This window comes from Herpetosiphon sp. (assembly GCF_003512625.1).
Classification (GTDB): Bacteria; Chloroflexota; Chloroflexia; order Chloroflexales; family Herpetosiphonaceae; genus Herpetosiphon; species Herpetosiphon aurantiacus.
Genome location: NZ_DOPT01000046.1, coordinates 84,037 through 172,422 on the forward strand (window position 1 = coordinate 84,037; position 88,386 = coordinate 172,422).

The following is an 88,386-nucleotide window of genomic DNA, read 5'->3' on the forward strand; positions in this document are numbered from 1 at the left end:
CTCGATAAGGTGATTCTCAAAAATCATCAAGCAACCGATCAAGGCGGGGCGATCTATTGCTTTCAAGGCAGCGGCGGTAGTTTAACGATTCGCAATAGCAGTTTTCAGGGCAATCGCTCAGCTTCGGGCGGCGCGATTTATAACGATGGCTGCGATTTGGCTATTGACAATAGCGATTTTACTGCCAATATAGCTCCGACCAACACCGTTACTTCATTTGGGGGAGCGATTTATAGCGTTGGCCCAACCACGATCACCAACAGCCGTTTTTATCGCAATCAAGCCCGTGATGGCGGTGCGATCTTCATTCACACTCAAGCCTCAGCAACCATTCGTTATAGCAACTTTCTCGAAAATACTGGTGGTTATGGCGGTGCGCTCGAAAACACTGGCGGACTGACGATCACCGATAGTTTATTGCAAGCCAACACGGTTAGTGGCACTGGCGGCGCAATTTGGAATAGCGGTGGGCGCTTGTTGCTCAAACGCTCACGCCTGCTGGGCAATCAGGCCGATGAGGGTGGCGCAATTAGTAGCTATGGTACACACGCCGAACTCGTCGATCTATTGATCGAGGCGAATCAAGCAACTGGCACAAATGGCGGTGGAGCAATTTACCATTCTAGCGGCACACTGTTTATCAGCAATGCTAGCCTAATTCGTAACCAAGCAAGTGCTGGCCATGGTGGCGCAATCTACCAAAATTCCGACGACAACTTGACCCTGACCAACGTGACAGTCGCCGAAAATCAGGCCGATCAATTTGGTGGTGGCCTTTATCACAAAGCGCGTTATGCGGTGATTACCAACAGCACTTTTTACAACAACACCGCTTTGGCTGGCAACGAATGGTACGAGGATTCGCCGCTGACCAGTGAGCAACCAGGCATTATTCAAATTGGCAATAGTGTCGTGGCTGGCGCTAGCAATAATTGTGGCGGCAGCGCTGTCCAATCGTTGGGCTTCAATTTTAGCGATGGTACATGCGCTGGGCTCGATACGGCCAGCGATCAGCAAAATACCAATAATCTGCTGCTTTCGGCGCTCCAAGTGAATGGCGGGCGCGTGGCCATGCCAGTTTATACGCCGCTGACGGGCAGCCCATTAATTGATAGTGCCGATCCTAATCTTTGTCCAACGACTGATCAACGGGGCGCGACACGAGTGGCTGGCTGTGATGTTGGCGCGGTCGAAGCGGCGGTGCAATTACCCCAAGTTTATTTGCCATTAGCAATCCGTTAATTGATTGTGGAGGAACCTATGCGACGTATTTCAAGTTTGATCTTGCTGATGATTCTGGTCGGCTGTGGGGTGGCTGCTCCAGCGCCCACGAACCCTGCCGTAACCAGTGTGAGCGGCGAGGCCACCAATTTGCCGCCCGATTCAACCAAAACCAGTTTGCCAGTGATCATGACCGGTGATCCGAATGCTCACCCACGTTTATGGCTAACTCAAGCCGATTTGCCGCGATTGCGAGCGTGGGCCAGTGATTCCAACCCAATGTATCGTGATGGCTTGAAGTTGGTGGCTGAAGAGGCCAAAATTACCATGGATGCTGGCGATGTGCCAATCCGTGATTGTGGCAGCACCGAATACGAAGAGTTTCCAACCGAAATGTATGCTGAACTCTTCGCTTTTATGTCGTTGATTGATCCCAATGAGGCGGCTCGCGCCGATTATGCGCAACGAGCGCGAACCCTGTTGATGTACATCATTAATATTGCGGCGCAAGGCCCAGCTGAAAATGATGATTATCTGTGCCCTGAAACTCAATCGACAGGCTACCCGCCATTTCGTAGCCCACGCTTTTTTACCGAGGATTCAAACCGCGCCCGTTGGCATGGCGAGGCCTTTCCCTTGGTCGTCGATTGGATTTACCCAGTCTTGAGTGCTAGCGATAAAGCGGCGATTCGCGGGGTCTTTTTACGCTGGTCAGATGAAATTGTCCAACGTGCCTATCATCATCCCGAGCCAGTTGGCGTGATCAACGATCCAAGTTTGATTGCCGATACAGCTCAAGTACGTTGGTCTGGCAATAACTATTTTGTGGCCCATATGCGCAATTTGGGCATGATGGCACTAGCATTTGATGCCAATGACGACCCAAATAATCAACTGCGCGATTATTTGAACAACGCCACCGGTGCTTGGCTGTATATTTTTGATCATCTGACCCGTACCGATAGCAAGGGTGGCCTATTGCCGGAAGGCTTTGAGTATAGCCCACAAACCGCCAGCTATGCGATTCAATTTCTGTTGGCTTTGCAAACCGCAGGCAAAGATACCTGTGGCCCGCACTGCAAACTGACCGAAAATCCATTTTGGGATGATTTTGTTACCAGCTACTTACACTCGTTGAGTTCCAACCCAACCGAAGATCCTAATCATGGTTTGGTCTATCAGCCAGCCTGGTATGGCGATGCCCAGAGCTATCACTTGGTCGATTTTATCAATGCCTTTGGTTCATTGGGGATTTACGATCAACGGACTGGCAATGCTGCCCGTTTGGCCAAAGTGCGCTGGATCGAAACCGTCACCCCGCCAGGTGGAGCTGAGGGCTTGATCGAACGAGTTGGCAACCCCAATGATTTTCGCGATGCCATTATCTATTTCATGCTGTTTGATCCGACGGCTGCTGTGGCAAGCGACCCACGGCCAAGCCTACCGCTGGATTTCTACGCTGAAGGCATGCACAAAATTTTCTCGCGTACCAGTTGGGCCGATGATACAGGTTGGTTCAATTTCAGCCTAAGTTGGAATTTTATCGACCATCAACAGGCCGATGGCAATCATTTTGAGTGGTTTCGCAACGGCGAATGGCTAACCAAAGCTCGCACTGGCTACGCTGATATCGCCGAGGGCATCGCCAGCTCCGAGTTTCGCAACCTGATCGCACTCGAAAATGATCAGCCTGATCGTGATCCATCCGATTGGCGGATCGATCTATGGCAACGTGGCTCACAATGGAATTTAGTGCCAACTGGTGATCCAAACTTAGTTGCACATAGCCTTGATAGCCGTTTTACCTATGCTTTGGGCGATGCAACCAACCTCTACAATAGCGAAAACGAGGCAACGACCGATATTAGCCACGCTAGTCGTTCGATTGTCTGGCTCAAACCCGACACGATTGTGACCTATGATCGTGGCACATCGCAAACCGCCAACCGCTTCAAACGCTGGTGGCTACAATTGCCCACACCAGCAACCGTTAACGGCAACCGCGCTACGATGACAACTGCTGGTGGACAGACGTTGAATGTAACCAGTTTATTGCCAGCGGGTGCGACATTAAGCGCCGTCAACATTGCCGACCAACAATCGGAGAATACTGCGGCCAGCGACGACCCCATGAAAGTGCGATTGCGAATTGATGCTCCTGGCAACCCACAGGATGTACGCTTTTTGCAGGTATTGCAAGCTGCTAACAGTGGAGTCACGCCAGCCAACGTCAGCCTCATTCAGGCTAGTTCTGGCAATTATGCTGGGGCACAAATTGGCTCGCAGGTGGTGCTCTTCCCAATTAATCTTGATCAGGCTTTTGCCACAATCGAATATAGCACCGCGAACGCTGCCAACCTGCAATTAATCACAGGATTGCAACCAAACACGGGCTACACCGTCCAGCGCAATGGCAATAATGTCAGTATCAGCCAAGGTGGCTCGCAAATGAGCGATAGCGGTGGAGTTTTGGTAATAGAGTAAGCCCTGATCGAACTGCCTGCGGCGTTTGCTAATGCGTTAAGCTGGGCTGGACGGAGACGAAATCTACCTGCATCGTGTGCTATGAGTGTTGTCACGCGATGCAGGTAATTGCATTGTCGCTAAGTGACTGATAATTCATTACCATATCCACATCTCTACTATCTTCTTTTTTTGGGTTTGGGTTGTTGCAATGAAGCTGAGGCCGAGGGTAAGCATTTTCGTATATTACTGGTAACGGATACTGGTGTTTCAAATCTTGTTACTAGAGCTTGATTATTATTTGGATGTGAATCTATACCGCCTCGTGTGTGTTCTTGAACCCATGTATAACCCAACTCAAGGATAACCCCTGCTGCTTTGGCTTGTAGATATTTATCATGGGGTGCATCGTAACCATCCTCAATAAATCGTTTATGTGCGACAACTATATGCTGTGATTTTGATAGACTTTGATGCCAATTATGAATACTTACCCGATTGGATTCCCCTTTTGTTCTAGGCAATGATCTGCGCGAATCACTATAATAATTGTTGCTGCTCTGACCTCTGTAAGAATATCTTGATCCATGCGTCGGCTTACTAGTTTCAGGCACAACAAGAGCATGATATGTGGCAATAAGTAGATATCTGAGCATAGTTATATAGCCTTGATTGTTAATCTTGTCGATGAAACCTGTAATTGAACTATCTTTTTGAATAATAACATTCTCAACGGTATCATATTTTATTGTGGGTATATGAAAATATAATTCTATTTTAATACTAGGTGCATAAAAACCTTCTTGAATGAACCTTAAAGATTTAAGATACGTATACTCTGCTATATCATTTTCTGTTTCAATAACTAAAATCCCTTGAGATGGAATCGCATATTCTCGTTTATTTGAAGTAATGTCTTTCCATAACATACTTACTCTATCTAATAAAAAGTGATCATTTTTGACATAGAGCTTATTAAAGTAGCTTGCTAAAATCGAAGTAGTATTTTTGGTTTCAATGATTTCAAGGTTTTTATTTATGGGATTTGAATTATTTGATAATCTATTATTACTAGATTGATCTAGAGAAGCTTTGAAAGATTCAAATCTCTTTGGTATGCGTAATAAATATTTAGGGATATTTTTTACGTGATGTAAATTTTATAATATATAAATATATATATATAGCAATAATCAAGAAACTCGAAGGCTGTGTTGTAATTTTCTACTATACTTAATAGTTGTTGAATATTAATCTTTAATCCTGTTTTATAGAAAATGTTGTTTATTAATAGATCTGGATTCTTAAACGGGAAGTTTGGTTTTCGAAACTTTGCAACTAGCTGAATATACTCAAAAGTGTAGGTTTGGACTATATTCATTTTTGATAGATAAGTAATTGTATCTTTGAGGTGCAAGTCAGTAATATAACGATTTTTATTAAGGAATATATGTAGTTCAAAGATATCCTTGTTAGAATAATTTGTTATCTTATTATATAAAATAATTCTTGATTTAAATAAATTTATATTATCAAGTTTCTTGTTTTTGAATTCATTAATTAAGTGATTATTTTTATGTATATAGTTATTTATTAATTTTTGTTCTATATGCTGAGTAAGAGTAGCGAAACTGAAAATTTTCTTAAATGGTTCGATCAACCCTAACACCTCTTCTGCCGTGACTGATTGATCAAACCGAACACTTAACTCTTGAAGAAAATCCTCGATCTCTGTGTTCTCAACTGAGAGTTTGCTGGCTAATTGCTCAATTGCATCAGTCATAGTTGTACTCCAGCAAGCTAAAACCGCGCTTCGCACCAGTGCCTAACACATGTCTACTGTATATACTACATTCAAAATCCAGCGTCAAGCCTGATTTTGCTCTTTAATTACCTCAATCTAGGAACATAGCCCTAGTTTTTAAATTTATCCCGATCTCTCTCGCCTATTTTATCGTGCCTTCAATTTTGCCTTCTGATTTTTGCCTTCTGATTTTTGCCTTCTGATTTTTGCCTTCCATTAGTGTGATATTGACAAAAAGCAGAATCGCGCTATACTACTCTGCACTTGGTGTCATATTGACTATTAAAGAAGGAATGGCTATGCAACGGGTTGGGATTTTGGGCGGAACCTTCGACCCAATTCATTTTGCGCATTTGGCGATTGCCGAAGAGGCGCGGGTGGTCTTGGGTTTAAGTCAGGTGGTGTTTATTCCAACGGCTCAACAGCCCTTGAAGCAACAACACTTTAGCTCGGCCTACCAGCGCCTGGCCATGACTAAACTGGCGATTGCTGATAATCCAGCCTTTTCGGTTTCCACGATCGAAGTTGAGCGTAGTGGCGTTTCTTACACCATCGATACCATCCAAACGCTGCACCAGGATCAACCTCATATTGAGTGGTGGCTGATTGTTGGCTCGGATAGTTTGGCGACTCTGTCGCGTTGGCATGCTGCCCACGATTTAGTTCAATTGGCCCATTTTGCCATTTTAGAACGACCTGGCTTTGAGTTGGATTGGCCAGCCTTGCTTGATCAATTTCCAGAGCTAGCCAAGCGCAGCGTGCGGATTCAAGGCCCACGTATGGATCTTTCGGCGACTGAATTACGTAGTCGCTTGCAGGCTGGCTTGCCTGTGCGCTATCTCGTCCCTGATGCTGTTGCCAGCTATATTGCCCAGCAACAGCTCTATCTTGCTTAATGTAGCGCTTAACCTACGGTTTATATGTTCTTGCCTACAATCTTACCGAAGATAGATCTGAATTCGATCAGCTTCTGATGGTTGCCCTTTAGTGGGTGCAGGGGGATGAAGACCCCCTGCGTTTCCCGCCTTGAGGCGGGACGGAAGGGTGGAGAATCCTAATCTTTCAGCTATAGAATCAAGAACATATATCCTGGTGTTTCATCACGAAAGGATTTACCCGTTCTATGAACGATTATATTATTGTTGGCTCAGGCATCGCTGGTTTATACACTGCCCAACTTGCTGCTCAACATAATCTCAAAATTGTGTTGGTGACCAAAGAGGCAGTTGAGGAATGTAACACGCGCTATGCCCAAGGTGGAATTGCCGCCGCGATTGGTGAGCACGATTCGCCCGAATTGCACATTGAAGATACTTTGGTCGCTGGCGCTGGCATCAGCGATCCAGCAGCCGTGCGCGTTTTGTGCGAAGAAGGCCCAGCGCGGGTGCACGAGTTGATCAATTTGGGTGTGCCGTTTGATACCCACGATGGTGCAATCGCTCTGACTCGTGAAGCCGCCCACTCCGAACGCCGCATTTTGCACGCTGGTGGTGATGCAACAGGCGCAGCGATCGAAACAACCTTGGCAGGCGTGGTTGCGAATACCAATGTTGATGTGCGGGCTTGGACTTTAGCCACCGAAATTATGCTAGAAAACGGCCAAGCGGTTGGTGTGCGAACGCTTGATGCGCGGACTGGCGAGCGCGGCGAGGTTCGCGCCAAGCGGATTGTGCTAGCAACTGGTGGGGCTGGCCAATTATTCCAAGCTACAACCAACCCAACTGTCGCCACTGGCGATGGCGTAGCCTTGGCCTATCGCGCTGGTGCGGGTGTCTCAAATATGGAGTTCTTCCAATTTCACCCAACGGCTTTGCGGTTGGCTGGCGCACCTGGCTTTTTGATTTCCGAGGCAGTGCGCGGCGAAGGCGGCTTTTTGCGCAATGTGGCAGGCGAACGCTTTATGCTCAAATTGCACCCCGATGCTGAATTAGCGCCACGTGATGTGGTTGCACGGGGGATTGCCGCCGAAATGGTTTCAACCGATGCTGATCATGTCTATCTTGATGTGACGCACTTGCCAGCCGATTTGGTGCTGTTGCGCTTCCCTACGATTGCCAAAGTCTGTCGCAGCCATGGCTTGGATATTACCAAAGAACCAATTCCGGTTGCGCCTGCTGCTCACTACATGACTGGCGGCGTGGTCACCGATTTGCATGGCCGCACCAGCGTGCCCAATTTATTTGCGGTTGGCGAAGTTTCGATGACAGGCGTGCATGGAGCCAACCGTTTGGCCTCGAACTCCTTGCTCGAGGTGTTGGTTTGGGCCAAACGGGTGATTGAAGCTCCTGATGGCCCAATCGAAGCACCAACCTTTCCCCAAACGACCCAAGCGATCACCATGGCCGCCGAAGCCGATGATACGCCATTTAGTCGGGCTGCTTTGCAACGCCTGATGTGGCGCAATGTGGGCATTGTGCGCGAAGCCGATGGTTTGGGTTCGGCCTTGCGGCAGTTGGTTGCTTGGCGTGATGCCCAAGCCGAGCCAGCCACTGTTCGCGAGTATGAAGATGCTAATTTGTTGGTAACCGCAACCCTGTTGACCTATGCCGCCTTATTGCGCGAGGAAAGCCGTGGAGCGCATGCCCGCCGCGATTTCACTGAAACCCGCGAGGTTTGGCAACGCTACTTGGTCTTGAAGCAAGGCTAATTATTTATTTACAGCGAGAATGGTGGATCAAACTTGATCCACCATTTTGTATTTAATTATTGCCATACATGTTCATTATTTGCTAGCACTTTAGCACTTGGTTTGGGTAGGTAAAACAGGCATGATCAATGTTTTATTGCTTGTAATTGCTAAAGGATAGGATGGGACTGTATGCGGCGTTGGTGGCTGTGGCTTGAAATGCTGGTTTTGTTTGGCCTCGTGCCGTTGGTGCTGCGCTTTGTTGTGCCAGCCCGTTGGTGGTTTGGGGTACTGGGTTTGGCGGCGCTTGGGGCGTGGTTTTGGTTGCGGCGGCGAGCAGTGCCAATTGGGCTTTGGCAAGGGTGGTTTAATCCGCTCGAACAAGCTCAGTTTTGGCGTTTGCTGCAACGTTTTGGCTTGGCCAGTCTGTTGGCGGTGCTGTTAGTGTGGTTTTGGCAACCAGCCAATTTATTCAATTTGCCGCGCCAACAGCCTTGGCTTTGGCTCACGATTCTGTTAGTCTACCCGATCTTTTCGGTCTACATTCAAGAATTGGTCTTTCGTGGTTTGTTTTTCGAGCGCTACCGCGATTTGTTGAATGAGCGTTGGCTGCTGCTGCTCAGTGCTATGCTGTTTGGCTGGGCGCATATTATTTTTCGTAATCCCTACGCTGTGCTGTTGACCCTGATTGGCGGTTGGCTATTTGCTGATACCTATCGCCAAACCCGCTCGTTGCGTTTGGTGTGTTTGGAGCATGCGTTGTATGGCAATTTGATGTTTACGGTTGGCTTGGGCCACTATTTTTTCAGTCGAGGCTTGGGTTAATTGGTAACGATATTTGGAAATTGCTGCCTTGACCAAGTGTGCTGCTCACCTCAATTGTGCCGCCATGAGCCTCGATAATTTGCTTGACAATCGCTAAACCCAAGCCCCGCCCGCCTGTATCGCGGTTGCGCGAGGCATCGGCCCGATAGAAACGCTCAAAAATATGCGGCAAATCATGAGCCGCAATTCCCTCGCCAGTATCGTGGATGCTTAGGTTGATCGATGACTGATCGCTACTACAACTGATGCTGATCGTGCCATTGGCTGGCGTGTGGCGAATCGCATTTTTCAGCAAATTACCCAAGGCCTGCACAATCCGCGTGCGATCAACAGCGATCTTGGGGAGTGGTTGCTCGATGCTAAGTTTCAATTGGATGCCTGCATTGAGCGCTGGTTGTTGCCAACGTTGATGGGTTTCGTGGAGCAATTGCTCAACATCTAATGCTTCTTGGTTAAATTCTAGGCTGTGTGATTCGGTTTTGAGCAGCAAGGTCAAATCATCGAGCAAGCTAACAATCAATTTAATTTCATGCTCAACATGGCGAGCAGCTTCATCGGCACTTTGTAATTGATCGGCCAAGCCTTCCATTTCAAGCTGAATTACGCTGAGTGGAGTGTGCAATTCATGGGTCAAATCGTGAATTAGGCGGGTTTGTAACATGCGCTGTTGGGCCAGTGAATTGGCCATATGATTGAAGGCCTTGCTCATTTGGCCTAGCTCATCGTGCGACCGGATTGGCACTTGCGTTTGCCAATTGCCGGCGATAATTTGCTTAGTGGCTTGGATTAATGCCAAAACTGGCGCGGTAATGGTGCGAACCAAGACAAACCCTAAGGCCAAAACGATCATTCCGACGATACCACCGCTCATCACCAAGGCCTGTCCAGTGCTACGCAAAAATGCCCCTTGATGCTCGGTGTACGCGTGCGTGCCAGTCACAATCAGGGCTGAGCCAATTGGTTGGTTGCTGATTAAATCATAAAGTGGCACGGCATGCTGGCGCAAATCGTTGTCTAGTTGCTGATCGTTATTGAGTTGCTGAGCGCTGTCATAACTCACATTGCCCATTGGATCGAGAATAATCAGCCGTTCATCGCCATGCAGGAGCGCTTGTAATTCCCATTGCAGCAACATGCTGTCATGATGCAGCAGCCCCATTCGGCTATTATTTGGCTGCGCTAGGCCTTGAGGATCGATAAAACTCCAGGCTGATTGGGCGATCAGCGGGAGTTCATTCAAAATGCTGCTGATTGGAATGCTCGACATGGATTTTAGGCGTGCCAGTTCGGCCTCAACAATGGCCTGAACGAGCAGCCGTGGCTCGCTTTGATAGCGCTGAGCTAGTGCCACGAAGCCTTGGGGGTGTTGCAAGCTTTGTTGAATTTCAGCGGGGCTAGCATTCAGTTGTTTTTGAATTAGGCTGAGCCAATCGGGGCTGGTTTGATATTCAACAAAATAGCGAATTTGCGATTGTAAGTCGATGCCAGCGCCAGTTGGCGTGGCTCCGACCACGGCCATGGTCGTCGGGATGGTGGTCATTGGCAGTTGGGCTTGCTCAAGGCTCACGATCAACGCCTCAGGATCGACATTATGCGCTAATGCGACGCTCTCGATGCTGCCGCCGCTACCAACCTCGCCTTGCAAATGCTCAGGACTAATGCCAATGACCTCGGCGCTATCCTGCCAGAGTTGTCCGCTGTCAATACTGAAAATGGCTGGGGCTAGGCTCAGGGTGTGGGTTTGGCTCAAATTTTCGCTTTGCCGCAATAAGGTTGATATTGCCGACCAATCAGCGTTATAGGCATGACTGGCTTCGAGCCATGGCGCAAGCTGTTCGGTGCGCAATTGGCTTTGGTCGCCCACAAAAATATCAAAGCGTTGAGTCGTGAGCAAATATGCGCTTAGCCCGCTCAACAAGAGGGTTGCGCTAATCACCAAGCCAAATGCTGCCCCTAATTTCCAGCGTAACGATTTGCCCATAACACCCTACCTAATCAACAAATTTATAGCCAAGTCCATACACCGTCACAATATACTGTGGATTGGTGCGATCATGTTCGATCCGTTGGCGCAAACGCGCGATATGCGCATCAAGCGAACGATCAAAGCCAGCATAATCGCCAGCAAATACGGCTTCAAGCAACTGTTCGCGGCTGAGAATTTGGTTGGGATGGCGCATAAATGTCGCCAGCAAGGCCAATTGAATTTTGCTCAATTCGACAGGTTGCTGATTGACGGTGCATGAATGTTGCTCCAAATCCAATTCGATCGGGCCGCGTTTCAACATTTGGCTAGCTTGAATTGGCTGGCTGCGCCGCAAAACCGCCCGCACTCGCGCCACCAATTCGCGAGCATTGAAGGGCTTGCCAACATAATCATCAGCGCCAAGCTCCAAGCCATGGATTCGTTCTTCATCACTGCTACGCGCAGTTACCATAATAATTGGCGTATTGCTAGTTTGGCGAATCGTCTTGAAGACCGCTAAGCCATCCAATTTGGGCAACATCAGATCTAAAACGACTAAACTTGGCTGGTGTTGCTGCACCAAAGCCAAGCCTGCTAGGCCGTCGCTGGCCAAATAGGTTGTAAAGCCCGCTTGCTCAAGATACAACTGCATCCAATGGGCAATCCGTTCTTCATCTTCAATAATGATGATTGTCGCGGCCATGCTGCTTCCTTGGTGTGGATTAAGGCTGGTTGCAGGCGTGGTGAATGTTGCAACCAGCCATGCGATCTAACGACTTGAATCGGTGGTTGGTGCGACTGGTAGCGCGGGCACAGCTTCGATTGCTTCGCAGTCAACTGCTTCTTCAGTTGTGCTGGTGCCCGATTCATCAAGTTCAACCATGACGCATGCAACGCCTTCGCTTGGAATGAAATGCGACGCAGTACTGACGAAATGCTCGATCATTTCGGGCAGATCGGCGGTAAATAATGCCGCATCTTCGGCACTAAGTTGACCATCGATTACCAGTTGATTGATGTTGGCAGTTTCGGCAGCCACGATTGCATCGATCACGGTTTGTTTGCTCACACCCTTGGCGGCGGCTTGATCGGCGATGCTAACTTCATTCTCAATCCCAGCCAGCAGTTCATCGCTGCTAACGCCAATCGTTTCAGCAGCCAATTCAAACCAATCGATCCCAACTGGTACTGCGATACCACAATCGCTTGATTCAGCATCAGCATTACCTAGCATGGCAAATGGCTTGGTCACGTGTGTGCTGCTGATTTGGCTGGTTATTGCAAGCGGATCGGCTGATGCGCCAGCGGCGCTACGATGATGTAATGTGCCACTAACCAGCGGTTTATGCACTGCCATGGCGGGCATGTGGCTTGCGTGGGTGCTCGCTGCGATTTCGCCGTGCATTGTAGGCATGAACATTCCTTCACCGCCAGCCATATTGCATTCAATTGTAACTTCTTCAGGATTTGAGCTGATCGTGATGGTTTCGGCTGGCTGATCGTTTTTATTGGCAGCAAAGGCCGCAGTGTTGTTCGTCCAGAGATAGCCACCACAGGCCAACGATACTACCCCAACAGCCACCGCTAAATGTTTACGCATGTCCGAACTCCTTGTCAACCGCTAATTGGTTTCAATGGCAGTACTATAAAAAACGATTGTGATACAAATTCGACAATCATCACTGCTAAGTTAATAATTTGATGAGTGACCATTGGTTTGTGCTAAGCTTTTGAAGGGCAACAATTAATTGAGGAATTAACCAATGACGATAGATTTACTGCATCGCGGCTTGACTGAACGTCAGCGCGGCTTTGTGCAACTTGGGCAGGATTTGGCGGCGTTGATTAAACCAAGTGCTGGCTTGCATGATCAAGCTGCGAGCTTTCCCTTTGAGCATTTATCAGCCTTTTTTGCTGCTCGGTATCAGGCCTTGAGCGTTCCAGCGGAATTCGGCGGCCATGGTGCAAGCTTGTTTGAGGCAATTTTGGCTCAAGAGCAATTGGCCTATGGCGATGGCTCGCTAGCCTTGGTGATGGCCATGCCGATTCATGTGCTTGGGGGAATTATCGAAGGTGGCGCGTGGCAGCCAAGCCAAATCGAACGGATTAGCCGTTTGGTGGTCGATCAGTCGATAGTGCTCAATTCGGCGGCCAGCGAACGCGAAATGGGCAGCCCTGCCCGTGGTGGTTTGTTTGCGACGGTTGCGCGGCAGGTCGAGGGTGGTTGGTTGTTGCATGGCCGCAAAATCTATACAACTGGTGCGCCAGCCCTGACCCACGCCCTAATTAGCGCGACGATTGCTGATACCAGCGATACGGCGATTTTTTTGGTCGATCTTAAACAAGTAGGGATTACGATTGAGCCAACTTGGAATGGCACGGCGATGCGGGCGGCTCGCAATGACGATATTGTGCTTGATGCTGTGTTTGTGGCTGAGGCGAATCTTGTGCAGCGTCGCCAGCCTGGGCTGGTTGATCCAAGCCGCAACAATGCTGGGGCATGGTTTCAACTGAATATGGCGGCGGTCTATTTGGGAATTGCCCAAGCAGCGCGTGATGCCGCCCGCGATTATGCCCGTGAACGTCGCCCAACCGCCTTGGCTGGCAAAGCGATTAGCGAACTGGAATCGATTCAACGCCAGCTTGGTAAGGTCGAGCAATTATTGTTGAGTGCGCGAAGTTTGCTCTACCAAACCGCTCAATTGTGGGAACAAGCGCCTTCCGAACGTAATAATTTGCGGCCACTAATTGCCACAACCAAAGCCACAGCGATTGAGCATGCGATCGCCGCAGTTGAGCAAGCCATGATTGTGGTTGGTGGCGCTTCGCTCTCGCCGGATTTGGCCTTAGAGCGCTATGCCCGTGATGTGCGAGCTGGTTTGTTTCATCCGCCGACGATGGATGCAGCCTTGGTTGGCTTGGGTGCGTGGTTGGTTGAATAACTATTTTTGATGGCGACTGGCCCAGCCTTCGATCGCATCGGCGACTAAGGGCCAAGCTGGGTCAAACATCAAATCGTGGGCGGCCTGTGGCACGACGATCAATGGTGCTTGATAGGCATTGGCTAATGAACGCTGTTCCGCCAGAGTAAATGCGCGATCACGTTCAGCCGCAATTACCATAATGGGGGTTTTAATCTTGCTTGGCTCAGGTTTATGCATGAGTGCATCGAGCAAAACCTTGATCGATTCGCTGTTTAGTTGGCTGTGCAGTGCCTGAGCTTGGCTGGCGGAAGCGTTATCACGGAGAAAGAGGGCTTTGGCTAAGGCTGGCGTGCGCACAAAACTAAACCCGTCGGCGGTCAACAACGTGCGTAAAGCCACGTTTGGTTGATTGCTGATAGTGCGCAAGGTGAAACCCAATGCCCCAGTTTGGGGCATGCTAGCCAGTAATACCGCTGCTGGCAATTGGCGCTGGAGCAAGGCATGCTGTAACACATAGCCGCCAAGGCTGTGAGCAACCACAATTGGCGCTGGCTGAAGAGTATCAACCAGCGCTAGTAAATCGTCGATGTAATGTTGTAGCCCAACCAAGTTAAACAATCGAGGCATACTGCTGCCACCGTGGCCGCGCAAACTGAGTGTATGCACCTCAAACCCACGTTCAGCGAAGTCGTGGGCGGCGTTTTGCCAGCACCAAGCGCCATGCCAAGCGCCGTGGAGCAGCACTAAAGGTCGTTGATAGAGCGGCTTTTTCGGCAAGTATTGCCAATATTCAAGCCTGTTGTTGCTCATGGGCTTCCTCTTGGGCCGCAGCCCGATCCCGTTCCTCGCGAATTAGTTGCAAGGTTGTTGCTTGATCATCCAGCGCATGGAAAATTGCCTGCATGATAACGGTATCAGTTGTGTCAAGATCTGCCAAGAGCCGTTGGCGGTTGGTATCACCTGCTACGAGCAATCGTAGTCGTTGAGCGAGAGTTTGCCATTGAGCCTGAGCTTCAAGCTGGGGCAAAAATCCATCGAGATCAGTATAGGCATGCTGAACCCCAAAATGAGCAGCAGCGACGGTCAAAATAATTGGTCGCCATTCGCCGATCAGCTTGGACAAACGCGCTTCCTCTGGATCAGGCGTTTGGCTAACGGCGACCAAAATTGCTTGCACAATCGCCGCGCTATTGGTGTCGAGGCCAGCGCTGAGTTGGCTAAAATTGCGTTCGCCAGCCCAAATAGCTTCAACTGCTGCCTGAATTTGCCAGCCATTATTATCAATTTGTGGCAACAAAAATTCGACCTCAGCGCGGCGGGTGGCATCGCCATGGGCAATCGCGGCGATCACCTCGATCAAAGGGGTGAAATGGGCCACAGCATCGGTGGTAGCACGTTCAAAGCTTGGGTGGAGATCGAGCATGGCAATCTATCCTTTTTAACTAGCAAGCAAAACAACAGGCTTGATTAAGCTTGATACGCAAAATCAAACCTGTTGCTATCATATGCGATTGAGTGACTTTGTGTCAATATAACACCTATTGAGAACAATAAAACAACGAGCCATCCTCATTGATGCCTCGTCGTTCGTGGCTGGTTTAAGTGTAAACCACCGAATTCGCACCGCCAAACTCGTTTGGCTCGTAACGATCAGCGCTCCAATCGTTCAGCCAGCGTCCATCGGCAAGATAGCGATACTGGTAACTGTGATTGGGTGGCAGATCCATGGTGGTACTCCAGCCTTCCCCAGAGCGCAACAGCGGGGTCGCGGTTTCGCTCCAATTATTGAACTCGCCAACAAGTGTGATCGTCTGGGCGGTGAGTGGGGCTGGGATGTTGAAGGTTACCCGCACGACCGTACCCTCGAGGCGTTTCTTCAGCATTATGGCACTCCTTTGTGCATTCCAAAATACAACGGCTCCGTTGCATTTCCTCTGCGTCCGAATCCTTGTAACTCTATCCTACATGGCTTTAGAAGCAAGATCAATACCCAAAGTATTGGCGTTTCCTAAGAAATCTAGGCCATAACGCTAGCTGCAAAACAGGACTAAAGAGCTAACCATGATCCTTGCTAGCCAGGTGAAGGCGATCACCTCTGCGAGGAATTGAGTTGGTGTAATTTGGCCTGCTTTGATGTGTGCAAATTCAGCATGCTCTATACGCTTGACAAGCTTTACATTTAATGATACTTTGTATCAATATAAATCCTGATTCGTCATATGGCTATGGCGAGCACCAATACAACATGGAGACATGGGTCATGAATGAGCGTAGTACTGGCACGGTGGCGTGGTTTGATCCGGAAAAATCGTATGGCTTTATCACAACCCATGCAGGCGCATCGCTGTTTGTCCATCGACGGGCCTTGGGCGATGGACGACGCTGGTTAGTTGAGGGGGAAGAAGTTAGTTTTGTGGTGGTTCGCGGCATGAAGGGTGATGAAGCTAACGATGTTTTGGTGACAAGCGCCTTGCCGCCAACACCACGCATTCGTGCTTATGAACAGCGCGAGGCTGGTGGCTATAGCAGCGAACGCTCATTTGAACGTCGTGATCGCTTTGGTTCAGCTCGCCCAAGCCAACCTGGCCAGCGGCGCGAGTGGAGCAATGGCCCCCGTGAGCGCAATCGCACCTTTACCGGCAATGCGCCAACCGGCGTGCTTAATGCGCGGGTTGATTATATCGACCCTCAAGGGCGGTTTATGTTTGTGGCGCTGAGCGATAACCACGGCGATGCCTATGTTCATTCGACCCTATTCAACCATGTCAGCAATCGGGTGCAAGTCGGTGATACCGTGCGGGTCAGTGTTTCGGCAAGTGATCGTGGCTTACGTGCCAACTCACTTGAGTTCTAAATTGGGTTTTGCATATCCACTCAAACAGCAAGGCCGACTCAAACGAGTCGGCCTTGCTGTTATTATCATTGAAGAAATAGCTCGAAGTTGGGTTTCCGGTCGCGGCCTGTGAGGCGGCGGAAGCCTCGCCCGATTGCTCGAACCGTATCCTCGCCTAACGAATAAGCTAAGACCGAACCGAGAATCAAGCCTAGGGCACTTCCGGCTGCTGCTCCAAGCGCAAAGACGACATAGCGTTCGCGTTGTGTAGATTTGTTCATGGTGTACCTCGCACGTGATCGTCCTTGACCCGCCGATTACTGAAGAACGACAACTGGCGTAGCTTTTTGCCACAATTTATCGAGCTTGTAAAAATCGCGTTGTTCAGGGCTAAATATGTGCACAACCACATCGCCAAAATCGAGCAAAACCCAGCCAGTTTCGGGTGAACCTTCGATTTTGGGGGTGGCTGCGCCTTCTTGGACTAATTGATCATCAATTTCTTTTACGACTGCCCGCACCATCCGCTCATTGCCAGCCGTACAAATCACCAGAAAATCGGCGAAGGTGGCTAATGGGCGAACGTCGAGCATTATAATATCATTTGCCTGCTTCGAGTCTGCTAAATCAACAGCACGGCGGGCAAGAACTTGCGCTTCGATAGGTGGACCTCCACATTTCTAGAACTGTATTTTCTGCTTCCAGTGTACCATGAAACCTTAAATTAGCTGCATGCTCCGTCCAACATGTTCGAAGATGTTGAGGGCTTCAGCTAGATCGGCGTTGCTATGGCTGGCAGTGACGATTGTGCGCACCCGCCCTTTGTCTCGCGCCACGGTTGGGAAGGCGATGCCTTGGGCAAATACGCCTGCTTGGAACAACGCATTGGAGAATTGCATCGACTTGGCTCCATCGCCCACAATTACGGGGGTAATCGGGGTTTCAGAGATGCCAGTGTTGAAACCAAGCTTGTTCAACCCAGCCTTGAAAAATTTGGTATTTTCCCAAAGTTGTTGGTGCAATTGCTCGCCCTCGGCACTTTGCAGCAGTTTGATGGCCGCCAAACAGCTGGCAACAACCGCTGGTGGGTGCGAGGTGCTGAATAAAAATGGTCGGGCGCGATGCTCCATCAATTGGCGTAATTTGCTCGATGTGGCAACGTAGCCGCCAACCGCGCCAATTGCCTTGGAAAGCGTACCAACCTGAATATCCCAATGGTTGATGCCATAATGGCTGACTGTGCCGCTGCCATTTTTGCCCAACACGCCCGAAGCGTGGGCATCATCGACCATGGTGATTGCACCGTAATGCTCGGCTAGCTCGGCGATGCGTGGCAAGGGCGCAATATCACCATCCATGCTAAATACGCCGTCGGTCACAATTACCGTGTTGCGATATTTGCCTTGGTTGGCCTGCAAAACCCGTTCCAAATCGTCCATATCATTGTGTTGATAGACCGCCCGCGCCGCTTTGGTGAGGCGAATTCCATCGATGATCGAGGCATGATTTAGTGCATCACTGATCACCAAATCGCCATCGTTGAGCACAACGCCCAACACAGCAGCATTGGCAGTAAATCCCGATTGCAGCACCAACACCGCTTCGGTATGCTTGAATTCAGTTAAGCGTTGTTCAAGCTCCTCGTGGATGCTCATGGTGCCAATAATTGTGCGAACTGCGCCTGAACCAACGCCCCATTCCTCGATTGCTTTGATTGCGGCGGCTTTCAAGGCGGGATGATTAGCCAAGCCCAAATAATTATTTGATGAGAGATTGATCACCGATTTGCCATCGATGGTTGAGCGTGGGCCAGTTGGGCTTTGCAATTCGCGCAATGTGCGAAAAACCCCCTGCTCACGCAAACTATTCAGTTGCTCATCAAGATATGCTTCAAATGAATGCGGCATCATCGCCCCCAATAACACGCTAGTTGCACCGATGACCAAACGCCATCTGGTTCAGATGCATTATAGTGCATAAGCGGCATTTGTTGCTGCGGCTTATGGAATATCTGCCTCGTCATATAATTAAGATAGGCCACTCAGGAAATTTTAATAGTATTGGGATGCTGTTGCGCTAGAATAGCGATGGCTGATGGATAAACCTCTTGGTCAACCTCAAAATTAATGAGTGAATGGAGACTGGATTTATGAAAAAGAGCCTTACGCTGGTGTTGCCCTGGATTTATCGGCTTGCCATCCGCTTGAAAAATCGGCTTAAGCAGCCATTGAACTCGATTGATGCGATTGCACTTGTGGTTATTTTCCTGATGCCTGTGGTTTGGATCATTTTGGGGGTTGAAGTTGATTATGCTTGGAACCGACCTCAGTTGTATAGTTTGACTGAAGCTAGCCGGATAGTGGTTATGGAGTGGAAATTCCAACAAGGAGTGTTGCTTCAGGCTTTTGCGTTGATGTGAATAGTTTTGCTGTTCAGTGTGATTTTACGGGTTAATCCACGCTATTTGGCAGGCTTTGTGGTGCTATTGGTTGGATTGTTTGCGATCTATAGCTGGTGGATGTTTACTGATGGCTGGCGTAGCATTCCACTTGTTGCTGAACGTCAATTTGGTAAAGCCTGGTTGAATTGAGCGTGCAATGATTGTGCTGTTTTTTATGTTGCCCCTTCCTGCCAACGATTCTGTACTTCATCAATCGATGCTTGCTCCACGCTAATTGTCCTTGAGGGGGTGCCGGGGGATTAAAGCCCCTGGCGTTTCCCGCCTTGAGGCGGGACGGAAGGGTGGTGATCGTAAGACCTTTGTAAATATGATGGGCAGGAACTTAATAACTAATTTTGCTGGTGGCGTAACCCAGCCCACTTTGCACATCGCGGAAGGTGCGAATATGGCTGATATCAATGCCGGTATCGAGCAAGGCTTGGACGGTTTCGCTGCGTAAACCAACCACAATTGGCTCGGTGCCAAGCAAGCGCACCGCACTCAAGGTTTGTACCAACGATTCAGCCACCACCTGATCAATCGTCGTTAATCCCGTTAAGTCGATCAAAATTGTATGTGGGCGGCGTTGATAGATTGTATTCAGCAGTTCATCGCTGAGCAAGGCCGCCCGTGAGAGGTCAATGCTGCCAACCAGCGGCAACACCAAAACCCGTTCGGCGATTGGCAGCACTGGTACACTCATTTGGCGAATCGTCTCGCTGGAGCGTTGTAATTCATCGAGCGCTTTTTCAAGATACAGCGTGCGTTTTTGTACTCGTTCCTCAAGCACCGCCTGATTGCGCTCAAGCTCCTTGCTATGTTCAATGCTAGTTTTGAGCAATTGGCGTAAGCGGCGGGCAGTAAACGAAGTGGTAGCGGCGGCGGTGCCAAAACATCCGCCTGCGAACAATGTATTCAGAATAGTTGTATTTAATGAAAATGGCTGAGGGCTTAACATATCGGTGCTGACGAAAACTACCACTGCCAGCGCTGCATAAATTAGACTCCAACGGGCTGGCAAGAGCAGTGCCGCCGCTACAATTGGAATAAATAACCCATACATGCCACGGCTCGTTACCCCGACCGGAGTTGCCACCACCAAAATAATCAGCATGTAGGGAATAAACATCGCGTGGGTGGCCCATTCTGGCTGATCGATGCTGACCAGCCAGCCCGAAATCGCGGCGGCAACCAGCACTCCAATCAAACAGCCGAGCGCTAGCTGATTGCGGCCAACACTGAGATCAACCCCGAACACATAATATAAAATCAGTAGGAAAATAAAACTACTGCCAGTAATCAAAATACGTTGCAAGGCTCGCTTGCGCTGTTCACGTTCTTCATTCCAGAGGGCAATTTGACGATCGGCCATGCGCGGTATACCTATTGAGTAAATTGGGCATGGCGCATTATAACAGGCTTTTTTGCTGATGATTCAAGCCTGCCTGCATGCGACCGTCTGTGCTATAATCGCTGTAGGAGGATGCCATGTCGGATGCGTTTGATCAAGCTCAACGAATGATTTCACCCAAGCCTCGCGAAGAGGATCAAGTGGTGGAGAAAAGTTTGCGGCCAAAAAAGTTGGCCGAATATATTGGTCAAGAAAAAGTGTTGGCCAACCTCAAAATTGCGATTGCTGCGGCCAAACAACGCAAAGAGCCGCTTGATCATACCCTGTTTTATGGCCCGCCTGGCTTGGGTAAAACCACGCTCTCAACCATTTTGGCCAACGAAATGGGCGTGAATATCAAAATTACCTCTGGCCCTGCGATCGAACGCGCTGGCGATTTGGCGGCAATTTTAACCAACCTCAAAAAAGATGATCTGCTCTTTATTGATGAAGTTCATCGCCTGAATCGCGCCGTCGAGGAAGTGATGTATCCAGCGATGGAAGATTTTGCGCTGGATATTATTGTGGGCAAAGGCCCAAGTGCTCGCAATTTGCGCCTGAAGTTACCGCGTTTTACCGTGGTTGGGGCGACAACCCGTCTCGCTTTGCTCACCTCGCCCTTGCGCGATCGCTTTGGCTCGGTGCATCGGCTGGAATTCTACTCGCTCGAAGCCATGACTGATATTGTGCGACGTTCGGCAGCCTTGCTCAAATCGCCAATGGATGATGCTGGGGCGTTGGAGATTGCGCGGCGGGCGCGTGGCACACCACGGGTCGTCAATCGTCTGTTGCGGCGGGTGCGTGATTTTGCCTTGGTCATGGCCGATAATCACATTACACTCGAAGTTGCTCAAGCAGCGCTGGCTAGCCTTGAAATCGATGATCTAGGGCTTGATGAGAACGATCGGCGGGTGTTGCGCACCTTGATCGAAACGTTTAATGGTGGGCCAGTTGGCTTAACCACCCTCGCGGCGGCAACCGCTGAAGAAGTTGATGCGATTGAAGATGTGTACGAGCCATATCTCTTACAGCTTGGCTTTATTCAGCGCACTCCACGCGGACGGATTGCCACACGCCGCGCCTACGATCATCTGGGCTTGAGCTTTCCCGAAGCGTCGCGCCCAGCCGATACTCAACAAGCTAGCTTTAATTTAGAGCAGTAGATAGTTGACATAAAAACAGGCTGTTGATTGATACCAACAGCCTGTTTTGCTGGATTATTTAGCGATTGCCAGATCGTAGCGTCGCCCAACTTCGCCCCAATTGATCACATTCCACCAAGCGCTCAAAAATTCGGCGCGTTTTTGGCGGAACTTCAAGTAGTAGGCATGCTCCCACACATCAACCCCAAGCAACGGGGTTAAGCCTTCCATATACGGGCTATCTTGGTTGGGATAGCTGGCCAGATAGAGCGTGCCTTTGCTATCGGTTGAGAGCCAACCCCAGCCTGAACCAAACCGCCGTGCCGCAATATCATTAAACGTGGTTTTGAAACTATTGAATGAGCCATATTTGGCATTAATTGCAGCGGCCAATGCGCCACCAGCATTGCCGCCACCTTTTGGCGAGAGGGTTGCCCACCAAATTGCATGGTTGGCATGACCGCCAGCGTTGTTTCGCACAGCGGTTTGAATCGCGCTCGGCAAGCTGCTCAAGCCATGCAGTAGTTCGGCAACATTCATGCTTTGCAATTTAGGGTAATCGGCCAAGGCTGCATTTAAATTGGTAACAAGTGCTTGATGGTGTTTTTGATGATGAATGTACATCGTTTCAGCATCGAGGTGCGGCTCCAAATCGCCATAATCATAGGGCAACGCTGGAAGTGTAAATTTGCCATTGGTTGGAACGGTAGCTTGATCGAAGGTTTTGCCTACGCCACCATATTTTTTGGCACTGGCCCCTTTGCTGCCCCAAATCGCCGCCAAACTGCCCAAGCCTACTGCGCCCAAAAATCCTCGCCGCGATAGATTGAAACGTTCTGACATTATCAACAACCTCCAATAGACAGTTCCTGTTGCAACCATTCGTCTAAATTCACGCTTTGGTTTTAGCCAAAATAGCGGTAATTGTTGATATTTTATTGAAAATGAGCTAATTAATGACCATTTGTTGCTTGTTCAAGGTGCTAGGTTGTTGGGATTGCTGATGAATAGCATAGCCTAAACAGCCTAGACACAGTGGTAACACCAACCACGATTCCCATGCGAAGGTGTTGGTTTGTAGGGTGTTGAGTGGCATCCCCTGGGCTTGGGCCGTGAGCATGAGCGCGATCCAACGCGAGCCAATGAGGCCAAGCATGGCGCTACCAAGGCTAATTTTGCCCCACATTTTGAGCCAAGGCCACGCCAAACTCAGCACAATCAATTCGATAAATGAAAACGACCAACCCACAGGCCGCCCCCAATACAACAAGATAAAGCTCAGACCATAGAGCATGGTAAAGCCCAATTGTTTGCGCCAAACTAACCAACAACTTAGCCCCAACACCAATAGCCATAACCCAAATGCTAGGGTTTGGGCAACACTTGGCGCAATTCCAAGATTAATCAAGCCTTGCAAGGGTGTGCGATTCCACATGCTCATTGGGCTTTGCTCGGCAGCTGGAAAGTTGAACCATTGATATTCCAAGGTATGGGTTAAATAGTTAAACGTTTCCTGCCGCAGCGCACGATCCCAGCGCCAAATTTCGAGTCCAATGAGTCCCAAGGCGATTGCTGCGATGCTCGCAATCCGTTTAATCAAGGCATGGCGAGCAGCCTGATCGGCGAGATTACAATAGGCCAGCAGCGCCAAAGCCACAAAAAACAAGGCATAAAACGGCTTGATCAAGAGCATGAGCGCAATAATGAGGGCGGCAGCAAGACGTGAGTGATAGAGCGCCCAGTAACCGCCAACCAAACTGCCAAGCAGCAGTACAAACTCGATATTGCCCGCTACAATACCAATCAAACACTCCATGCTGAGTATAACCCAAATTGTCCAAGCACTACTTTGGTTGGTTAGGTAGAGCCAAAATCCCACAAATATAATCGTTGCAATACTCAAGATTGTAGCCATACCAAGGCCGCTAAGCTGCAAACCAGCCACAATTGAGGCTAAAGTGGGCGGGTACAAATATGGCCCAACGATCTGCCCAACTTGATCATACTGGGCTTTAACCGCCAGTTTGGCCGTAGGATCTGGCGCATTGAGCATGCGCTGCTCCCACAGATGCACGCTGCGCCACATCGCTTGCGCCTCAGAGATTTCAGGATAGGGATTTGCCTGTTGTTGCATGCGTTCGGCTGCCAAGGCATAGCTTTGGAAATCGACAGTTTGCACGCCCTGTTGCCCACTCTGCGCGACGATGTTATAGCCAAATCCTACCCATGCCCCAAATATCAGCCAACCAACGATCGTACCTAGCCGCCGCCAAGGAAATCGCATAATCAACCTTTCATCCTAAATACTGCGAGGCTTAGTATAGCCTACGAGGCAAAAAAAGAACGTAGAACAGAGGGGAATTGAACGCAATGGGCGTAGAGTAATGCGAGGGTTCAGGGGCTAGGCACAGTAGTTGGTGAAATTCGTGCAATCCGTTTCGTGTCCTTCGTGTCCTTCGTGGATCAAGATTCAACTTGGAACCAAAATGCTACCTACTTGGAACTACCCTTGGAACTGCAACTTGCTATATTAAGCCTACACACTCTCATTGCGGCGCTCCTGTGGTTTGGAAGCATCAGGGCAGTTGGCAGGTTGGTAAACGTGGGACTTTACCAACCTGTCAGCACCGCATTTAAAAAAGCCCATTAACGCCAAAACCCCGCAGTTGCGGGGCTCTAGCGAGAGAAGAGAGGAGAAGGAGATGCCAACGAGTATAGGCCATTACTCCTAGATTGACATTCCCTATCATGGGTGATTTCGTGGGTGACTTAAGTCATGCTAAAGCGGCGACAAAAGCATCCCACGCTTGGTGGGGCGTGATGGTTGATGAGTAAAAAGCCGAGCCTGCAATCAGGTTAGTCGCACCTGCCTGCACGACGCTGGCGATATTGCTAGGTTTAACCCCCCCATCAACCTGAATTACCGCTTCATGGTGACGCTGATCGAGTAAACTTCGCACGGCTGCAATTTTAGCCAAGCTGCGTTCGATAAAGCTCTGGCCACCAAAACCAGGATTGACCGACATAATTAATACCAAATCGAGGTCTTCAATAATATCGTCGAGGCTGCTGACCGGCGTTGCTGGATTGAGTGCTACGCCTGCGGTACAACCAAGCTCGTGGATGCGCTGAATGGTGCGATGGAGATGCACACTCGCCTCTTGATGCACTGTGATATGGTTAGCTCCGGCCTTGGCATATGCTTCAAGCAGTGCATCGGGGTTGCTGACCATCAAGTGGACATCCAACGTGCCTTTGAAAAAAGGCCGAATTGCCTGAATCACGGGTGGGCCAAAGGTTAGGTTGGGCACAAAATGTCCATCCATCACATCGACCTGAATCCAGCTACAGCCCACTTCGTCGGCAGCTTGAACATCGGCTCCAAGGTTGGCAAAATTGGCCGATAAAATTGATGGGGTTAGTTCGATAGCGCGTCCAGCATGGTATCCGATTGGCATAAAACTCCTCGTTGTGTTTAACTAGGCACTCCCTATTAAAGCATACATTTTCCAGTCGTTTGGCAGCAGCACGATCAGAATTCAACCTTCAATAAGCGGGTTGGGCTATCCATCCCTGCGCGTTCTAAGGTTTTTTGGAATTGTGGTTGTAGTACCAGCAACCAGCGCTTGACTGAATCTATTGGCTTTGACAATGGCGAATCAGAGCTTGAATGAGGCGCGTACCAAAACCTTGTTGTCGATAGGCTTGATTGATATGCATACCGATGATCGTTGGTTTGGAACAAATGCTGCTTGTTCCTTGGCTACTTTTTTGGCCTGCTCAAATGCTAGTTGACCATATTGTTGATAGCCTTTATGGAGCGAAAAATGCCCAATCGTGCGAGCGTCGTGTATGGCTGTTAATCCAATCACTGTTTGATCGAGCCAAAGCTGGAACCTCGGCATGCAGCAAACGATCCTCAAAAAATGAATCGACATGAGTGGGTAGTTGGTTGTAATAATTAACGATCAATGCTGTAATCGCACCACATTCAATTGGCTGAAAGCGAAACTTCATTGCCCGATCTCTTTCTGCTTGATTATTCTTCTGGCTTAGCCCATGTAAGCGGTGCATAAACTCGATATGATATTTCTGCTGGTGTAGGTGAAATAGTCGCTGTTGGTGTTGGCGTTGGCGTGCTGGTGGGCGTTGGCGTATTGGTCGGTGTTGGGGTTAATTCTGGCGTAGCAAAGCTGAATACGGCAACGCCTAATGAATCAACTTGGCCGACTTTGCTAAAGTCGCCAACTATATATAACTGGTTATAATCGACGGCAAGTTTACGCACTGTACCATTGGGATAGCTTGGCAAGCCACGAAAGGTTGTGCCATCAAAACGAGCGATTGGGCCAGTTGTTACGCCATCGACCTGCATAAAATCGCCACCGATATATAAACCACCACCTTCGAGGCTTTGCATGGTAGTAATCGGCCCGTCAAATTGGGCGATTTGAATTGGTTGCATCGCTTGATCAAAGCGATACAATTGACCATCGGTATTGGCCATATACAACTGATTGTTCCATGCAGCAAAATAATGATCAATTTTGGCTAAGCTTTGGGTTGGCAGCGATTGCCAATAAATTCCATCCCATTTGTAAATATGGAGAAAATCAACCCACTGCCATGGCGCAATAATCAGCAAGTAAAACTCATTGTGATGGACAAAAACTTGTTCCTCATAGGGCGAGAGCGAGTTAATAGCTAGTCGTTGGGTCAAGGTTTCTCCGTCAAACTCCACTACCCCAGTAATTGGGAGATTCGATTGGAGTGGAAGAAGAACGGTAAACAATTGTTGGCCCGATCGATGCCATTTAATAGAGCTAGTAGTGCTGAGCACACCACTTTGCCAGCTCTCATTCTCCCAATGCCAAATATTGCTGGCCGGAGCAGCACTATTCAATGCACGGGGAACGTTCAACAACACATACGCCCGTTGTCCCAACGTTTGCAGCTGGGCTTCACTGATAGTTGTATCGCCAAAGGCTAGTGTATTCCATTGGCTGCCATTCCAGCGTTGAATCGTGCCTGAATTGCTAACAGTTATCGGCTTGGTCGCGATCATGGGTTGCCCAAAATCCCCAGTTATGCTCTGTACATTCTGTTTACCAACAAAGCTCCCAAGTGATTGGGTGGTGGAGCCATCCCACGCAACCAATTGGCGCGATTGACCATCAACGGTTAAATCGCCAGCCAGGTACAGCGTTTCCCCATCCGATGCTAACGCAGTAAGTTTTGATATCTCGAAAGGCAATTGAGCTGGAACCCATTGATTTTGATTTAAGAACCAAAGTTTATTCCCGCTTTGCATATAAAACGTATCATCAAAGCCAACCAGCATATCAATTGCCCCAGGATGAGTTGGCCCAATTAGCTGTCTTTGACTATTCTGCCAACGATACAGTTGGCTTGGATAGGGTGCATACCGTGATCGTGTTACAAGATACGGCGTGTCATGAATGGTATAGGCTTGTAGTGTCATGCTGGGCCAGCCAAAATTGATCGGAGTCCAGCGATTGTATTCACGCCGAGCAAGCTGGGCAGGTTCAAAGTTAACAGTCCAGAATTCTCCAGCAGCAATTATTCCTTCTGGTGTGCTGATGAAGCTGCCAACAGTACTATTGAATTCAACAGATTGGGCAATCCCGGCTCCATTCCATTGGGCAATCCCATAGGACTCACCACCATTAAAAAAACTAAAGTTCCCTCCAATATACAATGTATCGCTATAAACGTGCAGGGCATAGGCGATTGGTTCGGCTGCGGCTTCTTCAAGCGTTCCGCTGAGGCCTGAACCTAAGGCTTGGAAGGTCGTGTCATTCCAAGCCGCAACCCCATTGAGGATCTGCTGTTGAAGGGTCTTAAATCGTCCAGCGATATAGAGCGTATCGCTATAGGTCGTAACTGCGCGAATTTTATTAATATCATCGGGTTCCAAGTTAAAGGTTTCCCACGTTGTCCCATCCCATTTGGTTAATCCATTAATTGCTTGACCATTAACATAGTGAAAATCCCCCAGCACATACAAATCTCCGTTTTGGTCGATCGTCAATGAGGAGATTGTTGCTGGTTGCTGCAAGTTTTGGGCAAATGTGGTGTCCCATGTTCCTGCAATTGGTAAGCCTCTAGCTGGTTGGTAGGCATTCACCCCCAAGCGTGAGCCGAGCAAGAGCACTCCCGCAATAGCTAGACCGATTAATAAGCGGATAGTAGAACGCATCGCTGCTGATATCCTCTCAATTAAGCAAGTAATTAAGTTCTACCATACTAAGCTATGCACAAAATGTGCGCACAGACTTATCACGCGACCTATTTAATCATGGGTGGTTATTGAGCCGTAGTCACTTAATAAATAGTCTGCGGGTGTCTATTTCTTGTAAAATGTTAATTCCTCAAAACCAGTTTGGCCTTCGATTGCGAGCCGCAGGGTTCCATCTGGCCTGAGGCTAAAAGTCCAAGTTTCATCAACCTGGCTCAGCCTAATTTCATTCTCGGCAGAAATGACTGCATCTTGCTCATCGGTAATTGCGCTATCGGCACAATTGGCCTTGAACCCAATTTTAATTCCGTCAGCACTTTCGCGAATATTGATATTTGTAATGTTACGCGGTTTGCTATCATTATTCCAACAGCCGATTAATAGTGGTGCTGTAGCGCCTCCTGCTGTTGGTATACCTGATCCTGTCTCTGGGGTTGCTGCTGCCGCTGCCTCGGTCGCGGTAGGTTGAGGGGTATTTGATTGATTTGGAGTAAGCTTGATTTGTTTTGGTAAGCGATCAGCTTGAATATCGACATTAAATATTACTGAATCGTAACCAGTTTTTTCAAGCCTCAAAATTCCTGCTTGATCATTATATTGATCACCAATGGATAGTCGGGCAAAACCGTTATTATCGCTAAAGGCCTCAAGCGGTGCTAGATTTGGCAAGGTTATCGTCACTTTAGCTAGGCCAATTGGCTTGTTGGTTGAAGTATCTAATACCTCAACTTGATAATTAAATGTATCGTTTGAACCTAACCCGAAAGGTTTAAGTATCACTAAAATGGTTGCCAAGGCGGTGATTATCGCACCTATGATAATAGCTCTTGGTTCGTTGAGTTTCAATTTAGGATTAGAGATTGAAGAATGGGTCGCTTGATTGGATGTATTTTTATTTGCTGATTGTTGCTGGATTGACGTATTTGATTGTTGTAATGTTTGATTGCCTGTTTTTCGATCAATTGTTGCCTGAATTAAGTTTAATTCATCTTTTGTAAGTTCCCGTTGATTCATAAGTAGCAGTGGAGCAGACATTAATCCTCCATATTGGGCAATTTGAATTTCAAGCTTATGGAGGTTACGCCGATTTTGGATTAGTAACTCTTCAAGTTGTTCAAGATTTAATTGGTCATATTTAACCAGTGTTGCTAGTTCAAAAACGTGTTTTGTCGCTTGTTCGTATCCATGGCCATGGATTCGCAAAAAACAAACTCGTCCTCTATGATGGGAGTGCTGAAATCACATCATCCGGAGAACGAGTATGCCCACAGACGACAGTATCATCCGCGTGTTTTGTATTGTCGATGATCGGCTCGCTGCTGTCAAAAAGCATCCACTGGCCAATCTTCATCCGAGTGAAGTTGTCACCATTGGGTTGTTGTTGGCCCTCAAAGGTCGCAGTTATCGCGCCTTTTATCGCTGGTTGTCGGCCAATTACCGCCATCTCTTCCCCGCATTGCCAGAACAATCGCGGCTGTATCGGGTGCTGGTCAAGGCGCATGGGTATACCGACCAGTTTTTGGCCGATCCCACGATCCTTGGCATTATTGACTCTATTGGGATTGCGGTGATCCATCCCCGGCGCGAAGGGCGGAGCAGCGCACCTCTAGGCAAGAAAGGCATCTCAAATCACCGCTGGATCGTGGGCATTAAGCTGGCATGGCTGATTAATCAGCGCGGCGAGGTCGTCGAATGGTCGTGGCTCCCCGCCAACGTCAGTGATCAGGAATTTCGCGATGTCGTTGCATGGCGGGCCGGGCAAACGATTGCGCTTGGTGATCGTGGGTTTCGCGTTCGCGCTGACGAGGATGATGGCGTGCCGATTAAAATCTGTGGTCAAGGTGACTGGAACTGCCGTTTTTGATTGAAACCACCTTTAGTTTGTTGGAACGGGTCTTTCAGATCAAGAAACTCACCCATCGAACGGCACGCGGCATGGATATGCGGTTGGGCTTTGTTGCCGCATGCTTTAATGCATTGTTGCAGCTCACAAATGGAAGATTGTCTTTCCTTGATTTTGTGATTTGAACTAGCAATAGTGGTTATTTAGACATACACCAATCCCTTAACTATAACCATTAGGTTACTTGACGTAAAGTGTACTTAACCTAATGGTTTCGCTGCTATGCTGTGCGATGAAATTACCCTATCATACACTATTAGGTAGCTTGGCGAAAGGGGAACTTTATTGTTAGGCAATAGGAGAGAGGATTGAGTAGGGCTAGCTTGATAAAATGTTGGGCTAGCCCGAGTTTTTAGATTATTTACAACGGTTGGATCAAGCTGGCTTTGCATACTTAAAAATAAACCATCCACAGGAGGATAGGTCTTCGTGGTTGGATTCAATTCTTACTTTTGCTGATTGTGTTGTTGCCACTCAGCATATGAAGTTGGGTTTTGGTTAGGTTTGCGATTGGCGATAGCCGCGAGTTGTTTAACCTGAGCGATTTCAGTTTCAATATCCCTAGAAATTGGCTGTTCATCACGCAATCGCTGGCGTTGTTCTGCTTCAAGCAGTTCAATATAACGCTTTCTATGTAAGCGGGCTGCATTTTCTAAACGTGGATCTTGAGGATTTTTACGTGCGTCGTGCAATGCTTGTTGATAGCGTTGTTTTGATCTCTGTTTCGCTTCTTCCTGCTTGGATAGATAGGCTAAGTGGCTTGCGACGATCAGACCAATAACTACCAGTATAATGCCAAAAAATAGTGTCTCCATCCATATTCTCCCTGCATGATTTGCATTTAGTACGATATTGTTTGCCCCACGTTACAAGCGATATCCAGGCAAATTGCATGCTGGCTTTAATCGGGCTAGGCTATTACGTGAAATAATTGTGCGCTAAATAGTAACTATGGACAGCCGTAATGATTCGCTGAGAGCAACCGCTTGGCGAATCCTTGCGCTTTAGCCCCACAACTCTCATCTAGCCCCAACATTGTGTTACCAGATTTCTAGTACAATAGTACCACCTGTGAAGGAGGTGGCTTATGCTTGAACGACCATGTTGGCAGTGCCAAACTGGCAATAGCCTCGACCAAACTCATTGTGCTGGGTGTGGGGCCGACCTTGCCCAATCGACCACGACGACTAGCCTCGCAACCAAGGCTTCAACCAGCTTGACCACGCGCCTGCGCCAATCGCCGATTTTGCGCAGCCCCGTGGCTAAATCGGTGGCACTTGGCTTGGCAGCTTTGGCCGTCGATCTTGGCTCGAATTTGTTGAGCAAGCGTCAAAAACCTGCCGCAGCCCCAACCACCAGCTTGGCAACCAAACCTGCTGCCGCGCAACGGGTCTTTTTGCGCCAACGTGAGTGGCAAGAGTTTGATGAACAGGGAACCTTGCGTCGCCATGTTGTGGAGCGTTTGATCATTCGCGATGAATAAGCCTATTTTTATCAAACTTGGCGGCTCGATGTTGACCGATAAAACCACCGCCGAACGTTTGGTCGATCAAACGCTCAAGCAGGTTGTGACCGATTTATCGGCTTGGCGACAAGCGCATCCTAACCAGCCGATCTTGCTGGGCCATGGCGGTGGCTCGTTTGGCCATTATTGGGCTGAACGCTATCAAACTGCTCAGGGCATTATCAACGAGCAAAGCTGGTGGGGCGTGGCACGGGTGGCCGATGCTATGGCGCGACTCAATCGCGCGGTGGTTGGAGCTTGTTTGGATGCCGATTTACCCGCGATTGGCATTCAACCGATGGCCTCAAGCCTCGCCAATGCTGGCGAGATTCAACAAATTGGCAGCCAACCACTCGCGACATTGTTGGCTGCTGGAACGATTCCAGTGATTTATGGCGATGTCTTGCTTGATGTCGCCCAAGGTTGTACGATCGCCTCGACCGAACGGATTTTTAGTGCCTTGGTTGGCCCACTCCAGCCAACCCAAATCATCCTACTTGGCGAACAGGCCGTCTATGATGCCGACCCCCGCCAACACGCCGATGCTCAACCAATTCCTTTGATCAATCGGACAAACTACGCTACCATTATTGCCCGTCTCGGTGGCTCGCATGGCGTTGATGTCACCGGAGGCATGCGCAATAAAGTTGAAGCAATGTGGCAATTAGTCCAACAAGCGCCGCAGCTTGAAATTTGGATTTGTGGTCCTCAACAGTTGCAATCTGCGTTATCAGGACAATTAAATGGCCCTGGCACGATCATCAAGCTTGATTAATGCCCTGTTTGCTGATCAGTTATGATCTGCCATGCCTTTGGAGGTTTTTATGCAACGGCTTAAATTATTCACGTGGTGTCTGTTTTTATTGGTTGGTTGTGGCCAAATTGCAGTTGAACCCAAGCCCGCCCCGCCAGAATCAGTCGCTAGTGATGATTATGATGTTGCGGTGGTCAGCGTCGATTTCGACCCAGCATTGCAAGGTTCGCGCTTGCCAATTAGCGATAAATATGCGGTTTTGGTGGCTTTGGAGAATCGCGGCCTGCTAACCGCCTACAATATTAAAGTTAATGCGCGTTTGCGCCGCAGTAGTGATGATATACTTATGCTCAGTGGTAGTAGAAGCGTTACCGAATTGGCTCCAGGCCAAATCTTGGTTGTACGGATCGAGCCTGAGGGAGCGATACCAGCCAACGCTGATGTTTATAGCCTGGTTGTGCGGGCTGAACCACTAAGCCAAGAAACTCTGACTAGCAATAATACGCGCGAATTTACCATCCGCGTCGAGCCATAGTCTGCGGGAGCACCTATGCGTCAACTATTACCTCAGCATCGTGCCATTTTGTCGCTGTTCGCTTTGCTCTTTGGCGGGTTGTTTGTCGGCATGCTCATGTCGGTACGACCCCAAGTGGCACTTTCGAGTAGTAGTAGTTCGCGCAATAGCTCAGCTAGTTTGAGCGTCGATCGCATCGGTACGCTGCGTGAGCATCAGCAAGAATTAAATGCTGAACTCAGCCGTTTACGCGATGAACAAGCTGAGTTGCAACAACAATCAACCTCCAGCCAAAGCAACTTTGAAGAAATTCGCACCCAAATCGATCAGCAGCAACAAATGGCAGCCTTGGTGGCGATGCGCGGGCCAGGCGTGGTTGTGACTCTCAACGATAGCAACGCCAATTCGTTACCCGATGAAGTTGCCGACGTGAATCGCTATATCATTCATCAGCAACAGCTGGTGACCTTGGTTGGCGTGCTGTGGAGCAACGGCGCTGAGGCAATTTCGATCAACGATCAGCGCATCACCGATCAAACCTCGATCTATTGTGTTGGCTCAACGATTTTGATCAACCAAGAGTTAATGGCCCCGCCGTTTACGATTCGCGCAATCGGCGACCCCAACACCCTAGCTAATGCCGCCAGTAATTCGCCCTTGCTCAGCGATTTATGGAATCGCCAGCGCGAATTTGGCATTGGTGTCGATGTTAAGCAAAAAGCCCAAGTGCAAGTGCCAGCCTACACTGGCCCCTTGGCCAATCGCCATCTGGAGGTTGCGCCATGAACCGCTTTCGCATTCGGCGCGGGATTTTGCGCCAAAGCTTGTTGACCTTGATGTGTATGTTGATTGGCTTTGCGGTAGTGACCCAACTGCGCACCTATGAAAATATTGCCAATGATGTGGTCAAGCTTTCGCCTGAGCAACGTGCCGAATTAATGATTAGCTTGATCGATCGTAACGCGGCGACTGAGCGCGAAATTATTGCCTTGCGCCAGCAAAATGAAGATTATCGCCGCACCCAATCGAATGGCACTAGCACGCTTGATCAATTGGCCAACGATTTGAATCGCTATAAATTGCATACTGGCGCGGTGCAAGTCCAAGGCGGCGGGGTCACAATTACCATTAATTATCCCCTGCGAGCTGCCGATGTGATTGCCCTGACCAATGAAGTGCGCAATGCCAGCGGCGAAGCGATTGCGATAAACGGGCGGCGGATCGTTGCGCGAACTCGCATCGAAGAAGATGACAATGCCGAGTTGTATCTTGACGGCCAAATTCAACACGCACCCTACACCATTCAGGCTATTGGCGATAAAGAAACCTTGATGGGCGCATTGAATCGGGTTGGCGGCCTGTTGCGGATTTGGAACGAAATTGATGGGGTTGATATTACGATTGAGCCAACCAACGTGATTACCATGCCGCGCGTTAGCAACCAACCTGAGTTTCGTTATGCCCAACCTGCGCCCAAAGAGGGCCAATAGTACAGCCATTTTGGGCTAAAATCAGCCGCCACGCCATAGCATCCTTTGGTACAATAGTGCAAACATCATTGCACATCAAAGGAGATCGTTCGGAATGGTTCACCAAGCACAGGTTGTCGTTATTGGGGCAGGCATCATTGGGGCTTCTGTTGCCTACCATCTTGCTGCGCGGGGCTGTACCGAGGTAGTGGTGTTAGAAAAAGAGGCGGTTGAGGTTACTGGCTCGACTGCTCGTTCTGCGGCTGGGGTTCGCCATCAGTTCTCATCACGCACCAATATCTTACTTTCCCAATATAGCATCGAACGCTACAAACATTTTACCGAAGAAATTGGCGGCCATGCCGAATTACATCAACATGGCTATCTCTTTTTGTTTAATGATTCCGCTACCTGGCAAGCCTACCAAGCGGTGCTCGAATTGCAACGTAGCTTAAATGTACCAGTGCAGGTGCTTACGCCAGAACAGGCCGCTGGCTATATTCCCGAATTAAATATTAGCGATATCGTTGGCGCAACCTATTGTGCCGAAGATGGCTTTGTTGACCCGCATGGCATTGCAATGGGCTATTTGAACAAAGCCCGAGAGTTGGGCGTGAAGGTTTTACGCGATGCTCCGGCGTTGGGCTTTGAATTTGCCGATGATCAGGTGGTTGGGGTGCAAACACCCCAAGGCACGATTCATTGCAAGTATGTGGTCAATGCTGCTGGCCCTTATGCTGGCGAGGTTGGCAAAACCGCTGGCTTCGAGATTCCGATCAAGCCGTATCGCCGCTGCATCTATGTTTCCGATCCATTTCCGGCCTTGCCCAAGGATATTCCGCTAACAATTGATGTTGGCACGGGAGCCTATATTCGCAAAGAGCAAGAGACGGTGCTGATGGGCTTGAGTAATCTCAACGAGCCATCATCACACGATACAACGGTCGATTGGGATTGGCTGGATACGGTCTTGGAAGCCATGCTCAATCGTTTTCCAATTTTGGAGCGGGCGGGGCTTTCCGAGCGCCAATCGTGGGCTGGCTCGTATGAAATTACGCCCGACCACCTACCTATTTTAGGCCGGATGCCCAATTGCCCTAATTGGCTGAATGCCGCCGGATTTAGCGGCCATGGCGTGATGCATGCGCCCGCGACTGGTTTGCTGATTGCCGAAGAAATTCTTGATGGCCGCGCTCACTCAATCGAGATTGACGAGCTGCGAATCGAACGCTTTGCTGCTGGCGAACTACACGCTGAGCGCAATGTAATCTAGGGGTGTTTCAAGCCTGCGTCGGTTGAGGCAGGCGCAGGCTTGAATGGAGTGTTGAGCAACGCCTATGCAGAGTATCGACAAACTATTTGTAAACCGCGAAAAACAAACTGCTGGCTTTGTGAAGATGGTGCAAGGCGAAACGCCCAAACGCATCATGATGATTGAGGCTGGCGGTGGGTTGGGTAAATCGTGGACTGTCGAATTTATGCGAGCTGAATGTCAGCGGCGGGGCATTCCGAATACTGAAATTGATTTTGCCGATAGTGTTGTTTATGATTATTTGGCGATGTTGCGCCGTGCCCGCGATGGTTTGGGGCCAGCGGCGTTTAATCAATTTACCCAAGCACTCAACGAAGTAACTCAGCCAACCGTGCGGATCGAAACGGGCACGGCCAACACCAATGCCATCAACAATCTCTTGGGCCAGGGCAATACGTTCTCAGGCTCGAATGTGAATGTTGGCGAGGTAGTTGCTGGCAATGTGATCAAAGATAATTCGTTTGTGATTAATGCTGATAATGCGGTTGTGCGCCAGGCCTTGCAAGATCGCTTGACCTTGGCGTTTTTTGAATGTTTAACCGCTTTGGCGGCCCAAGGCCCACTCTGTTTTTTCTTTGATACCTATGATAAAGTCACGGTCGAAGCTGAAGCTTGGCTCATGGGCCATCTTTTGCCGCGGGTGCGCGATGGCTTGATTCAAAATGTGGTAGTGGTGATTGCTGGGCGTTCGGTGCCCAAACTCGATAATCAGTGGGATCGGATGATTGCGCGAACTGGGCTGGATCTCTTTTCTGAACCGTATGTTAAGGAATATTTGGTTCAGCGGCGCGGCCTTATCGATGATCCAAATGTAATTAAAGCGCTCTTTCAAGGTAGCACCGGACAACCCCAACTGCTCGCGATGTTGGCTGATAATATCCTACGCTCACAAGATAGTGGAGGCGATGATGACTGGCTCTGAAACGCATCAATGTCCTACATGCGAAACTGTCTTGCGCCCTACTACCCTATTTTGTCCGCGCTGTGGCACGCCGATTATGCCAACCGTCAGCAATGCCTTGCAACTCTCGATCACCCAAATTCTTGAAAGCATGAAGCCTGGTCAGGCCGAGGTGATGCGCCGTTGTGCGATTCCGCGCTGGTTTGATGAAGAAATTTTGGCGGTGCTGCGCGAACGCGAGGATGGCAATAATGCCAAAATTCTCCAGCAAGTGATCGAATATAGTTTTGTGCGCCAAGTTGGCGATGGCCGTTATGCCTATATCGACGATGTGCGCCAATATTTGTTGGAAGATTGGCGGCTGCGCCCCGATGATTTGCACCCGATTCAGCAGCGTTTGTATCGCTATTTCGAGCGGCGCATGGGTTCGACCATGGCTGATAATCGTGCGACGTGGCTACGGGAAATTGTCACCTACGATTTGCTTCTCGCCTCGACAACCAGCGTTAAGCATCAAAAACAAGATGATAATAATCCTTGGCTCTTGACTCAGGCAGTCGTCGCGGCGCGGGTTGAACGAGCTTTGTTGCGCTTTCGCAATTTGTTCGAGGGCGCTTTTACTGCCCATCGCATGGCTGAGGCCGAGGCAATTTTGTTGGCCGCCGAAGAGCAAAGCAATATTCTTGCCCCGTTGGTGCGCGATTGGCTGCTGTATTATCGCGGCAAGATGAATTTTGCCATGGTGCGGCTTGACGAGGCGATTAGTTGCTTTGAAATTTTGCTCAAGCGCGATGATCTTGACTCTGAGTTGCAGGTTTTGGTAGCAATCAGCCTCGGCGATGTGCAAGTTGAGGCGGGCAAATGGTCGGCTTCGATCTTGTCGTATCAAAAAGCCTTGGCAACTCCCAAAATCGAGCCAGCTCAGCAGGCCGAAGCGCACCTTGGAATTGCCGATGCCTATAATGAAATTGCGATTAGCTCAGGTGGCTGGCATCAACCACAAATTCAGAAATATCCGATTGCGCGAGCCTTTGCCAAACTGTTCCAGTCAATTGCAATCATTCCGATGTTTATTTTGGTGAGCATTTTGCGGCGTTTAGGTGCGGCTGTGCCGAAGCCCGTGATTTTGCTGCGCTACCAAAATTGGCTACTAGCGCGAATTTTCCGTGCCTCGCGTGACCAAACCATGGCGGCGTATACGATCTTCCGCCAGCAGAACGATCAAGTCAATATGATTCGCTGCGAGATGCGTTTGATCGATATTGATGTGTTGTTTGGCAGTGTTGATGAAGCAATTGCTTTGGCGCAGCAAAGTTTGGCACGACCTGGCTGCGAGGAACCTTATCGTAAAGCTCGGGTTCAGGTAACCTTTGCCCGTGCATTAATCGCCAAACAAGATTATGCTCAAGCAATTGAAGTTGTGAATCAAGCCTTGACTGTATTTCGGGCGGTTGATGATGGGCGTTGGGAATCACGAGCTTTGACCACGCTAGGCCGTGCCTTACAAGAATCAGGTCAGGCTGAAGCAGCCTTAGCTGCCTACAAAGAAGGTTTGACCCGTGCGCGTGGTATTGGCTCGGTGCTTAGCCGCGAACGGATTTTATATGAATTACGCAGTTGGCGGCGCTCGGAATTAAGCTACCCCAGCGAAATTGGCGAAATTCTGCGTGATGAGCCAACCCAACGCTTTGTCGCACGCTTTCCGCGCTTCCTCTTGCCCTATTTGCAAGTTGGCCAAACTCTGTTGATTCCGTTGATTTTGGTGTTTGCTGCGATCGTTGCGCCAACGCTTCAGGCCCAAACGATCATTCAATCGAGCAGCAATTTGGTTTTGCCAGCGCCCGATGTCTATGTTTTTCCATGGTATCGGCTGATTATCGCGCCATTAACGATGTTGGTATTGACGGGGATTGGCTATAGTGTGCTGGGCTTGATTGTGCTGTGGCGCATGCCGATGAATCAGTTGCGTAATAATCAGCCAATTGTGCATATCATCACCCCCAATGAGCTGATTCATCAAGATCAATATGGCCAAGAATCGCATCGAATCAAATGGAAAGATGTGACCGAAATCATCACTGCTGATCGGCGGGTTTGGAAACGCCCATTGATGGTATTTTCGCGCAGTTTTGTGCGCTCGACGATGCAGCCGTTACTCCGAATTGATGGAATTACTGGTTGGTACAATACCTTGCTGTACCTGATTGATAAACGGGCGAGTGAAGCAGGCGCAACGATTCGCTATCTGAGCGCTGATATTAGCTTGCTGCGCAGTGTTTGGGGTTCGGTGATTGGGGTTGGCACGGTGTTGCTGATTCTGCTGATCACCAGCGTCAATGGCTGGATTCCCAATATTGCTGAGTTTTTGCCAGCGACGTTCTATTCAGTGCTCCAATTGTTGGCATTTAGCGGTATTTTGCTAATTGGCCCAACAATTTTCTGGACCGTGATTCGCCCATTACGGCTGGATAACGAATTTGCTTTAGATGAGCGTTTGCCAGCGTTGGCGGCGACAATTGGGTTGATTGTGATGGTGCTGTTTATCATCACCGATGGCTCAATTGTGCGCGTGCCGATTTTCAGTGTGTCGCTGTTTATTGCTGGGGTCTATGTTTTTAGCGAAGGTATTTATCAACTGGGCGTGCGACGTGGCCGAGATCGTCGTTGGCGAGCTGGGGTGACAATTGTTGGTTTTGGTTTGTTGCTGGCAGCAATGTTGATTGTTCGTGAAACGGTGTGGCGCGAGTTCTATCATGCTCGCTCCTATGCCTATACTGTGCAGGGCAACGAAGCGGCGGCAGCTGACGATCGTTTACGCGAGGCAGCTCAAACCACTGCGATGTTTGAACGACCCATGGTTTTAGAAGAAGCCGTCTTGGCGAGTCAAAACAGCGATTGGGAAGAAGCTAGTCAGCAATATACAGCGATTGTCAATAGCCGCCAATATGATGCACGCCTTCAGGCGCTGGCTTATCATAATTGGGCATTAACTGAGTTAGCCCGTTGTAAAGCCAATCCATGCAGCGAAGCCGAATGGGCACGAATTGCCCAATTTGAGAGCGAATCGATTACATTAATTGATATTGCGATTGAGCAACATCAAGCCAACCCTGAGGAGCGGACGGTATTGCTTGAAGCTCAAGGCTCGGCATATATCGAGGTTGGCCAAATTCCTGAAGCGATTCAAAAATTAACCCAAGCTTTGGCTAGCACTCGTGAGCCAAAGGTTCAACAACGGATTGAGGGTTTGCTTGATTCGCTGCAACGCTAAATCCATGCCCTCACCCCCTGACCCCCTCTCCCGCACGCGAGGCGAGGGGGAATCCCTCCATCATGACGGCTGAAGCTCCCCTCGCCCGCCGCAGTGGGCGAGGGGGTCAGGGCACAATTATTACCGTTAATCAAGCGATTTAATTTGATCGAGTGCGATATTTAATTGCAGCACATTTACTCGTGGCTCGCCTAAAACCCCTAAGGTGCGCTGGCTTGTATGCTGCTCAACCAACTGTTGGACTTGCTCGACCGCCAAGCCGCGGGCAGCGGCGACTCGTTGCACTTGGTAATTTGCCGCAGCTGGCGAAATTTCGGGATCAAGCCCGCTGGCCGAGGCGGTGACCAAATCAACAGGGATTGGCAACTGATTGCTGGGATCGGCGGCCTTGAGCGCATCAATTCGGGCTTGAACTGCTTCGGCTAAGGCTGGATTGAGTGGGCCATAATTTGAGCCGCTTGAGGCTGCTGCATTGTAGGGCACTGGGCCAGTTGCCGAAAGCCGACCCCAAAAATATTCCGGCTGATCAAATTGTTGACCAATTAAGCTAGAGCCACGTTGCTGGCCTGCTTGCTCAATCAGGCTACCATTAGCTTGGCCCGGAAAAGTTACTTGCGCAATCACGGTAACTAAAGCTGGGTAAATAACTCCAGTCAAAACACTGAATATGATGATCGCAGCCAAGGCTGGGCGAAAAAATGTACGCATTATTGATCTTCCTCGTCACTAATCCATCGATAGGTCGTTGCTTGTTGGTCGCGGCGAATGTATTGCAAATGGCCTTGGGTGGGATTAGTCGCAGTTTGATGCCAAACCCACATCCCAAGTGCAGCATAGCCGATAATTAATACGCCAATTGATAAAAATGTAGTTAAGGCATGGCTCAAATGGAGAATTTCAATTTCGCCAATTGTCAAAATCATGCCAGCGCAGATTGCATCGAGCCAAACCCAAGTAGTTGTGCGGCGTTTCATTATTTTCTCCTAGGCTAAACCCAAGGCTACCAACAATAAATCAATCAGTTTGATTCCGATGAAGGGCACAATCAAGCCGCCAAGCCCGTAAATCAGCAGATTGCTGCGCAAGGCCTGGGCAGCAGCGACAGCCCGATAGCGCACCCCGCGCAGAGCCAAGGGAATCAGAAAAACAATAATCAAGGCATTGAAAATCACCGCCGAGATAATCGCGCTTTCAGGTGAGGCCAAGCCCATGATGTTGAGTTGGTTCAGCACTGGGTAGGTGCTGGCAAAGGCCGCTGGAATAATTGCAAAATATTTAGCAATATCGTTGGCGATTGAAAATGTCGTCAGTGCACCACGGGTCATCAATAGTTGCTTGCCAATCTTGACCACTTCGATCAACTTAGTTGGGTTGGAGTCGAGATCGACCATATTGCCCGCTTCTTTGGCGGCGTTTGTGCCCGTATTCATCGCCACGGCGACATCGGCTTGCGCCAAGGCGGGTGCATCGTTGGTGCCGTCGCCAGTCATCGCTACCAAGCGCCCGCCAGCTTGATACTCGCGAATTAAGCTGAGTTTGGCTTCGGGCGTGGCCTCGGCTAAGAAATCGTCAACTCCAGCTTCGGCAGCAATCGCCGCAGCGGTCAAAGGATTATCACCAGTGATCATGACGGTTTTGATGCCCATGCGCCGTAGTTCGCCGAAGCGCTCTTTCATGCCACCTTTAACAATATCCTTGAGTTGAATCACGCCCAAAACTCGTTTGCCATCGGCAACCACCAAAGGCGTACCACCAGCGCGGGCAATTGTTTCAACATTGGCTCGCACATCGCTTGGTAAATTGCCTTGTTGGGTTTGCACATAACGTTCAATCGCATCAACTGCACCTTTGCGAATTTGGCGACCAGCGATATTGATGCCACTCATGCGGGTTTGGGCAGTGAAGGCCACAAATTCGGCCTCAAGCTGGTTGGCTTGGCGTTCGGCAATGTTGTAGCGTTGGTTAGCCAGCAACACAATCGAACGACCTTCAGGCGTTTCGTCGGCTAGCGAAGCCAATTGAGCGGCATCAGCAAATTCGTTGATATCCACGCCAGCAGCTGGCATAAAGTTGGTTGCTTGGCGATTGCCCAAGGTGATCGTGCCCGTTTTGTCCAACAACAGCACATCAACATCACCTGCAGCCTCGACCGCCCGCCCCGACATCGCGATCACATTGGCTTGAATCATGCGATCCATGCCTGCGATGCCGATTGCTGAGAGCAAACCGCCAATTGTGGTTGGAATCAAGCAGACCAGCAAGGCAACCAAAGCAGTGACCGTGATTGGCAAGGCTTGGCTGCTTGAGTCGAGCGCCTTGACGGCCTCAACGCTATAGATCGAAAATGGTAGCAGCGTCGCGGTTGCCATCAAAAAGATGATCGTCAAGGCCGTCAATAAAATGTTCAAGGCGATCTCGTTGGGTGTTTTTTGGCGTTTGGCTCCTTCGACCATAGCAATCATGCGGTCGAGAAAGGTTTCGCCTGGATTGGCAGTAATTTGCACAATTAGCCAATCGGAAAGCACCCGCGTGCCCCCAGTAACCGCCGAGCGATCACCGCCACTTTCGCGAATCACCGGAGCGCTTTCGCCAGTGATCGCGCTTTCATCGACTGCCGCCACGCCTTCAATCACATCGCCATCGCCTGCGATTGTTTCACCAGCGCTGACCAGAATGTAATCACCTTTGCGCAAGGCACTAGCAGCAACAATTGTTTGGCTGCTGCTGTATTGTGGGCCACTTAATTTAACTGCCTGCACATCGCGGCGTGATTGACGTAGCGTGTCGGCTTGAGCTTTGCCACGACCTTCGGCCATGGCTTCGGCAAAATTAGCAAATAATAGGGTGAGCCAGAGCCAACCAGCGATTGCCAAGCTAAAATTGGCTGACGTTTCGCCGCTGCCCAATAACGCCTGAATCCATAAGCCTGTGGTAAAAATCGCGCCAATAAAGACCACAAACATCACTGGATTGCGTACCTGCAAGCGTGGATTAAGTTTGAGCAAAGCCGCTTTGAGCGCTGGCACAACAATCGCTCGATCAAATAGTGAGCGGTTTTTTGGTAGTGAATGATTCATCGTTCTCGCCTTATAAACTCAGCAATAAATGTTCAACGATTGGGCCAAGCGCCAGCGCTGGAATAAATGTGAGTGCCCCGACAATTAACACCACGCCAATCAACAAGCTCACAAACAACGGCGTATGAGTTGGCAAGGTTCCGGCGCTTTGCGGAATCAGCTTTTTGCCAGCCAACGAGCCAGCAATCGCCAAGGTTGGTACAATCAGCCAAAAGCGCGAAACCAACATCGCAATCCCAAGCCATGTGTTATAAAACGGGGTGTTTGCGCCAAGCCCAGCGAAGGCGCTACCGTTGTTGTTGGCGGCTGAAGTGGCGGCATACAGCACCTCGCTGAAGCCATGTGCGCCGCTATTGAACACGGTAGCGCGGCCTGATTCGCTGCTCACTGCAATTGCTGTGATCAACAAGGTCATCACACAGGGAATCAAGATAATCAGCGCTGCCATTTTCATCTCAAAGGCTTCGATTTTCTTGCCCAAATATTCTGGCGTGCGGCCAACCATCAAGCCCGCCACAAACACCGCGATAATTGCAAAAATCAGCATGCCATACAGGCCTGAGCCAACGCCGCCAAAAACCACCTCGCCTAGTTGCATCAGCACCATCGGAGCCAAACCGCCAAGCGGTGTATACGAATCGTGCATCGAATTGACCGAGCCATTCGAGGCGGCAGTGGTTACGGTAGCCCACAAAGCCGAGTTGACGATGCCAAAGCGGGTTTCTTTGCCTTCCAGATTGCCGCCAGCCTGTAATGCCGAGGCTTGATCATCAACGCCCAGTTTTTGGTAGAGCGGATTGCCTGCTTGTTCTGCGCTCACCGCCAAGACCGTAAAGCCCAGCAAAATAATCGTCATCGTGGCCAGAATCGCCCAGCCTTGGCGTTTATCGCCGACCATCAGGCCAAAGGTGTAACACAATGCCGCTGGAATCAGCAGAATGCTGAGTAATTCTAAAAAGTTGCTCAACGGCGTTGGATTTTCCAAGGGATGCGCCGAATTGACGTTGAAAAATCCCCCGCCATTAGTGCCAAGCTGCTTGATTGCAATTTGCGAAGCGGCTGGACCTAGGGCAATCGTTTGTTGGCTGATCGTCGTGCCATCGGCATTGACGATTGGCTGGATTAACTCAACCGTTTGGGATGGACTAAATGTCTGGACAACCCCTTGCGAAACCAAGGTAACTGATAACACCAAGGCTAATGGCAACAAAATATAGATGGTCGAGCGCGTCAGATCGACCCAAAAATTGCCAATTGTGCTGGTGGATCGGCGAGCGATGCCACGAATCAAGCCAATAAGTACAGCCATACCCGTTGCAGCCGAGACGAAATTCTGCACCGTCAGGCCCAACATTTGAGTTAGATAGCTCATTGTGGTTTCGCCAGCGTAGCCCTGCCAATTGGTGTTGCTTACAAAGCTGGCTGCGGTATTAAAGGCAGAATCGGCGCTTACCGCTGGTAATTGTTGCGGATTGAGCGGGAGCCATGCCTGCATCCGTTGCAACCCATAGAGCAACAGCATGCCCATCGCATTGAATCCTAACAAGGCTAGGGCATAATGCTTCCAATGCATTTCGCTCTTTGCGTCGATGCCTAACAAGCGATAGATCAAACGCTCAATTGGGCCGAAAAAACCTTGAAGTGGTGGGTTTTCGCCATAAACTTTGGCCATATAGCGGCCTAGTGGCACAACACAGGCCATCAGCACCACCAAAAAGATCCCAATTTGGATCACACTATTGCTAATCATTTAAAACACCTCAGGCTGCATCAAGGCCCAGAACAGATAGATTACTAAGCCCAGCGTTACGATTGCTGCGATCAGATATAACGTACTCATCGATTGCCTCCCAACGCAGCACACATGCGTAGCAAGCCCCAAGTTAGGAGCGCCACAACCACAAACAGCCCAAGAAACCATAGATCCATGACAAACCTCAATCAAACTTGAACAGATCTATTCAACCAGAAAAGACCTCAAGCAGGCATCAAAATCGATCAAAAGGAGATCAAGAAAGTATCAAGATAAAGGCAAAAGGCAAAAGGCAAAAGGCAAAGGAGTGGCTAGGGGTCAGGGATCAGTATGGGCTGCGGAAATGGAGGGAGTCCTGTTGAGAATAGTAATATAATCCTGAACATCTGTGCGTATCTGTGGCTAAAATAATAACCATTCGTGTAATTCGTGCAATTCGTGGCTAGAATATCTTCGTGGATCGAAAATTATTCGATTGCCAAGCGATAGCCTACGCCTGGCTCGGTCAGTAAATAGCGTGGGCGGGCGGGATCAGCTTCAAGTTTATGGCGCAACTGGCCCATATACACCCGCAAATAGTGGTTTTCCTCGGTGTAGGCTGGCCCCCAAACTTCGCGTAAAAGCTGGCGATGGGTCATAACTTTGCCAGCATGTTGCACTAAAGTTGTCAGCAAATTGTATTCGTTGGGGGTGAGATGTACCTCTTGCTCGGCGACAAACACCTGCCGCCGTACCAAATCGACGCGTAATGCGCCAACTTGAAATACTGGCTCGCCTTTTTCTCCGCCATGCTGGTGTAAATGGCGCAAGGCTACCCGCAAACGCGCCAATAATTCGCCCATACCAAAGGGCTTGGTCAAATAATCATCGGCTCCCGCATCGAGGGCTGCAATTTTATCGTCCTCGCGGCCACGCGCCGAAAGCACAATAATCGGCGTATTCGTCCATTCGCGCAGCCGTTGCGTGACTTGCAAGCCATCAAGGTCGGGCAAACCCAAATCGAGAATAATGATTGCGGGCCGTTGCATGGCGGCTTGCAATAAGCCATCTTCGCCATTTTCAGCCTCAATCAAGTGATAGCCATGGCTTGGCAGCGAAGCTCGCAAAAAACGCCGAATGGGTGCTTCATCTTCAATCACCAAAACGTTAATTGTGTTTGACATAAGCGCTATTCTCCTCGAATTTGCGGTGGCTGGCCTTCGATTGGCAGGGTGAAGGCAAAGATTGCGCCGCCAGCTGGGCGATTTTCGGCCCAAATTGTACCACCATGGGCCTCGATAATTCCACGGCAAATCGTCAAGCCCAACCCAACCCCACTGCTGGCTGAACGTTTGGCCTGCACCCGAAAAAATTTCTCGAAGATTGTTTCAAGCGCACTTGGGGGAATCCCAGGCCCATGATCTGCAATCTGCACTTCGATCAAACCAATCCGTTCAACCGCCCGAATTTCAATCGGGCTGCTGCTGGGGCTATATTTGAGGCTATTTTCCAGCAAATTAACCAACACTTGCTCGATCAAAATGCTATCGAAAGGCACAAACGCTTGGTTTGGTAGCTCGATGCTGATTGAACGTTGATCGATTTGCGGGGCTAAACGTGCCAAGGCCGTGCCCAACACTTCTTCGAGCGCTTGCCATTCTTTATGCACTTGAACTGCGCCAGCCTCTAGTCGCGTCATATCCAACAAATTGCTTAGTAACCGATTGAGTCGCTGGCCTTCATCGGCGATGGTTTGAATTAATTCGTGTTGGATGTGTTGATCAAGCTGGTTGGTTTGATCAAGCAAGGTGCTGGCAGCGCCGCTAATGGCCGCCAAAGGTGTGCGTAAATCGTGGGAAACTGAGCTAAGCAGCGAGTTCCGCATACGTTCAGTTTCAATTTGCACGCTCGCAGCTTGCGCTTCTTCGGCCAAGTGAGCACGTTCGATCGCTACAGTGGTTTGGTTGGCAAAGGTTTCGAGCAAATGCACATGGCTGGGATCGAGCAAACGGCGTGGTTGTTCTGGCTGCAATGCCAAGACTCCCACAACTCCGCGCGTCGCAATCAGCGGCAGATACATAGCTTGGGCACTGGGCAAGGTGTCGCTGTGCATTCCAGCTTTTTGCTGATGATCATAGACCCATTGCGCAGTAATCAGTTCGCGTTGATCGCTGATGAATGGCCATTGTTGACCAACAATTGGCCGCAGTTGGCCCTTAGGGTTGGGCAATAAGATTGCGGTTTGGCCTTCAAACACGCTGCTAATATGTTGAGCCGCTGTTTGCAGCAAATTATCCAAGCCGCGAATGCTGGCAAATTCGCGGGTCATGGCATAGAGCGCGGCGGTGCGGCGTTCGCGTTGGCGGGCAGTTTCGGCCTGCGCTTGAATTTGCACGGTCAAGGTGCTGATCGTCAACGCCACAATCAACATCACCATGAAGGTCAAAATATATTGCACATCGGAGACAGCGAAGGTCAAATAGGGCTGGACGAAAAAGAAATCAAAGGCTGCTACGCTTAAAATTGAGGCGCTGATCGCAGGCCCGCGTCCGTAACGCGCCGCCACCCACGTTACCCCCAACAAATACAACATAATCAAATTCGATAATTCGAGATGCGGAAAGATGCCATAACAAACCATTGTGCAAGCTAACACCACGCCGCTCGATTTGACATAATTTATTTTTGGCGAATGGGGTTGTAGGCTTGGTTTGGCGTTGGGTTTATGGGTATCGTCATGCTCGCCGCTGATCACATACACATCAATTTCACCACTCTGGCGAATCAGTTGATCAACGATCGAGCCAAAAAGCAGCTCGCGCCAACGTGGCTGGGCTGGCTTGCCGACTACAATTTTCGACACATTGCGTTGGCGAGCATAGCGCAGCATCTCTTCACCTGGATTGATTCCGCCAAGCGTGACGATTTGTGCTCCCAAACTTTCGGCGAGACGCAAGGTTGCGGTCACCCGATCGCGATCGGCCTCGCTGAGCCGCAAATGCTTGGGTGTTTCAACATACACCACCAGCCATTCAGCCTTGAGATCGTTGGCCATGCGTCGGGTTGCGCGAACCAAGCGCTCGGAAAGTGGGCTTGGGCCAACCCCTACCAACAAGCGTTCGCGGGTTGGCCATGTTGTAGGAATCGCGTGATCATGGCGGTAGCGCTGCATTTGGGCATCGACCCGATCGGCAGTGCGGCGTAGCGCCAATTCGCGCAGGGCAATCAAATTGCCTTTACGAAAGAAATTGCGGGCCGCTTGCGCTGCTTGGCTGGCGATATAAATCTTGCCCTCATTCAAACGCCCAAGCAACTCATCGGGTGGCAAATCGATCAATTCCACTTCATCGGCGGATTCCAGCACCGCATCGGGCACCGTTTCGCGCACGATCACCCCCGTGACTTGGGCCACCAGATCATTCAGGCTTTCGAGATGTTGCACATTGACTGTGGTATAGACATCAATGCCAGCGTGCAGCAACTCGTTAATATCTTGCCAGCGTTTGGCATGGCGCAAATTGGGCGCGTTACTATGCGCCAATTCATCAACCAAAATCAGGCTCGGTTTACGTTCCAAGGCGGCATCAAGGTCAAATTCGCGTAAGCTTGTGCCACGATATTCAACCTGCAAGGCTGGCAGTTGAGGCAAGCCCACCAAAAGGGCATCAGTTTCGGCGCGGCCATGGGTTTCAATATAGCCAACTAGCACATCGATGCCTTCGGCACGGCGTTGTTGGGCGGCCTGCAACATGGCATAGGTTTTGCCAACACCTGCCGCCGCCCCAAAAAATACCTTCAAACGCCCGCGTTGGGCTTGTTGGTTGGCACTCTGAATCCGTTCGAGCAGTTGATCTGGATTTGGGCGTTGATGTTCCATCGGAAAAGCCTTCAATAGGTTGGTAGAAAATGTCAAGTTTTAAGCAATATATTGAGCTAAGCTAGCGCCATCGAATTAACCAACAGGAGTTGTGTGATGGATGGACTGAACAAACCTCATTCACGGCGAAAGTTTCTGACGACGAGCGGCTTGGCGGCAGTTGCAGCTGGTAGCGTGTTGGGCAAGCACGGGCAGGCCGCAGCGGCTCCAGCGAGTGCCCCCAATTCAGGCTTAACCGCAACCAATGCGATGGAATTGCCACCAAGTGCCAAAATCAGTATTCGCTGCTTGCGCTCACTGACCATGCTAACCATGAGTTCGCAGCTAACTGATCCCGCATTTAGTGCCGAAGTCTACGAAATTGGCCTCAAAGATCTCGAAAGTAACCTACAAGAGCTAATCGGACTGGGCACCAGCGATCTGGTGAGCTATCGGCCAAACCCCGAAGAGAGTTTGCCGACGCGGCCATGGTGGTGGCCCAAACGACGTGTTCGCCATTATCGCGGCCAACTCAGCCATGAATCGATCCCCGACGCTGGCCAACTTATCTTGGATATTATACGCAGCCTTGATGGCTATACGGTAGCATTTTATTCGCAACAGCTTGAATTTGCCGAATTGAGCCAACATTTGGCCTTGGTTGAAATGCAAACCCAGTTCCAACGCTTGATCAATGCGCCAAGTTTGGCGGGCTTATTCCCTGATGACGATGATATTTGCCCGTGGTGGTGGCCGTATCCCCAGCCGAATTGGCTGCATTTGCACGACCGTGATTGGCCTGTACCACCAATTCCGATTCCTCCCTGCGATTTACGCGAGTTGGCGGTGAATGTGCAGCGCGGTTTAATTCAACTGGCAGTTGCTGAGCGCTATAGCGATAGCGAACAAGCCAGCTATCGGCGTGACAGTATCCGCCCAACCATTCACGATCTGGCCAATCAGCTGTCGGCCTATGCTGGCACACTAACAGGTTGGCTTGAGCATGATATCGTCGATCGACCACCACCAGATCCTAACGATCCTTATCCATGGCCATTCCACGATGGTTTAATTGATGAATTGGTTGATTTTGCCGATCGTCCGCCACCACAACCCTATCGAATTAAACTTGGCGACCAAATTATGCGAGCGAGCCACTTGGTTGGCGTGGCCTGCCACATTCGGGAACGGCACTTGGCTGGGCGGTTGCAGGATGCCAGTCTGACCCAAATTAAGGATCTCGCCTACCAAATCTAAACTGGACGTGCTTAGATTTAGCCCTTTTTCCAGATTATGGAAGAAGGGCTTTTGGTTGTTACTCTCATACCATCGCCTATCGCAACACCATGATTTAGGCATGTTGTCCACTTGATCTTTATCAAAAACAGCTTAAGATAGAGCCATGGATTGATCATATGTAGAGGAGTATCGATGATCCATTCGACCTATGCTGAGCTATTCAATCAGCAGTTCGTCCAAGACCCCTTCCCCACCTATGCTGCTCTGCGTGCCGAAGCCCCGATTCACCGAATTAGCCTACCCGATGGTCGTGGTTTGTGGATGATTACTCGTTTTGAGGATGTTAAAGCCGCGCTGAAAGATCCACGATTTATCAAAAATTGGCGCAAAGTGCTCAATCCTGAAGAGCAAAAGCTCATGCCAGTGATGCCACCAGTCGTGCAATTGTTGTTTAAACATTTGCTAGCGCTCGATCCACCCGACCATACACGCATTCGTGGGATGGTGCATAAGGCCTTTACCCCGCAATTGGTTGAGCAACTCCGCCCACGCATTCAGCAAATTGCCGATGAGTTGCTCGATGCGATGCTGGCTGGCCCGCGCAGCACCGATTTGCTGACGGCCTATGCCTTCCCGTTGCCCTTGACCGTCATTGCCGAATTGCTGGGAATTCCACTGGATCATCGCGAAAAGTTTCGTTATTGGTCGGGCTTGGTGGTGACTGTTGATCCTTCGCCAGATCGCTTTACGCGCATGGCGGGTGAGATGGAGGAGTTTGGTAATTATCTGCGTGAATTATTCGCAGAAAAACGCGCCAACCCCGCCAACGATTTGACCAGTGCTTTGGTGCAGGTTGAAGAGGCTGGCGCTAAACTGACCGAGCAAGAATTATTTTCGCTGGTGTTTTTCTTGTTGGTTGCTGGCCACGAAACCACGGTTAATTTGATTGGCAATGGTATGCTGGCCTTATTACAACATCCTGAGCAATTGAATTTGCTGCGCGAAACCCCCGACCTGATTCGTAACGCCGTCGAAGAATTGCTGCGTTATGACAGCCCAGTCGAAACCTCAACAATTCGCTGGGCTTGTGAAGATCTGGAGTTTGCCGGGGTTAAGATTCCGCGTGGCGAGCAAATTCTAGCGGTGATCACCTCGGCCAATCGTGATCCTCAGCATTTTGCCGCGCCTGATCAGCTAGATATTACGCGGACTGAGCATAACCACATTGCTTTTGGTCATGGCATTCACTATTGTTTGGGAGCACCGTTGGCCCGCCTTGAAGGCGCAATTGCGATTAATTCGTTGGTGCAGCGCTTGCCCAATTTACGTTTAGCAGTGCCAGCTCATGAATTGATTTGGCGGCCTGGCATGCTGATTCGCGGCATGATCGAAATGCCAGTCGAATTTTAACCTAAAAACGCCGTCTAGCCCTAAACTAGACGGCGTTTTTGAATTTATTGCTTGGTAATTAGCGGTAAAAAGTTGATATTAGTTTCGGCGCTTGAATGCAGCAAGAGCACAGCGCTGCGTTCAGGGTCGGCGCTGGTTTGAGCTTTAACCCACACTTGATCAGCCGCTGGGCTTGGCCCCGCCGGCAGATCGACGCGCAGCGTGATCGTTTGGCTGGCATTTGGCCCAAGGTCGTTCGGCATGGCACTCGTTATGGTGGTTAGCCAAGTATTGCCGATGAGGTTGAGGCTAATTGGCACAGTTTGTTGGCTGAGGTTGCGCAATGTCAGGGTGTAGGTGATGCTCGTACCATGCAGATTGCTTTGCGCAAGTTTAGGCGTGGTCAAACTAAGAACGCTCGATTGCACTTCGACATCGCTCGCTTTAAGAAAGCCAAAACGATGGTTGAAATTAATTTGATAATACTTGGTTTGGCCGCTGACAACGATATGTGAGCTTGGATCAAGGGTTGGGGTATAGACTGGCGAATAGTAGTAGGTGCTGGTGTAAAGCTGCGTTGCCACCACCATATTATCGGCGGGTAAGCTGTAAATTGGGGTGATAGCCTGCGGTGAAATGCCTTGAGGATAGGCAGCTGCTTCAGGGTAAGCTCGCCCATAGACTGGAATAGTGGCTTGACCAACTTTTGGTCGCACTTTTAGCCCTTGTCCCGCCGTGGTATTTGAGCCATCGGGGTTGTGGAACCAAGCTTTCTGGCCACCAAAATAAATCGCCTGCCAATCGCCCTGTTGATCAGCGACAACATAGGTTTGGCCTGTAACAACTTTGTTGCTCCAGTTGTTGGCGTGAGTCGGAGTTGAGCCAATGTATTGATTGGTAATCAAGGGCGAGTTGGCGTTGGGTTGCGTGTGCAAATAGAGAAAATTAGCGCTTTGAGTTGGTACATCGCGGCAATCGTTGCTGCTATAACAATAGGTCAAAGCGGGCATATTGCTATCGAAATTGGGATTAATGGTAACCAACTGCGGATCGGGATTGCTGATGGGTGCGGGGCCACCACGCACCAAATCCATATAATGCGCCCAATCCCAAAACGGGCCTGGGTCCCAGTGCATGCCTGCTTGATGTTGCGGCAGCGGGCCAGGCAACTCGTCATGGCCAATAATATGGCTACGATCTAATGGAATCTGGTATTTATCGGCGAGATAGCGGGTGAGTTGCGCCGAGGCTTGATACATGGCCTCGCTATACCAGGTTGCGCCTTCAATCGCAATACCTTCGTGTTCGATGCCGATCGAGTGGCCGTTAACATCCCAATTGCCTGCATGCCAAGGCACGTTTTTATTCTCAACCATTTGGGCAATATGCCCATCGCTGGCCCGAATGACATAATGGGTTGATGCACCAGTGGCTGGATTTTGAAACACATTGACGGTTTGGGTGTAGGTGATTTCGGTGTCATGAATCAAAATATAGCGAAAATCTAAGCCATCGGCTGGGCGATTGGCTAAATCGTAGTTACCATAATCACTGCGATCATTGGGGTTATTCAAGGCATAGGCCGCTGGAATCACTTCACAATTGAGCGTCGTTGGGCAATCCAACGGAAAATCATCACCCAAATACAGCTGCAAGCTAGCGGCACTTTGGCGATTGATTGTGATGGTACTTGGAGCCAACGTTAGCGCTTCGCCGTTATCGAGGCTACGAGTTGCACCTTGCTGCAAGGTGGCGTAGACCCGATCGGCGAAGCCAAACGCGGTCGAACGCTCTTTGCCGCCGCTATACAACACCACCGCGCCATACCAATCGGCGAGATTGTTGGGCAATCGTGGGTTGATGCTGCGGCTATATTCGGCCAACAACGCCGCGCCACCGCGAATATTCTGCACTGGATCATTGATTAATGTGCTGGGTGGTTGGCCGATTAGCTTGGCAGCTTGAGTTAAGGTTTGCAATTCGTCAGGTTGTTTAAGTAGTGTGGCCCAATCAAGGCCTTTGCTGGCGTGCCAATGGCTCAAATCGATTTGAGTTAAATGCATGATTCCATAGCCGCCGCTGGTGCTGGGCTGGCCTGCGTGATGCTCCCAGCGTGAAAGATTGTAGCTCAGCGCTAGCAATACTTCGCTTGGTACATGGAATTCGGCGGCAGCTGCGGTGAAAGCCATATGCAAATTGCTGGCAGCTGGGTTTGGGCTGTTGGCAAAGCTTGGCAATGGCAAATAGCCAAGGCCCAGCCCTAAAATAACAAAAACGATCAGCAAACGTGATCGTAACCAACGATGGTTCATTATTGCTTCCTCAACAACTAAAAGACCTAACTCGTAGGTTTAGTATACCTGCTTAAAATTAATTAAGAACTGAGAATTGGCTGAGGAGTTTTGATCGACGCAGAACATGAAGCGCACGAAGTTTTGGAACCGCGCAGGACGCGAAGAGCGCTTGGGCGCTGTCTGATAATTCCATGGTAAACTCTTGGCCATGAGGTGATGTGATCAGAATTATCCATGGCCTCATGACCACATCAGATTCGACTAAGACGCACAAATTCGCAGTAGATGTTTGTACGCTACTACACGCAGGAGGGGCTATGACCATCGATGAGCTTGAATCATGTTTGGAGTCCTTTGTCTCGCGTGCGCAAATCGTGCGCGATACCCGCCACATCCTTGAGGAATGGGCAGTTAATGGCATCTTTCAGGCTGCAGTGGAAGACGACCACTTCATCCCCATCCCCCACGATGCACCGATCACCGTCATCCGCACCACCTTCGAATGCTCTGCGTTGGACTATACCTTTGGTCCAGTGAAGGCGATTGTTGGGTTGGGAGACATTACTATCCACGATGACACCATCCTGCCTCAGTATTGTTTTGTCAGGCTGTATTACAATGACGAAGGACAGGTCTTTACCACCGATTTTTACCTTGACTAGTGTACTGCTTAGGAGCAAGCCATGAGTCTTGCCACAATCGAACGGCTGTTGGATGCCGTGCTTCCCGATCAGCAAGTGTTGGCCGATACGACCGCCATCCTTGAAAGTCTCGTCCAAGATGGAAGCGTCGCGGTCCTGGTTACCTCTTACGGTGGACGGGTCTCGCCGCTGACCATCCCCTATCCCGTGCCCCTGACGGTCATCAGAAAAATCTTCCAGCGCCGCTTTGTCGGTGCTGCGACATGGACGATGAGTGCAATGGTCGCGCTTGGCACGGTTGAACTCGACCATGGAAGTATCAGGGCACAGTATCACTTTCTAGACCTTGACTATACGGCGGAACGGACGATTGTCAATGTTGAATGGTTTGATCCAGCGTATTAGAGGTAAACCCACGATTTGTACACCCGAACGCCCCACCTATCGCAGGGCATTTGTTCGCTGAATGGCCTTGCTGCTATGCCAATGCACCGATAAATTTATGTCCACACCACAATCAAATAAAGCTGCTAGCGTTGACTCCACGTGGGCATGGGATACAACAGTGGTTGTTCGGCCACGGCTTGGGGAAATACCGTATATTTTTGACCATCAGGATGCAACTGCTCAACTGCCATGGGCTTTTCGCTGTTTACGCCCTGCGCGTCAAATTGAATCGGCCCGAAAAAAGTATCAAGTTTTAAGCCTTTAATTGTATCGCGCACCGCTAAGCGATCGATCGTTCCTGCCCGCTCAAAGGCCCGTTGAAAGACGATCAATGATGCCGCCGACTCAGCAACTTGATAGGGCACCGATTTATATTGGGGGTATTGCTGACGAAAGGCTTGGGCAAAAGCCGCTGGGGTTTGCCAGCTATCATCGCCATGATAGTCGAGGGCAGGAGTCCATTGGGTTGGGCCAAGGATATAATCGGCATCATGTTGTAAATTAGCGCGAAATTGCGGCAATAATGGCCCCACACTTAATCCAATTGCTTTAGGGCTAAGATCGAGGCTTTTGGCTTGCTTGACAATTAACAAAGCCTCTTGCAGATGACCTGCACCGAGCAACATATCGGGCTGAAGTTGCTTAATGATATTTAAATGATGACTCACATCACGCGCATCGCTGGGATAATCGCCATGATAAACCACGTTTAAGCCGCGCTGTTGGGCGTAATCACGCACACCTTGGGCGACATCCTGCGAAAACGAATCGGTTTCGCTCAACAGGGCCAGCGTTTTGAGGCTTGGGTCAGCCGCCAATACTGCATCCATCACTCCGTTTAAGTAGTGGCGGGCGGGCGTTTGCACACTGAAAATATAGTGATAGTTATTGGCATAAATGCTGCTGGCCGAGCCATGGCCCGAAACCAATGGAATATGATATTTTTCGGCGATCGCTACCGCAACGCTGGTAGCATCCGAGCCATATGGCCCCAATAAAAAATCAACTTGATCGTGATTGATTAATTTTTCATACAGCTCAGCTGTGCGTTCGAGGTTCGATTCATCATCATAATAACGTAAACGCAACTGATAGCGTTGGCCGCCGACCAGAATCCCACCTTGGGCATTCAGGGTATCAACAAAAAATTGATACCCATCACGCACATATTCGCCTTCTTTGGCGGTTTTGCCAGTAATCGAGATCGATGCGCCAAAGGTGATCACCAGCGGTTGTTGGTTGGCACTGGTGCTGATACAACCGCCTAACAAACCGATGATCATCAAATAAGCTAAGCGTCGAAGCCAACAGCGTTGTTGCCACATAACCGACCTCGTATGCTTTAAGCCGCTTTCAAGACCATCAATGCTTCAGGCGGCAAATAAATTCGCACATTGCCACTGGTGTAATCCAAGGTCTCGACCATCAAGGCTCCAATTGTGGTTTCAACTTGATGATGCCATTTTGCGCCCAAATAATCCGAGCTGCGAATTGCCCCAGCAATCACGTTGGTCTGATGATCACTCGTCGCTACTTGCACCCGTTCGGAGCGAATGCCCAAATCAATTGTTTGGTGTTGTTGGAGCTTGAGCGCTGTGCGCACCTCAAGGCATGTGCCATCGCTCAGGCTGACTTGGCTCAGCGTTGGTGCATGCTGTACCACGGTTGCTGGTAAAAAGGTGGTTGCTCCAATGAATTCGGCTACAAAACGGGTTGCTGGTTGTTCATAAATTGCTTGCGGCGTATCAAATTGCTCAAGTTTACCTGCCGACATTACGGCAATTTTATCAGACATCGCTAACGCTTCAGCTTGATCATGGGTCACATAGACGGTGGTAATGCCCAGGCGTTTTTGAATATCACGCAGCCATGTGCGAGCTTGCTCCCGCACTTTGGCATCAAGGTTGGATAATGGCTCGTCGAGCAAGAGCAGGCGTGGCTCAGTTACCACCGCGCGGGCTAGCGCTACCCGTTGCTGCTGCCCGCCCGAAAGTTGGAAGGGATAGCGCTCGGCAACATGACCTAATCCAACCAACTCTAAAATTGTTGCTACCCGCTGTTTGATCTCGCTGCTGGCGATTTTAGCGACCCGTAAGCCAAACCCAACATTATCGGCAACCGTCATATGCGGCCAAAGTGCATACGATTGAAACACCATGCCAAGTTGGCGATCTTCAGGTTGCAAAAAGAGCTTTTTGGCGCTATCGGTCAGCACGAAATCGCCAACCCGAATCGTGCCAGTGTCGGGATGTTCTAGCCCAGCAATACAGTTGAGTGTGGTGGTTTTGCCACAGCCTGATGGCCCCAAAAAGCTGACCAATTCGCCAGCTTGAATCGACAAACTAAGATCATCAAGCGCTTTGGCACTGCGATTATACATTTTACTGAGATGTTCGATGGTTAATCCGGCTGAATCGTGATGAATGTTGCTCATCGGTTGCTCCTTACCAATTATTCGCGAACTTTGACCGTCGGAATAAAGCTACTTAGCCAGCGCACAACCCCAATAATTAATAATTGAATTACGGCCAAGGCGGCGGCTGGGCCAGGCCCACCTTGCGCCCAAACTTCGAGCATGGTTGTGCCAATCACTTGCGAGCCACGGGTGAACAAAAACAGCGCTACTGAGTATTCTTTTAAAAAGGTGATAAATAAGAGGGTAAAGGTTGTAAGCAACGCTGGCCGTAACAATGGCAGCATAATATGGCGCATCACTCCTAGCCACGTTGTGCCGCTCACTCGCGCCGCCCGATCAAGCTCATCGGAGATTTGCAAAATCGAGGGACTCATCGCACTAAATCCTAATGGTAAATAGCGCATGGTGTAGGCAATGATCAAAATCCAAATTGTATTGCGTAGACCGCCCAAGGCCGGAAACGAGAGCAACGCCCATAAAAACCCTAAGCCGATAATGGTGCCCGGAAAAGCCCGTGGATATTGGGCGATATATTTGACTGCGCCGCGCATCGGGAATTTCGAGCGATAGGTCAATAAGGCAACGGCTGCCATAAATAGGGTTGCGACGACTCCGCCAACGCCTGCAATCAACAAACTATTGATAATCGCAACCCGATAGGTTTCAAACTCAAAGGCTTGTTTGAAATTATCCATAGTCAAAATTGAAAATGGATTAATCAGGGCGCTGAGAAATGGCGTGAAGGCTTGCAGAATAATCCCGCCAAGCGGCACCAAAATCGTCAAGCCCGCAAACAGATAGACGACGAATCCCAAAGGCCAGCGCAACCAGCCTAAATGCAAAACCCGCGCTCGTGAGATTTTGCCGCTGACCGATACAAAGCGTCGTTCTTGCTTCATCAGGTGGTTTTGCAGCATAACCAAGACTGAAATAAACAGCACCACCATAATTGCCACAACTGCCAAGGTGCCATAATCGGTCGTCCCGCTCACCAGCGCTGTGCGATAGAGAAAGGTTGAAAGCACATCAATTTGGGCGCTTTCGCCGAGCACCAAGGGAATTGATAGTAATTCGATACTGGAAACCATGGTCAATACCAGCGCATATAGCATTGCAGGCCGAATCAGGGGGATGGTAATGCGCAGCAAAATGCGCAACGGTTTTGCGCCAGCAATCCGTGCGGCTGATTCCAGTTGCGGGTCGGCCATGCTCAGCGAGGAGCTACAATACATAAAAGTCAACGGCATAAAATAGAGCGCACTGACCATAATCAAGCCTGGCATCGTATAGAGATTCCAGGTTGGCAAGCCCCATTCGCGCACCATCACCGTCATAAAACCTTGGGGGCCATACATCACCGCCCAGCCAAAGGCCAAAATCAGTGCTGAAACATAGTAGGGAATCGTGATCAATTTTTGCAGCCATTGCGCCCCAGGCAGATCAGTGCGAATCAAGAGCACTGCAAAGCCAATTCCAATCAGGGTTCCCACAATCGTGCTGCCAAGCATAAAAACCGCTGTATTGCCGATCACCTGCCAAATTTTGGGATTACCCAAAACCCGTGGGAAATTTTGCAAACTCAGGGTATTGCTGGCTTCGTACAAGGGTTTTTCTAAGAGGCTTTGATAGAGAATTGGCCAAGTTGGAAATAAGACTAAACCAACGACTGCCAGTGCGATCAACCATTGAATAACCCGATCGAGCCGCCATTTGGGTGCTTTTGCAATCGCCTTAATTGGGCGAGTCTGGGCTGTTGCTGCCATCTGCAAACTCCTTGGATGGTGCTGGGTAGAGCGTTGTAAGCCGGCTCACTGGCCTACAGCGCTCTACCCAGCACCATTTAAGTTAAGTGGGGCTTATTGGTTGCGACCGAGGGCTTGTTTCCATTGGTTGAGGAACTGGCTGCGTTGTTGAGGGTCAGCCAGGGCTTTATCGGGCCGTGAGAAGATGATATTTTGCTCGCCCCCAACCGCTTGGCTTACTTGCGAAAGATGCAGTGGCGCAGAGGCGGCAATGTCGGGGCGATAGGCGGTTAAGCCACCTTGCGAGAAGGCCATTTGTCCTTCGGCTGAGAGAATATAATCGAGTAGCAATTTGGCTGAATTAGGGCTAGCAGCATGTTTGGTGACTGCCATGCCCCGCACCGCGACAACTTGAGCATCAGGCACAAAGCTATAGCCAAGCAATTGTTGAGCAGCTTCCAAGCGTGGCTGAACTGTGATATTCGAGACAAAGTAGCCGATGCTGGATTCGCCCGAAAGCACTGAATCGATCATCTTGCCGCCAGAGGTTAAAATTTTGGGCTGGCTTGAACCAATTGCTTCTAAAGTTTTCCAACCATCAGCACCTTTGGCCTTGGTATAAAACCAGTTGAGACCATAGCCAAAGCCTTCGCCATCGGCATCGTAGCTCACCAATTTGTCTTGCATGGCGCTGGGGTCTTTTTCGATCATGCTGATCAGTTCGGCCATAGTTTGCGGCGGATCAGCGACCAATTGCTTGTTCCAAATAAAGACCATCGGATCGGTTGAGGCGGCATAGACCCCTTGAGCAATTTTGCCAAGCTCAGGAATTTGGGCATCTTCGCTGGAAACATACGACTGGACTTCGCCTTTATCGATAAAGTTGATCCAGCCATCAGGCGCGGTGGTGGAGATAAAATCGGCAGTACGGGCATTGCCAGCGGCTTCGGTGTAGTAGCGTTCGAATACCTCGTAAGCTCCTAAATCAGCAGTTGTTACTTTGATCCAAGGATATTTGGCGTTAAAGCCTTGAATCACTGGCTGCCAATTTTTCTCACTCATAATCGAATAAATCAAAATACCATCGGCTTCTTTTTTTGAGGCTTCAACTAAAGCGGGATCGGCGTTTGAGGCTGAAACTGATTGGGCACTTTGGCTGACGGTAGGCGTTACTTGCGTGCTCCCACAACTGATCAACGAGGCCATGAGTCCGACAGTGAACACGTGCGCCACAATGCGCGTGAAATGGCTTTTCATTGGGTTTACTCCGTCGCTTGTTTGAGAGGAGGGTTGTTCAGTGCGTCGCTGGATTGAGTAGTAGCTTAGTTGATCAATGTAAAAACGACGTAAAAATTAATTAGCTCGGCGTAAACAAAATATAAATATTTGCAAAATTAAGCCAAATTTCAGGTATATCTAGGATTGAAATTGGGTTAGCGCCTATGAGGTATCTATGTTGCCATTAACTGGAATTACGGTTGTTGCCCTTGAACAAGCGGTTGCTGCGCCATTCGCTACCCGTCAATTGGCCGATTTGGGGGCGCGGGTGATTAAAATCGAACGGCCTGAAGCTGGCGATTTTGCTCGTCACTACGATCAGGCTGTTCACGGCTTATCGTCGCACTTTGTCTGGCTGAATCGTGGTAAAGAAAGCCTTACGCTCGATTTGAAGCAGCCACAAGCGCAAGTGATTATGCACCAATTATTAGCAACGGCTGATGTTTTTATTCAAAATTTAGCGCCACAAGCGAGCCAACGCTTAGGCTTTGGTGCCGAAACGTTGCGTCGCGCAAATCCCAAATGATTGTCTGCGATATTTCGGGCTATGGGAGTAGCGGGCCGTATCAGCATAAAAAAGCCTATGATCTATTGATTCAATGCGAGGCGGGCGCGGTTTCGGTAACTGGCAGCGCCGATCAACCAGCCAAAGTTGGTATTCCAATTGCCGATATTGCTGGTGGAATGTATGCCTACACGGGCATCTTGACTGCTTTATATCAGCGGCAAGCAACTGGCGAAGGCTGCCAGATCGAGGTTTCCCTATTTGAGGCATTAGCCGAATGGATGGGTTTTCCGGCGTATTATAGTGGCTATAGCGGCCAGAATTTGCCACGCACTGGCTTGCAACATGCCGCGATTGCGCCGTATGGAGCATTCGATTGTGCTGATGGGCAGGTCTTTTTGGCAGTGCAGAACCAGCGCGAGTGGCAGCAATTTTGTGGCACTTTTTTGCGCCAACCAGCGCTGATCGAGCAACCAGCGTTTGCAACGGTCAGTCAGCGGGTGGCGAATCGTCAAGCCTTAGAAAACCTAATCAATCAGCATACCCGCGCGTTGAATCTTGATCAAACGCTAGCCCAGCTTGATGCTTTGGGGATTGCCAACGCCCGACTAAATAGCGTTTTAGATTTTTGGCAGCATCCGCAATTGGCGGCGCGAGGGCGTTGGCGCAGCGTGATGAGCGAGGTTGGGCCAATTCAAGCGCTACTGCCACCAGTCAATTGGTCAAACGTTACCCCAGCAATGCAGGGTATTCCAGCTTTGGGTGCTGCTACTCAGGCTATTTTGCACGAGCTTGGCTATACCCAAGCCGAGATTGAGATATTGAAAACCCAAGCCATGATCTAACTAACAAAGCGATAGCCAATGCCGGCCTCGGTCAGCAAATGGCGTGGATTGCTGGGATCAGCTTCGAGTTTGCGGCGTAAGCGCCCAATATAGACCCGTAAATATTCAGCTTCATCGCGATATTGATCGCCCCACACGTGTTGCAAGAGCATGCGATGGGTCAGCACTTTATTGGGATGAGTGATCAGATAGGCCAAGAGGGCAAATTCGGTTGGGGTTAACCGCACATCGAGGCCTGCTCGCCGAACGCTATGCGCTTCAAGATCAATCTCCAACTCGCCATAGCGTTTGGTGCCTGAAGCTTGGGGCTGAACACTCCATTGGCTACGTCGCAAGACTGCCCTAATTCGCGCCAGTAACTCATCGACCCCAAAAGGTTTACATAAATAATCATCAGCGCCTAAATCAAAGGCCATAACTTTATCGCGCTCGGCATCCAAGGCAGTTAGCACAATAATTGGCACAATCGATTGCTCGCGAATGCGCTGACAAACCTCAAAGCCCGTTAAACGCGGCATCATTAAATCCAAAATAATTAATTGGGGTTGTTCAGTATGCCACAGCGCCAAGGCCTCAAGCCCATTGGTTGCTTCCAACACCTCAAACCCACGCACCTGGAGATTCCGCCGAATAAAATCCCGTAAAACATCTTCGTCCTCGGCAAGTAATACCCGAACTGGCTGCGTTGCCATGCAGAGTGCTCCTTCATCAAGCGATCATCGAATCAGCATTATCCGGCGTTGCCCACGATTGGAATTTGAAAGACTATCGTTGTTCCAGCCTGATCGTTTTCACCCCAGATTTTACCGCCATGAGCTTCAATAAAGGCCTTGCAGATCGCCAATCCTAAGCCAGTGCCACCCGAACGACGTTGAATGCCATGGTGTGCGCGATAAAAGCGCTGGAAAACATAGGGCAGATCATGGTTGGCGATGCCTGGGCCATCATCACGCACCTGAACAATTAAGTGCTGTTGCTCACAACGAGCCTGAATTTGAATAAAGCCTTCGCCATAGGCTAACCCATTGGCGACCAAATTGCGAATCACGACCTCAAAGCGAGCAGCATCGACATAAATCGCTGGGGCTGGAGTAGGTAAATCGAGCTCCAAGCGTGGGATTGGACGGGCCACGCGCTGAATTCCGGCAGCGATCAGTTGATCGAGTGCATACCATTCACGCTGGAGTGGCAATAATCCAGCTTCAAAGCGTGAGATATCTAGCAAATTGGTCACCATACTGGCCAAGCGATCGGCTTCACTGCTAATCGTGCTTAAAAAGTGACGTTGCTCAGCCAGCGGCCAAACAATATCATCTTGCAGCAGGGTCGAGGCATTGCCTTTAATTGCAGCTAATGGCGTGCGTAACTCATGGCCAACTGCCGCCAGCAGGGTTGTTTTGAATTGCTCAACTTCATGTTCATGGGTAATATCGCGCAAGACCAAGCCATAGCCAATCAACTGTTGCTGATCACCAACATGGAAATGGTGGATCTCAAAAACAATGGTATTGGTATCGTTGACCGTTTCGAGCAGCCAAACCTGCGGCTGGCGGCTTTGGGCTTGGGCAAAACCGCGATCATACTGTGCTTGATCGACCGCCTGCTGCCGTAGGCGTTGATAGATTTCAGTTAAGCTTAGCTGATCGATTGCCCCATCGCCAAGCGCTAAAAGTGTACGGGCACGCGGATTCGCCACCAGCAACCGATCATCAACGCCTGCCAGAATCAGCCCATCGCGCATACTATCGATAATTGCGGCTAAGGTTTGTTTTTCATGGGTTGCCGCCAAATAAAGTTGCTCATTTTCGTGGGCAACCGCTTGTAAGCGCACATCACTGCGTTCATACAACACCGCGTGTTCCCAGGCAAGGGTTGCGTAATTGGCAAACATCAAGAGCAATTTTAGATCATTGGCATCGAAGGCTTGGGCGTTGGTGCGATAGACCATTACCACCACATTGCCGACATGATGGCTAATAATCGGAATCGCTAGCAAGGAACGAAAGCCTTGTTTGGCAATCGACGCTGGGAAATACTCGCCGCTATCGGCCAACATTTGAACTGGTTGGCCTTGGCGCAAGGCAGTAGCCGAGGGCGATAAGGGGTCATTTGGTTGAACTGAAACAGTCTGATCATAGGCTTTACTACGGCCTGTGCTGGCTAAAACGCGCAAGGCTCCATGATCATCGGGCACTAAAACCACAACCGCTTGGCTATCAACTAAGCGCTGCACTTCATGGGTAATTGTATCAATAACGGTTTGCGGATCAAGCGTGCCGACCACTGCATTCGAGGTCTCCAATAAAATTTGAAGTTCACTCAGGCGTTTGCTAATATCCTGATCAAGCCGTTGCAACGAGCGGGCGAGCGTCCCAACTTCATCGTGGCGAACGCTGAGCTGGCTGGTTTTCGGGCGATTGACCGTAGGCTCGACCAGCTGATAGCTCGTGGCCAAATGATGCAAGGGATGAATCATATGGCGCACCAAAAAAAGCCAGAAAAGCCAACCACCACCAGCAAACAACAAAGCCACCACCAACAGCCAAGTGCTAAAGCGATTGACAACTTGAAAAACTGCACTTGCAGGGCGTTGCACAATCACCACCCAGCCAACACTAGGAACTGGAACCGAGCTATATAACCATTGCTGTTGTTGCAGATCAAGCCCAAGTTGGCTGGTTGGCTGGCCTAGCAGTGCCGCCTCAACGCCTGGGATTTCGCTGCCAATTGGCTGGAGTAAGCGCTCACGCTCTTGGCTGGCGATTAACATCCCGCGATCATCAAGCATACTCAGGCGCAAGCCTTGGGCTTGCTGGCTTGGTTGATTCACAATCAGATTCAAGGGCTGGCTAAAATCGGCTAAAAGCACATTGGTTGCCAAAATTCCGACAAATTGGTTTTGCTGATCACGAATGGGAATCGCAATAATTGCCACCGCATTAAATGTGGTTAGATCAACCGAGCCGCCATTGATAAAGGGCGTATCAGCTTGACTTGCCCGCAGAAAAATTCGTTCCTCGCTAAAATCAGTTCCAAGCGTGCGAATATCGTAGGGAACTGAAACTTGCATATGGCCACGCCGATCGATCCAATAAACCCGATCAATATCTGGGCGGGCTGCCTTGAAGGCCTTAAATGCATTCTCCATCGCGGGATAGGCGCTTGTGGTAAAGATTTCGGGATCTAAGGCGGCCAACGCGACTAATGAATCGCGGGCATTTTGCAGCCGACTGTCGGTTTGCACGGCGATGGCTTGGCCTAAGGCTTGATCGCTGGCCTGAAACTCGCGCATCAGTTGCTGACGCACAATGCCATTCATCACTAAACCAACCCCAATAATCACACTCCCAAATAATAAATAGCCACTGAATACTTGGCGGAGCAGCGATTGGCGCAACCACTGGATCATCGTAATTCCTTACTCCGTTGGGTGGTATAACCTGTGGTGAACGGATACTTGAGCAGTCTGTGGAATCGTGAGTCAGCATGAATGGAACCATGCTGGCTCCTACGATTAAGCATAGCTAGCTGTCTACAATTGGTCAAATCGAATGTTGTTGTTCTTTGTGGCTTGCGCTCTGATTGCAATGCGCTAGAAACAATGCCATAATTGGCAATGCTTGTGCTGTGGGAGACTGCCTATGACCAGCTATCAGCATTCAATTCGCCAACGCCAGTATCAATTTGATTCGCTCAAAACTCTCTTGGCTAAGGCTACGCCTGAACGTTCGGGCGATGCTTTGGCGGGCTTAATCGCCGCTAGTGCTGAGGAACGAGTGGCGGCGCAGTGGTGTTTGGCTGATGTTCCCCTAACGACCTTTCTCAACGAAGTCGTCATCCCCTATGAAACCGATGAAGTAACACGCTTGATCATCGATAGCCATGATCAGGCAGCGTTTGCACCAATTCGCCATTTGACGGTTGGTGGTTTGCGCGAGTGGTTGCTCGATTATCGCACTGATAGCCAGCAATTGGCGGCGGTTGCCGCAGGCATTACGCCCGAAATGGCGGCGGCAGTTTCCAAAATTATGCGCAACCAAGATTTGATTGCGGTTGCCAAAAAGTGCCAAGTGATTACGCGCTTTCGTAATACCTTGGGCTTGGCGGGGCGTTTTTCCTCACGCTTGCAACCCAATCATCCAACCGATGATCCCCAAGGCATTGCAGCGGCAATTTTCGATGGCTTGTTGTATGGCTGTGGCGATGCGGTGATTGGGATCAATCCAGCGACCGATAGCCCGCAAGCTATGACCAGTTTGCTGCATTTAATTGATGAATTACGTCAGCGCTATGCCATGCCGGTGCAATCGTGTGTGTTGGCTCATGTCACCACCGCCTTGCAGGTGATCGAGCTCGGTGCTCCAGTCGATTTAGTGTTTCAATCGATTGCCGGGACCGAGGCGGCCAATCGTAGTTTTGGCATCGATTTGGCGCTGTTGCACGAAGCCAATCAAGCAGCACGCGGCTTGCAGCGTGGCACAATTGGCAATAATGTGATGTATTTTGAAACTGGCCAAGGCAGCGCACTTTCAGCTAATGCCCATCATGGCGTTGATCAACAGACCTGCGAGGCGCGTGCTTATGCGGTAGCGCGAGCCTTTGAGCCATTGCTGCTCAACACCGTTGTGGGTTTTATCGGCCCTGAATATCTCTACGATGGCAAGCAAATTACCCGAGCGGCCTTAGAAGATCATTTTTGTGGCAAATTGTTGGGCCTGCCGATGGGCTGCGATGCCTGCTATACCAACCATGCCGAGGCTGATCAAAACGATATTGATAATTTGCTGGTGCTGCTGGCCAGCGCTGGTTGCACCTATGTGATGGGCGTGCCTGGCGCTGACGATATTATGCTCAATTATCAAAGCAGCTCATATCACGATATTCGTTTTGTGCAAACAACCTTGGGTTTGCGCCCAGCCCCCGAGTTTGAAGCATGGCTGCAACAGCTTGGCATTAGCGATCAAGCAGGCCGTTTGATTGCCAACGAGCGCCATCGTTTGTTGCAATCAGCCGCCCAGTTGGGAGCATTGTAATGGCCGAACAATCTGAAAATGAGCTTTGGCAACGCTTGCGCCAATTTACAAATGCGCGGATTGGCATTGGTCGAGTGGGCGATGCGCTGCCAACCAAGGCCAATTTGGCGTTTCAACAAGACCATGCCTTAGCCCGTGATGCAGTCCATGCCCAGGTCGATTTTGCGGCGATTGCCAGCGCGTTACAACCTGAATTTCCCCAAATACTCAGGCTCAAAAGTGCCGCTTTGGATCGGGCGACCTATCTCAAGCGACCAGATTTAGGCCGCAGCTTGCATGTTGAATCGCGTCTGCAACTAGAGGCCTTGCAAACTGATCCATGCATTGTAGCCTTGGTGGTAGCCGATGGCTTGTCGGCGGTGGCGATTGAACGTCATGCTGTACCGCTGCTGAACATAATCAAACCGCAACTTGAGTCGCTTGGTTGGTCGCTAGCGCCGTTGGTGCTGGTTGAACAAGGGCGGGTGGCAATTGGCGATGAAATTGGCGAATTGCTCAAGGCCGAGTTAGTGGTGATATTAATTGGTGAGCGACCTGGCTTGAGCGTTGCCGATAGTTTGGGCATCTATTTAACTTATGCGCCGCAGCGAGGCCGCAACGATGCTGAGCGCAACTGCATCTCCAACATTCACCCCCAAGGCTTGAGTTATGTAGCAGCTAGCGATTTATTGATGTATTTGTTGGGGCAGGCTCGTCAACGGCGTTTGACCGGAGTCGCCCTCAAGGACGAGCGCCAGCAACTTGGCGCAACCAATAATCCCACGCTTGAATAATAAACTTGGTAGAAAATGTCAAGTTTTATCGGCTGTGCTTTGCTAGGCTACTGCTATCGGATTGATGGCTAGTAGGAGCAAATGCAATGCTACGGCGTAAAAAAATTCTGTTAAGTGGATTGATCATGCTTGGTTTAGGGCTAGTTTGGGATAGCCGCCCAGTTGCTGCCGATAGCGTGGTGGTAGGCACTGGCACACCTGCTAGTTGTAACGAGGCGGCCTTTGATGCTGGCTTGGCTCAGCTTTTTCCAGGCGAACAAGCCCCTGGCGGCACGCTGACCTTTAATTGTGGGCCGAATCCGCATACGATTGTTTTAACCAGCCAAAAATTTTTGCACGATGGCTCGGTGATTGATGGTGGCGGCAAAATTACGCTCTCTGGCGGCAATACCACGCGAATTTTTTGGGTCAGCCAACAAGCGCGGGTCGAAATTCAGCGCATCATCCTGACGAATGGCAATGCTCAGCATAGCGGGGCGATTTTTGCCGAGCCAAATTGGAGCGGCGAGTTTACCAATTTGGCCCTCAACCAAGTAACAATTAAGCATAGCCAAGCGACAACTTTTGGTGGTGGGATTGGGGCGCAACATACCAACCTGAGCCTGATTGATAGCCTGATTGAAGCCAATCGATCGAGTGGCAGCGGCGGTGGCGTAAGTTTTAATACTGGCAATCTAACAATTCGTAATAGCAAATTTAGCACTAACAAAGCCGAGACCGAAGGCGCTGGGCTTGAGGCATGGACGGCAAATTTAGATATTAGCCAAACGAATTTTGAGCTAAACGAATTACAAGGCCGTGAACATACCGATTTTGGTGGTGGCCTCGTGATTCAGCAAAGCTACGGGGTGTTTCAAGGCGGACGTATCTGGAGTAATATTGCTGGTCAAGGCGGTGGCATTTATCTGCGCGGAGGCAGCACAATTGAATTTAACGCCAGCAAAATTGCCGATAATGTGGCTTTTAACGAAGGCGCTGGGGGCTATATTACCGCTAATTCAAGCTTGACCTTCAAAAATGGCATTATTGATCAGAATTTGTCGGCAGTAGCTGGTGGCGGCATTGCCAACCAGGGTGGCCTGTTGATCGAACGCTCGACCCTAACTAATAATGAAGCTTTACAGAGCGATGGCGGAGCACTTGATAATACAGGCGTGGCCGTCTTGAGGTATAGCACTCTCGCCAAAAACAAGGCTCAGCGTGGGGCTGGGCTGAATAATCGCCCGAATAGCACACTGGTAATCGATCGTGTGACCATGACCGCCAATAATGCAGAGATCGCTGGCGGTGGAATCTATCATGCTGGCACTCTATTTACGGTCGATAACAGCATTCTTACCTATAATAATGCCCCGGCAGGAGCGCAATGTGGCTATGCCAGCCAAGTGCCGAGCATGAGCTTTAGTATGTGGAGTGATGGAAGTTGTGGCACGCAAACCATCGATGGTAATAAACCATTTACTGGGCCAAGCTTGCGACCATTGGGCTGGTATGGTGGCCCAACCCCAACCTACTTGCCACTCAGCCATAGCGCATCGACCGATGCTGGCTCATGCTCAAGCTCTGCTGTGACCGATCAACGTGGTTTGGCAGGCTTTGTGGGTGCGGCCTGCGATATGGGCGCGGTCGAAAGTGGCTCGTTATGGTATCAAGTGGCGTTGCCAATGACGATTAAGTAAGAGCATAGAGCATAGAGCACAAAAGATAAGTTAACTGAAACCACGAAGGACGCGAAGCGCACGAAGGATGTATATTTTCGTGGAATTCGAGAAATTCGTGGCAAAAAAATGGTTCGCGGTTGAACGCAGAGGACTAATAGGGGTCGGGTTTCAGGGGCTAGTGGCTAGTAGTCTTATGAATTTAAACTGAACTCTGAAACTTGACCCCTTTGTGTCCTTCGTGAATCAATTGTGCTAGCCTTGCTCCTTTTGCCAAAAAGCCGCCACAATTGCATCACGAATTTCAATGCTCGCCTGCACCTTGGGATGAGTAGTTCCTCCATAACAGCGAATTTGCTTGGGGATAATCTCATAGAACAACGCTACAGCCTCGTAATATTGGCCCTGTCGGGCCATGCATACAGCAATATTGGATTGAGTTATGAGAGTATCAGGATGATCATCTCCTAAAGTTTGTTTTTCAATGTTGAGGACTGTTTGGGAAATATCTAGGGCTTGGTCGTAGGCTTCTTGGCTATAAAATATACTTGCTATATTATGCTGGGTAGCGAGGGTATCGGGATGCTCCGCGCCTAAAACCTGTTGTTTGGTAGGAAGAACTGCCTGAAAAACTTCCTGTGCTTTTACATAGTTGCCTTGAGCGAGAAATATGCTTGCTAGATGATGTTGAGTGGAGAGGGTCAAAGGATGCTCTGCCCCTAAAACCCTTTGATTTATAACGAGAACTGTTTGAAAGAGATCCAAGGATTGATCATAGTCACCTAGCATGAGGAATACCCTCGCAAGTTCATGTTGGGTGGTGAGTGTATGAGGATGATCCGTCCCTAAGTTTCGTTGATTAATGACAAGGACTGCCTTGAAAATATCCTGTGCTTTTACATAGTTGCCTTGAGCGACTAACACCCTCGCAAGCTCATGTTGAGCGGCAAGGGTAGAAGGATGATTTTCGCCCAAAACTCGTTGTTGAATGGTAAAGACTGTTTGGTAGAGTTCCTGTGCTTGGATGTAATCTCCTTGGGCAAGAAACACACTTGCAATATTATGCTGAGAAGCGAGAGTTGAAGGATGATCAGTGCCTAAAACTCGTTGGTTACTAGCAAGGACGGTTTGATATAACTCCAAGGCTTGTGCATATTCACCTTGGGCCTGTAAAACCCTTGCGAGTTCATGTTTAGTAGCTAGAATATGGGGATGTTCTGCGTCTAATATTTGTTGTTCGATAGTTAGTATTTCTTGGAAGAGGTTCAATGCTTCTATATATAGACCTTGATCGTATAATATATTAGCAAGATTATGCTGAGTTGTAATCACTTCTTGTTTCTCGTAACCATACACGGCAATTTCATACTCTAACACTTCACGCATAGATTGCTCTGCTTGGCGGTAGTTACCTTGTCGTTGGTTAATTTGAGCGATAATTGCTAGTACATTGCCCGTATAACCTTGCTTCGTTTTTTCGGTTTCATGGCAAGCGCTTAGGTGAGGCACTAGAGCCAACATCGCCTCACGCTGCCATTTTTCATGAGCATCCTTGCCCTCAGCCACCAAAGCAGCGGTCATTATGTTGGCGGCGTTGGGGTAGTGCTCGGCTTCAATAATGCGAATCGCCTCGCGCATCAGCGGGTGCAACTGCGGTGGGTCGTGATCGAAAAAGCCGCTTTGGCGTAGTACGTACAACCATCCGCCAACGGTCGCCGAATCCTGCTCGGTTGCTCGTACCAACAGATCGATTGGAATTGGCGCATTTGGCGCACAACATGCCAGCAACAATAACAGATGGCGTAGTTTGGCTTCATCCTGATAGCTGCGTTTGAGCAGGCCATAGCTCACGCGCACCGTAGCAACGACGCTCCATTGATGGTTAGTTGGCGAACGATGGAGGTTTTGCAAGGTGTTGGCGCTGGTTTCGAGTTCGGCTACTAAGGCTTGCTGCACTCGTTGATAATAATTGGCGACAGGTAATGATGGTTCAAGTGTTCCCAAGGCCACGCCCATTACATGCAATGCTAAAGGCAAATAACCCACCAGTTTGGCTAAATCATCGGCCTCAGCATCGGTAACTCGTGGAGCAAGTTTTTGCAGCATCTGGCGACTTTCAGCTGGGGTCAGCAAATCAATCGCAATTGCACGAACATTGCTCGATGACCAAACCGCGTTGCGACTAGTCATCAGCACACGACAGCCGCTTTGCGGGCCTGGCCGATAGCTTTCAAAAATCCATTGTTGCTCGCAATTATCAAAAATCAACAGGCGCGGAATTGGGCTATTGAAAAAGCTTTTAATCTCGTTAAGCCGCTGTTCAGGGCTGATTTGGCTGCTATCACGCTGAGGAAATAACTTTTGCCACAATCGATCAACCGAGGGCAAGATCGTTGCAGCCGTGGTGGCGATTGGCGTATAGTCGGCGTTGATCCAATATACGCCACCAGCAAAATAATGGCCATAGCGATAGGCAAATTCGAGCGCAAGGCTGGTTTTGCCAATGCCGCCCATGCCAGTAATCGCCAGCGTTGGCACAATCATAGTTGGGGTGGTTGAGGCCATGGCCGCCGCTAATTGCTTTAACAAATCTTCGCGCCCAACAAAACTGCTGATCGGAAACTGATCGTCAAGCATCCAATCAGCGCGTGGGCGTTGATGGGCTGGAATGCGATCAAGTGGAATTTGAGCGAGCAAGGCTTCGGCTTGTTGCAGCGTTTCAGCATTAGGCAGGGTCGTCATCGCAACATCTCCCAACGATTGAGTGCTAGGCATATGATAGCGCTTAGCGTTAGGCTTTGTCTATAGCGTGGGGCTGGTTGTTGGGGATAGCATTTTCGTCTAGGTATGCTAGGATAGTGATTGTACAGCGATGATCATGCTACTAGGGCTTTATCTATGTCATCATTATTGCCATTGCTTCCCTCACCATTGCTCAGACTTCTGAACGCCTCTGACCAGCCAAACACATTAATGGCCGAACAGCAGTTTAACGCGGTTGTCTTATTTGCTGATATTGCAGGGTTTACCACATTGAGCGATCAGGTGCGCGACGTTGGTGCTCGTGGGACTGAACAGCTAACTCTGCTGTTAAATCATGTTTTTGAGGCGATGATCGACTTGATTCAGGCAGCGGGCGGGATGGTTTGGGGCTTTAGTGGCGATGCATTAACTGCGCTTTTTCGGTATGAAACTGAGAATCAAGCGGCGATTGCCCAACAAGCCTTAACGTGTAGTCTTGCAATGCAAGCAGCCATGGCCCAATTTCAGACAAGTGCTATGCTTGATGAGCTGGCAACTATTCGCTTAACCATGAAAATTGGTTTGGCTCATGGTGTGCTTATGTGTGGTATGGCAGGTATTCCCCACCAGCGATTAGTCGCATTATTGGCTGGCCAGCCTTTAATTGAAAGTAGTTTGGTTGAACACCAAGCAAGCGAGGGCTCAATTGGCTTAACCACTGAGCTTTGGCTGGTTGTTCAGAGCTATGCTCAGGCACAATTGCGCGATGGTTATTATTGGTTGCAAGGCTGCGAAACGGGAGTTGCAACTGCTTATCCATCATTAGCAGCGCCGCCACTGCCTACATGGGCTGAAAGCTTTATTCACCCCCTAATTGCCAAACGGCTGCACGATAATCAAGCTGCGTTCATTAATGAACATCGGCTGGTCTATGTTTTATTTGCCCAATTATGTATCGAACAACCAGCCCATGAGCTTGCGATCATTCGTGAATGGGCGAGCATGCTTACAACAGTTAGTGCTCAGTATGATGGTTATCTTAGCCATGTCGCAGTTGGTGATAAAGGCATCACGAGCATGATTTTGTTTGGAGCACCAATTGCTCACGAAGATGATCCTTTGCGCATTTTAGATTGTGGCTTGGCTGTACGTGAGCAAACCAGCCAAATGGGCTATCAATCGGCTTTAGGCTTAAATAGTGGTGTAGTGTATTGTGGGCTGGTGGGTTCAGTTATTCGCCGCGATTATACAACGATTGGCGATGCAATTAATGTGGCGGCCCGCTTGATGGAGCATGCTAAGGCTGATCAGATTTTGGTGAGTATGGAGCTTGCCAAGCTGGCCCAAACCCAATTTCGTTGGCAACTCTTACCTGATGCTCGACTCAAAGGCAAACCACAACCAATTGCCCTGATGGCCTTACAGCAACGAGCTTTTGAAGCCTCAGTCCGCTTGCCTGAATTTGTTAGTAATCTGCGATTAATTGGGCGTGCCAGCGAATTAACCATGTTATTGCAAGCAACCGAGCAAACCTTGACTGGTCATGGGCAAATTATAGCGATTGTTGGCGATGCTGGGATCGGAAAATCGCATTTGATTAATACATTCATCCAACAACTTGACGCTGAGCGCTGGAATATTTATCGTGGCGAGTGCGAGGCCTATGGTGAAAATAGCCCTTATTTGGTCTGGAATGCAATTTGGCGAGCCTTCTTCTGTATTGAGCCAATGTGGGATCTGGCTACCCAAATTCGGGTTTTGAGCTTCCAATTAGAACTAATCGATCCAAGTTTACTCAATCGCCTACCGTTACTGGGAACGATCTTCAACCTAATGATTCCACCCAACGAAACGACAGCCTTACTTGAACCCCAACTGCAAAAACTGGCTCGTGAAGCGATTTTGGTTCAATGCTTACGAACTCGCGCTACCAATCAACCAATGATCTTAGTATTAGAGGATTGTCATTGGATCGACCCATTGTCGGCGGATTTACTATGGGCGATTAGTCAAATAATTGAAGCGTTACCAATTTGTATTATTTTAGGATTTCGCCCATCGATACAGAATGAAGTAATTGCTCAGCGCTTACCGCAATTGACGTATTGGCATCGCTTGAACCTTAATGAATTTAATCAGAGCGAAGCGAGCCAATTGGTTGCTTATAAAATGCAGCATTGGCCTGGCGAGCACCATATCTCAAGTCTATTAGCCGACCATTTAATTAATCAGGCCGAGGGAAATCCTTTTTACTTGGAGGAATTACTCAATTATGTGTATACGCAAGGCTTAGATCTCAATGATGCTGCGGTTATTGGTAAATTACAACTTCCTGCAAGTTTATCGAGCTTGATTCTAAGCAGAATTGATCAGCTTAATCAGCGCCAGCAATTGACAATTAAAGTTGCGAGTATTATTGGTCGGTTGTTTAAATTGCACTGGTTATGGGGTGTTTATCCTCAGCTGGGTGAGCATCAGACAATTCAAACCGATCTTGAAACGCTTGATCGACTGGAGTTAACAATTAAATATAGTTTTGAACCAGAGGTTGCCTATATTTTTAAGCATATGTTGACCTATGAAGTAACCTACGAGAGTTTAACCTATGCGACACGCTCAACCTTACATGAGCAATTTGGCCATTTTCTTGAGCAACACTATGCTGATGATCCCGCCTATCTTGATCTGATTTGCTATCATTTTATGCGTAGCGATAATCGTAGTAAGCAGATTGAATATTTATGGAAGGCTGCTGATGCTGCCCAACGATCCTATGCCAATGAAGCAGCCTTATTGTTTTATCAACAATTATTGAGTTTATTAGCGGACGTTGAGCATTGGTCAGTGTTGTTGCCTATTGGTGAGATTCTCCAAATTATTGGTAAGCCGCATGCAGCGATTGAAACCTATCAAACGATTATTAATGGGCTATTAGCTCCTGATGCGGCTATTGGTAAAAGCCATTGGAGCATTGGCAAGATTTATGGCGAACTTGGACAATTTCGTCAAGGCTTGGATTGGCTTGAACAAGCTCGAACCCGTTATTTAACGCGAGGCAATGCGGAAGGTGTTGCCGAAGTGTTAATCGATATTGCGAATATTCTGTGGCAACAAGGCCATTATGAGCAAGGTCTTGCTCATGTGGAGCAAAGCCTTGCGCTTTGGCGACAGTTATCTAACTCGTTGGGAACAGCTCGCGCCTTGTTTCAATTAGGAGTGATTTTATCCGATCAACGGCGATATACCGAGGCTTATCATGCCTTAGAGCAAAGTTTAGAGCTACGGCGTGAGGCCGGAGACTTGTTCGCGATGGCGAGTTCGCTGAACGATCTCGGCATTATTGCTTTTGATCGTGGTGATCATACGACAGCTGAGCAATTGTATACCGAGGCTTTTACTATTCGCCGTGATTTGGGTTTTGTCCGTGGGATGGCTCAATCGTTAAGCAATTTAGCCAATGCAGTGTTTGTTTCGGGTGATTATCAGCGAACTCGTCAGTTGCTTGAGGAAGCTTTAGTTTATCGGCGACAAGTCGGCCATCAACGCGGGATTGCCATCTCACTGGCGCATTTGGGCAATACATACGCGGCTTTAGGGGATTTCAAAGCGGCTTGGATGCATCATCGTGATGCATTTACGATTCGTTGCGCGATTAATCATCGTTTAGGAATTGCTCAATCGCAGGTAGCAATGGGCTTTTTGGCACTGCGAACAGACGATTTTTATCAGGCTTATGGCTTGTTCCAGCAAAGTATTCATGGTTTTTTAGCACTTGATGATCAGCGTGGATTGGCTGAAAATTTGGTCGGGTTTGGCTGTGTCGCGGCTGGAATGCTTAAATATCGGCTTGCACATCAGTTTATGCTCGCAGCTGAAACAATTATTGCAAGCCTCGATACGATTTTTGAGCCAGAATTTCGCGATGGTCATGCTTGGTTGAAACGCCAATTAGATCAAAATTCATCCGACGTGGTTGGTTTAAGTGAGTCAAACACTGCGCGTGCTATCGCAACACTGCTGAACTTGAGTTATCATTTGTATTAGGCTGCGCCTGAGCAAGTTGTGCTGCAAAATGCTCAGCCTGCGTCGAATTGCTAGCTTGAAGATAATTGACATAAGCTTGTAATAACGTCATCGCCTCATGTTCTTGGCCTTGTTGGAGCAGGATTTGGCCTAGATGCCAGCCCGCCAAATGGAAAATCGCTTGATCATTTCGGCTTTGGGCTAGTTGGCGGGTACGCTCAAAACAGGTAATTGCCGCTGAATCTTGATTTAATTCAACATAACGTAAACCGACTGTGCCCAAAGCATAGCCTTTACCAAAACCATCGTCGTTGCTAATGGCCGATTTGCCACCTTGCTCGGCATAAATTTGTTGGGTCAAGGCTAGTTTTTGCTGGTAATAGGCGGCTGAGCCTTTGGCATGCGGGTTGCGGCGGTAGCCCCGCATCCAGCGTAGCCAGCGTAAGCTCATAATCACAATAATATCGGCAATCACATAGCAGACAAACGCTCCAACTGGCGGGTTGGTAGTGTGCAATAATCCATTGAGTGGGTTGAGATCCCAGCGCCAACAGCCAAGCCATGTGCCCAATAGCTCGATATAAAGCACCAAAAAGCCCATAATTAAATGTAATAATTGGGCACGATAGAGCAATAAAATCAGACTAAACCCCAGCCCAAACAGCAAACTCAAGCTATCATCGAAGAGCAAAAATGCCCCAATAAACAAACTGACATGACCAAGTAATAGACTCCAACGTAGCTGTTTTTCACGTTGTTTAACCCAGGCCAATTCACTGATCAACAGGCCTGTGCTAAGTAAAATTGCATGACCAAACGGCACATAGATCGGAATTGCCTCAAATTTGTAGCTGTAAAGCTCAAGCAATAGGCTAAATACATATTCGCCGAGCGCCGAAAATGGCACAAATACCAAGGCAATCAGGCGTTGGTCGGGGCGCAAGTGATAGAGCATCAAGCCAAAGTAGAGCGGCGCGGCGATGTTGCTAATGATTTGGCCGTTGAAGCTTTGGGCATAGAGCCAAGCCGAATCATTGAACAGGGCAAAAAGCACAATCGGCCAAAAACCGATGATTAGGCCAATTTGCCAAGCTTGATGTTTGCTGTTTGCGGTCATGACTAGGCTCCCATACTAGGCGATAGCCATATTTTAGCCGAATTGAGCGATGCGGGATTAGTTGTTAGGGGTCAGGAGCTAGGATTGAAACCACGAAGATCGCGAAGGTTAAGTTTTTTGCCACAGATTTATTTGATTATTCTGCTGGATTACTAGCGTGATCTCCAACAACTAATTAGTATGTTTAACGCAGCGGCGCAGAGAAAATGAGGGACAGGGGGCAGGGCTTTGGAATAAGCAGCCTTTGCGTTCTTCGCGTTCTTCGTGGTTTCAGCCTTCGTGCCCTTCGTGGATCAACGATATAATTAAATCCATCTGTGCTATGCTCTGGCACGATAGGTTGAATTGAGGAGAAGCATGATGACGACCCCAAACACTCAGGTTTTGCATGAAGCCGCCAACCAGCGTGAAAGTGCCCGTTTGTTGCAATTGCGGCTCACTGGCTTCGTTGGTCGTCAAGCCGAACAAACAGCGATTCGCGGATTAATCGACCAAACCCGCCCAAGCGGTGGCTATGTGTTGGTGACGGGTGAGGCTGGGGCGGGCAAAAGTAGTCTGCTCGCCCAACTAATTGTGAATGCTGGGCTAGACCAAACCCCGCAGCATTTTATTGCGCTGACTCCAGGCCGCGCCTATCAACTCGACGTGTTGCGTAGCATCGTTGCTCAACTGCTGCTTAAACATGATCTGGCGAGCAACTATTTTCCTGCCGATAGCTACCCCGCCTTGCGCCTCGAATTTGGTCAGTTGTTACAAACCCTCTCGGCGCGTGGCATCAGTGAAACGATCTATCTCGATGGACTGGATCAATTGCAGCCTGAGGTGGATGGAACCCGCGATCTCAGCTTTTTACCCTTGCAGCTGCCGCCTGGCATCGTGATAGTGCTTGGCTCGCGTCCCAACGAGACGATCGATAGTTTAGCACTTGAGCATGGGGTCGTTTATCAGGTTCCACCGTTGCACGAACAGGATGCGATTGGGCGTTGGCAGCAGGTGCAGCCGACGCTGGAGCCAGCGTTGTTGCACGGTTTAGCGCAAGCCGTCAAGGGCAATGCCTTGTTGATCGAACTGGCGGCCAATGTGCTGCGCCACACTTCGACTAGTGAAATGCTTGCATTACTCGACCACGCCAGCGCTGACGCAACCAATCTCTTTCGGCTGAGCCTTGGGCGGATCGAACAAGCAGCGCCGCGCCACTGGCAACCGCTGATTCGCCCGTTGTTGGCGGTGTTGTTGATAACCCAAGAACCGCTTGAGCCAGCGGTGCTTGCGGCGATTATTGAACGACCAACCGCTACAGTGGTCGAGGCGCTGACCCTGATGAGCGATTGGGTGAGTGTTGCCGCCGATCAGCGCGTGGCGCTACGCCATTTGTTGTTTCACGATTTTCTGATCCAACACGAATTTACCCAGCCAGAATTGCAAGTGTGGCATGGACGCATGACGCAATGGTGTGGCGCAGCACTTGACCAGATTTGGCACGATAGTACAGAATCCGTTGAACAGGCACGGCGCTGGTATGCACGCCAGCATTACATCACCCATTTGGATTGCGCAGAACAATGGGAAGCATTGTGGCAAGTGATCGATGCGGGCGATTATGGCGAGCACAAAGTGCGGTTTGAGCCAAGCACGCGCTTGTATGGCTTGGATTTGGATCGGGCCCGCGAGAGCGTAATTGCCGCTGGCCAGAGCATCGAACAGCAGCTTGAATTATTGCCACGCTTGTGGCGCTATAGCCTGCTGCGCACCAGCCTCACGGCCCATGCCGATCAATGGCATGATGATGTATTTGTGATTTTGGCGATGCTTGGGCGGGTATCTGAGGCGCTTGCCCAGATTGAAATTTGCTCGGATCAAGTACGTCAAGTGCTGTTATGGTCACGTGTAGTTGCTTATACAGAGCCTGAGCTGCGTTTGCATATTTTTCAGCGCATGGAACAAGTTGCGCGAAGCTTGCATGAGTCTGAAGAGCGTGATTATGCGTTGCATCTCGTTGCAATGGCCTATGCTGACCATGGCTTGCTAAATATGGCCTACCCGATTGCGATTAGCCTGGGGAATACTCGTGATGAAACGCTTGCTTATTTGGTTGACGTGGTGATTAAACAGCATGATTTGGCAAGAGTTAAGCTGATCATTGGACAAATTCAAACTCCAAAATATCGAATTAAGAGTTCTATGCTGCTAGCTAATGCCCTGATTGAAGAAACTGAATTTATCGAGGCTCGACAACTATTAATTGAAACGTTACCATTTGCTCAAAACGAGCAAGTAGTTGAAATTAAAAGCTTACTTGCAACAATTGCATGGCGGTTGGGTGATCATCAACAGGCCGATATATTACTAGCTGAAGCTCGATCCATGCACAAATATTTTGCTGATGATGCAAAAATTGCAGCACTTTTGGCAATAATTAAAGGGTACTTGGCACAAGGGAATTTAGCACAAGCCTATAATTTGCATGATGAGATCAAATTAAATCGATTTCGTCGGGAATTAGTTGATATCTATATTAATCGTGATGATATTGCAATCGCGGTTGAGCTTGCGGCTACCATTACCCACTGGCACTCCAGTGATCTGGCTTATGCCGCACTAGTTGCCTGGTATTGTAAGGAAGCTGATTTCTCGAAGGCCGAGCAAGCGCTTGGATTAATCAAAGCGCCTGATCAACAGATTAAAAGCTATTGTTTATTGGCAAATAGCCATGCCGATCGATTTCAATGGATGCGGCTGCTGGAGTCGGCCCAGCTGTCTTTGAGTTCGGTTATAAGCTCGATCTCTTTAGCAAAATGCTGGCTGCAACTTGCCGATGCATATGCTTTTCAGCATGCGCATGACCGTGCTCAGTCTATGTTTGAGCATGCGTTGACAGCGATTTTGGCCACATCAAACTCGTTTTTGAATGACCAAATGTATGATTTATTGCAGCTTGCTCATTTTGCTAAACGCTATAACTATGATGATCTCTGTCAGCGAGTGATCTACACCACGTTTTTAGTTGGTAAACACGAGGATTTTGAGTATTCTTTGCCGTTTGAGCATGCTATGCTCCATCTTAATCATGGTGAGATAGACCAAGTTCGCCAGATTATTGACACAAGTGTTGGACCATATGTGGCAGTTAACTTATTACAAATACTTATAGCTGAATCAATTAAGCAACAGGATCATCCTCAAGCTCAACTATACTTGTTCGAGGCGTTGAACCATGCACGAAAGCTTGAAAATCCTAGCTATCGGGTGAGTCTCCTGGGTGAACTTGCTGATATAGCCTTAGCTAGTGGGTTTGAGCTACTCGCTAAAACAATTCTCGGCGAAGCTACGCAACTGCTGCCCGTAATCACTGCTGAAAACGAGCAGCGTTGGGCTGGGGTGGGCCTTGTTCGTCGCTATTATAGCCATGGGATGCTAGCGAGTGCGGCTACGATAACCCAGGTAATGACCGTTTCGCAAACACACGATCACATTATGGTAGAAATAAGTCTTTGTTATGCTGATAGTGGACAGCTAGCCCAAGCTTATGCAACGCTGAAGGTTATCAATACTCAAACTGAAGTGTATGCACGGAATTTGTGCCAGATTATTATTAAAGCGCATGAGCATGGTTTAGCTACGCTTGCAGCAGAGTATTATGATGAGTTGATTGAAGCATGGAGTGTAATTGCCGATCCGATTCGCTTGCTTAAGGATCTAAAGGATCTGGCGATTGCCCAGATTAACTATGGCTCCAATCAGTATCTCCCCAGCCTATTGGAGGCCATCCGCACTATTCGACATCCAGCCTTGGCTGAGTATCAGTATGTGGAAGTGCTTTGTGAAATTGCCAGAGCCTATATCAAACAAGCCAATTACCCAGATTTTGCCGATTGGTTAGCGTATGCCCATTCCATTGCTCAATCGATTGTGATTGAGTCGCGTCCCAAAGTTGCTGCTTATCATTATGTTGCGATCACATATCTTTGCCATGCTACCGATTCAGATACAGAGATATTTTTGGCTGATATGCTTCGTTTAGCCAATGGTATTGCACCGAGTAGCTATGCAAATGATCTATTTAATGCATTAGCCAATAGCTGTGCGTCCTATGCGGTGCGTGGGCATCCAGATTTTTTTGCCAAAGCCTATCAGTTTGCTATGGCTATTTCAGTGCCGTGGCAGCGTGCCCAAGCCCTAAGAAGCGTCGCCAATGGCTATGCTAAAGTTGATGACCGCGTGATGGTAGAAATGATTATTGCTGAAATAAGCCGACTTTCGCCTAATTACTTAAGTCTTGATGCTGTCGCTTTGATCTATGCGCAACGAGGCGATTTGGCTTTTGCTCAAACGCTGATTGCCAATGATGAAGCATCTGAAGAACGAGATGCTGTCTTGGATTATCTGATTCCAGCTTTGCTGCAAACCGATGCTGTCGTTGCTGCATATCAGATCTCGCATGGGTTTACTAGGCTGACGAAACGGATTAAGTTCTTGCACCAAATCGTTAACTACTACGTTGAGCGTGGGCAGATTGCCGAAAGTATTCAGATTATTCAAGCCGCATGGCGTAATTGTGGTGCTGCTGCTGATCTATGGGAGCTGCGGACAATCGTCTTGCCGTTTGATTCAACCCATCCTTGGCTTGGCACTGCCGTGCTCGATAGCGTGCCATGGGTTGAGCAGCAATTAGCCCGATTGAATTAAAACGTTTGAATAAAAGCTGTGTTGGCTTGAAGCTTGGGAGTGGTCAGAACCACGAAGGACGCGAAGGTTAAGTTTTTTGCCACAGATGAGCACAGATTTATTTGATTATGCTGTTGGATTACTAGCGTGATCTCCAACAACTAACTAGTATGTTTAACGCAGCGGCGCAGAGAATATGCTTGCTCTGTGCCACTGCGTTAAATTTTACGCTTGGTAACTCTTTTGATTTTTGACTTCTGCCTTTTGACTTTGACTTTTAGCGTTGTCGTCCCATGCGTTGGCCAACTTGGGTCACGATATCGCTGACGCTGAAGCTGGCGTAAGCTGTGCCGCCTGCATTGGCTGTTTCCGACGAGAGGCCACTGGCCGAGTGCGTTTGCAGTGAGCCACCGCTATTGATTGTGTAGCTTGCGCCTTGTTGCAGCTCTGGCGATGAGAAGACCAAGGTTTGGTATTGTTTGCTGGGCGTAAAGCTCACAATCGCCTTGCCTGATTGATCAAGAATTTGCACCAAGTTGCCAGCAGCCTGAGCCGAGCTATAGTTGATCAGCACTGAGGCTTGAGTTGAACTGGTGTCGGGTGCTTGGGCCATGCCCGCGCTGCCAGTAGCAACTAAAATCCCACCATTCAACGCGAAACCACCATCATAATCCAATGCGCCGTTCATTTGCTCGGTTGGGCCGTGAACTAACACCAAACCACCGTTCATCTCAATCGAACCATTGGCATCTAAGCCGTCGCCAGCAGCATTGACCACCAATGTACCGCCGTTGATATACAAGAAGTAGGTGCCAGCGGCAAAGCTATCGTTGCGATTGGGCCGACCCATGCCGCCACCCTGCATACTCGAACCATCGCCACCGGCCACATTCACCCCATCATCTTGGGCTACAAGGCTAATTGCGCCATCGTTGATCGTGATGACGGCGCTTTCAAGGCCTTCATACGAGGTGCTAATTGCCAGATCGCCGCCGTTGATTGTGAGGTTTGCATCGGCATGCACACCATCATCGCCTGCGGCGAGGTTGATTGTGCCAGCATTGATCGTGACATTGCTATCGGAATGCAGCGCATCTTCAGCAGCGTCAATCGTGATCGTGCCATCGGCAATCACTAAATTTTGGCCAGCTTTCAAGCCTTTGGCTGAAGCATCGGCGCTCACACTAGCACTACTGCCGCCACCAGCGCTAATCGTCAAATCGCCAGTGTCGATCAAGAGATCGGTGACGGCACTGAGGCCATCGCCGCCAGCGTTGATCGTGAATGTACCACCTGTGATCGAAATATAGCCTTTGGTCGGATCTTCTTCGTTATCAGCGGTTAGGCCGTCGCCTTGAGCATTAATGCTGATTGTGCCGCCGTTGACCACCAGATAATCTTTGCCGCGCAAGCCGTCATCAACTGCGCTAATATCGATCGTGCCACTGTTGATCACCAAGCCATCTTTGCCAGTGATGCCGTCGTTGCCGTTGGCCTGAATCGTCAGACTGCCAGTGCCATCAATCGCTAAATCGGCTTTGCTATACAGCGTGGCGTTGGGCAAATCTTCTTCGGTCGTAGCATTGGCTGAGGCATCAATTGTATCTGAAAGCGTATTTTGGCTACCATCGGCCAAAATTACCGCCACTTGTTCGGCTTGCATAATCGCGATGGGAGCACTGGTTGAGCTATGAATCGTTACACCATTCAAGATTAAGCGCACTAAATCGTTATCAGTAGTATCAACGATAATTTGGCCATCGCTCAAACTGCCACTTAATTGGTAGGTTCCGGCGGCGCTAATTGTGACGGTCGTGCCCTCAACCTTGACATTGGGGCTGCTGGCGGTGATGGTGCTATCACTCAGTTTAATTTCGACCAACTCCGCCGTATCCCAAGCCAAATCTGCTGAGGTATCGTGGGGGGTAGCTTTGGTAGCTAGTGCCTCATCGATTGATTCGACGGTTGGCACGACCACGGTTGGGCTGGTCGTTGTCGCGCTCGTTGCACTGACCACCGCTTGACTGTTGCTCGAAGTCGGGTTGCTGTTGCTCGTCGTTTGGCTATTTGCACAGGCTGCTAAAATTGCCACCAGCATACTGGTGATGAGTGCTCTGGTAAATGGTTTCATGCGAAAGCTCCCAATAAAATCTGTAACATAGTCGATTCCCTTACCTGATTACGATGTTGTTTGAGTCCTTCCCCCTCGCTCACTTGTGTGAGAGGGGGCTGGGGGTGAGGGAATATCGATTAATCTGCTATCAATTCTAGTCAGCAAGTGTGAGGAACTCGTGAAGAGAATATGTGGTTGATGTTGGGGATGCACGGTATACTTTCAGTAGCTAGGCCGATAGTCAATTGCCTGATCAAGGAGCGGTATCATGCCAAATCATCCATTAACGTTGCTAGAGCCACGCTTGCGCTCGTTATTGCCAGCGATGTTGTATGCCTCGGTTTGGGTCGAGCCGATTCCAGAACGCTTGATTCAGGTTTTTGAGCATTTGCGCACCTTGCGACGCATGTTGGGTGATTATGTGCCGCGTTTTGTTGCCGAAACCCCGCCAACTCCAGGCCTAGCACGCTCCGCGTGGCAAGAAGGCACCTTAATGTTTACCGATTTGGCGGGCTTTACCACATTAATGGATGCCCACGCCGATGATCATGCTACCGATCAAGTGTTAAATGTGCTGAATAGCTATTTTGCCCAGATGGTTGAAATTATCAGCAAATCGGGTGGCAATCTTTTGGAATGGACAGGCGATGCCATGTTGGTGCAATTTCCGGCTGATGGTGAGCGCAACGACACAGCATTGGCGGTGCGGGCTGGCCTGCGCATGCAGCGGGCGATGAAGCAATTTAATCAATTAACCACGCCCCAAGGCGTTATTTCGCTGGGTATGCGGATTGGCTTGCATCGCGGGCGTTTTATTGCTGCCGATATTGGCACACCCAAACGCATGGAATATGTACTGCTGGGCGAGGCAGTGCAAGCGACGAAATATGCTGAAGGCGCAGGTGAAGTTGGGCGCGTTTGTCTCAGTCAAGCGGCTTTGCACGCGGTTGAGGGTTTGTATCGCTGTGAGTTGCTGAGCGATGGCTATGCCTTGGTTTGTGATGATTTGGCCGAGCAGGCCTTGGGCGAATACGATATTGCGCCAACCAAACGTCGCCAAGCAGGCGGATTTTTGCTTGATCGCAGTGTTGCGGCTTTGGTGCATGAAATTGAAGAAATGCTCAACACCACCGAGCCATTAGCCAGTTTTTTGCCGGTGTCAGTGCTCCGCTTGTTGGTTGAAACTGCGGCGCAGCGTAAAGTGCCGCCGCAATGGCTGCAACTTCCCGTTATCTATATGAATTTGAGCGGCATCAGCGATGCCCCCGAATATCTTGACCCCGACGAAGAACCCCTGTTGATTAAAGCCTATTCACGGATTTTTGCCTTGATTAATGCAGCGGTCGAAACCTCTGGCGGGATTCTGAAAAACGTGACTTACGATAAATCTGGCTCGAATATTTTGATTCATTTTGGGGTAACCGGAGCACATGTTGATGATGGCTTGCGAGCTGCTCAAACGGCGCTAGCGATTCAAAAATTGGTCGAGCAATCGCCAGAACTGCATTTTCGGCGGTATCAACAACGAATTCGCTGCAAAATTGGCCTTGCCTATGGCCCAGCGTTTGCCGCCGAAATTGGCGAGCCACGTGGGCGACGCGAGTTTAATTTGCTGGGCGATGTGGTTAATACTGCCGCGCGTTTGATGGCTGCCGCTGAACAGGGTCAGATTTTGCTCGAAGCCAGTCTGCAACAACTGATTGATCACCAATTGCCATGTGTTGATTTGGGCACAATCAACTTGAAAGGCAAGGCTAGCCCAACCCCAATTTTCAGCCTGCATGATGCTATGTGAACCAATACTTAACTTGCTACTGCCCGTCGTATTTGGCTCATAGCCTAGTTTAGCTGATCATGATACGATAGGCTTAACCCAAACGATTTTCAAATGATCGGTATTTCGATAACCATCAAGCAGCTGATCGACAACGTGACGTTGCTGGCTGTTGCTGTTTAACATCTACCAAAACAAACGATCAATCTGATTGAGTTTGATAGCTTCAAAACCATTATGGTGGTGAATCCACACAGTCTAAGGAGATTCTGCATGCGCTTGAAGCCTGTTCAGCTTCTTATTATGACGTTCCTGCTTTTGACCATGGCTCAGACTGGTGCGAGATTTCGTGCCTACGCGCGGTTTGACGCTCCAGTTCAATCAATCCTTGCTGGTGAATCGCGTGGTAGCACCCAAATTGGGGCAGCTGGCATCCAACGCACCAGCGCTGCAATTATGGCCAGCCAAGCCTTAGCCGATCAACAACCGCAGCCAGTACGTATAGCAAAACCACGCTTTCAGCTTGATCGCCAGCGTTTAGCTGAAAATCCCAATGCTCCAGCGGTTACCCAATGGCCGACTCAAGCAGATACTTCCCCAGTTGGAGCATCGAATGCCACGGCCTTGAGCAGTTTGAGCACTACTTTTACCGGTGCAACCTTGGCTGATACTAATCGAATTCCGCCGGGCACCATGGGCACGGTTGGGCCAGGCCAATTTGTGGTGGCAATTAATGGCCGCTTGCGAACCTTCAATAAAGCGACGGGTGTTGCTGATGGCGTGATCGATAGTACGCTGGAAACGTTTTTTAGTTCGGTGATGACCCCACCGATTGCCAATAACATCACCAACGATCCACGGATTCGCTATGATCGAATGACCCAGCGCTGGTTTCTGACGGTCACCGATCTGCCAGGCCTTTCGGGCAATCAAGTCAATCGGCTGTTGCTGGCGGTTAGCGATGCTGCCAGTGCGGGAGTTATTACGCCTAGCACGGTCTGGACATTCTACTTTTTTCAAGGCAGCAACACCGATGTGATGGATTATGCGAGCTTAGGCGTTGATGTTAATGCCTTGTATATTGGCGCTAACATGTTCACCACCGCTGGTGCCTTTGTTGGCACCAATGGTTATGTGGTGCAAAAAAGCTCGATCCTTGGGGCTGGGCCAATGGTGGTAACCACCTTTGCTGGGTTAGTGGCAGGTGGGACTGGCGCTGGCCCATTTGCCCCACAAGGGGTTGATAATTTTGACCCAACTGCAACCGCAGGCTACTTTGTGGGGGTTGATAATGCCACATTTAGCACAATCATGTTTCGGAGGGTGAGCAATCCAGGCAGTATGACCCCCACGATTTCGGCCAATATCGCGGTGACCGTACCCACCACGACCTTTCCTACCCGCGTTCCCCACCTAGGCAATACTGGGGGGGCGAACGGTCAACTCGATGGCATTGATGATCGCTTGTATTCAGCCATGATTCGTAATGGTCGGCTGTGGACGGCGCACAGCTTCAGAACCAATGCCGCTGGGGTTGCAAGCACCGCAACCGGGGCACGTAACTCTGTGCGTTGGTACGAGTTTCAGAATCTTGATACGACACCAACCTTGCGCCAAGCGGGAACGGTGTTTGATAATGCTGCTGCCAACCCGCTCTTTCAATGGATTCCAAGCGTTGCTGTTTCAGGCCAAGGCCACGCTGTGATGGGCTTCAGTAGTGCCGGAGCCACAGCCCGCGCCAATGCATCCATGACCAGCCGCTTGGCTGGCGATACTCTTGGAACAATGCAAGCGCCGACGCTCTATACGGCGAGCAGCTTTGATTACAATCCCGCCGCTGATCCTGGTGGGGCGGCTGGGCGACTTTGGGGCACTACCTCCTATACGAGCCTCGACCCCAGCGATGATATGACCATGTGGACGATTCAGCAGTTTACCAATGCCACCGATTCGTATGGGGTGCAGGTTGTCAAAGTACTAGCTCCGCCGCCAGCAACCCCTACTACCAGTAATCCAGCCTCGGTCGATCAGGGAACGACGACGGATATCATCATTACTGGTACTTCGAGCGCTGGCTCGGGCTTTTATGATCCTGGGGCAGGGTTTAGCAACCGAATTACTGCCAGCATCAATGGTGGCGGGGTAACAGTAAATAGTGTTACCTACAACAGCCCAACCCAAATTACCCTCAACATCACGGTTGCACCTGGAGCTAGTGCTGGTGCACGCATTGTGACGGTAACTAACCCAGATGGTCAGAGCCTTGACAGCACCAGCGGGATTGTAACGATCGTTGCAGCCGCGACGGCCACTCCAACCAACACACCGACGAATACACCAACCAACACGCCAACTAATACCGCGACGAATACACCAACCAACACGCCGACCAATACACCAACCAATACCGCGACAGCAACGGTTAGCAACACACCAACCAATACGCCAACCAATACCGCGACAGCAACGGTTAGTAACACACCAACGAATACGCCGACTGGTACACCAACCAACACGCCTGTGCCCACAACATTTATTCGATATTTGCCCTTTGTAACCATGAGCCGACTTGGCTCAATTGCGACCCTCGGATCAGCTGCGATACCGACTAACCCAATCGCAACCCCAGGCCTCGTCTTTTTTACCGGTACAATCAGTCTACCGACAGTGCTACCAAGTGGTGGAACGTATTGGCTTTCATCAAGCCCGAGCAGCCTTGTAGCAGGTTTAGTTGATGATGCGGTGCTTATACGGGCGGGGCCAACCGAGCTATTTCGTTACGAATATGGAAGCAATGGACAGCCGCAGGCCGCGTTGGTCGAAGTGCCAGCAAACATCTTGATTCCAAGGGCTGGACAGACGCTAACGGTGGAGTTTGTGGATCTCTATGGGAGTGTTTATAGCGCGACCCCCTTATACCTCGTTTGGACACCCTAAGCCTATGTTTTGTGCGAGCTACCCCGCTCCTGCTGCGATTGGGAGCGGGGTCGTGGCTACTACCTAGTTGCATAATTACGGCGTTTTGGTACAATCGCAGCCGTTGGCTGACGAATTGGGGTCTTTGCGTGAAGTTTTTGCTGGTCGCACTATGCGGTTTGGGCTTGTTAGTTGGCTGTGGAACTGTTTCACAGGCGGCGATTACTGATCGCCAAGTCCCTTTGCAACCAGTATTGATTGCGCCAAGCGCCACCCCAACACCCAAGCCAACCCGCACGTCTGTGCCAACGCCGACCTTAACGCCGCGCCCGACGAATACCCCAACCCCGATTGCTGTACCACTGTTGCCGACGCTTGATCCTGAGGCTGAATTGCTTGATTTGCGCTTGGCTGGCGTGCGTGGCTCGCGTTCGGGCCAACTTTTGCGCCGCGAGGCAGTAGCCGATCTCAAAGCGTTAATTGATGCTGCACGCCGTGATGGCTTTGTGCTGGAAATTCGCTCGGCCTATCGTTCGTATGCTGAGCAAGCGAGCACCTTCGAGGGTTGGGTGCAATATGAATTAAGCAGT

The 88,386-nt window shown here is 49.6% G+C and carries 67 protein-coding genes and 2 pseudogenes; 32 read left to right on the forward strand and 37 right to left on the reverse strand.

All coding sequences use genetic code 11. The features are described from left to right. A partial coding sequence (locus DEF47_RS10940) for a choice-of-anchor Q domain-containing protein (protein WP_287045129.1) occupies positions 1-1,242 on the forward strand: 1,242 nt, incomplete at its 5' end. Positions 1,243-1,260: 18 nt separating this feature from the next. Then, a complete protein-coding gene (locus tag DEF47_RS10945) occupies positions 1,261-3,705 on the forward strand; it encodes a hypothetical protein (RefSeq protein ID WP_012189856.1) in 2,445 nt (814 codons plus the stop codon). 158 nt (positions 3,706-3,863) lie between these two features. Here DEF47_RS10945 and DEF47_RS10950 read toward each other — a convergent pair whose 3' ends face one another. Both DEF47_RS10950 and DEF47_RS10955 read right to left on the reverse strand, forming a co-directional pair. Beyond that, positions 3,864-4,613, reverse strand: a complete 750-nt coding sequence (locus tag DEF47_RS10950) for a hypothetical protein (RefSeq protein WP_012189855.1) — start codon at positions 4,611-4,613, stop codon at positions 3,864-3,866. A 215-nt stretch (positions 4,614-4,828) separates the two neighbouring features. Continuing rightward, positions 4,829-5,467, reverse strand: coding sequence for a hypothetical protein (locus tag DEF47_RS10955; protein WP_012189854.1), 639 nt, complete (start codon positions 5,465-5,467; stop codon positions 4,829-4,831). A 320-nt stretch (positions 5,468-5,787) separates the two neighbouring features. Between DEF47_RS10955 and nadD the strand changes: the two genes are divergently transcribed. The 3 genes from nadD (at position 5,788) to DEF47_RS10970 (ending at position 8,939) form a co-directional block, all read left to right on the forward strand. Beyond that, entirely contained in the window at positions 5,788-6,384 is a 597-nt protein-coding gene (gene nadD, locus DEF47_RS10960; protein WP_012189853.1) for a nicotinate-nucleotide adenylyltransferase, read from the forward strand. Positions 6,385-6,611: 227 nt separating this feature from the next. Further along, complete coding sequence (nadB, locus tag DEF47_RS10965) at positions 6,612-8,135, forward strand: L-aspartate oxidase (RefSeq protein ID WP_012189852.1); 1,524 nt, start codon at positions 6,612-6,614, stop codon at positions 8,133-8,135. Between the two features lie 171 nt (positions 8,136-8,306). Next, complete coding sequence (locus DEF47_RS10970) at positions 8,307-8,939, forward strand: CPBP family intramembrane glutamic endopeptidase (RefSeq protein WP_012189851.1); 633 nt, start codon at positions 8,307-8,309, stop codon at positions 8,937-8,939. Here the strand turns inward: DEF47_RS10970 and DEF47_RS10975 are convergent. From DEF47_RS10975 to DEF47_RS10985, 3 genes are all read right to left on the reverse strand, one after another. Further along, complete coding sequence (locus DEF47_RS10975) at positions 8,920-10,920, reverse strand: sensor histidine kinase (RefSeq protein WP_012189850.1); 2,001 nt, start codon at positions 10,918-10,920, stop codon at positions 8,920-8,922. The two genes, DEF47_RS10970 and DEF47_RS10975, sit on opposite strands and share 20 nt — an antisense overlap. A 10-nt stretch (positions 10,921-10,930) precedes the next feature. Beyond that, positions 10,931-11,608, reverse strand: coding sequence for a response regulator transcription factor (locus DEF47_RS10980; protein ID WP_012189849.1), 678 nt, complete (start codon positions 11,606-11,608; stop codon positions 10,931-10,933). 66 nt (positions 11,609-11,674) lie between these two features. Further along, a complete protein-coding gene (locus DEF47_RS10985; protein ID WP_012189848.1) occupies positions 11,675-12,505 on the reverse strand; it encodes a hypothetical protein in 831 nt (276 codons plus the stop codon). A 163-nt stretch (positions 12,506-12,668) separates the two neighbouring features. Here DEF47_RS10985 and DEF47_RS10990 point away from each other — a divergent pair, with 163 nt between their 5' ends. Then, positions 12,669-13,847 (forward strand): acyl-CoA dehydrogenase family protein, encoded by a 1,179-nt coding sequence (locus DEF47_RS10990; RefSeq protein ID WP_012189847.1) that lies wholly within the window; start codon positions 12,669-12,671, stop codon positions 13,845-13,847. On the opposite strand, the gene DEF47_RS10995 is transcribed toward DEF47_RS10990, so the two are convergent. The 3 genes from DEF47_RS10995 to DEF47_RS11005 form a co-directional block, all read right to left on the reverse strand. Continuing rightward, positions 13,848-14,639: an alpha/beta hydrolase gene (locus tag DEF47_RS10995; RefSeq protein ID WP_012189846.1), complete on the reverse strand. Its 792-nt coding sequence runs from the start codon at positions 14,637-14,639 to the stop codon at positions 13,848-13,850. Continuing rightward, positions 14,620-15,252, reverse strand: coding sequence for a hypothetical protein (locus DEF47_RS11000; protein ID WP_012189845.1), 633 nt, complete (start codon positions 15,250-15,252; stop codon positions 14,620-14,622). The genes DEF47_RS10995 and DEF47_RS11000 overlap by 20 nt, the downstream gene beginning before the upstream one ends. Positions 15,253-15,427: 175 nt before the next feature. Next, on the reverse strand, positions 15,428-15,712 hold the full coding sequence (locus DEF47_RS11005; RefSeq protein ID WP_041304451.1) for an isoamylase early set domain-containing protein: 285 nt from the start codon (positions 15,710-15,712) through the stop codon (positions 15,428-15,430). 377 nt (positions 15,713-16,089) lie between these two features. On the opposite strand from DEF47_RS11005, the gene DEF47_RS25275 reads away from it, so the two are divergent. Beyond that, on the forward strand, positions 16,090-16,683 hold the full coding sequence (locus DEF47_RS25275) for a cold-shock protein (protein WP_012189843.1): 594 nt from the start codon (positions 16,090-16,092) through the stop codon (positions 16,681-16,683). Between the two features lie 65 nt (positions 16,684-16,748). Here DEF47_RS25275 and DEF47_RS11015 read toward each other — a convergent pair whose 3' ends face one another. Genes DEF47_RS11015 through DEF47_RS11025 form a run of 3 tightly spaced genes read right to left on the reverse strand, consistent with a single transcriptional unit; the run spans position 16,749 to position 18,569 of the window. After that, on the reverse strand, positions 16,749-16,943 hold the full coding sequence (locus DEF47_RS11015) for a hypothetical protein (RefSeq protein WP_287045130.1): 195 nt from the start codon (positions 16,941-16,943) through the stop codon (positions 16,749-16,751). A 36-nt stretch (positions 16,944-16,979) separates the two neighbouring features. Beyond that, positions 16,980-17,324, reverse strand: a complete 345-nt coding sequence (gene rsfS / locus DEF47_RS11020; protein ID WP_041304449.1) for a ribosome silencing factor — start codon at positions 17,322-17,324, stop codon at positions 16,980-16,982. A gap of 57 nt (positions 17,325-17,381) precedes the next feature. Then, positions 17,382-18,569: a glycine C-acetyltransferase gene (locus DEF47_RS11025; protein ID WP_012189841.1), complete on the reverse strand. Its 1,188-nt coding sequence runs from the start codon at positions 18,567-18,569 to the stop codon at positions 17,382-17,384. A 242-nt stretch (positions 18,570-18,811) separates the two neighbouring features. On the opposite strand from DEF47_RS11025, the gene DEF47_RS11030 reads away from it, so the two are divergent. Together DEF47_RS11030 and DEF47_RS11035 are read left to right on the forward strand one after the other, a co-directional pair. Then, positions 18,812-19,081, forward strand: a complete 270-nt coding sequence (locus DEF47_RS11030; protein WP_041304447.1) for a hypothetical protein — start codon at positions 18,812-18,814, stop codon at positions 19,079-19,081. A 6-nt stretch (positions 19,082-19,087) separates the two neighbouring features. Next, a complete protein-coding gene (locus DEF47_RS11035) occupies positions 19,088-19,252 on the forward strand; it encodes a hypothetical protein (RefSeq protein ID WP_287045131.1) in 165 nt (54 codons plus the stop codon). Between the two features lie 193 nt (positions 19,253-19,445). Here DEF47_RS11035 and DEF47_RS11040 read toward each other — a convergent pair whose 3' ends face one another. Continuing rightward, positions 19,446-20,474 (reverse strand): STAS domain-containing protein, encoded by a 1,029-nt coding sequence (locus DEF47_RS11040; protein ID WP_012189839.1) that lies wholly within the window; start codon positions 20,472-20,474, stop codon positions 19,446-19,448. A gap of 146 nt (positions 20,475-20,620) precedes the next feature. On the opposite strand from DEF47_RS11040, the gene ruvB reads away from it, so the two are divergent. Beyond that, positions 20,621-21,655 carry a Holliday junction branch migration DNA helicase RuvB gene (gene ruvB, locus DEF47_RS11045; RefSeq protein ID WP_502697252.1) on the forward strand — a complete coding sequence of 345 codons (1,035 nt, stop codon included), beginning with the start codon at positions 20,621-20,623 and terminating at the stop codon, positions 21,653-21,655. 54 nt (positions 21,656-21,709) lie between these two features. Here the strand turns inward: ruvB and DEF47_RS11050 are convergent, their stop codons facing one another. The 7 genes from DEF47_RS11050 to DEF47_RS11075 all read right to left on the reverse strand — a co-directional run bounded on the left by DEF47_RS11050 (position 21,710) and on the right by DEF47_RS11075 (position 29,096). After that, entirely contained in the window at positions 21,710-22,477 is a 768-nt protein-coding gene (locus tag DEF47_RS11050) for a superoxide dismutase (RefSeq protein WP_012189837.1), read from the reverse strand. A gap of 106 nt (positions 22,478-22,583) precedes the next feature. Then, positions 22,584-23,918, reverse strand: coding sequence for a DUF2029 domain-containing protein (locus tag DEF47_RS11055; protein WP_012189836.1), 1,335 nt, complete (start codon positions 23,916-23,918; stop codon positions 22,584-22,586). 490 nt (positions 23,919-24,408) lie between these two features. Beyond that, positions 24,409-25,092, reverse strand: a complete 684-nt coding sequence (gene rpe / locus DEF47_RS11060; protein WP_012189835.1) for a ribulose-phosphate 3-epimerase — start codon at positions 25,090-25,092, stop codon at positions 24,409-24,411. Positions 25,093-25,270: 178 nt separating this feature from the next. Further along, positions 25,271-25,354 (reverse strand): GNAT family N-acetyltransferase, encoded by an 84-nt coding sequence (locus DEF47_RS25175; protein WP_353845058.1) that lies wholly within the window; start codon positions 25,352-25,354, stop codon positions 25,271-25,273. Positions 25,355-25,447: 93 nt separating this feature from the next. Next, positions 25,448-25,651, reverse strand: a complete 204-nt coding sequence (locus tag DEF47_RS11065) for a hypothetical protein (protein ID WP_041304445.1) — start codon at positions 25,649-25,651, stop codon at positions 25,448-25,450. A gap of 22 nt (positions 25,652-25,673) precedes the next feature. Continuing rightward, positions 25,674-27,854, reverse strand: a complete 2,181-nt coding sequence (locus DEF47_RS11070) for a hypothetical protein (protein WP_012189833.1) — start codon at positions 27,852-27,854, stop codon at positions 25,674-25,676. Positions 27,855-28,001: 147 nt separating this feature from the next. Then, complete coding sequence (locus tag DEF47_RS11075) at positions 28,002-29,096, reverse strand: hypothetical protein (protein ID WP_041304443.1); 1,095 nt, start codon at positions 29,094-29,096, stop codon at positions 28,002-28,004. 58 nt (positions 29,097-29,154) lie between these two features. Here DEF47_RS11075 and DEF47_RS11080 point away from each other — a divergent pair. Beyond that, a pseudogene (locus DEF47_RS11080) lies at positions 29,155-29,921 on the forward strand (transposase). Positions 29,922-30,242: 321 nt separating this feature from the next. Here DEF47_RS11080 and DEF47_RS11085 read toward each other — a convergent pair. Further along, the gene (locus tag DEF47_RS11085) at positions 30,243-30,611 is read right to left on the reverse strand and encodes a hypothetical protein (RefSeq protein WP_012189830.1); all 369 of its coding nucleotides are present in this window, start codon (positions 30,609-30,611) and stop codon (positions 30,243-30,245) included. A 272-nt stretch (positions 30,612-30,883) separates the two neighbouring features. Here DEF47_RS11085 and DEF47_RS11090 point away from each other — a divergent pair, with 272 nt between their 5' ends. From DEF47_RS11090 to DEF47_RS11125, 8 genes are all read left to right on the forward strand, one after another. Next, positions 30,884-31,279 carry a hypothetical protein gene (locus tag DEF47_RS11090; protein WP_012189829.1) on the forward strand — a complete coding sequence of 132 codons (396 nt, stop codon included), beginning with the start codon at positions 30,884-30,886 and terminating at the stop codon, positions 31,277-31,279. Then, complete coding sequence (locus DEF47_RS11095) at positions 31,272-32,075, forward strand: isopentenyl phosphate kinase (protein WP_012189828.1); 804 nt, start codon at positions 31,272-31,274, stop codon at positions 32,073-32,075. Before DEF47_RS11090 ends, DEF47_RS11095 begins: the two co-directional genes overlap by 8 nt. A gap of 49 nt (positions 32,076-32,124) precedes the next feature. Then, entirely contained in the window at positions 32,125-32,589 is a 465-nt protein-coding gene (locus DEF47_RS11100; RefSeq protein ID WP_012189827.1) for a YajG family lipoprotein, read from the forward strand. Between the two features lie 15 nt (positions 32,590-32,604). Continuing rightward, positions 32,605-33,354, forward strand: a complete 750-nt coding sequence (locus DEF47_RS11105; RefSeq protein ID WP_012189826.1) for a DUF881 domain-containing protein — start codon at positions 32,605-32,607, stop codon at positions 33,352-33,354. Further along, positions 33,351-34,058 carry a DUF881 domain-containing protein gene (locus tag DEF47_RS11110; protein WP_012189825.1) on the forward strand — a complete coding sequence of 236 codons (708 nt, stop codon included), beginning with the start codon at positions 33,351-33,353 and terminating at the stop codon, positions 34,056-34,058. The genes DEF47_RS11105 and DEF47_RS11110 overlap by 4 nt, the downstream gene beginning before the upstream one ends. Positions 34,059-34,125: 67 nt before the next feature. Next, positions 34,126-35,310 (forward strand): NAD(P)/FAD-dependent oxidoreductase, encoded by a 1,185-nt coding sequence (locus DEF47_RS11115; protein WP_353845059.1) that lies wholly within the window; start codon positions 34,126-34,128, stop codon positions 35,308-35,310. Between the two features lie 64 nt (positions 35,311-35,374). Then, on the forward strand, positions 35,375-36,271 hold the full coding sequence (locus DEF47_RS11120; RefSeq protein WP_012189823.1) for a hypothetical protein: 897 nt from the start codon (positions 35,375-35,377) through the stop codon (positions 36,269-36,271). Continuing rightward, entirely contained in the window at positions 36,258-39,521 is a 3,264-nt protein-coding gene (locus DEF47_RS11125) for a tetratricopeptide repeat protein (protein WP_012189822.1), read from the forward strand. The genes DEF47_RS11120 and DEF47_RS11125 overlap by 14 nt, the downstream gene beginning before the upstream one ends. Positions 39,522-39,647: 126 nt before the next feature. Here the strand turns inward: DEF47_RS11125 and kdpC are convergent, their stop codons facing one another. The 7 genes from kdpC to DEF47_RS11160 form a co-directional block, all read right to left on the reverse strand. Beyond that, the gene (kdpC, locus tag DEF47_RS11130; RefSeq protein ID WP_012189821.1) at positions 39,648-40,229 is read right to left on the reverse strand and encodes a potassium-transporting ATPase subunit KdpC; all 582 of its coding nucleotides are present in this window, start codon (positions 40,227-40,229) and stop codon (positions 39,648-39,650) included. Next, positions 40,229-40,495: a hypothetical protein gene (locus DEF47_RS11135; protein ID WP_012189820.1), complete on the reverse strand. Its 267-nt coding sequence runs from the start codon at positions 40,493-40,495 to the stop codon at positions 40,229-40,231. The genes kdpC and DEF47_RS11135 overlap by 1 nt, the downstream gene beginning before the upstream one ends. Before the next feature lie 9 nt (positions 40,496-40,504). Further along, positions 40,505-42,598, reverse strand: coding sequence for a potassium-transporting ATPase subunit KdpB (gene kdpB / locus DEF47_RS11140; RefSeq protein ID WP_012189819.1), 2,094 nt, complete (start codon positions 42,596-42,598; stop codon positions 40,505-40,507). Positions 42,599-42,608: 10 nt separating this feature from the next. Continuing rightward, positions 42,609-44,348 (reverse strand): potassium-transporting ATPase subunit KdpA, encoded by a 1,740-nt coding sequence (gene kdpA / locus DEF47_RS11145; RefSeq protein ID WP_012189818.1) that lies wholly within the window; start codon positions 44,346-44,348, stop codon positions 42,609-42,611. After that, positions 44,349-44,438: a K(+)-transporting ATPase subunit F gene (gene kdpF / locus DEF47_RS11150; protein WP_287045132.1), complete on the reverse strand. Its 90-nt coding sequence runs from the start codon at positions 44,436-44,438 to the stop codon at positions 44,349-44,351. A 380-nt stretch (positions 44,439-44,818) separates the two neighbouring features. Then, entirely contained in the window at positions 44,819-45,514 is a 696-nt protein-coding gene (locus tag DEF47_RS11155; RefSeq protein WP_012189817.1) for a response regulator, read from the reverse strand. Between the two features lie 5 nt (positions 45,515-45,519). Then, entirely contained in the window at positions 45,520-48,207 is a 2,688-nt protein-coding gene (locus DEF47_RS11160; RefSeq protein ID WP_012189816.1) for a DUF4118 domain-containing protein, read from the reverse strand. 96 nt (positions 48,208-48,303) lie between these two features. Here DEF47_RS11160 and DEF47_RS11165 point away from each other — a divergent pair, with 96 nt between their 5' ends. Both DEF47_RS11165 and DEF47_RS11170 read left to right on the forward strand, forming a co-directional pair. Then, positions 48,304-49,443 (forward strand): hypothetical protein, encoded by a 1,140-nt coding sequence (locus DEF47_RS11165; protein WP_012189815.1) that lies wholly within the window; start codon positions 48,304-48,306, stop codon positions 49,441-49,443. Positions 49,444-49,617: 174 nt separating this feature from the next. Continuing rightward, positions 49,618-50,835, forward strand: a complete 1,218-nt coding sequence (locus DEF47_RS11170; protein WP_012189814.1) for a cytochrome P450 family protein — start codon at positions 49,618-49,620, stop codon at positions 50,833-50,835. 44 nt (positions 50,836-50,879) lie between these two features. Here the strand turns inward: DEF47_RS11170 and DEF47_RS11175 are convergent, their stop codons facing one another. Beyond that, positions 50,880-53,126, reverse strand: a complete 2,247-nt coding sequence (locus DEF47_RS11175; RefSeq protein ID WP_012189813.1) for an N-acetylmuramoyl-L-alanine amidase — start codon at positions 53,124-53,126, stop codon at positions 50,880-50,882. A 299-nt stretch (positions 53,127-53,425) separates the two neighbouring features. Here DEF47_RS11175 and DEF47_RS11180 point away from each other — a divergent pair, with 299 nt between their 5' ends. Together DEF47_RS11180 and DEF47_RS11185 are read left to right on the forward strand one after the other, a co-directional pair. Next, positions 53,426-53,770 carry a hypothetical protein gene (locus DEF47_RS11180; RefSeq protein WP_041304440.1) on the forward strand — a complete coding sequence of 115 codons (345 nt, stop codon included), beginning with the start codon at positions 53,426-53,428 and terminating at the stop codon, positions 53,768-53,770. Between the two features lie 21 nt (positions 53,771-53,791). Next, positions 53,792-54,154: a hypothetical protein gene (locus DEF47_RS11185; RefSeq protein WP_012189812.1), complete on the forward strand. Its 363-nt coding sequence runs from the start codon at positions 53,792-53,794 to the stop codon at positions 54,152-54,154. A gap of 125 nt (positions 54,155-54,279) precedes the next feature. Here DEF47_RS11185 and DEF47_RS11190 read toward each other — a convergent pair whose 3' ends face one another. The 4 genes from DEF47_RS11190 to DEF47_RS11205 form a co-directional block, all read right to left on the reverse strand. Next, positions 54,280-55,521, reverse strand: a complete 1,242-nt coding sequence (locus DEF47_RS11190; RefSeq protein ID WP_012189811.1) for an amino acid ABC transporter substrate-binding protein — start codon at positions 55,519-55,521, stop codon at positions 54,280-54,282. A 17-nt stretch (positions 55,522-55,538) separates the two neighbouring features. Next, positions 55,539-56,630, reverse strand: coding sequence for an ABC transporter ATP-binding protein (locus tag DEF47_RS11195; protein ID WP_012189810.1), 1,092 nt, complete (start codon positions 56,628-56,630; stop codon positions 55,539-55,541). Between the two features lie 17 nt (positions 56,631-56,647). Then, positions 56,648-58,375, reverse strand: coding sequence for an ABC transporter permease (locus DEF47_RS11200; RefSeq protein ID WP_012189809.1), 1,728 nt, complete (start codon positions 58,373-58,375; stop codon positions 56,648-56,650). Between the two features lie 93 nt (positions 58,376-58,468). Further along, the gene (locus DEF47_RS11205) at positions 58,469-59,611 is read right to left on the reverse strand and encodes an ABC transporter substrate-binding protein (protein ID WP_012189808.1); all 1,143 of its coding nucleotides are present in this window, start codon (positions 59,609-59,611) and stop codon (positions 58,469-58,471) included. 196 nt (positions 59,612-59,807) lie between these two features. On the opposite strand from DEF47_RS11205, the pseudogene DEF47_RS11210 reads away from it, so the two are divergent. After that, positions 59,808-60,982, forward strand: a pseudogene (locus DEF47_RS11210) (CaiB/BaiF CoA transferase family protein). Here DEF47_RS11210 and DEF47_RS11215 read toward each other — a convergent pair. Both DEF47_RS11215 and DEF47_RS11220 read right to left on the reverse strand, forming a co-directional pair. Continuing rightward, a complete protein-coding gene (locus DEF47_RS11215) occupies positions 60,979-61,674 on the reverse strand; it encodes a response regulator (protein ID WP_012189805.1) in 696 nt (231 codons plus the stop codon). The pseudogene DEF47_RS11210 and the gene DEF47_RS11215 sit on opposite strands and share 4 nt — an antisense overlap. A 38-nt stretch (positions 61,675-61,712) precedes the next feature. Beyond that, positions 61,713-64,391 (reverse strand): ATP-binding protein, encoded by a 2,679-nt coding sequence (locus DEF47_RS11220; RefSeq protein ID WP_012189804.1) that lies wholly within the window; start codon positions 64,389-64,391, stop codon positions 61,713-61,715. A 232-nt stretch (positions 64,392-64,623) separates the two neighbouring features. Between DEF47_RS11220 and DEF47_RS11225 the strand changes: the two genes are divergently transcribed. The 3 genes from DEF47_RS11225 (at position 64,624) to DEF47_RS11235 (ending at position 68,467) form a co-directional block, all read left to right on the forward strand. Then, positions 64,624-66,015, forward strand: coding sequence for an ethanolamine ammonia-lyase subunit EutB (locus tag DEF47_RS11225; RefSeq protein WP_012189803.1), 1,392 nt, complete (start codon positions 64,624-64,626; stop codon positions 66,013-66,015). Further along, on the forward strand, positions 66,015-66,788 hold the full coding sequence (gene eutC, locus DEF47_RS11230; RefSeq protein WP_012189802.1) for an ethanolamine ammonia-lyase subunit EutC: 774 nt from the start codon (positions 66,015-66,017) through the stop codon (positions 66,786-66,788). The genes DEF47_RS11225 and eutC overlap by 1 nt, the downstream gene beginning before the upstream one ends. 86 nt (positions 66,789-66,874) lie before the next feature. Further along, the gene (locus DEF47_RS11235; protein WP_012189801.1) at positions 66,875-68,467 is read left to right on the forward strand and encodes a right-handed parallel beta-helix repeat-containing protein; all 1,593 of its coding nucleotides are present in this window, start codon (positions 66,875-66,877) and stop codon (positions 68,465-68,467) included. Positions 68,468-68,701: 234 nt separating this feature from the next. On the opposite strand, the gene DEF47_RS11240 is transcribed toward DEF47_RS11235, so the two are convergent. Next, a complete protein-coding gene (locus DEF47_RS11240; protein WP_012189800.1) occupies positions 68,702-71,188 on the reverse strand; it encodes a tetratricopeptide repeat protein in 2,487 nt (828 codons plus the stop codon). A gap of 156 nt (positions 71,189-71,344) precedes the next feature. Here DEF47_RS11240 and DEF47_RS11245 point away from each other — a divergent pair, with 156 nt between their 5' ends. Next, positions 71,345-75,232, forward strand: coding sequence for a tetratricopeptide repeat protein (locus DEF47_RS11245; protein WP_012189799.1), 3,888 nt, complete (start codon positions 71,345-71,347; stop codon positions 75,230-75,232). Here the strand turns inward: DEF47_RS11245 and DEF47_RS11250 are convergent. Next, positions 75,192-76,328, reverse strand: a complete 1,137-nt coding sequence (locus DEF47_RS11250; protein WP_012189798.1) for a hypothetical protein — start codon at positions 76,326-76,328, stop codon at positions 75,192-75,194. The two genes, DEF47_RS11245 and DEF47_RS11250, sit on opposite strands and share 41 nt — an antisense overlap. Positions 76,329-76,685: 357 nt before the next feature. On the opposite strand from DEF47_RS11250, the gene DEF47_RS11255 reads away from it, so the two are divergent. Next, positions 76,686-81,014 (forward strand): ATP-binding protein, encoded by a 4,329-nt coding sequence (locus DEF47_RS11255; protein ID WP_012189797.1) that lies wholly within the window; start codon positions 76,686-76,688, stop codon positions 81,012-81,014. Positions 81,015-81,270: 256 nt separating this feature from the next. On the opposite strand, the gene DEF47_RS11260 is transcribed toward DEF47_RS11255, so the two are convergent. Then, complete coding sequence (locus DEF47_RS11260; RefSeq protein WP_012189796.1) at positions 81,271-83,124, reverse strand: carbohydrate-binding domain-containing protein; 1,854 nt, start codon at positions 83,122-83,124, stop codon at positions 81,271-81,273. 250 nt (positions 83,125-83,374) lie between these two features. Here DEF47_RS11260 and DEF47_RS11265 point away from each other — a divergent pair, with 250 nt between their 5' ends. The 3 genes from DEF47_RS11265 to DEF47_RS11275 all read left to right on the forward strand — a co-directional run. Next, on the forward strand, positions 83,375-84,901 hold the full coding sequence (locus tag DEF47_RS11265) for an adenylate/guanylate cyclase domain-containing protein (RefSeq protein ID WP_012189795.1): 1,527 nt from the start codon (positions 83,375-83,377) through the stop codon (positions 84,899-84,901). Between the two features lie 252 nt (positions 84,902-85,153). After that, positions 85,154-87,817 (forward strand): hypothetical protein, encoded by a 2,664-nt coding sequence (locus DEF47_RS11270; RefSeq protein WP_012189794.1) that lies wholly within the window; start codon positions 85,154-85,156, stop codon positions 87,815-87,817. A 128-nt stretch (positions 87,818-87,945) separates the two neighbouring features. After that, positions 87,946-88,386: D-alanyl-D-alanine carboxypeptidase family protein (locus tag DEF47_RS11275; RefSeq protein ID WP_287045136.1), on the forward strand; the 441-nt coding region annotated here is incomplete at its 3' end.

Coding starts and splice junctions, on each gene's coding strand:
- nadD (WP_012189853.1), top strand. CDS start 5,788: ATGCAACGGGTTGGGATTTTGGGCGGAACCTTCGACCCAATTCATTTT.
- DEF47_RS11070 (WP_012189833.1), bottom strand. CDS start 27,854: ATGCGTTCTACTATCCGCTTATTAATCGGTCTAGCTATTGCGGGAGTG.
- DEF47_RS11225 (WP_012189803.1), top strand. CDS start 64,624: ATGACCAGCTATCAGCATTCAATTCGCCAACGCCAGTATCAATTTGAT.
- DEF47_RS11245 (WP_012189799.1), top strand. CDS start 71,345: ATGTCATCATTATTGCCATTGCTTCCCTCACCATTGCTCAGACTTCTG.
- DEF47_RS11125 (WP_012189822.1), top strand. CDS start 36,258: ATGACTGGCTCTGAAACGCATCAATGTCCTACATGCGAAACTGTCTTG.
- DEF47_RS11255 (WP_012189797.1), top strand. CDS start 76,686: ATGATGACGACCCCAAACACTCAGGTTTTGCATGAAGCCGCCAACCAG.
- kdpF (WP_287045132.1), bottom strand. CDS start 44,438: ATGAGTACGTTATATCTGATCGCAGCAATCGTAACGCTGGGCTTAGTA.
- DEF47_RS11240 (WP_012189800.1), bottom strand. CDS start 71,188: ATGACGACCCTGCCTAATGCTGAAACGCTGCAACAAGCCGAAGCCTTG.
- kdpA (WP_012189818.1), bottom strand. CDS start 44,348: ATGATTAGCAATAGTGTGATCCAAATTGGGATCTTTTTGGTGGTGCTG.
- DEF47_RS11005 (WP_041304451.1), bottom strand. CDS start 15,712: ATGCTGAAGAAACGCCTCGAGGGTACGGTCGTGCGGGTAACCTTCAAC.
- DEF47_RS11110 (WP_012189825.1), top strand. CDS start 33,351: ATGAACCGCTTTCGCATTCGGCGCGGGATTTTGCGCCAAAGCTTGTTG.
- DEF47_RS10980 (WP_012189849.1), bottom strand. CDS start 11,608: ATGGCCGCGACAATCATCATTATTGAAGATGAAGAACGGATTGCCCAT.
- DEF47_RS11220 (WP_012189804.1), bottom strand. CDS start 64,391: ATGATCCAGTGGTTGCGCCAATCGCTGCTCCGCCAAGTATTCAGTGGC.
- DEF47_RS11185 (WP_012189812.1), top strand. CDS start 53,792: ATGAGTCTTGCCACAATCGAACGGCTGTTGGATGCCGTGCTTCCCGAT.
- DEF47_RS11205 (WP_012189808.1), bottom strand. CDS start 59,611: ATGAAAAGCCATTTCACGCGCATTGTGGCGCACGTGTTCACTGTCGGA.
- DEF47_RS11180 (WP_041304440.1), top strand. CDS start 53,426: ATGACCATCGATGAGCTTGAATCATGTTTGGAGTCCTTTGTCTCGCGT.
- DEF47_RS11250 (WP_012189798.1), bottom strand. CDS start 76,328: ATGACCGCAAACAGCAAACATCAAGCTTGGCAAATTGGCCTAATCATC.
- kdpB (WP_012189819.1), bottom strand. CDS start 42,598: ATGAATCATTCACTACCAAAAAACCGCTCACTATTTGATCGAGCGATT.
- DEF47_RS11260 (WP_012189796.1), bottom strand. CDS start 83,124: ATGAAACCATTTACCAGAGCACTCATCACCAGTATGCTGGTGGCAATT.
- DEF47_RS11135 (WP_012189820.1), bottom strand. CDS start 40,495: ATGAAACGCCGCACAACTACTTGGGTTTGGCTCGATGCAATCTGCGCT.
- DEF47_RS10995 (WP_012189846.1), bottom strand. CDS start 14,639: ATGAGCAACAACAGGCTTGAATATTGGCAATACTTGCCGAAAAAGCCG.
- eutC (WP_012189802.1), top strand. CDS start 66,015: ATGGCCGAACAATCTGAAAATGAGCTTTGGCAACGCTTGCGCCAATTT.
- DEF47_RS25275 (WP_012189843.1), top strand. CDS start 16,090: ATGAATGAGCGTAGTACTGGCACGGTGGCGTGGTTTGATCCGGAAAAA.
- DEF47_RS11030 (WP_041304447.1), top strand. CDS start 18,812: ATGAAAAAGAGCCTTACGCTGGTGTTGCCCTGGATTTATCGGCTTGCC.
- DEF47_RS11105 (WP_012189826.1), top strand. CDS start 32,605: ATGCGTCAACTATTACCTCAGCATCGTGCCATTTTGTCGCTGTTCGCT.
- DEF47_RS10945 (WP_012189856.1), top strand. CDS start 1,261: ATGCGACGTATTTCAAGTTTGATCTTGCTGATGATTCTGGTCGGCTGT.
- DEF47_RS10985 (WP_012189848.1), bottom strand. CDS start 12,505: ATGCGTAAACATTTAGCGGTGGCTGTTGGGGTAGTATCGTTGGCCTGT.
- DEF47_RS11190 (WP_012189811.1), bottom strand. CDS start 55,521: ATGTGGCAACAACGCTGTTGGCTTCGACGCTTAGCTTATTTGATGATC.
- DEF47_RS11170 (WP_012189814.1), top strand. CDS start 49,618: ATGATCCATTCGACCTATGCTGAGCTATTCAATCAGCAGTTCGTCCAA.
- DEF47_RS11195 (WP_012189810.1), bottom strand. CDS start 56,630: ATGAGCAACATTCATCACGATTCAGCCGGATTAACCATCGAACATCTC.
- nadB (WP_012189852.1), top strand. CDS start 6,612: ATGAACGATTATATTATTGTTGGCTCAGGCATCGCTGGTTTATACACT.
- DEF47_RS11095 (WP_012189828.1), top strand. CDS start 31,272: ATGAATAAGCCTATTTTTATCAAACTTGGCGGCTCGATGTTGACCGAT.
- DEF47_RS11000 (WP_012189845.1), bottom strand. CDS start 15,252: ATGCTCGATCTCCACCCAAGCTTTGAACGTGCTACCACCGATGCTGTG.
- DEF47_RS11270 (WP_012189794.1), top strand. CDS start 85,154: ATGCGCTTGAAGCCTGTTCAGCTTCTTATTATGACGTTCCTGCTTTTG.
- DEF47_RS11155 (WP_012189817.1), bottom strand. CDS start 45,514: ATGTCAAACACAATTAACGTTTTGGTGATTGAAGATGAAGCACCCATT.
- DEF47_RS11015 (WP_287045130.1), bottom strand. CDS start 16,943: ATGAACAAATCTACACAACGCGAACGCTATGTCGTCTTTGCGCTTGGA.
- DEF47_RS25175 (WP_353845058.1), bottom strand. CDS start 25,354: ATGCATATCAATCAAGCCTATCGACAACAAGGTTTTGGTACGCGCCTC.
- DEF47_RS11265 (WP_012189795.1), top strand. CDS start 83,375: ATGCCAAATCATCCATTAACGTTGCTAGAGCCACGCTTGCGCTCGTTA.
- DEF47_RS11050 (WP_012189837.1), bottom strand. CDS start 22,477: ATGTCAGAACGTTTCAATCTATCGCGGCGAGGATTTTTGGGCGCAGTA.
- ruvB (WP_502697252.1), top strand. CDS start 20,621: ATGATTTCACCCAAGCCTCGCGAAGAGGATCAAGTGGTGGAGAAAAGT.
- DEF47_RS11235 (WP_012189801.1), top strand. CDS start 66,875: ATGCTACGGCGTAAAAAAATTCTGTTAAGTGGATTGATCATGCTTGGT.
- DEF47_RS11055 (WP_012189836.1), bottom strand. CDS start 23,918: ATGCGATTTCCTTGGCGGCGGCTAGGTACGATCGTTGGTTGGCTGATA.
- DEF47_RS10970 (WP_012189851.1), top strand. CDS start 8,307: ATGCGGCGTTGGTGGCTGTGGCTTGAAATGCTGGTTTTGTTTGGCCTC.
- DEF47_RS11120 (WP_012189823.1), top strand. CDS start 35,375: ATGCAGAGTATCGACAAACTATTTGTAAACCGCGAAAAACAAACTGCT.
- DEF47_RS11165 (WP_012189815.1), top strand. CDS start 48,304: ATGGATGGACTGAACAAACCTCATTCACGGCGAAAGTTTCTGACGACG.
- DEF47_RS11085 (WP_012189830.1), bottom strand. CDS start 30,611: ATGGAGACACTATTTTTTGGCATTATACTGGTAGTTATTGGTCTGATC.
- DEF47_RS10990 (WP_012189847.1), top strand. CDS start 12,669: ATGACGATAGATTTACTGCATCGCGGCTTGACTGAACGTCAGCGCGGC.
- DEF47_RS11175 (WP_012189813.1), bottom strand. CDS start 53,126: ATGAACCATCGTTGGTTACGATCACGTTTGCTGATCGTTTTTGTTATT.
- kdpC (WP_012189821.1), bottom strand. CDS start 40,229: ATGCGTACATTTTTTCGCCCAGCCTTGGCTGCGATCATCATATTCAGT.
- DEF47_RS10955 (WP_012189854.1), bottom strand. CDS start 5,467: ATGACTGATGCAATTGAGCAATTAGCCAGCAAACTCTCAGTTGAGAAC.
- DEF47_RS11160 (WP_012189816.1), bottom strand. CDS start 48,207: ATGGAACATCAACGCCCAAATCCAGATCAACTGCTCGAACGGATTCAG.
- DEF47_RS11090 (WP_012189829.1), top strand. CDS start 30,884: ATGCTTGAACGACCATGTTGGCAGTGCCAAACTGGCAATAGCCTCGAC.
- DEF47_RS11215 (WP_012189805.1), bottom strand. CDS start 61,674: ATGGCAACGCAGCCAGTTCGGGTATTACTTGCCGAGGACGAAGATGTT.
- DEF47_RS10950 (WP_012189855.1), bottom strand. CDS start 4,613: ATGTTATGGAAAGACATTACTTCAAATAAACGAGAATATGCGATTCCA.
- DEF47_RS11100 (WP_012189827.1), top strand. CDS start 32,125: ATGCAACGGCTTAAATTATTCACGTGGTGTCTGTTTTTATTGGTTGGT.
- DEF47_RS11065 (WP_041304445.1), bottom strand. CDS start 25,651: ATGAAGTTTCGCTTTCAGCCAATTGAATGTGGTGCGATTACAGCATTG.
- DEF47_RS11200 (WP_012189809.1), bottom strand. CDS start 58,375: ATGGCAGCAACAGCCCAGACTCGCCCAATTAAGGCGATTGCAAAAGCA.
- DEF47_RS10975 (WP_012189850.1), bottom strand. CDS start 10,920: ATGGGCAAATCGTTACGCTGGAAATTAGGGGCAGCATTTGGCTTGGTG.
- DEF47_RS11040 (WP_012189839.1), bottom strand. CDS start 20,474: ATGGCCGATCGTCAAATTGCCCTCTGGAATGAAGAACGTGAACAGCGC.
- rpe (WP_012189835.1), bottom strand. CDS start 25,092: ATGCCAATCGGATACCATGCTGGACGCGCTATCGAACTAACCCCATCA.
- DEF47_RS11025 (WP_012189841.1), bottom strand. CDS start 18,569: ATGCCGCATTCATTTGAAGCATATCTTGATGAGCAACTGAATAGTTTG.